Origin of the sequence: Pseudomonas danubii (assembly GCF_042980055.1) — a bacterium.
GTDB lineage: Bacteria > Pseudomonadota > Gammaproteobacteria > Pseudomonadales > Pseudomonadaceae > Aquipseudomonas > Aquipseudomonas danubii.
Genome location: NZ_CP116502.1, coordinates 3,937,770 through 4,050,749, shown reverse-complemented (window position 1 = coordinate 4,050,749; position 112,980 = coordinate 3,937,770). Strand labels below are relative to the sequence as shown.

The window sequence follows — 112,980 nt, the reverse complement described above, 5'->3', positions numbered from 1 at the left end:
CGCGCACGCTGCGCTTGCACTGCTCCGGGCGGATCAGCCGTGGGCCGAGGCCAGCGGCGGCATCACCCGGGGCGGCGCACAGGGCAATCTGCACCTCGCTCAAGGCGGTGACCTGGGCCTGGCTGCCCGGCGGCAGGTAGGCGGCAAAGGGCGATTTGTCTTCGAACACCGATTGCCGGTCCCCCAGGTTGTCCCACTGGAAGGCGCCCTGGGGCGCTTGGCCCTGCACATCGATGCGGCCACTGAGCAGCACCAGGCACAGCTCCTGGTCGCCGGCACTGAGCGGCAGGCTTTCCCCAAGGCTCAGGCGGTAGGCACTGAAGCCCACGTATTCCAGGGCGCCCTCTGGCAGCCGGACCAGGGTCCGGCCCTTGGCCGCGCTTTTCACCAGCAGGTTCATTGGGCAGTACTCCTGCGGTGCAGGCCGGCGTCCAGCAGGGCCCGCAGGGTGTCGTAACCTTTTTTCGCATAGACGTAGCTCGGTGCCACGGCCGGGTCCTGCTCGGCTTCCACCACCAGCCAGCCCTGGTAGCCCGCGTCCAGCAGCACATCGAGCAAGGCGGCAAAATCGAGGTCGCCATCACCGGGCACGGTGAAGGTGCCGTTGACGATGCAGTCCGGAAAGCTCCACAGGTTGTTGCGCGCCAGCTGCACCACCGGCTTGCGCACGTCCTTGAAATGCACGTGGCAGACGCGGCGGATATGCTTGCGCAGCACCTCCAGGGGTTCGCCGCCGCCCATGTAGCAGTGGCCCGAATCGAACAGCAGGCCGACTTCCTCGCCGGTCAGGCTCATCAGTTTGTCGATGTCTGCCGGGGACTCGACGTAGGCGCCCATGTGGTGGTGATAGGCCAGGCGCACGCCCTGGGACAGGGTGAAGCGCGCCAGCTCCGTGAGTTTGTCGGCGTAATCCTGCCAGGCCTGTTCACTGTGGAAGCGCGGACGCTCGATCAGGCGCACCGGTGAGCCCTGGATCGAGTCGGCCACTTCGCCGTAGACCAGCACCGAGGCGCCGTTGCGTTTCAGCAGTTCGACGTGGCTGGCAATGGCGTCGATTTCCTGCGCCACCGAACGCCGGGCCAGGCGGCTGGAGTACCAGCCCGAGACCAGCGCCAGGTCATAAGGGCGCAACACATCGCCCACGCCCTTGGCGTCCTTGGGGAACTTGCCGTTGAGTTCAAAGCCTTGGTAACCGATGTCGCGGCCTTCGCTCAGGGCGGTGTCCAGGGGCGTTTCACCGCCCAGGGCCGGCAGGTCGTCGTTGCTCCAGGAGATCGGGTTGATGCCAATTCGGATAGCGGGCATGGCTGCACCTTTTGTTGTTATTCATGAAAGCGTGGAGTACGGCCTCGCACTCGTAGGAACTGGCTTGCCAGCGAAGGCTCCGGCGAGCCTGGCATCAGGCTCAAGACCCTCTTCGCCGGCCAGCCGGCTCCTACTGGGAGCGGGCGCTGCGCCAGGCGTTGATCAGTTGCTCGAAGGTGCCCTGCACTTGCCGGATCAGGGTTTCGTCGTCGATCTCCCCCGCCAGCCACCCACGGCTCGGCTCCTGGAAAATCGTCCGGCCCACGGCAAAACCACGGCAGGTCTGGCTGTTGGCGGCTTGCCGGAAGCCCTCGGCCAGGCATTCGGCCGAGGCATTCAGGCCCAGCAGCACCACGCCACGGCAGTACGGGTCACGCTCCTGGATCAGTTCGTCGAGCTTTTGCCACTCCTCGGCCGACTGCGCCTCGATCTTCCACCACGCCGGGTAGATACCCAGGTTGTACAGGCGCTTGAGGCTGCGGTAGAGCACCTCGGGATGGGCCCCCGGCAGGTCCTTGGGCGGGATGATTTCCAGCAGCAGCTCGTGGCCGCTGACCTGGGACGCCTGATACAGGCCGCGGATCTGTGCTTCCTGCTCCAGGCGCAGCAGCGGTTCATCGTCCGGGTGATATTGCACCAGGCACTTGATGATCTGCTCCTGGGGCCAGGCGATCAGGTTGCTGCCCACCGAGCGCCCATGCTCGAAGGCCAGCGGCCGCGAGCCCTGCACCTCCACCGGACGCGCCACCCACCAACCGCGCCCGGTGGCGGCATTCAGCGCATCCTGGCCGAAGCGCTGGTCGGCCAGCAGGCCCACATCGGCCGCCACGCCCTGCTCGCGCAGCAGTTGCTCGACCCGCTCCACCGCCTGGATAAACAGCTGCTTGAGGGCGCTGATGCGCGTCGGATCCTGGCCGCCCTGTTGCGCCAGTTCCACCAGTTGCCCACGGTGATCGAAGGCAAAGACGAACAATTGCTTCCAGGCCTTGCGCGGCACGCTGACCTGATGCAGGCGCTGCAGGATCGGGTCCTGGTCGGGACGGGTAATGGGCACCGGGCTGCTGAACAGATAGTCCAGTTCGGCGCGGGTCGGCATGGCCGGGGCACAGGCATGGCGCGACACCACCAGGCCGCCGCAGGCGTTGGCCAACTGGCAGCAGCGCTCATCGCTGGCGTCTTCCAGCCAGCCACTGAGGAAGCCGGACATGAAGGCATCGCCGGCGCCCAGCACGTTGAGCACCTCCACCCGCACACCGGGATAGATCGCCCCGTCCTCCAGGCGCTGCGGAATCTCGCCGTGGATCACCGTGCACCCTTGCGGGCCGAGCTTGACCACCAGGGTCGCGGCGCTCAAAGAGCGCACCTTGCGCAAGGCCGTCAGCAGGTCTTCGCTGCCGCCGGCAATGAGGAATTCTTCTTCGGTGCCGACGATCAGGTCGAAGCGCGGCAGGATGCTTTGCACATGCTGGCTGACCTGGTGATCGGCGACAAACCGGGTCTCGCCGTCGGCCTTGCCCGCCAGGCCCCAGAGCACTGGCCGGTAGTCGATGTCCAGGACCCGCTTGACCCCGTGCTTTTGCGCGTAGTCCAGGGCCTGGAGGCTGGCCCGGTAGACGCCGTCGGTGGAGAAATGGGTGCCGGTGATCAGCAAGGCCTTGCTGGAGGCAATAAAGGCTTCGTCGATGTCTTCGGCGCGCAGCGCCATGTCCGCACAGTTCTCGCGGTAGAACACCAGGGGGAAGGTTTCGCGATCCTTGAGGCCCAGCAGGACCATGGCGGTGAGGCGTTGCGGGTCGACCTGGATGGCGCTGACGTCACAGCCTTCGCGCACCAGGGACTCCACCAGGAAGCGCCCCATGTGATCGTCGCCGACCCGGCTCAACATCGCCGACTTGAGGCCCAGGCGCGCGGTGCCGAAGGCAATGTTCGCCGACGAGCCGCCGAGGTACTTGGCAAAACTGCTGACATCCTCCAGCCGCGCACCGACCTGCTGTGCATAGAGATCGACGCCCAGGCGTCCGAGGCAAATCAGATCCAATTGACGCCCACTGGCAAAACGAGTCTGGCCCATGCTGGCTCCTGTTATTTTTATCAGCCTGTGCTCGCCACCCTTGGCAGGCGCCGAACACTCTTGGTGGATGCAGACTAAAACGTCTCTCGGCGCCAATCAATATTTTTTCTATAAGTTTTTTACGTGGAATATTTTTTCCATTAAACTTGTTCTAGCCTGAGCCAGAGGTCATGCATCGTTTCAGCAAGGTGCCGGCCGGCATCAGCCCGAAGATTTTATCGGCCCCTACCCTGTAGACTGCCGGCTGCCCACCTATTGTCAGGGGACGGGGCCACAGGCCGTTCCCATAAGCACAAGCCAGAAGGATTTTCTATGTCCCGCACCGATCAGCCGGCCTTGTCCGAGAGCACGCCCGAGAGCGACCTCGTCAGCCCTCCGATCAATGCCGAACGCCTGCTGCAACTGATCACCGAGGAATACGAGAGCCTGCCGCGCCAGCTCAAGCGCATTGCCAGCTACATGAGCCAGCAGAGCGACCGGATCATGGTCGACCGCATCAGCGACATCGCCCGGGAATGCGAAGTGCATCCCTCGGCCATCGTGCGCTTCTCCCAGCGTTTCGGCTTCAGCGGCTTCAGTGAAATGCAGGCGCTGTTTCGCCAGGCCTACACCCACAAGGCCACGCCGGTACAGAACTACCAGCAGCGCATCCGCAGCATGATTGCCAACAAGTCGCAGAAAGCCAGCGGCGGCGACCTGGCTCGGGAATGCGTCAACGCCACCCTCTCGGGCATCGAGCGCCTGGGCCTGGAACTGGACGACACGGCCTTCGACAAGGCCGTGGACCTGGTGGTCAACGCCGACAACATCTACGTGGTGGGGGTGCGCCGCTCCTTCGCCGTGGCCGACTACCTGGTGTACAACCTGCAGCACACCAACAAGCGCATTCATCTGGTGTCGGGCCTGGGGGGCAGCTACCGCGAGCAGATGCGCAGCATCCGCCCCAACGACCTGGTGATCGCCATCAGCTTCACCCCCTATGGCAAAGAGACCCAGCACTGCCTGCGCATTGCCCAGCACAACCAGGCCAAGACCCTGATCATCACCGACAGCACCCTGTCGCCCCTGGCCAAGCGCGCCAACAGCGTGCTGCTGGTCAATGAAGGCAGCTCCTTCGCCTTCCGCTCACTGAGCGCCACCCTGTGCCTGTGCCAGGCACTGTTCATCGCCGTGGCCTACCGCCTGGAACTGAAGATGGACGAAATTCACGAGCAAGGCGGCTTCGACGACTAGCCCGTCCGACAGGACGGGGCCTGGAGCGCCAGGCCCTTGCGCAGCAGCTCCTTGCGCAGGATCGGCCGGGCCAGGCAATGCACGCCGTCCAGGGCGCTGCACTCTAGCAGCCGCTCCAGCTTGCGGGCACTGCCCGGGCTGCCGGTCAGCAAGTAGCTTTTGCCCTCACTGAGGCTGATCAGGTTCAACAGCCAGTCATCGCCCCACTGCCCCAGCACCTGCTCGATCAGGCTGCGCTGGCGCGCCAGCAGGCCCTCGCCATTCCACAGGGTCAGCTGGGCAAAGCGCCGCGGCAGGTTGCTGGAAGGTTCGAGGACTTTCAGGTCCTTGAGCAGGGCCTGCGCCAGTTGCGCTTCGATCTGCTGCTGGCATTGCTGGAAGTACTCGTCGGGCCACTGCGGCCCCAGGCCTGCATGGGCGGCCAGGGCAGCATAGGCCTGGCGGTCCGCTGCGGTGCATCCCTGGTCGGTGAAGTTCAGGGTGTTGTCGAGGATTCCCGCCGCCAGCAATTGCGCGCTGTCGCGGCTGATCTTGGGCAACAGCCCGGAATCGCGCCAGCGCTCATAGACCTGGGTGCAGGCGGCGCCGATCTGGCGGATATCGGCGTATTTGCCCAGGCGCTCGTCCCAGAAGGCCTCGAACCCGGGGTGATGGTCGATGACCTCGATCACCCGGGTGAGGTCCACCGACGGGTCCAGGTGCAGGTGGTTGGAGATGTCCACCAGCACGAACTGGTCGGCGCCCTCCGGGACATGGCGGTCCAGGCCCTTGAGCTGCTGGCGGAAATGGGCCGGGATGCTCTCGTTCAGCGGTGCGCTGCTCAGGGCCCGGGCCGGGCGGCCGCTGAGGTTAAGCAATTCGGCGTAGGCGATGCAGCCGGCGTAGGCGTCGATATCCAGATAGGCCGCACCGGCGGTGACAATGATCATGACGTCCGTGTAATCCACAAAGGCCGAAGGCCGGGGCGTCGAGGGTGCCCGAGCGAGATGACAGCCCGATGACCGTCAGGGCTCACCGCTCATGTTCCTGCCCCGCCTCGGCCACCAGCAGCGCCGCCAGACGCGCACCGCTGAAGCGAATCTGCGCCAGGCTCAGGGCCGCATAGCCGATGATCACCGCTGGCGCCCGGCGCACCTGCTGACAATGTTCAATCACCCCTTGCAGCAGCAGGCCCTGCTCTGCCGCGCGCTGGCGAAAGCCCGCCTCGTCGCTGCCCGGCGGCAATTCCAGAAGCAGATGCAGCCCGGCCTGCTGGCCACTGATGCGGTAACAGCCGGGCGCCTCCCGCGCGAGAATCGCCAGCAGCAGGTCGCGGCGCTCCTGATACGCCTGACGCGCCGCCCGCAGGCAACGCAGAAAAGCGCCACTGGCGATGTAGTCGGCCAGGGCCAGCTGTTCGATCACCCCCACCGAGCGCCCGGTGTTCTGCAAGGTGGCCAGCAGCCGGGCACGCAGCGCCTCGGGCACCAGCATGAAGCCCACCCGCAAACCGGCGAACAGGGTCTTGTTGAAACTGCCGCAGTAGATCACCCGGTCATCCGGGTCCAGAGACTTGAGAGCCGCCAGGGGCGCGCTCTGGTAGTTGAATTCGCTGTCGTAGTCGTCTTCCACCACCCAGGTGTCGCTGTGCCGGGCCCATTCCAGCAGCGCCAGGCGCCGGGACACCGGCATGGTCATGCCCAGGGGCGCCTGATGGGCCGGGGTCACGTAGACCATGCGTGCATCGCGGTGGCCTTGCAGTTGCGCCACGTCGATGCCCTCCTCCTGCACCGGAATCGGCACCAGCCGCGCACCGGCCAGGGCAAACAGGCCCTGGGCCGAAAGGTAGCCGGGGTCTTCGATACACACCTTGTCCCCTGCACTGAGCAGGCTGCGGGCCAGCAGATCGAGGCCGTGGCGGATGCCGGTGGTGATCATCACTTGCCCGGCATGGCAGGCGATGCCGCGGTGCTGCCCCAGGTACTCGGCGATCTGCTGGCGCAGCGCCGGCAGGCCGGCGGGGTCGGCATCGCACAGCGATTGCGCCGTGGCACTGCCCAGGGCTCGGGTCAGGGAACGGGTCCAGCGCTGCAGGGGAAACAGCGCCGGGTCGGCGAGTCGTGCCACAAAGGGCTGGCCGGCACGTACGCTCAGCGGCGGATACAAGGGCTCGTTGTCGCGGGTGGCGGACGGTACAACGCGTGCCGGCGCGCTCAGATACAGGTCCGGCACCACCGCGCAGACCCGGGTCCCGGAACCGCTGGCCCGGCTCACATAGCCTTCGCTGCGCAGGCGGTCGAAGACCACTTCCAGGGTGCCCCGGGACAGGCCCCAGCGCTGGGCCAGGGTGCGGGTCGAAGGCAAGCGGCAGCCGGCCGGCAGGCGTTTTTCCAGGATCGCCTGGCGCAAGGCGCCGTAGGCGCTGTCCTGCTTGCCCAGGGTTTCATCCATGCGCTCCGGCAGGGGCAGGTCGAGGGGCACGGGGTGTTTTCCACGGCTCATTGTTTTCCACGGCTCATAGTGGTCCAGTCAAAAGCGCTCTAAACGGTGCTCGGCATTAAACCATAAAGACCTTAATTTCAGCGCCGTCCCCCCTTGCCCCGAGCCTGCCATGCCACCCGCTGCCCCCTCCACCACCCGTTCCATCGCTATTGAACCCGCCCTCGCCCCCTGGCTCTGGACCTTGTTGCTGCTGGTGGTGGTCTGCCTGCCGCGGATCAGCATCGACCTGTACCTGCCGGCGCTGCCGGCCATGGCCGACGACCTGGTGGCCAGCGACGCCCAGCTGCAACTGACCCTGAGCCTGTACATGCTCGGCTATGCGCTGTCGATGCTGCTGGGCGGGCCGCTGTGCGACCGTTATGGCCGACGCCCGGTGCTGCTGGCGGGCACGGCGCTGTTCCTGCTGGCCAGCCTGGCCTGCATGCTCGCCGCCAGCGTCGAGGTGCTGATGGTCGCCCGCCTGCTGCAAGCGTTGGGCGGTTGCTGCGGCACCCTGATCGGCCGGGTCATGGTCCGCGACCGCTGCGCCCCCGAAGAGCAGCCGCGATTGCTCGGGCTGCTGTCCATGGGCATTGCCCTGTCGCCGATGCTGGCGCCGCCGCTGGGCAGCCTGATCGACCACCTGCTGGGCTGGCGCGGCTTGTTTCTATGCCTGAGCCTGGTGGCCGCGGCGGCCTGGCTGCTGATGTACAAGCGGCTTGCCGAAACCCGCCCGCCCCAGCTCTGCCCCGTGGCCGCCAGAAGCCTGCCGCGCCTGTACCTGCGCCTGCTGGGGGAGGCCTATTTCATGCGCTACTCCCTGGCCATCGGCTGCCTGTACTGCACCTATTTCCCTTTTATCCTGCAATCGCCGGCGCTGTTGCAGCGCCAGCTGGGGCTGTCTTCCAGCGCTTATGCCCTGGTGTTCGCCGCCACCGTGGCCGGCTACCTGCTGGGCTCGCGGCTGTTCCAGCGCCTGGGGGTACGCCACAGCGCCGACCGCCTGATTGCCGGGTCCTGTGTGCTGAACCTGGCTGGCGCCGGCCTGCTGCTGCTTGCCCGCAGCCTGTGGCCCGACAGCCTGTGGGCAATCGTCCTGCCGATGCTGCCGCTGATGCTTTCGGTGGGCCTGGCGATACCCGCCTGCCAGTTGGCGATCCTGCAACCCTATGCGGCGGTGGCGGGCACCGCCTCGGGGCTGTTCTTTTTTATCCAGATGGCCATGACCGCGGGCTGCGGACTGCTTGCCAGCCTGCTGGCAGACAGCCCGGCCGGTTCGCTGCAAGCCCTGACCGGCCTGTTCAGCGTCGCCCTGGGTCTGGTCTGGTGGTGCCTGCGACCACGGCAGCGCTAGCACCTGTGGGCACGCGACGAGCACCTGCCGGTCGCCGATTACCTGCATTGCTGTAGCCGCTGCTGAGCCCGCGAAGCTGCGCAAAGGTCCGCAGGACCTTGCTTGACGATCTCCAGCCGAACTCGCAGCGGCCTCAAGAACGCTGCGGCCCTTCGTGCCGTTCGCAGCCTGCGGCAGCGGCTACACCAACCTCGGATCGGCATTGGCCTGTAGCCGCTGCGGAGCCATGGCAAGGAGCTGTGCAAGGCCGATTCAATGCCGCTACATTAGCCGCGCCGTCCCCATCCGTTGCGCCGTTCAAGACAAGGAAATACGCGATGAAACTCATTGGAATGCTCGATTCACCCTATGTGCGCCGCGTCGCCATCAGCCTCAAATGCATGGACCTGCCCTTCGAGCATCATTCGGTCTCGGTATTCAGCACCTTCGAGCAGTTCAAGGCCATCAACCCGGTGGTCAAGGCACCCACCCTGGTCTGCGACGGGGGTGAAGTGCTGATGGATTCGAGCCTGATCCTCGACTACCTGGAAAGCCTGGCCGGCCCGCAAAGGAGCCTGATGCCCGTGGCCCTGCCAGCGCGTTTGCATGAGTTGCGGTTGATCGGTCTGGCCCTGGCGGCCTGTGAGAAGTCGGTGCAGATTGTCTACGAACGAAAGCTGCGTCCGGCGGAGAAACAGCACGGCCCCTGGCTGGAGCGGATCGGCGGCCAATTGCAGGCCGCCTATGCCGAGTTGGAACAGGAACTGCAGAAACAGCCCTTACCCCAGGACGGCGCCCTGAGCCAGGCCGGCATCAGCCTGGCGGTGGCCTGGAGTTTCAGCCAGATGATGCTGGCGGACCTGTTCGGTCCCGAGCAATTCCCGGCGGTGCGCGGTTTTGCCGAATACGCCGAACAACTGCCGGTGTTCCTCGACACCCCCGCCACCTGACCCACACAGCGCCATCACCGTAGCCGGCTTGCTGGCGAAGAGACCCGTGAGCCGTGCAGTGCTCTCGGAAACGCTTTCGCTGGCAAGCCAGCTCCTACGCAAGTCCAACAGATCTCCGTGGGGATCTGTCAGGCCGGTTCGGGCTGTTTCTTCACCGGGGCGGTGGCGAAACGCCGGGCCAGGAACGGAGTGATGTCCAGCGGCAGGGCTTCGTCGTTCACCAGTTTGTCCAGCAGTACGCCGGTGATCGCCGAGGTCAGGATGCCGGTACGGAAGTGTCCGCAGGCGTTGAGGTAACCCTCGACCCCGTCCATCGGCCCAAGAATCGGCAACTCGTCCGGCGAGCCCGGACGCAGGCCCGCCCAGCAGCGCTTGAGGTTGACCTGGGCCAACTCGGGAATGCAGCGCACTGCCCCCTGCACCAGGCCGTTGATTTCCGGGTAGGTGGTGCTGACGTCGAAGCCCTTGTCCTCGGTGGTGCTGCCAATCAGGATCTCGCCGTTGTCCTTCTGCGCCATGTAGCAGTCGCTGGTGGTCAGGCAACCATTGAGCAGCTTGGGCATGCGCTCGGTGAGGAGGATCTGGCCCTTCACCGGCTTGACCGGAATCTCCACCCCAGTGGCCTGCAGGCTCAGCTCGGCGGCCCAGGCACCGGCGGCATTGATCAGGGTCGAGCAATGGAACAGCCCGGCCTCGGCGGTTTGTACCCCACTGACCCGGTTGCCCTGGTGCAGGACCCCGGTGACGTTGGTGTTGAAGTACACATCCACGCCGTTCTGCCGTGCGCCTTCGGTGTAGGCATCAGTCAGGCGGAAGGGGTTGACCTGGTGATCGCAGAGGAACTCCAGGGCGCCCTGGGCTTCGTGGCTGACCTTCGGCTCGGCGGCGCGCAGGGCCGCCTGGTCGAGCCAGCGCACTTGATCGGACAGGTGCGGGATGCAACCGACAATGTGTTCGGCGTACAGGCGGTCCTCGTCGTCATAAATGACGAACTTGAGCCCGGTCTGTTCGAACTTGAAGTCCATGCCGTGCAGGCCGATCAGTTCGCGGTGCAGGCGCGGGTACAGCTCGTTGGACTGCAGGGCGAAGTCGAAGAACGACTGCGGCAGGATGTGCGGGGTGCTGGAGTCCACCACCACCGCCGAACCCTGGGCCTCGCGCTTGCGGTTGGCCGACATCATGCGAAAGAAGATCACTCCGCAGCCCAGGCCCACCGACTCACCGATGGCCCACAGGCCGCCGGCCGAAGCCCGGCTGGCGTTGCCCGGACGCTTGGCGTCGATCAGCGCCACTCTGAGGTCTTTGCGCTTGGACAACTGATAGGCGCAGGACGCCCCGATCACGCCGCCACCGGCAATCACCACGTCGTAATACTTACTCATGTCCGGGGACCTCCTGGTCTGGGGCTGCAAAGGCGGAAAACGGAATCGGGTCCAACGGGAAGCGCGGGCGAATCCAGCCCACATCCTTGCGTCCGGTGGCCTGGCGCAGGCGGTCGCTGCAATAGCCGACGCACATCCGCCCCTGGCAGTCGCCCATGCTCACCCGGGTACGCATTTTCAGGCTGGCCATGTCCTGCACGCCCTGGCTCAGGGCGCGCTCGATATCGTTGCGAGTGGTGTGTTCACAACGACAAATCACCGTGTCGCCCTTGGGCAGGTCTATCTGCCCGGTGCCACGTGCGGTATAGCGGTCCACCGCGCCACGAAAGCGCAGGATCGAGGCCAGTTTGCGCTCGTAGCCCTGGCGCCGTTGCAAGGCAGCCTCGTTGCTCAGCACATCGCGCTGCATGAGGATCGACAGCGCCGCGATGCGGCCGGTGAGCATCGCCGCTTCACCACCGCGAATCCCACCCATGTCGCCGGCCAGGTGGATGTGCGGCTCGCTGCTCTGCTGCCAGGCGTTGGCGTTGGCCCGCAGATAGCCGTCATCGCTGAAGCCGTGATCCAGGCCCATCTGCTGGCTCAGTTGGGTGCGGGGAATGAAGCCATAACCCACCGCCAGGGTCTGGGCGGCGATGCGCTCGGCCTTGGCCATGTCCGGCTGCCAGTCGGCGGAATACGGGGCAACCGTGACCACGCTCAAGGCGTCCTGGCCCTGGGCCTCGACCACGCCCCAGCCATAGCGCAGGGGGATGCTGTGAAGCTTGAGGTAGGCCAGCATGCTCAGGCCGTCGAGAAACAGCTGGGGCTTGTTCAGCAGGGCCAGGCTCTGCTTGGCGATCTTGCTCAAGGCACTGGCCTCGTAGACCCCGGCCACCCGCACGCCCGAGGCGTGCAACTGGCACGCCACCAGTGGCAGCAAGGGCCCGGTGCCGGCGATCACCACGGGACCTTGCGGCTTGACCACGCCGCTCTTGATCTGCAGTTGCAGGCCACCGAGCAACTTGACCCCCGGCAGCGTCCAACCGGGAAACGGTACGCTGCGTTCATGGCAGCCAGCCGCCAGCAACAATTGCCCATAGGCCACCCGCTGCACCTGCTCGTCGGCATCCAGCAGCATCAGGCTGTCAAGGCCCTCGGCGCCGATCACCCGGTGGTTGAGGCGCACCTCGATCATCTGCTCGTGATCGGAAAATTCGCCGTGCAGCTTGGCCAGCGTCTCGCAGTAGCGCGGCCCCAGGTAATCCAGTTGCACGCCATCGCGCAGCGGGCCACGAAAGACCACGCCACCCAGGCGCGAGGCTTCTTCGATCAGAGTGCTGCGCACGCCGTGCTTGGCCAGTTCGATAGCCGCCGCCATGCCCGCCGGCCCTCCGCCGACAATCACCGGGTTCAGGCTCATACCGTGGGCTCCGTCTCGCTGATGCGGTTGCTCAGGGTCTGCACCTGCATGCCCGGCTTGACCAGGGTCTGGCAGGCACGGCGCTTGTGGCGGCCGTCGATCTGCACCAGGCAGCAATGGCACACGCCCATGCCGCAGTAGGCACCGACCAACTGTCCGTGATCATTGCGCGCCACCTGGCGCAGGCCGGTGGCCTGGATCACGCTGAGGACTGTTTCACCCAGGGCGGCAGTGACCGGCTGGCCGTTGAGACTGATGGTCATGTCCGCATGCTGCAGCGGCTGAATATCAAAATTGCGGTCTATCTGACGCATTGCGGTTCATCCGTGAGAAGTGAGTGGGGTTACCGGCATCCTGCCGCCTGGAGTCCTGGGGCAAGGACGCGGTCACACCGCGGTTCCGAAGTGGCTGTCAGAACCGAGCGCGGGCAAATCTAGTGTTTTTGTCTGACAGAAATATTGATCTGGGCCAAGCAAAAGGACGGTGTCCCTCAAAGCAGTGCCTTGTCTCTGAAACTTGCGATACACGCCACAAAAAGCCGCGGCCGGCAGAAGCCCGGCAGCGGCGCCTTTAAGACATACCACGGCCCCTGCGCGACCGCCGCCAAAGGTCAGGGCCCTGTCCCCAATTAGTGGTTCAAGGCATCGACGACAGCCGCGCGAACCTTATGAACATTGGCACTGTTACAAACCGTAAAGTCGAACGCGCCCCCGGCCGTTCCTCGACCGTTTTCGCCTTGCCTGAGCTTCGTCTCAAAACGCTTGGTACAGAGCCTAACGACGCTTGTAGCTCTTGTTGCCACTGGGCGTCAGGCAATAGACCCCGCCCCGTGGCCCGGTGCAGAAACTACCGCTGCCGCAGGTGCAACCCTGGGTATCACGCAGCAGCGGCTCGGCGCGGGGGGTGGAGGAGCGTTGGCCGAACATCAGCGCGCAGTTCTTCTTCGAGGCGCTGATGGAACCGTCATTGCACAGGAACAGCTCGCCGTCACAACGGGCGATGCCGCCTTTCTTTCCGGAACAGGGCTGATTGGCCGCCTGGGCCGCCGCGCTGCACAGCAGCAACAGGCACACCGCGAAAAAGGGCTTCCAGCCGACCCGAGTCAGGGCACTCATGGTGACGCCTCCTGGCAAAAAAGTGGCCGGATGATATCAAGCTTCACCCTCCCCGACTCGAACCGTGCAGACCGGACGACAAGCCAGATGAAAGTTTATTTAGAATCCCGCCCCTGGTTTCTTGGCAAAATGCCCGCCTGTGTCACGAACCGCTAAGCAGGTAACGCCTATGACCCGCATTCTGACCATCGAAGACGACGCCGTGACGGCCCGGGAGATCGTCGCCGAACTGAGCAGCCACGGCCTCGACGTGGACTGGGTGGACAACGGCCGCGAAGGCCTGGTGCGCGCCGTGAGCGGCGACTACGACCTGATCACCCTGGATCGCATGCTGCCGGAACTGGACGGCCTGGCCATCGTCACCACCCTGCGCACCATCGGTGTGTCGACGCCGATCCTGATGATCAGCGCCCTCTCCGACGTCGACGAACGAGTACGCGGCCTGCGTGCCGGCGGCGACGACTACCTGACCAAGCCCTTCGCCTCCGACGAGATGGCGGCCCGGGTCGAGGTGCTGCTGCGACGCAAGAACACGGTCAAGGATTTCGCCACCAGCCTGCGAGTGGCCGACCTGGAGCTGAACCTGATCAGCCGCGAAGCGACCCGCGCCGACCAGTTGCTGAGCCTGCTGCCCACCGAATACAAGCTGCTGGAATTCCTCATGCGCAACACCGGGCAGATCCTCTCGCGGATGATGATCTTCGAAGAGGTCTGGGGTTATCACTTCGACCCGGGAACCAACCTGATCGACGTGCACATCGGCCGCCTGCGCAAAAAGATCGACCCGCCCGGCATGACCCCGTTGATCCGCACCGTGCGAGGCTCGGGCTATGTCATTGCTGAACCCCTCTAAGGGCTGGCGCTCCTCCAGCAGCCGCCTGCTGGCGCTCTACAGCACGCTGTTCGTGGCCTGGAGCTGCATCCTCATGGGGGTGCTGTACTACGAAGTCTCCACCTACCTGGACAGCCTGGCCAAGCACTCGCTGATGCAGCGCCAGCACCTGTTCGCGCGCTTCGAAGGCGAGCAACTGGTGGAAGCCCTGGCCACCAGCATGACCTTCGACATGCGCGCCATCGACGCCTACGGCCTGTTCGACGAACAGCGCCGGCCCTTGAGCGGACCGATCCGGCAGATCCCCGAGGACCTGCCCCTGGACGGCCAGATCCACGAGTTGAAGAACTGCATCGACTCCGACGACACGAACCTGCCCCGCGACAGCTGCGACGCGGTGGCCACCCACACCCGGGACGGCCGCTGGCTGGTGCTGGTGCGCGACAACGGCTCGCTGTTCGCGGTGACCCGGATCATTCTCCACGCCCTGCTCTGGGGGATTTCCCTGACCATCATTCCCGGGGTCGCCGGCTGGCATCTGCTGCGCCGCCGGCCGTTGCGGCGTATCCGCCAGATCCAGGCCAGCGCCGAGGCCATCGTCGCCGGCGACCTGACCCGGCGCCTGCCGCTGTCGGACCGGCGTGACGAACTGGACATGCTGGCGGCCATCGTCAACGCCATGCTCGAACGCATCGAGCGGCTGATGCACGAGGTCAAGGGCGTGTGCGACAACATCGCCCACGACCTGCGCACCCCGCTGACCCGCCTGCGGGCCCAGCTCTATCGCCTGCAGCAACAGGCCGAGGAAGGTTCGCCCCAGGCCCTGCAGATGGACCAGCTGCTGGCCGAGGCCGACACCTTGATGGCGCGCTTTCGCGGACTGCTGCGCATCTCCGAACTGGAGGACCAGCAACGGCGCTCGGGCTTCCTCGAACTCGATCCCCTGCCCCTGCTCCACGAGCTGTACGACTTCTACCTGCCCCTGGCCGAAGAAGGCCGCCTGACCCTGGTGCTGGATGTGCCGGCCAGCCTGCCCCGGCTCACCGGCGACCGCGCCTTGCTGTTCGAGGCCCTGGCCAACCTGCTGAGCAACTCGATCAAGTTCACCCCGCCAGGCGGCGAAGTGATACTGCGCGGCCTCGACGATGACGGCAGCCCGCGCCTGGAGGTGCTGGACTCAGGTCCCGGCATTCCCCCGGCGGAACGGGCGGCGGTGTTCCGGCGCTTCTACCGGGTCGACGAAAGCAACGCCCAAGGCGGCTTTGGCCTGGGCCTGTCGATTGTCGCGGCGATTGTCAGCCTGCACGGCTTCAAGCTCGAAGTGGGCAGCAGCGAACGCGGCGGCGCGCGCCTGAGCCTGGATTGCCGGCCAAGCCTGATCGCCGACAACTGACCCACCCAGCCCTGTAGCCGCTGCTGAGCCTGCGAAGCTGCGAAAAGGTCCGCAGGACCTTCAGCGACCTCAAAAGCAGCACCTCCTGCGACGGATTCGCAGCCTTCGGCAGCGGCTACAGGTGGCCCAGGGAGTTGCTGTCCAGCTCGTATAGCAACTCGTCAATGAGCCGCAATACGTCGGCCTCACTCTGCAGGGACTTGATGCGCAACCCGCTGACCACCAGATCGACCCGGCCGCTGTCGGGCTCGAACACCCGCAGGGTCAGGGTGCCGTCGCCGGCATGGCTGAAACTGCAGGCCAGGGGCGCCAGGCGCTGTTCGATACAGGCGCGCCATTGGGCCTGGGTGAGCACCGCCGGTGCCTGATCGGTCACGGTGCCCTTGCTCTGTTCATCACCCATGCGGGCTGTCCTTGTGCTGTGGTTGTGCTCTGCCACAGCCCCATTGACCGGACCTGTGGCAACTCCAAGGGTAGAAAACACCCACCACGCAAAGAAGGCGCATTTGCACGGGTTGCCCTGGTGCATATGCACCAGTTCAGCGTCCCCGACTGCCGACCGTGCCGACGAACAGCCCGCGCTCCCGGGCCCAGACGATGGCTTCGCCCCGGCTGTGCACCCCGAGCTTGGAATACAGAGTGGCGACATGGTTGCGCACGGTGTTGGGCGCCAGCTTCAACTGGGCGGCAATCTCTTTGTCTGCCAATCCCTGATAGATCAACCCCAGCACTTCCCGCTCGCGGGCCGTCAGGTCGGCAGAGGACACCCCAGGCGTGTCCCGGGCCTTGGGGCTTCTCACGTTGGCCAGCTTTTCGATCAGGGTTCGGCTGAACCAGGAAGCGTCGCGCATCACTTCTTCGATGGCGCCCACCAGCTCCAGTTCGGAGCGCTTGCGCTCAGTGATGTCCATCAGCACCAGCAGGTAACAGGGGCTGTCCTGGATGAGCACGGTGTCGGCATAGGCCACGCAATCGATCAGCCCGGCGTTCTTCTGGCGCACCTTGAGGTCCAGGCCATCGACGTTGCCGGCCTTCTCCAGTTGACTGAACAGTTGGCTGGCCGCCGCGGCTTCGGCGATGAACCCGATGGCGCCGACGTTCTTGCCCAGCAGCTCTTCGCTGCTGTAGCCGCAGGTATTGAGAAAGGCCTCGTTGACGTCGACGATCTGCTGCTCGGCGCTGCACACCAGGGTCGGCACCGGGGTCAGGCGGAACGACTTGGCAAAGCGTTCCTCGCTCTGGCGCAGGGCAATCTCGATCTTGCGCCGCGGCTCCAGGTCCATGAAGGAAAACAGCATGCAATCCTCGTCGTTGATGTCCAGGGGCTGGCCGGCGACGATCACCAGCTTGCTGCCGCCGTCGGGCAGGCGCAGCTCGGCCTGCATCTGCGGAATGGTCGCGCCCTGCCCCAGGCGCTCGATGGCCAGGTCCTTGTGCTCGGCGTCCTCCAGCACATCCAGCTCGTACACCGAGCGGCCGATCACCTGGTCCCGGGCATAGCCGGTCATTTCCAGGAAGCCCTGGTTGACCTTGATATAGCGCAAGTCACTGAGGCGGCAGATCACCGCTGGCGCCGGGTTGGCGTTGAAGGTCTTTTCAAAGCGCTGTTCAGCGCTGGCCCAGTCGCTGGCATCGCTGAGGATCAGCACCAGGGATTCCGGCGCGCCGCTGCGATCGGTGAGGATCATGCTGCGCACCCGGTGCACCCAGTGCCGCGGTTCGCCGTCGATCTCGGCCTGCACTTCCACCACCACGTCGCTGAAGGTTTCACCGGCGGCCACCCGATTGATGGGATAGGCCTCCAGGGCCAGGGGGTGATTGTTGCGATAGCGCAAGGCATAGCGCCGGGCGTACTCGCGGACATTGGCCCCCAGCTCGCCGACCTCGCCGACGCCATGCATGGCCAGCGCCGCTTCATTGGCCCAGAGCAGGCTGCGGGCCTTGTCGGTCTCGATCAGGATCACCCCGTCGGACAGACCGGCGATGATCTGCTGCAACTGGCGGCGATTGGTTTCGGTAGCAAGTACGGCCTGGCTCATGGCATCTCCAGTCAGAACCGGCGCCACAGCGGACAGGCTGCGCGCCGCAAAAAAGGGGCTGAACACTACGACCACGACCGCTCGCCATCGTGCCCTGCACCTTCACCGCGGCGCACTGGAGCCTCCTCGCGCCAAGGGTTAAGCTGCTGCGCCCGGTCCGACCGCCCTCAAGGAGTGAAGCATGATCACCATCCGTGAAGCCGACAGCCGCGATATCGATGCCCTGCAGGCCATAGGCTGCGCCACCTACCGCGAACACTTCGCGGCGATCTGGACGACTGACGGCATGCAGCAGTTTCTCGACCAGGACTTCTCTCCCGCCAACCTCGAAGCGTCCGTAGCGGCCCGGGACCGGCACCTGTGGCTGCTGGCCCTGGACCCGCAGCACCAGCCCATCGGCTTTGCCAAGCTCAACTGGGCCCGCCCGACGCCGGGCAGCGGCCGGCTCGGGGCCGAACTGCAGAAGATCTACCTGCTCAAGTCACAGGCCGGCCAGGGCCATGGCCGGCGCCTGCTCGAACACGTGTTGCAACGGGCCAGCGCCGCCGGGGAATCCTGCCTGTGGCTGGACGTGCTCAAGAGCAACAGCGGCGCCCGGCGCTTTTATGAAAGCGCCGGCCTGCGCCAAGTCGACGAGGTGCCGTTCAGCACCGACCTGGAGCAGATCGGCATGTGGGTCATGGCCTGCGACCTGCCCCTCAAGGAGCACTCCGCCCAGGGCTGAGGCTGCCTTCCCCGCGCCCTGCGCGCCACTACAAGCCCAGGGCCTTGAGCCGCCGGTACAGGGTTCGCTCGCTCAGGCCCAGGGTCTTGGCCAACTCGCTGCGCGAGCCGTCGAACACTTCCAGGGCATGGGCCAGCTGTTCCAGGTCCTTGCCGGTGCGACGGCGGGTCACCGGGACCGGTGCCTGTGGGCTGCGCAGTTCTGCCGGCAGGTCCTGCGGGCGGATCACCCCGTCATCACTGAACAACCGCGCCCGTTCGAGGATGTTGCGCAGCTCGCGGATGTTCCCTGGGTAGGTGTACAAGCGCAGCTGCTCAAGAGCCTGGGGATCGACCCGCGGCACCACCCCGGGATCGAGGCGGCGCAGCAGGCTGTCGATCAGCAGCGGCAGGTCGTCGCTGCGTTCGCGCAGGGCCGGCAGGCGGATCGGGAAGGCGCTGATGCGGTAGTACAGGTCCTGGCGAAAGGTGCCAGCGGCGACCATTTCCTTGAGCGGCTTGTGGGTCGCCGCCACCAGGCGGAAGTCCGAATGCACGGTGCGCAGGCTGCCCACCGGGCGGAAGCTGCCGGACTCGATCAGGCGCAGCAGCTTGACCTGCATGGCCAGGGGCACCTCGCCGATTTCGTCGAGAAACAGGGTGCCGCCGTGGGCCGCTTCCGCCAGGCCGATCTTGCGTTGCAGGGCGCCAGTAAAGGCGCCCTTTTCATAGCCGAACAATTCGCTTTCCAGCAGGGTTTCGGTGAGCCCGGTGCAGTCCACCACCACCAGCGGCCCGCTGGCCCGGGGGCTGCCATCGTGCAGGGCACGGGCAAAGAGTTCCTTGCCGGTGCCGGACTCACCCTGCAGCAACACCGGAATCGGCGCCGGGGCCGCCCGCTGTAAGGCGCTCAAGGCTTCGTTGAAGGCTGGCGAGCGGCCCACCAGGCCCTTCTGCTGGGGCTGCACCGACGCCACCGCCACTGAGCTCAGGCGTTCGACATAGGCCACCACGGTGCCGGCCTCGCCAATGATCGGCCGCAGCTCCACATCCACATGCTCGGGGCCGCGAGGTGTGTGATGAATGTGCAGCATGCGCTCCGGCACCCGGCTGTCATGGGCCTTGCGCATCGGGCAATGCTCCCCGGCCTGGTCGCAGGGCACGGCGAACTGGTGAGACACGCGATAGCACTTGGCGCCCACATGGGGCTTGCCGGCCACGCCGAACTGGCGCTGGTAGGCGGTGTTGGCGGCGATGATGTTGTAGTCGGTGTCGAGCACGATGGTCGGTTGCGGGTCGTGTTCGAGGTAGGACACCAGGGCAGACATGGACGGCGGGGCACGGTCGGTGGCGATCAGGGACATGGGGCAACTCCGGGGCAGTGGCGGCAGCTTAAAGCACGCCGCGGCCTTCTGCCATTTTCTGTCACAAACCGCCATATCACTGCCAGATGACGCTGGCAGTCGCCTCGAAAAACACCTGGTGGCAGCCTCTGCGGCCTTCTACTTCAATGAACAGGTGGCCAATCCGGGTGCTCGAGGTTGGCACGTTTATTGACAGTCCAAGGGACGAGCGACAGCGCAGACTGCCCTCACCTTCATTGCCTGGAGTGCCCCATGATCATCAGCGACACGCTGCGTGTAGAAGCCTTTTTCGACCCTCACACCTGGACCATCAGCTACCTGGTGATGGACCAGGCCAGCCGCCGCTGCGCGCTGATCGACAGCGTGCTGGACTATGACCCGAAATCCGGCCGCACCCGCACCGAGTCCGCCGACCGCCTGATCGCCCGGGTGCGCGAGCTGGACGCCCGGGTCGACTGGATTCTGGAAACCCACGTGCACGCCGACCACCTGTCTGCTGCCGCCTACCTCAAGGACCAGCTGGGGGCCCAAGTGGCCATCGGCAATCAGATCACCCGGGTGCAGAAAGTCTTCGGTGCGCTGTTCAACGAAGCCCCGGCCTTTGCCCGGGATGGCAGCCAGTTCGACGTGCTGCTCGAAGACGGCGCCGAATTCGCCATCGGCGGCCTCAGCGCACGGGCGCTGCACACCCCGGGACACACCCCGGCCTGCATGACCTACCTGGTGCAGGTGGGCGACGAGTGCGTGGCCTTTGTCGGCGACACCCTGTTCATGCCCGACTACGGCACCGCCCGCTGCGACTTCCCCGGGGCTGATGCGCGGACGCTGTACCGTTCCATCGGCAAGATCCTCGCCCTGCCCCCAGAGACCCGGCTGTTCATGTGCCACGACTACCTGCCCAACGGCCGCGAACTGCAGTACATGACCACCGTTGCCGAGCAGCGCGCCAACAACATTCACATCCATCAGGGCGTCGACGAAGACAGCTTCGTGAAGATGCGCGAAGCCCGCGACGCAACCCTGGACATGCCGGTGCTGATCCTGCCTTCGGTGCAGGTCAACATGCGCAGCGGGCACTTCCCCGAGCCCGAAGACAACGGCGTGAGCTACCTGAAGATTCCCCTGAACACCCTATAACGATTACTGACTCCACACGGAGAACTTGCCATGCGTCCCTTCAACCCGGCCCTGCGCGCCGTCGACGGCAGCCATCAGGTGCTGATCGTCGGTGGCGGTGCCGCTGGCATTGCCGTCGCCGCCAGCCTCATGTCCCGCGATCCACACCTGGACGTGGCGATCATCGACCCGGCCAGCAGCCACTACTATCAACCCGGTTGGACCCTGGTGGGTGCCGGGGTGTTCAGCGCCCAGTCCACCGAACGCAGCATGGCCGCGCTGATGCCCAAGGGCGTCAAGTGGCTGCAGCACGCCGTCAGCCTGTTCGAACCAGACAACAACGCCCTGGTGCTGGACGACGGCCGCGTGCTGGGCTACGACCAACTGGTGGTGTGCCCCGGGCTCAAGCTCGACTGGGCGGCCATCGACGGCCTGCCCCAGGCCCTGGGCAACCACGGCGTGACCTCCAACTACCGCTACGACCTGGCGCCCTACACCTGGCAACAGGTGCAGCAGCTGCAACAGGGCGAGGCGCTGTTCAGCCAGCCGCCAATGCCGATCAAGTGCGCCGGGGCGCCGCAGAAAGCCATGTACCTGTCCTGCGACCACTGGCGGCGCAACGGCCGCCTGGAGTCGATCAAGCCGCGCTTCCTGAATGCCGGCGGCGTGCTGTTCGGCGTGGCGGACTATGTGCCGGCGCTGATGGAATACGTGAAGAAGTACGGCATCGAACTGGATTTCGGCCACAACCTGGTGGCGGTGAACGGCCCGGCCAGGCGCGCAACCTTCGTCCGCACCCTGGCCGACGGCCGCCAGGAAACCCTTGAGCGTGCCTTCGACCTGCTGCACGTGGTGCCGCCGCAATGCGCCCCGGACTTTATCCGCCAAAGCCCCCTGGCCGACGCCGCTGGCTGGGTCGATGTCGATCCCCATAGCCTGCGCCACAAGCGCTTCATCAATGTCCACGGCCTGGGCGATGCCACCAACACCAGCAACGCCAAGACCGCCGCGGCGGCACGCAAGCAGGCGCCAGTGGTGGCCAACAACGTGCTGGTGGCCCTCAAGCGCCTGACCCGGCTGGCCGAGTACGACGGCTACGGCTCCTGCCCGCTGACCGTGGAACGGGGCAAGATCGTCCTCGCCGAATTCACCTACGGCGGCAAGCTGGCGCCGAGCTTCCCGCGCTGGCTGCTGGACGGCCGTCAACCGACCCGTCGCGCCTGGTGGCTGAAGGAACGAATCCTGCCGCCGCTGTACTGGCGCGGCATGCTCAAGGGCCATGAATGGCTGGCACAACCGGCCCTGGCCACGGACACCCCGAAGACATGAATGAACACAGTCTTTTGGGCGCTGGGCTGGGGGCGGTCATTGGCGCGATCCTGGCGCTGACTGGAGCCGGCGGCGGCATCCTCGCGGTGCCACTGCTGGTGTTCGGCCTGGGTTTGAGCATGGTCGAGGCCGCCCCTATCGGCCTGCTGGCGGTGGGCTTGGCCGCCAGCGTCGGCGCGGTGCTGGGTCTGCGCCAGGGCATCGTGCGCTACCGTGCGGCGGGGTTTGTCGCCAGCATTGGCATTCTCATGGCGCCGCTGGGGCTGTGGCTGGCCCACCGCCTGCCCAACCTGCCCCTGGCCCTGCTGTTTTCCCTGGTGCTGCTGTACGCCTGCGGACGCATCCTGCGCAAGGCCAGCCTGGAATTGAAACAGGGCCAGGTCGCGCCACGCCCGGCGTTCCTGCCCTGCGTGCTCAACCCGGCCCAGGGCCGTTTGCGCTGGACCCTGCCCTGCGCCCGGGCACTGACCTTCACCGGCATGCTCTCGGGCCTGCTGTCGGGGTTGCTCGGCGTCGGCGGCGGCTTCGTGATCATCCCGGCCCTGAGCCGCTACACCAACCTGGACAGCAAGAGCATCGTCGCCACCTCTTTGGCGGTGATTGCCCTGGTGTCCCTGGGCAGCGTGGTGACCGCCAGCCTCAGCGGCGTGATGCACTGGGCCGTAGGTGCGCCCTTTGCCCTGGGTGCGGTGGTGGGGCTGGTACTGGGACGACAAGTGGCCAGCCACCTGGCCGGCCCGCGCCTGCAACAACTGTTTGCCATCACCGGCATGCTGGCGGCGCTGCTGCTGGCGGGCGGGGCCCTGGGTTGGCTGTCCCATTGAGGCCCTTTCGCCGGCAAGCCGGCTCCTGCAACAGCGGGTACAGATGCCCCATGGGCACTGGCTTGCCAGCGCAGGCGTACGCACCGACGCTGCGGTTGCGCGGTGGAAATGCCTGAGCCATGACCGGCCCCTGCACCAGCAAGGGCCATGCAGAGGAAATCGATATGCTCTTTGACGCCGCACATTTCACCCCGGGCTCGGCCCTGGCCGGAGGCACGTTGATCGGCCTGGCGGCCGGGCTGTTGATCGTCGCCAACGGGCGCATCGCCGGAATCAGCGGCCTGCTCGGCAGCCTGCTGCAACCGGGCAGCGACGGCTGGGGCGAGAAAGCCCTGTTCATCCTCGGGCTGCTGCTGGCGCCGCTGCTCTGGGGCCTGTTTCACGCCCTGCCCGTCGCCGAGTTCCAGGGCGGTCTGCTCGGCCTGATCAGCGCCGGCCTGCTGGTGGGCATCGGTACCCGCTACGGCGCCGGTTGCACCAGCGGCCACGGGGTCTGCGGTATTTCCCGACTGTCGCCACGCTCGATCATCGCCACCCTGTGCTTCATGGGCACCGGCTTCGCCACGGTCTGGGGGCTGCGCCACGGACTGGGGCTGCTGCCATGAGAAAACTCAGCGCTTTTGTCGCTGGCCTGCTGTTCGGCATCGGCCTGTTGCTGGCGGGTATGGCCAACCCGGCCAAGGTCCTGGGCTTTCTCGATCTGGCGGGCACCTGGGACCCGTCCCTGGCGCTGGTGATGCTCGGCGCCATCGCGGCGGCCTGGTGGCCCTTCCATTGGGCCATGGGCCGCTCGCGCTCGCTGCTCGGGGCCCCCATGCAGATTCCCGCCAAGCGCAGTGTCGATCGGCGCCTGATCGGTGGCAGCCTGCTGTTCGGCGTCGGCTGGGGCATCGCCGGGATCTGCCCGGGGCCGGCCCTGGTGCTGTTGCCGGGCGGGCACTGGCAAGCCTGGGTGTTCGTCCTGGCGATGCTCCTGGGCATGTTGCTGTTCCAGCGCCTGGAGGCCCGCCAACGCGGCTGAAGCGCACACCCACGCATACACCGCCCCTGCGCAGGAGCAGTCTTGCCAGCGCAGGCTCTCGCTGGCACCGCTGACCTGACAGAGGATTGATGACGCCGTCATCGGCCTCTTCGTCGGCAAGCCTGCTCCTGCCTGGGAAACGGCCAGGGAAATATTGGCCTCTGCCGGTCAGGGGCGCGGGCGGCGACGATGGCCAGGACCTGTATCTCCCAGGAGTGCGCCATGTCCACCACCCAATCCCTTGAACTCTGTCTCTGGCGCAAGATCGGCCGCTACGCCTCGCGCATCGGCCGGACCTTGATCCAAAAAGCCCTGTGGCTCTACTACGCCGCGCAACGACCACAAACCCCGATCTGGGCCAAGACCACCATCTACGCCGCGCTGGGTTACTTCATACTGCCGCTGGACATGGTCCCCGACCTGCTCCCCGGGGCCGGATACACCGATGACCTTGGGCTGCTGGCCGGTTCAGTGGTGGCTGTGGCTGCGCATATCAACGCCGAGGTCCGGGAACAAGCCAGCGCACGCCTGGCGGACTGGTTCGGCAGTGAGCCGGAATGAGCCGAAGGTCGGCGCCAGGGTGCGCATAGGACTCAGCAAGGCGGTGCAGAACCCCGGACACAATGGCCGTTCGACTCACCGCGCCTGGGTGTCCAGGGCATAAAACTCCTGCAGCTTGGCCTGCAGCAGCTTCTTGTCCGGCAGTTGGGTCCGGTACTCGGCGATCAACGCCGGCGACAGTGAACGGTTGAGGGCATATTCCACCACCTCGTCATGCTTGCTCGCACAGAGCAACACGCCCAGCGCCGGGTTTTCATGGGGTTTGCGCACCTGGCGGTCCAGGGCCTCCAGGTAGAAGTCCAGCTTGCCCAGGTACTCCGGTTCGAAGCGCCCGACCTTGAGTTCAACGGCCACCAGGCAATTCAACCCACGATGGAACAGCAGCAGATCCAGGGCAAAATCGCGCCCGCCGACCTGCAGGGGATAGCCAGAAGCGACAAAGCAGAAGTCGCGCCCCATCTCGATCAGAAAATCCTTGAGCTGGCGCACCAGCCCCTGGTGCAGATCGGCTTCATCATGCCCCTGGGCCAGGCCGAGAAACTCCACCATGTAGGCATCCTTGAAGACCTTCAGGGCCTCGGGACGGGCCTGCCTCAAACTGGCCGAGGCGCTTGCCGGGCGGGTCAGCGTGCGTTCGAACAGGGCGGACTTGATCTGTCGTTCCAGTTCTCTGCGTGACCATTGCTCCTGGACTGCCAAGCGCAGGTAGAACTCACGTTCACTTGATCCTTTGCTCTGCCCCATCACCACCAGATGGTGACTCCAGGACAATTGTCGCACCAGTGGTGCGACTTTCTCGTCACCGCGATAGATCTCATAAAACTGGCGCATGCGAAACAGGTTGGCCCGGGTAACCCCCCGTAGCCCCGGCTGCTGCCGCGCCAGGTAATCCGCCAATTGCTGGACCACGCCATCGCCCCATTCCGCCGCCTCGATCTTGCGGCTGATATAGGCGCCGACCTGCCAGTACAGTTCCACCAGTTCAGTGTTCACCGCCCGCACCGCCCGCTGCCGTGCGGAGGTGATCATTAGAGCCACTTCATTGAATGCCACCTCGGTGGAGGTGACGGCCGCTTGCGCCTCTTGCTTCATGACGAACGCCCGGTTGCCTGGATAAAGGCCTCCATCATCACCCGGCTCACCGTGCCGCTATAGTCGGCCCCGTCTCTTTAGCTTGAGCGAAACGTCCTTGTTTCAGTGACGCAAACCGCCCCGTCAGCCTGGCATGCAGGCAAAGCCATGGGTGCTGGCCACCTGCTTGCCCTTGGCGTCATACAAGCGAACCGACACCTCGGTCCCCAGGCTCGACTCCACCAGTTTGTAGTGTTCACCGGCCTTGAAGCCGCTGTAGCTGATATGGCCATTGCAGTCTTGCTGATTGGAGTCGCCGACACTCTCTTCAAACAGGGTCACGTCCAGGCGATGGGCGCCGGGCTTGACCTCAAAATAACGCCCATCGTCGACCTTCTTCCCGTCCACCCGTTCGGCCATCAGGTCGTTGGGCGCCTCTTCCTGCAGGCCAATCCAGGCCTGGCTGGGGTCGGGCTGGGGCATCGGCCCGGCGCAGGCGCTGAGCAAGCAGGCAAGCCCCAGGACGGGAATCAGCAACAGCGGTTTGAGTGTCATGAAAACGTACCTCGCCAATAACAGAAATGAGTGCGACGCCAGTCCAGGACAATCGGCTGCGTCGATGCCCATCAAGGGTGTCGAGGCGTCGGTGCGAGTACAAATGAATCCCAGTGAAAGGAATTTCAGGCCTTACCTAAAACTTCCTTCACCTGGCTGAAAGCCGCGTGTTAGGTGGGTCGCTGCAGGCTGCCGAGGTTTGCAATCCCACTCCCTCGGAGGTTTTCGGCATGCTCGGGCTGGTCAAGACCGCACTGCTCAAGCCCTACACGTTCATCGTGCTGGCGATATTCATCTGCATCATCGGGCCCCTGGCGGCCCTGCGTACCCCCACCGACGTGTTCCCCGATATCGGCATCCCGGTGGTGGCGGTGGTCTGGCAGTACAACGGCCTGTCGCCGGATGCCATGGCCGGGCGGGTGATCTACACCTACGAGCGCTCCCTGAGCACCACGGTCAACGATATCCAGCACATCGAGTCGCAGTCGCTGCCGGGCATGGGCATCGTCAAGATCTTCTTCCAGCCCGGAGTGGATATCCGCACCGCCAACGCCCAGGTGACGGCGGTGTCACAAACCGTGCTCAAGCAGATGCCACCGGGCATCACCCCGCCGCTGATCCTCAACTACAGCGCCTCGACGGTGCCGATCCTGCAACTGGCCTTCTCCAGCCCGACCCTGTCAGAGGCGAAGATCCGCGACCTGGTGCAGAACAACATCCGCCTGCCCCTGAGCGCCCTGCCGGGGCTGGCCATGCCCACGCCCATGGGTGGCAAGCAACGGCAGATCACCCTCGACCTGGACCCACAAGCCCTGGCCGCCAAGGGCCTGTCGGCCCAGGACGTGGGCAATGCCCTGGCAGCGCAGAACCAGATCATCCCGGTGGGCACCGCCAAGCTCGGCCGCGATGAATACACGGTGCTGCTGAACAACAGCCCCACCGCCATCGAGGAGCTCAACGACCTGCCGATCAAGACCGTGGACGGCGCCCTGATCACCATCGGCCAGGTGGCCCACGTGCGCGACGGCTCGCCGCCGCAGACCAATATCGTGCGGGTCGACGGACGCCGCGCGGTGCTGATGCCGGCGCTGAAGAACGGCAATATCTCCACCCTGTCCATCGTCGACGGCATCAGCCAGATGCTGCCGCGCATCAACGAAACCCTGCCGCCGGCGCTGAAGACTTCGCTGCTGGGGGACGCCTCGGTGTTCGTCAAGCAATCGGTGGGCAGCGTGGCCCGGGAAGGCATCATCGCCGCCCTGCTGACCAGCGCGATGATCCTGCTGTTCCTCGGCAGCTGGCGCTCAACACTGATCATCGCCGCCTCGATTCCCCTGGCGGTGCTCTCGGCCATTGCCCTGCTGGCGGCCAGCGGCCAGACCCTCAACGTCATGACCCTGGGCGGGCTGGCCCTGGCGGTGGGGATTCTGGTGGACGACGCCACCGTGACCATCGAGAACATCAACTGGCACCTGGAACAGGGCAAGGCGGTCAAGGACGCAATCCTCGACGGCGCCAAGCAGATCGTCGGCCCGGCCTTCGTCTCGCTGCTGTGCATCTGCATCGTCTTCGTGCCGATGTTCCTGTTGCAGGGCATCGCCGGCTACCTGTTCCGGCCCATGGCCCTGGCGGTGATCTTCGCCATGGCCAGCTCGTTCATCCTCTCGCGGACCCTGGTGCCCACCCTGGCCCTGTACCTGCTCAAGCCCCATGTGCCGGAAGCGGGTCCCGGGCATCACCCGGAAGACGCCTTCATCAACCATCACGAGGGCGAACAACACGCCAAGCCGTGCAACGCTTTGGTACGTGGGCTACTGGCCTTCCAGCAGGGCTTCGAGGCGCGTTTCTCCAACGTGCGCGACACCTACCACGGCCTGCTGCACCTGGCCCTGGGGCGGCGCAAGACCTTCATCCTCGGCTTTCTTGCCTGTGTGCTGGCTTCCTTCGCCCTGCTGCCGAGCCTGGGCCAGGACTTCTTCCCCGCCACCGACGCCGGCGCCCTGGCCCTGCACGTGCGCCTGCCCCTGGGCACGCGGATCGAGGAAAGCGCGGCGGCCTTCGACCGCATCGAAGCGCGGATTCGCGAAGTGATCCCGGCCGAGCAACTGGACAGCATCATCGACAACATCGGCATCCCCTTGAGCGGCATCGACATGGCCTACAGCAACAGCGGCACCATCGGGCCCCAGGACGGTGATATCCAGGTCACCCTCAAGCCCGGCCACGCCCCCAGCGCCGACTACGTGAAACAGCTGCGTGAAGCCTTGCCGGAAAGCTTCCCCGGCAGCCAGTTCGCCTTCCTCCCGGCGGACATCAGCAGCCAGATCCTCAACTTCGGCGCCCCGGCCCCGCTGGACGTGAAAATCTCCGGGCCCGACGCCGCAGCCAACCGCGCCTTCGCCCTGGAACTGCAACGGCGCCTCAAACATGTGCCGGGCATCGCCGACCTGCGCCTCCAGCAGTCCACCGGCTACCCGTCACTGCAGGTCAAGGTCGACCGCCTGCGGGCCAACGGCCTGGGGATCACCGAACGCGACGTGACCAACAGCATGGTGGCGTCCTTGGCCGGCAGCTCCCAGGTGGCGCCGACCTTCTGGCTCAACCCGAAGAACGGCGTGTCCTATTCCATCGTCGCCGCCACCCCGCAGTACCGCCTGGACAGCCTGCCGGCCCTGGAAGCGCTGCCGGTCACCGGTAGCAATGGCCAGTCGCAGATTCTCGGCGGCCTGGCGGACATCTCCCGCGTAGAAAGCCCGGCGGTGGTCAGCCACTACAACATCCAGCCCACACTGGACCTGTACGCCAGCGTGCAAGGCCGCGATCTGGGCGCTGTGGCCCACGACATGCAAAAGGTCCTGGACGACGCCGCAGCCCTGCGGCCCAAGGGCGCCACGGTCAGCCTGCACGGGCAGATCGATGCCCTGCATGAGGCCTTCAGCGGCTTGAGCCTGGGCCTGCTGGGCGCGGTGGTGCTGATCTACCTGCTGATCGTGGTCAACTTCCAGTCCTGGGTCGATCCGTTCGTGATCATCACCGCGCTGCCGGCGGCCCTGGCCGGGATCGTCTGGATGCTGTTCTTGAGCGGCACCTCGCTGTCGGTGCCGGCCCTGACCGGGGCCATCCTGTGCATGGGGGTGGCCACCGCCAACTCGATCCTGGTGGTGAGTTTTTGCCGTGAGCGCCTGGCGGAACACGGCGATGCCCTCAAGGCCGCCCTGGAAGCCGGCTACACGCGCTTTCGCCCGGTGTGCATGACCGCCCTGGCGATGATCATCGGCATGCTGCCCCTGGCCCTGTCCGAGGAACAGAACGCCCCTCTGGGCCGCGCGGTGATCGGCGGGCTGCTCCTCGCCACCGTGGCCACCCTGATCTTTGTCCCCGTGGTCTTCAGCCTGGTCCACGGCCGCCGTCCCCAATCCGCTGTTGCTGGAGAACACACCCATGTCGCCTGATCACACCCCTTCGCGCAAACGCCTGATGCTGCTGGGCATCGGCAGCCTGAGCCTGGCCGCGCTGCTGGTAGCCAACGGCCTGGCCGCGCGCACCCGGCATGAACGGGCCGTGGCCGCCTGGACCGAAACCGCCGCCGTGCCGCAAGTGCTGGTGTTGCAACCACAACCGAATGTGCTGGGCGACACCCTGCGCCTGCCGGCGCACCTGGAGGCCTGGAGCAAGGCACCGATCCACGCCCGGGTCAGCGGCTACCTCAAGGACTGGAGCCAGGACATAGGCGCCAAGGTGGCCGCCGGGCAAGTGCTGGCCCATATCGACAGCCCCGACCTGGACCAGCAAGTGGCCCAGGCCCGGGCACGGATGATCCAGCAGCAGGCCAATGCACGGCTGGCCCAAACCACCGCCGAACGCTGGCAAAACCTCTTGGCCAGCCACTCGGTATCGCGCCAGGAAGCCGACGAAAAAACCTCCAACGCAGCCGCCGCCAAAGCCAATGCCGAGGCGGCCGTCGCCGACTATGGGCGGCTCTCGGCGCTGGAAGACTACAAGACCATTCGTGCGCCGTTCGCCGGCACCCTCACCGCCCGCCACACCGATATCGGCCAGTTGATCAAGGCCGACAACGACAGCGACCCGGAGCTGTTCGACCTGGCGGACACCCACAAACTGCGGCTTTACGTGCCGATTCCGCAGAACTACGCCAGCGTCATCCGCCCCGGCCTGCAAGCGCAGCTGACTGTGCCCGAGCACCCCGGCCAGCACTTCAGCGCGCAACTGCTGGGCGACTCCACCGCCATCGACCCGCGCTCCGGCACCCTGCTGGCGCAATTCGTCGCCGCCAACCCCGACGGCGCCCTGATGCCCGGTGACTATGCCGAAGCAACCCTGGCCATCCCTGCCGACACCCACGGCGTGAGCATCCCCGCCAGCGCCCTGATCTTCCGCGCCCAGGGCACCCAGGTGGCGGTGATCGACAGTGCAAAACGCGTGCACCTGCGCAGCATCCATATTGGCCTGGACCTGGGGGAACGGCTGGTGATCGACCAAGGCCTGCAAGCCACGGATCACGTCATCGACAACCCGCCGGACGCCCTGCGCGAAGGCGACCTTGTGCAACTGGCAGACGCGGGAGGCGAACATGCACCCAAGGCTTAAACCTCTCGCCGCCCTGCTGTTGCTGACCCTGCACGGCTGCTCCCTGGCCCCTCATTACCAAGTGCCACCCATCGACCTGCCCGCGCACTATAGCGAACAGAACGCCGACGGCCCCTGGCACCCGGCCGCCGCGCCCCAGGGGATCGCCGAGCACTGGTGGCGGCTGTACCAGGACCCGCAGTTGGATGACCTGCAACAACGCCTGCTCCGAGCCAACCCGGATCTGGCGGCGGCCCTGGCCCACTACGACGCTGCCCAGGCCTACGCCAGCCAACTGCATGCCGGGCTGTTCCCGCAGATCAGCGCCAGCGCCCAACCGCTGCGCCAGCGCCAGTCGGACAGCCGCCCCCTGCGCGGCAGCACGCAACCGTCGATCTACAACAGCAACACCGCCGGTTTCGCCCTGAGCTTCGACCTCGACCTCTGGGGCCGGCTTCGCAATCAAGCCGCGGCCGGCGATGCCCAGGCACAGGCTTCCGGCGACGACCTGGCGGCGGCGCGCCTGAGTCTGCAAAAGCAACTGGCCATGCTCTATGTGCAGCTCAATGGCCTGGATGCCCAGAGCCGAATCTTGAGCCGTTCCCTGGAGGATTACGCCCGGGCCCTGCAACTGACCCGCGACCGTTATCAAGGGCAGATCGCCTCGGAACTGGACCTGACCCGGGCCCAGAGCCAACTGGCCAGCGCCGAAGCGGAACTGGACGAAGTACGCGCCCAACGCAACCTCACCGAACACGCAATTGGCGAACTGGTGGGGGAACCGGACAGCCGGTTCAGCCTGGCGCCCTCGACGCAACTGCTGAGCCTGCCGAGTATTCCCCAGCAACTGCCCAGCACCCTGCTGCAACGCCGGCCGGACATTGCCGCAGCCGAACGCCGGGTGTACGCCGCCAATGCTGGCATAGGCATCGCCCGCGCCGCCTGGTACCCGGACTTCAGCCTAACCGGGATGCTCGGTGGGCAGACCCAAGGCGTGGGCAATCTGTTGGCGGCGGGTAATCGCTATTGGGCCCTGGGGCCTTTGGTGAACCTGCCGATTTTTGATGGCGGGCGGCTGAGCGCCAATGAGCGACAGGCCCATGCCGAGTTCGAAGAGGCCGCCGCCCATTACCGTGGGCAGGTGCTGCGGGCGGTTCGGGAGGTGGAGGACAACCTGGGGCAACTGCGGGATTTGCGTCAGGAGGCGCTGGATCAGCAGGCGGCGGTGAATGCGGCGCTGCATACCCAGACCTTGGCCATGAACAGCTATCAGGCCGGGGCGGTGAGTTATCTGGATGTGGTGACGGCGCAGACCGCGGCCTTGCAGGCGCAACGGGGGTTGCAGGCGGTGCAGACCAGGGAGTTGCAGGCGAGTGTGGGATTGGTGGTGGCGTTGGGTGGGGGGTGGAGAGGGTGAGTTTTTAGGGGGCGGGGACATATCCATTGCTGCGGGGGCGGCGGATATTGGTTCCGCTCTTACAGCGGCTCACTTTTGAAGAGCGCAAAAGTAAGCAAAACGCTTCTGCCCCTCCACTCGGTGCCTCGCCTAGGCTCGGCATGCCCTCACTCCGGCATTGATCCGTGGGCCGCCGCCACCGGCCATCCATGGCCGGGTGGCGGCTAACCCGGCATCCCTGCCGGGTTACCCACGGCTCAATGCCTGCGTTCGGCCATCGTGGTTAACGGGGCTAACAGATCAAGATCAAAAGCCAGAGCAAGATCAAAATCTGACGGCGGCCTGCCGGCCGACCTGTTTCATTGCCGTTCGCGTTAATGTAGCCGCTGCCGAAGGCTGCGACCGGCTCCGCAGGAGACGCTAAACCTGCCTCCCCAATTCTCCTGACATATCGCGTCGCCCTCTTTCGCAGCCTTCGGCAGCGGCTACAAAGAGCCGGCCTGCGCACCTTGGCTTTGGCTTTGGCTTTGGCTTTTGATCTTGATCTTGATCTTCCGGCCCCTTCCCAGCAGGCCGAGCGTAGGCGTTGCGTAGGGGGCAGCTCGGCATGGATGCCGAGCTAGCCGCCACCCGGCCATGGATGGCCGGTTGGCGGCGGGCCCCCGGAGCAATGCCGGAGCTCGGGCACCCCGAGCCCTAGCGAGGGGCCGTATGGAGGGGCAAGCGTTTTTGGTTCCTTTTTAGGCGTTTGTAAAAAGGGACTCGCCGTAAGGGCGAAACCCTAAGTGGCCATGACCGCAGCAACGGATATGTACCCCGTCCCCCGCCATAAAGGCAAAACCTCCAGCGGCCGCACCCGCAGCAACGAATATGTACCCCGTCAACCTCGCCACAAAGACAAAACCGCCAGCCGCCACACCCGCAGCAACGGATATGCCCCCCACCAAAACCAGCCACCAACACCACGAAACAAGCGCTCAAACATCTCCCCAACCACCCTGTTGCAGCGCTATGACGCCGCTCCTATAGTCAGCCCCTCGCAACCCAATCCGCGAGCGACCTTGGCCGGTCGAATATAGGAACGCATCCACTTTCAAACATCCTCGCAGTCGCTTTTGTCCCTGCGATCAAAGGTTATGACGGTGGTGCGCGGGACACCTCAAGATGTGCTGTTGCCCTATCCCCGGCCAGCCTGCTCGCACATCACTGCCCCAATCCTCACGGTCGGCAAAAAGGCGATTGCTCTATAAGCAGGAGCCGCACCTATGACTGACCATCACCTCCCCCGCTTCACCCCCATCGACACCCACGACACCGAACACCCGGTGTTCTACCTCGATACCCAAGCCCCCTTGAGCGATCTGGCCAGCAGCGCCTCCCACCGTTTCACCGTGGTCCGCGACCTGATGGACAGCCTGTCCACCCTGGGGCTGAAAGACATCAGCGATTGCGACCTGACCCGCATCACCCGTGGCGTGCACCTGCTCACCCGAGAAGGCTGCGCGGTGCTGGAAGTGATTCAGTGGCGGGTCGCGTAGGAATTCTGTTCGCTGACCTGTGGCGAGGGAGCTTGCTCCCTCGCCACAAAGAGCAACTTGCATACAGACAACTGAGACTCAAGCTCCAAGCTTGCGGCTTAAATGTGGCAACTGCTCAGGCCATTCCTCTCCAGGTAACGCTGGTGCGCTTCATCCGCCAGGTCGAAACGGCCCAGGGGCACGATCACCGTGACTACGGGTTTGTTGAGGCGTCCGGAGTCTTGCAGGGCGGTCTTGGCCGCCCTCGCCTGTTCGGCTTGCGCGGCGTTGGTGTGGAAGATCGCCGAGCGATATTTCACCCCGCCATGCTCGCCCTGGCGATCCACCGAGGTCGGATCATGCAGATCCCAAAAGTGTTCGATCAGGCGGGTATACGCCAGCACCTGCGGGTCGAAATCCACCTGCACCACTTCAATCTGCAAGGCTTCGTCCGCCGCTTCAACGGCGTAGCCGACGCGGCTGTCCACTACCCCAGGCAAGGCCCGGAACGCGGCTTCCGCGCCCCAGAAACACCCGGCGCCGAAGGTCGCTTGTTCAAGCCCACTCATTGAGCCACCCCAACCTTTTCACCGCTGGCACCCAGCCAGCCATCAACGATCTGCGGATGCGCCGCCACCCATTCCTTGGCCGCCTGCGCCGCCGGTTGCTGTTCCTTTTCGATCTTGAGAATCAGGTCATTCAGGGCCTGAGGTTCGATGCTGAAGTTCTCCAGGAACGCGGCAATTCGCGGCGCGCGTTTTTGCAGGGCGCTGGACGCCAGGACATACACCCGTGCATCCGGGTAGGCGCAGGTGATCTTGCTCTTGCTCAGCCAGTCGGCATCCACCGTCGGGCTGATGAATTTCCAGCAGCCGTCGGCCTTGTACAGCGGATCGCCCTTCTTGTTGTCCTGGGCGTAGCCGTCGAACGCCGGTTCATCCAGGCGGCGCAGGTCGAAGGCGGAGAAGATCCAGTCCGGGGTGTAGGCGTAGAACACCACGCCACGTTGGGCCTTGTAGGCGGCGGCGAGCTTGGCGTAGGTCACCGAGGCTTCGGTGGACACCGATTCGAATTGATCGGCAAAGCCGAAATCCTTGGCCTTGATCTGGCCGATGTAGGTCGACTCCCAGCCCGCCGGGCCCACCAGCAGTTGCGCCTTGCCGCCACCCAGGGGTTCGAAAAGTTTCGCCACTTCAGGCTTTTGCAGGTCGTAGACCGACTTCACGCCGTATTTGTCTTGCAGGTAGCCGGGAATGTAGAAGCCTTGCACCCCCAGGTACGGCTGCTTGTTGGGCACCAGCGAGCGGGTGCCGCCGGTGACGTATTTGGCCCAGGCGGCGGACTGGTTGGGCAGCCAGATATCGGTCAGCACGTCCACCGAGCCGTCGCCCTTGGCAGCGGCGGCGAACAGCACCGGCACGTCACCGGCGAGGTAGGAAACCTCGCCGTCGAGGCGGCTTTTGATCACTTCGCCAAGGATGTTCTGGATGGCGATGGCACCGGTCCAGTTCTGCTCGCCAATGACGATCTTGTCCTTGGCCAGCACCGGCAGGGACAAACCCAACAACAGCGCGGCGGCGCCAAGGGTACGGGTAAACGACTTGTTCAAGGGACACCTCATGATTGATGCAATATGCGATCCCGCTGGCGCAGGGTCGCTTGAATGATGCGGTCGGGAATCAGCGCGCAGAACACGATCGCGGCGCCGGCCAACATGCCCTCGCCGCCCTTGATGTTGCGCAGCGCGGTCATCACGTCGTAGCCCAGGCCACCGGCGCCGATCAGCGCCGCCACCACCACCATCGACAGGCTCATCACCAGGGTCTGGTTGATCCCCAGTAGCAAGGAGCCCGCAGCCAGGGGCAGTTCGACCTTGGTCAGGATCTGCCACGGCGTGGCACCGTGGGCCAGGGCTGCTTCGACGGCGGTCTTGGGCACTTCCTGAATCCCCAGGGCGGTGAGGCGGATCATCGGCGCCAGGGCGAAGATCACCGTAGCGATCACCGCCGGGGTCTTGCCCACCGAGAAGAACGCCACCGCCGGGATCAGGTACACGAAGGTCGGCAGGGTCTGCATCACGTCCAAGAACGGAGTGATCAGGCGCCGGGCCAGGGCGCGCTTGGCCAGGAGGATGCCGGCGGGCACGCCGATCAACAGCGAGATCAGCACCGAGGAACCCACCAGGGCCAGGGTGGCGATGGTCCGTTCCCAGAAACCGAACAGGCCGATGTAGAGCAAGGCCGCGGCGCTGGTCAGGGCCAGGGCCGCGCCAGCGCTGCGCCAGGCCAGCAGCACCAGGGCCAGGGCCGGCACCGGCCAGGGCAGCCAGCCCAGCAGGCTTTCGGTGCTGTCGATCACCGTGCGCACGGCGACTATCACGCCGACGAAGGTGCTTTCGAACGTCACCTGGGACCAGGCAATCAGTTGGTCGATGGCCGCGGCGGTGCCCAGCAGCACTTGGCGGTCGGCGGGAAACTGCAGCCAGGGGCCCGAGGCATCGGCGGCCAGAACCCGCCACAGCACCAGGGCCTGGCACAGCAGCAACACCAGCCACGGCAGACGCCAGTCGGAACGGCCCAGGCGGCTGGGGCGGCGGGCCAGGGCCAGGCTCAACAGGCGGCTGAGCAGCAAGCCGATGAGTGCCAAGCCGGCCCAGGCGAAACTGGCCGTGGCCAGCCCTTGCCCCAAGGCCGCGGCCGCGCCCAGTTCCAGGGCGAAGCCCAGCCAGTACAGGCCACCGCGACCGCTGGCGGCCAGGGCGGCGGGCCCCAGCAGCAGGGCCTGGGCCGAGGACAGTCCGGGGCTGACCGGTGCCGGTGCCGCAACAGCGTTGCTCGGTGCAATCGCCGCCACCACCGGCGTGGCACTACGGGCGCCGTGTTCCTGGAAGAAGTCCGCCACCTCGGCATCCGCCGGTTGCTTCAGCAGTTCCTCGGGCGTACCGACCTGAATCAACTGGCCGTGGCGCAACACGGCGATGCGGTCCGCCAGGCGCAGGGCTTCGGCCGGGTCGTGGGTCACCAGCAAGGTGCTGATGCCGCGCTCGCGCACCACCCGCAGAAAGTGGCTTTGCAGGTCACGGCGAATGGTCGGGTCCAGGGCGCTGAAGGGTTCGTCCATCAACAGGATGTCCGGCTCGCTGACCAGGGCCCGGGCCAGCCCGACCCGCTGCTGCATCCCGCCGGACAGTTCATGGGGATAGTGATCGCCCCAGCCTTCCAGGCCCATGGCCTGCAACTGCACGTCGGCTGCGGCATGGCGCAGGGCTTCAGGCTCGCCGCGCAGCTCCAGGGGCAAGGCGACGTTGTCGCGCACGCTGCGATGGGGCAGCAGGCCGAAGTGCTGGAACACCATACCGATGCGTCGCGAACGCAGGGTGCGCAGCTCCTTGGCCGACAGCTGGCTGATGGCCGAACCGTCGATCAGCACTTCGCCGCTGCTGGGCTCGATCAACCGGTTGATATGGCGCAGCAAGGTGGACTTGCCGCTGCCGGACGTGCCCATCAGGCACAGCACTTCGCCACGGCGCACCTTGAGGCTGACCTGCTGCACCGCAGGCGGCGCGGACTGGCCACGGCGGCGGGCGTAGTGCTTGGTCAGGTGGCGTAATTCCAGCACCACGTCGGCGTTATCCGCGGGCGGGCTGACGGAGGCTGGGACGGCAAAGGCCTCTTGGGGGTGAACGGCAGACACGGGAACTCCTGACGCCGGGCGCGGGATGGCGTAGCCGGCGGTGAACAAGAAAAAAGGGGGGGACCTGTTCGCCGGCAAGCCGGCTCCTACAAGCGAAAGCGACCTAACGACCCACTACAAGGATTTGGGGCTCCACAACTGCACCGCCCGGGCATCCACCGGCTTGGGCAACAGCTTTTCCTGGTAGAAGGCATCGGCGATTTTCTGCTGCTCGCCCAGGGCATCGGGCTTGACCGCTTCCACCTTGTAGGTGCGGCGGCTGTTGGCCAGTTCCACCGTCGGCACGTCCAGGTTGCCCCACAGCGGGCCCAGCAGTTTCGCCGCCTCGGCCGGGTGCGCCTTGACCCAGGCGCCGGTCTTCTGCAGCTCGGCAAAGACCTGCTGCAACACCTCGGGATGGGCCTTGGCGTAGTCGTTGGAAGCCAGGTAGTAACGGCGATAACTGGCCAGCCCCTGGCCGTCGTGCAGCACCCGCGCGCCCTGCTGGCGCTGGGCGCTGGCGACAAAGGGTTCCCAGGTGACCCAGGCATCGACCTTGGCGGTTTCCAGCGCCGCGCGGCCGTCGGCCGGGGTCAGGTACACCGGTTGGATATCGGCGAAGCTCAAGCCCGCTTCGCGCAAGGCGGCGATCAGCAGGTAGTGGCTGCCGGCAGCCTTGGTCACGGCGATGCGCTTGCCCTTGAGGTCAGCCAGGGATTGGAGCGGCGAATCCTTGGGGATGACGATGGACTGAGCGGCGGGCGACGGGGTTTCAGTGGCGAAATAGGTGAGCTTGGCCCCAGCGGCCTGAGCGAAGACCGGCACCGTGTCGGCGACATCGGCGCTGATGTCGACATTGCCCACGTTCAGCGATTCCGCCAACGGCAGGCCACTGGTGAACTCGTGCCAGGTGATGTTGACGCCCTGCCCCGCCAGTTGTTGCTCCAGGGTGCCCTGGGCCTTGAGCAGCGCCAGCAGGGTCGAGGATTTCTGGTAGCCGATGCGCAGGTCGGTATCGGCCTGGGCATTGAGGGCCATGCCCAGCGCCAGACCGGCCAGGGCGGTGATCGACAAGCTACGACGCAAAGCAAAGGGCAGGCGCATGGGGGCGAACCTTCTGGGAGACAGGAGAGTCGCTAAAAGCTAATCGATCTAATAAATCAAAAATAAATACTTTTTAGGAATTAGCTTAGGTTCGGCTGGCAGCTCTATCTCGGCCCTACCCCCTACGCCCGTGCCGGGCGTGCGCAGCCTGCGGCAGCGGCTACAAAAAACAGCTCGTCACGGACCCTGTAGCCGCTGCCGAGCCCGCGAGGCTGCGAAAGGTCGGGCCGCGTTCGGTACGCAGGGCCTGGCTTTTTGGCTACCGACCGCACGGTGTCGAGCCGCCGAACTTTGTAGCCCGCAGGCAGAAGAAACTGTCCTTTTTCAGGGTCATCGGCGCCACGGCACACGGCAGCACGGCCTGATTGACCTCGATAGACAGCTGCTCGCCCTGCAACTCGCGCGGGCCCAGGTCGATGATGCACAGGCCTTCGCTGCTACGCCGCGAGAAGCCGGCAGCCTGAATGGGCCGGTTGTCCAACTTCAGCAGCAGAGGGTTTTGCGCAGGCGAAGCACATGCCATCAGGCTGGGGTGATTGGCCCTGATCTGCACATGGCCGTCATCGTCCGACGCGGAAAACAACGGGATGAAGAACAGCGATAAAAGTTGATGGGAGGCGTGGGTCTCCACGTTCACATACAGTGGGCTGCCCCCGCAGGCCAGCTGGAACGCCGTGCGTTTGTCGAAACCGACAACGCTTGCGTCTTGCCAGCCGCCCGGATTGTCGGCCTTCCAGTCGTGGCCCCATTTGTAATCGATACAGCCCCCCAGGCTCAGAGCCAGGGCCAAGCAGAGCGCCATCCTGTGCATTGTCGACATCCCGTGCGAAAAGTTCGCCAGTGTACGCCAGGTAAAGCGGCTCACGCTGCCCCGGCAGGAGCAGGCTTGCCAGCAAAGGCGTCGGCATGGGCGGTGCACAGCTGGCGGGCCCCTTCGCCGGCAAGCCGGCTCCTACGGGAATGGCGGTGTGGGCGGGTTCGTGGAAACACCGCAAGCTACCGGTAGGAGCTGGCTTGCCAGCGAAGGCGTCGGCACCGGCGACACACGTCTGGCGGGCCCTTTCGCCGGCAAGCCGGCTCCTACGCTTGGCGCTGGGCGATGGATTGGGAGGCGGCGAGCATGGCGCGCAGCAGGACGGCGCAGCCGGCGGCGAGGTCGTCGGGGTCGGCGTTTTCGATTTCGTTGTGGCTGATGCCGCCTTCGCAGGGCACGAAGATCATCCCCGCCGGGCCCAGTTCGGCGACGAAGATCGCGTCGTGCCCGGCGCCGCTGACGATGTCCATGTGGGACAACCCCAAGCCCTGCGCGGCTCCGCGCACGGCTTCGACACAGACCGGGTCGAAGTACAGCGGCGGGAAGTCCGCGGTGGGGGTCAGTTCGTAGCTCAGGCCGTGTTCTTCGCAGGTGTTGTCGATCACTTGGCGCACTTCGGCAATCATCGAATCCAGGCGCGCCGGCTCCAGGTGGCGGAAGTCCAGGGTCATGCGCACCTCGCCCGGAATCACGTTGCGCGAGCCCGGGTAGGCTTGCAGGCAGCCGACGGTGCCACAGGCGTGGGGCTGATGGCCGAGGGCGGCGCGGTTGACCGCCGCGACCACGGCCGCAGCGCCCACCAGGGCGTCCTTGCGCAGGTGCATGGGGGTCGGGCCGGCGTGGGCTTCGACACCGCGCAGCTTGAGGTCGAACCACTTCTGGCCGAGGGCGCCGAGCACAATGCCTATGGTCTTGCGCTCGTCCTCCAAGATCGGGCCTTGCTCGATATGCGCTTCAAAATAGGCGCCCACCGGATGCCCGCTGACCGGGCGCGTGCCGGCGTAGCCGATGGCGTTCAACGCCTCGCCGACGCTGATGCCCTCGGCGTCGGTCTTGGCCAGGGTGTCTTCCAGGGTGAATTTCTCGGCGAACACCCCGGAGCCCATCATGCATGGCGGGAAGCGCGAACCCTCTTCGTTGGTCCACACCACCACTTCCAGGGGCGCTTCGGTTTCAAGCTTGAGGTCATTGAGGGTGCGCAGCACCTCGACTCCGGCCAACACGCCGAAGCAGCCATCGAACTTGCCGCCAGTGGGCTGGGTGTCGATATGGCTGCCGGTCATCACCGGTGGCAGGTGCGGATTGCGCCCGGGGCGGCGGGCGAAGATGTTGCCGATACCGTCCACCGTGACCGTGCAACCGGCCTCCTCGCACCACTTCACGAACAAATCCCGGGCCTGGCGGTCGAGGTCGGTCAGGGCCAGACGGCAGACCCCACCCTTGACCGTGGCGCCGAGCTGGGCCAGCGCCATGAGCGACTGCCACAGACGGTCGCGGTTGATGTGCTGATGGCTGGATTGCAGAACCTCGACGGCAGCGTTCATGGTGATCTCCTCAGGCATTTCTTCTGATTTTGTCGGGGGATGCATGACGCAATCACCCGGGATAACGGCCTAGCAACAATCGGTAGGAGCAGGCCGGGCGGTGTTGCGCTTGCCGGCGAAGGGGCCCGCAAGATGTGCGTCGCCCGTGCCGACGCCTTCGCTGGCAAGCCAGCGCCTACAAAAAACCGCGCGTATGTGGTGAGCACGTGAGCGCTGGCTGGGTGTTCATGTTGGGGTCTTGGCGGTCGCCACCTGGGTGCTGCGCCAGGTGCACAGGCCGTAGTAGATCAACCCGCCCAGGGCCGAACCGGTGAACCAGCCGTAGCTGTAGAACCAGTTGAAGGCGCTGCTGCCCAGGGACATCAGGGTCAGGGCCACCGGTACGCCAAAGGCGATGAAACCGTGCCAGTTCCACGCCGGGTAGACGTCGTCGCGGTACAGGCCGGCCAGGTCCAGGCGCTGTTTCTTGATCAGGAAATAGTCCACCACCATGATCCCGGCGATCGGCCCCAGCAGGCTGGAGTAGCCCAGCAGCCAGTTGGAATACACCGTCTCCAGACTGACGTCGGAAATCAGCAGGCCGAGCTTTTTCAACAACTCGTGGCCCATCAGCGCCAGCCCCACCAGGCCGGTGAGGATCACCGCCGTGGTGCGGCCGATCAGCTTGGGCGCCAGGTTCTGGAAGTCATTGGTGGGCGAGACGATATTGGCTGCGGTGTTGGTGGACAAGGTGGCGATAATGATCAGCGCCATGGCCAGGGCTACCCAGCCCGGGCTCTGGATGTGGCCGATCAGGCTCACCGGGTCGGAGACAGTGACCCCCACCAGTTTTACCGAGGCGGCAGTCATCACCACCCCCAGGGCGGCGAACAGGAACATGGTCAGCGGCAGGCCGAAGATCTGCCCGAGAATCTGGTCCTTCTGGCTTTTCGCGTAGCGGCTGAAGTCGGGAATGTTCAACGACAGGGTGGCCCAGAAACCCACCATCGCCGTGAGCCCGGCCATGAAGTAACCGGTGACGCTGGCGCCCTCGGGACGCTTGGGCGGGATCGCCAGCAACTCAGTCAGCGACACACTGGGCAAGGCCCACACCAGCAGCCCGATGCCCACCGCCACCAGCAGCGGCGCAGACAATGTTTCCAGCCACTTGATCGACTCGGCGCCGCGCAGCACCACCCACAGGTTGAGGGTCCAGAAGATCATGAAGCCGATCACCTCGCCGGTGCCGCCCAGGGCCTTCCAGCCCTCGAAGATCGAGCCCAGGAACAGGTGGATCGCCAGCCCGCCGAACATGGTCTGGATGCCGAACCAGCCGCAGGCCACCAGGGCGCGGATCAGGCACGGCACGTTGGAGCCGATGATGCCGAACGACGAGCGCAGCAGCACCGGGAACGGAATGCCGTACTTGGTGCCGGCAAAGGCGTTGAGGGTCAGGGGCACCAGCACCACGATATTGGCCAGCAGGATCGCCAGCAGCGCCTCGCCGACGCTGAGGCCGAAGTAGGCGGTCAGTACCCCGCCCAGGGTGTAGGTGGGCACGCAGATCGACATGCCGATCCACAGTGCGGTGATGTGCCATTTGTTCCAGGTGCGTTCCTGGACCTTGGTTGGTGCGATGTCGTGGTTGTAACGGGGGCTGTCGAGCACGTCGCTGCCGGCGTCCAGCTCGTACAAGCCTTCGCGCTCGGTCACCTGGGATCTGATCTGTTGCATGGCCGCTCCACTGTTGTTCTGATTATTTTGCTCATCAGGCCGGCGCACTCAGGAACAGCGCACCGGACGATGGCCGGAGAACTGACGACTTCCGCCCTCCTGGCCAGCGATCTGCGGCGGCAATCAATAAAGATGCCAACTACGGCCGAACTCGCTACTGCACAGTGTGCGAAATCCATGTAAACAACTGATACCACTCAGTTTTATTCAACCAACTTTGTAGCCCTCGGTTAGTTGCCAACTCACTCAGGCCGGGTGTTTGGCAAGTTGTCCGCTTGGTCAGGACCCAAAGCGGTGCACGTTAATTTTTCAAGTTATCGATTAGTCTTTTTCGCGACTCCTCAAGCAGCTGATTTGACATAGGAAATCTCGACTATTTTTCGATCCTGTCAAGTGCGTCAAAATGGTGATGAGCCGCACCATTTTGCGGATTTGTGTTTTTTATCGTTATTTTTCAACATGTTAAAGTGAATATAAGCTTATATAAAATATTCTTGCTGTTTCTTTAAACTCCGGCTAGCTTCTAATCCTGACACTGCTGACAGGATTATTAAGTTGTCAGTGCGTTCAATAAAAAAGTTAGAACCGGCACCAGTCGGTCATGCCTGCGAGGAACTCGGAATGTCTCTGTTGATCCGTGGCGCCACCGTTATTACCCATGATGAAAGTTACAAAGCCGATGTACTCTGCGCAGGCGGTCTAATTCGCGCCATCGGCAACAATCTGGATATTCCCGCTGGCTGTGAAGTGCTCGACGGCAGCGGCCAATACTTGATGCCCGGCGGCATCGATCCCCATACCCACATGCAACTGCCCTTCATGGGCACCGTGGCCAGCGAAGACTTCTTCAGCGGCACCGCGGCGGGCCTGGCGGGGGGCACCACCTCGATCATCGACTTCGTGATTCCCAACCCGCAGCAGTCGTTGCTGGAGGCCTTCCACCAGTGGCGCGGCTGGGCCGAGAAATCCGCCAGCGACTACGGCTTCCACGTGGCCATCACCTGGTGGAGCGAGCAGGTGCGCGAGGAAATGGCCGAGCTGGTACAGCACCACGGCATCAACAGTTTCAAGCACTTCATGGCCTACAAGAACGCCATCATGGCCGCCGACGACACCCTGGTGGCCAGCTTCGAGCGCTGCCTGGAACTGGGCGCGGTGCCCACGGTGCACGCGGAAAATGGCGAGCTGGTGTACCACCTACAACGCAAGTTGCTGGCCCAGGGCATCACCGGGCCGGAAGCCCACCCGCTGTCGCGGCCCTCGCAAGTGGAAGGCGAAGCCGCCAGCCGGGCGATCCGTATCGCCCAAACCCTGGGCACGCCGCTGTACCTGGTGCACGTTTCGACCAAAGAGGCACTGGACGAAATCACCTACGCCCGCAGTAAGGGCCAACCGGTCTACGGTGAAGTGCTGGCCGGCCACCTGCTGCTGGACGACAGCGTGTACCGCGACCCGGACTGGCAGACCGCCGCCGGTTACGTGATGAGCCCACCCTTCCGCCCTCGTGGTCACCAGGAAGCGCTGTGGCACGGACTGCAATCGGGCAACCTGCACACCACCGCCACCGACCACTGCTGCTTCTGCGCCGAGCAGAAAGCCGCCGGCCGCGATGATTTCAGCAAGATCCCCAACGGCACCGCCGGCATCGAGGACCGCATGGCCGTGCTCTGGGATGAAGGGGTCAACAGCGGACGCCTGTCGATGCAGGAATTCGTCGCCCTGACCTCCACCCACACCGCGAAGATCTTCAACCTCTACCCGCGCAAAGGCGCGATCCGCGTCGGCGCCGATGCCGACCTGGTGCTCTGGGACCCGCAAGGCACGCGGACCATCTCCGCCAAGACCCACCACCAGCAGGTGGACTTCAACATCTTCGAAGGCAAGACCGTGCGCGGCGTGCCCAGCCACACCATCAGCCAGGGCAAGCTGGTGTGGGCCGACGGCGATCTGCGAGCCGAACGCGGCGCCGGGCGCTACATCGAACGCCCGGCCTACCCGGCAGTGTTCGACCTGTTGAGCAAGCGCGCCGAGCAGCACAAGCCAACCGCCGTCAAACGCTGATCCCGGCGCAAGAACGTCACGCAAGGCCCCAATGCCAATCCACGCTCTGTGTAGCCGCTGCCGCAGGCTGCGAACGAGCGGTACGCTCGCGGCGTTCTTGCGGCCACTAGAGGGTTGGCAGGAGATCGCCAAGCAAGGCCCTGCGGGCCTTTTCGCAGGCTCGGCAGCGGCTACAGGACGGCAGACAGATAGCAGTTTCGTGAACACCCATGCCCGTCAGAGGCAGATGAAAAACCGTGAGGCCAAAACCGTGATCAAGACCTTGAACCACTTGCCCCACCCGACCCTGGACGGCGCCACCCTGGCCGGCCATTTCAGCGATCTGGCGCCACCACTCAACGCCCGCCAGGCCCATCTGGAAGCCTCGCGCTGCCTGTATTGCTACGACGCGCCCTGCGTCAACGCCTGCCCCAGCGAGATCGACATTCCTTCGTTCATCCGCAATATCCACACCGACAACGTCCAGGGCGCGGCGCAGAAGATTCTCTCGGCCAATATCCTCGGCGGCAGTTGCGCAAGGGTCTGCCCCACCGAAATCCTCTGCCAGCAGGCCTGCGTGCGCAACAACGCCCAGGAGTGCGCGCCGGTGCTGATCGGCCTGCTGCAACGCTATGCCCTGGACAATGCACACTTCACGGAACACCCATTTCAGCGCGCCACCCCCACTGGCAAGCGCATCGCCGTGGTCGGCGCCGGCCCGGCGGGTTTGTCCTGCGCCCACCGCAGCGCCCTGCTCGGCCACGACGTGGTGATTTTCGAAGCCCGGGAGAAAGCCGGCGGCCTCAACGAATATGGAATCGCCAAGTACAAGCTGGTGGATGACTTCGCTCAGCAGGAGCTGGAGTTCCTGCTGGGGATTGGCGGCATCGAGATCCGCCACGGGCACAAACTCGGCGCCAACCTGAGCCTGAGCCAACTGCATCAGGAGTTCGACGCGGTGTTCCTTGGCCTCGGGCTGGCCGCCAGCAAACAGCTGGGGCTGGAACATGAAGACGCCCCCGGACTGCTGGCCGCCACCGACTACATCCGCGAACTGCGTCAGGCCGACGACCTCAGCCAGTTGCCCCTGGCCGACCGCTGCATCGTCCTCGGCGCCGGCAACACCGCCATCGACATGGCCGTGCAAATGGCCCGCCTCGGCGCCCGGGACGTCAATCTGGTGTACCGCCGGGGCGTCGAGGACATGGGCGCCACCGCGCACGAGCAGGAAATCGCCAAGGCCAATCAGGTACGCCTGCTGACCTGGGCCGCACCGCAAGACGTGCTGCTGGATGACCAGGGCCGGGTGCGCGGCATGCGCTTCGCCCGCACCCACATGCACGAGGGCCGTTTGCAACACACCGGGGAAACCTTCGAGCTGGCGGCCGACGCGATCTTCAAGGCCATCGGCCAGTCGTTCGACGGCGGCGCCCTGGCCGATCCACTGGCGCGGGAACTGCAGCGTTGTGGGGAACGTATCCAGGTGGACGAACGGCTGCGCACCAGCATTCCCGGGGTCTATGCCGGGGGCGACTGCGTCAGCCTCGGCCAGGACCTGACCGTGCAAGCGGTGCAACACGGCAAGCTGGCCGCAGAAGCCATGCATGCCCAACTCATGCTCAATGTGGAGGCTGCGTAAATGGCCGATTTGTCGATTGTCTTCGCCGGTATCAAAGCCCCCAATCCGTTCTGGCTGGCCTCCGCGCCGCCCACCGACAAGGCCTACAACGTGGTGCGCGCGTTCGAGGCCGGCTGGGGCGGTGTGGTCTGGAAAACCCTGGGTGAGGACCCGGCGGCAGTCAACGTCTCGTCCCGTTATTCCGCGCATTTCGGACCGAACCGGGAAGTGATGGGCATCAACAACATCGAGCTGATCACCGACCGCTCCCTGGAGATCAACCTCAAGGAAATCACCCAGGTGAAGAAGGACTGGCCGGATCGCGCCTTGATCGTGTCGCTGATGGTGCCCTGTGTCGAGGAATCCTGGAAAGCCATCCTGCCCCTGGTGGAAGCCACCGGTTGCGACGGCATCGAGCTGAACTTCGGCTGCCCCCACGGCATGCCGGAACGCGGCATGGGCGCGGCGGTGGGCCAGGTGCCGGAATACGTCGAGCAGGTGACCCGCTGGTGCAAGACCTATTGCTCGCTGCCGGTGATCGTCAAGCTGACGCCGAACATCACCGACATCCGCATGGCCGCCCGCGCCGCCCATCGCGGCGGTGCCGATGCGGTGTCGCTGATCAACACCATCAACTCCATCACCAGCGTCGACCTGGAACGCATGGTGGCCCACCCGATGGTGGGCAGCCAGAGCACCCACGGCGGTTATTGCGGCTCGGCGGTCAAGCCGATTGCCCTGAACATGGTGGCCGAGATTGCCCGTGACCCGGAGACCCGCGGCCTGCCGATCTGCGGCATTGGCGGCATCGGCAGCTGGCGCGATGCGGCGGAATTCGTCGCCCTGGGCTGCGGTGCGGTGCAAGTGTGCACGGCGGCGATGCTGCATGGCTTTCGCATCGTCGACGAGATGAAGGACGGCCTGTCGCGGTGGATGGACAGCCAGGGCTACCACAGCCTGCAGGACTTCTCCGGGCGCGCGGTGGGCAACACCACCGACTGGAAGTACCTGGACATCAACTACCAGGTGATCGCCAAGATCGACCAGCAGGCGTGCATTGGTTGCGGCCGCTGCCATATCGCCTGCGAAGACACCTCGCACCAAGCGATTGCCAGCCTCAGGCAGGCCGACGGCACCCATAAATACGAAGTGATCGACGACGAGTGCGTGGGCTGCAACCTGTGCCAGATCACCTGCCCGGTGCAGGACTGCATCGAAATGGTGCCCCAGGACACGGGCAAGCCCTTCCTCGACTGGCTGCACGACCCGCGCAACCCCTACCGCGAAGCCGTGTAACACCGCACCACTTGTAGCCGCTGCCGCAGGCTGCGAACGAGCGGTACGCTCGCAGCGTTATTGAGGCCAACAGAGGAGTGGCGGGAGACCGTCAAGCAAGGCCCTGCGGGCCTTTTCGCAGCCTCGCAGGCTCGGCAGCGGCTACAGGGATTGCGGGGGTCGGGTGTTTTCGTGTAGCCGCTGCCGCAGGCTGCGAACGAGCGGTACGCTCGCGGCGTTCTTGAGGTCAACAGGGATTGCAACTTCGCGTGTTGCTCAGGGCTCCAGGCCGATGCCCCGCAGGATGACGCTGGTAACAGTCTGCACCGCGCGTTCGAATTGCAGGTCCGACAGCGGCTGGTGGTCGTTGAGGATCATCACCTGGTGGTCGAAGTCGGCGTAATGCTGGGTCGAGGCCCAGATCATGTACAGCAGGCTCGACGGTTCCACCGGCAGGATCCGCCCGTCCTCGACCCATTGGCGGATCTTCGCTTCCTTCATCTTCGCCCAGTCGTACAGGCTGGCATCCAATGCCTCGCCCAGGGTCGGCGCGCCATGGATGATCTCGTTGGCCCAGACCTTGGAGCCATAAGGCCGGCTGCGCGAATGCTGCATCTTGGCGCGGATGTAGCTGCTGAGCACCACCCGCGGATCGTCGAACATTTCAAAGCACAGGGCGTCCTGCTTCCACAGGTCCAGCAGGTCCATGAGCACGGCGCTGTACAGCTCGTTCTTGGTACTGAAGTAGTAATGCAGGTTGGAGCGCGGCAGTTGCACTTCTTCGGCGATGTCGGCCATGGCGGTCCCGGCATAACCTTTTTCGGCGAAGATTTTCTCGGCCGCCAGGAGGATCTTTTCCACGTTGCTGCGACGAATCTCGATCTTGTGATTGCCCATGAGGGCTCCTACGAAAACAGTCTGCGGCAAGACTAGCATCCGCCCGCGCCCTGCGGGGAGCTGTCAGGCCTGCGACATTGCGGGCCTGGATGGGTCTTTCGCCGCCCGCACGTATTGGGTAGGATCGGCCTCCCGCTCATTTGCAGCAGCCACTGCGGTGCTCCGTCCAGGCGTTAATTCGCGACACGGGCATACAGGTCTCTGCCCGAATGCCGGCCCTGCCCCATCGCCGGCCATCTGTCCTGTTACCGATGGAATACCCCCATGAAGATTCGCCCTCGCGTCGCTGCGGACGACGCCCTGCTGACCGCGCTCTGGGAGCGTTCGGTCCGCGCCACCCATGACTTTATTGCTGAAGACGATATCCAGCGCCTGTACCCGCTGGTACGCGACAGCTACCTGCCGGCCCTTGAAACCTGGGTCTGGGACAACCCCGACGCCAGCCCCGGCGGTTTTATTGCCACCAGCGACGACACCGTTCAGATGCTGTTCATCGAACCGGCCCAACGCGGCCAGGGCATCGGTCGCCGGCTGCTGGATCATGTACGCCGTCCGGGCCTCAAGGTCGACGTCAATGAACAGAACCCACAGGCCCATGGCTTTTACCGTCACTACGGCTTCGTCGACTGCGGCCGCTCGGAAACCGATGGCGAAGGCCGGCCGTTTCCGATCATCCACATGCAGTTGCCCGATCGTTGAGCCCCTGCCCTCTATATAAAGGTAACCCTCTCATGTCACTGAAAAACCTCTTCACCACCACCGCCCTGCTCGCCTCGCTGCTGGGCGCCTCCTCGGTATTCGCCCACGCCCACCTGAAAGGCTCGAACCCGGCGGCCAACAGCAGCGTGGTTGCGCCCAACGAACTGCGCCTGATGTTCAGCGAAGGCGTGGAAGCGGCCTTCACTCAAGTGACGATCAGCAAGGACGGTGCCCCCCTCGAAGTGAAAAGCCTGGCCACCGAAGGTACGGACAAGAAAACCCTGGTGGTCACCCCGGCCGCCACGCCGCTGCGCGCTGGCGAGTACAAGGTGGAGTGGCACGCGGTGTCGGTGGACACCCACAAGAGCGAAGGCAGCTACAGCTTCAAGGTGAGCCCGTAAGCCATGGCGTCATGGCTGGTGCTGTGCCGCTTTGTGCACTTTGCGGTGGTGTTGACCCTGGTCGGCGCCTGGGTGTTTCGCCCGTTGTTGCTGGGCCGAGATGCCGCGCACAACGGCCATGGCGCCGTGCATCGACAGCTCGACCGGCTCAGCCGCTGGTTGACGCTGATCGGCCTTTGCAGTGGCCTGTGCTGGCTGCTGCTGATCACCGCCAGCATGGCCGGCTCCTGGCCGGCGGCGCTGGACCCGGCAACCGTGGGGTTGGTACTGGGCAAGACCTTCTTCGGCCAGATCTGGACCTGGCACCTGCTGCTCAACCTCTTGTTGCTGGGGCTGCTGCTGACTCCGCTGGGCCGAAGCCTGCCACTACAACTGGGGCTCGGTGCCCTGCTCCTGGCAACCCTGGCTCCGGTGGGTCACGGCGCCATGCTTGATGGGCTGCAGGGGCAGATGCTGATCCTCAATCAGATCGTGCACTTAAGCTGTGTCGCCATCTGGTTGGGGGGCTTGCTGGTGTTGTTGCTGGTGTTGCGCCAACCCGCGAGGCTGTCTGTCGAACCCTTGTTAAAGCGCTTCAGCGGCGTGGGTTACGGGCTGGTAAGCGGCTTGCTGATCACCGGCCTGATCAACGTCCGGGTGCTCACCGGACAGTGGTGGCCGACGCCATTGTTCAGCGGCTTTGCTCTGATCCTGCTGATCAAGGTGCTGCTGGTGGCGGGCATGCTCGGGCTGGCGCTGTTCAATCGCCTGCGCATCCGCGGCTGCGACCAGCGCCTGTCGAGCCTGCGCAGCAGCGTGCTGGTGGAGTGGTTGCTGGGCGTGGCGGCGGTGGCCGCCGTGTCGTTGCTGGGCACCTTGCCGCCGATGCAGGCAGCATAACCTCCCGCGCACCGCGCCCCTGTAGCCGCTGCCGCAGGCTGCGAAAAGGTCCGCAGGACCTTCAGCGGTCTCAAGGCCTCCCCCCCTGGTCTTGAGCATTGCGGTGGGGCGCCATCCTTGGCGTCTGCTGCGCAGCCGGTCGCAGCCTGCGGCAGCGGCTACAGAGGATCCGCGGCGAGAGGGATCAAGGCGTGACGGAGGTGTCGATGCTGACCACCACCGACAATCCGGGGCGCAGGCGCTCAAGCTCCGGCTGATCCGGGTCGACGCTGATCCGCACCGGGACGCGCTGGGCAATCTTGACGAAGTTGCCGGTGGCGTTGTCGGCCTGCAACAAGGCGAATTCGGAACCGGTGGCCGGTGAAATCCGCTGCACCTTGCCGCTGAAGGTGCGGTGGTTCAGGGCGTCCACGGTAAAACTCACCGGCTGCCCGACCCGCACATTGTCCATCTGGGTTTCCTTCATGTTGGCCATCACCCACAGTTGGTTCGGCACCAGGGCCATCAACTGCGCACCGGAGTTGACGTAAGCCCCCAGGCGCACGCCGATCTGCCCCAGTTGCCCGTCGCGGGGCGCGAGGATGCGGGTGTTGGACAGGTCGATGCGCGCCAGCTCCACCGCGGCTTCGGCGCTGGCCACCGCCGCTTCCAGGGAGCCGCGGTTGACGATCACGGTCTGCAGGTCCTGGCGGGCGATGTCCAGTTGCGCCTGGGCCTGGGCCACGGCGGCGACGGTCTGGGCATTGGCCGCGCGGGTCACGTCCAGCTCACGCTGGGACACCGAACCGTCGGCAATCAGTGCCTGGTTGCGTTGCAGGTCGGCCGCGCTCTTGCGCGCCTGGGCCTGGCTGTCGACCAGAGCGGCCTGGCGCAGCTTGATCGTGGCTTCGGCGCTGTTGCGTTGCTGCAGGGCATTGGCCAGGGCTGCCTTCTGCACCGCCAGTTGCGCCAGGGACTGGTCCAGGCGCTGGCGATAGATGCGGTCGTCGAGGCGCACCAGCAGATCGCCGGCCTTGACCTGCTGGAAGTCCTGCACCGGCACCTCGAACACATAGCCGCTGAGCTGCGGGCCGATGATGGTCACCTGCCCGCGCACCAGGGCGTTCTCGGTGCTTTCGATGGCGCTGGAAAACGGCGGCAGCTGCCAGGCATAGAGCACGATCAGCACACCGACGATGGCGATGGCGGCAAAGCCCAGGGACGAGAGGATGCGCACCGCCAGCGGGCGCGGCTCGGTCGCCGGAAGACTCGGCGGGCCGTTGGGCTCGGGAGTCGAGGCGATGGCATTGGTGGTGGGGTTGACGGTTTCGCTCATGAAGTTGGGGCACCACTTTGTTGAACGGGAGCCGCGGGCGCGACCGCTCGGGTCGTGCTCATCAGCCACAGGCTGCGGATGAATATCCAGAGCATGGTGAGTACGGCAATCACCGCGATCAGCATGAATACATCGTTATAAGCCAGCACGTTGGCCTCGCGAGTGGCCGCACTGGCCAGGCTGCGAATGCCTTGCAGGGTGCGCAGGTCCGGGTCGGCGATGACCTTGCCGTAGGCCGCCGCGCCGCTCTGCACCCGGGCCAGGACCTGGGGATCGAGCAGGGTCAGTTGCTCGACGATGTGGCTGGAATGGTACTTCTCGCGCACGATCTGGAAGGTGCCGAGCAAGGCCGAGCCGATCAGCCCGCCGAGGTTCTGGCAGATGCCGAACAGCACCGAGAAGCTGACCAGATTGCGCGGGTTGGTCAGCACATTGCGGGTGCCCAGGACCATGGTCGGGCCGAGAAAGAAGGTGCCGCCAAAGGCCAGGAGGAACTGGCTGAGGTACATGTTGGCCGGGCGCGTGAGGTTGCTGGAGAAACTGTCCATCACCGAGCCCACGGCCATCAGCGCCAGGGAAATGACCAGCGGCATCAGCAGATGCGCCGGGTTGATGGTCAGCGCGCTGGTGGCCAGCCCGGCGATGCTGCCCAGCAGCATCACCCCGTAGAGCAGGCGCATCTGCTCGCTGCTCATGTTCAACGCCTGGAGAAACCCCACGGCGCCGGTGGACTGTTCCGACAGCACCATGCGAATCAGGATCACCGCCAGGGCCAGGCGGATCATCGCCCCGCTGCCCAGCCAGCGGGTCATCAGCATCGGGTTGCTGCGGTTATGTTCGATGCACAGCCCGGCCAGGATCAGCACGATGGAGCCGGCGCTGGCGTAGCCGATCCACGGCGCTTCCAGCCACCAGTCGATGCGCCCCAGCGATAGCACCGCGCACAGCAGGGCAACGCCTGTGGCCAGCAAAGCGAAGGTCAGGAAGTCGAGTTTCTCGAAGGTGCGAAAACGATCCCCCGGCGGCAGCTTGAGCAGGAACACGCAGCCCAGGGAGGTCAGCGCCAGGCCCAGTTCGAACAGGTACAGGCCGCGCCATTCGGCGATCTGCAGCAGGTCCTCGGAAAACAGCCGGGCCAGGGGCAAGGCCAGCTGCGAGGTGCCCAGCCCCAGCACCAGGGCCTTGAGCCGCCATTTCGCCGGGAAGGCCTGGACCATGTAGTACAGCCCCAAGGAGCTCAGCGCGGCGCCGACCATGCCATGGGCCGCGCGCACGGCGATGGCCGAACTCAGGTCGTTGACGAACAGGTGGCCGAAGGTCACCAGGGCATAAAGCACCAGGAACACTTCGGTGAAGGCGCGCAGGCCGAACTGCTGGCGAAACTTCACCAGCAGCAGGTTCATCGACACATTGGTCATCACGTAGGCGGCCGGCAGCCAGGCCATTTCCGCGGTGGTCGCCCCCAGCGCGCCTTGCAGGTACGGCAGGTTGGCGATCACCAGCGAGTTGCCCAGGCCGCCGGTGATCGCCACCAGCAAGCCCACCAGGGCATAGGCCAGGCGCTTGTGGCCGGGGTGCAGCGGTGTCGAGGGGGAACCGGGCAAGCTGGGCTTTTCGTGGGGCTGCCAGTTGCGCGGGGCGTAGTGATCCATGCCGTGACCTTGTGCTGTGCCGGTCGCTGTTGCAGCGCCCGGCGATGTTCGCGGTGCTCCGGCAGTGTGCCGGAAAATCCCGCCGTCCAGGCAATGCCCAGGCTTGCAGGATGAATTTTATTTTAAGGCGCTGGCGCCGGTAGCTTTTTTTCGCAATCCTGCGTTCGCTGGTGGTCGTTGAGCCGGCTGCCTGCCCTCGCCTGTCGGAGCCCGAATGCCGCTGAACTTTGTGAAGATGCACGCCAATGGCGACGACTTCGTGCTGATCGATGCCCGTGGCCGCGACAACCCGATCACCGCTGAACGGGCCAGGGCCCTGGGAGATCGCCAGCGCGGCATCGGTTTCAATCAGTTGGTGGTGCTCGGCGACTGCCACGAGAGCGCGGCGCAACTGACCTTCTTCAACGCCGATGGTTCCAGCCTGAACACCTGCGGCAGCGCCACCCGCGGCGCCGCCGACCTGCTGATGGAGGAAAGCGGTGCCACCTCGGTGCAGCTGACAACCGCCCGCGGCCTGCAGCACTGCCTGCGTCTTGAGGATCAGTCGGTGTCCGTGGAAATGGGCCGACCATCGTTCGACTGGCGGGACGTCCCCCTGGCCCGAGAGCTGGACAGCCTGCACCTGCCGCTGCCAGGAACACCGGCGGCATGCAGCATGGGCAACCCCCATTGCAGTTTTTTCGTCGACGATCTGGAGCAACTGGACGTTGCCGCCCTGGGTCCCACGATCGAGAGCGACCCGCTGTTTCCACACAAGACCAACGTGCACTTCATCCAGGTGATCGACCGCCAGACCATCCGCCTGCGCATCTGGGAGCGCCATGGCGCCATCCCCCTGGGCTCCGGTTCCTGTTCCAGCGCGGCGGCGGTCAATGGCATCCGTCGCGGCTTGCTCGACAGCCCGGTGCGGGTGCTGTGCGACGGCGGGCCGGTGACAGTGAGCTGGGACGGCCAGGGCAAGGTGCGCCTGGCCGGCAGCGTGACCCGGGTGTTCAACGGGTCACTGTGAAGGGCTCTACATCCAGCCCAGCCACTTCCACCAGGTCATGGCGAACACCAGCATCAACAGGTAGCCGATCAGCGTCACCAGCAGCCCGACCTTGGCGAACTGCCGGGCATTGAAGGTCTCGGTACCCAGGCAGACCATGTTCTGCGGCGCGTTGATCGGCAGGATGAAGCCATAGCTGACGACAAAGCCCAGGAGCATGGTCATGCCCAGGCGGCTGAACTCGCCCGGCAGGGTTTGCAGCACGGCAATCAGGATCGGCAGCAAGGCCGAGGTCAGGGCCGTGGCACTGGCGAACCCCAGATGAATGAGGATCAGGAACGCCGCGAGAATCGCGAACACCGCCAAAGGCCCGACCTGGTCCAGGCCGGTGTGGGCCACCACCTGCCCGCCCAGCCATTGCCCGGCCTGGGTGCTGAGCAGCGCCGAACCGAGGCTGATGCCGACCCCGAAGACGATCACCGTGCCCCAGGGAATGCGCGACTGCACGTCCTTCCAGGTCATGATGCCGATCCGCGGCAGCAGCAGGATCACCAGCCCGGCGTAGGTGGTGGTCGTGGTGTCGAAGGGGTGCAGCTTGCCTTCGGTGGACCAGGCCAAAAGCAGCAGCAGCGACACCGCCAGCAGGCGCTTCTGCGGCCCGGTCATGGGCCCGATGTCCACCAGGGACTGGGCCACCGCTTCCTTGCCGCCGGGGATGCTGTCGGTTTCCGGCGGCAGCAGTTTCAGCACCAGCCACAGCAGCACCAGGGACATGATCAGCGCCCAGGGCGCCCCGGCGATCAGCCAGTCGAGCCAGGCCACGCGCTGGCCGAGCATCTTGTCCATGAAGCCCACGGTCAGCAGGTTCTGCGCCGCGGCGGTCTGGATACCGACGTTCCAGATGCTGGTGCCCTGGGCCACCACGATCATCAGCCCGGCGGCGATATTGGAGCGCTTGTCGACGCCGAACGCGGCGATCACCCCCATCATGATCGGCACCACGCAGGCACTGCGGGCCGTGGCGCTGGGCACCAGCAGGCTGAGCAGGATGGTCACGGCAATGGCACCGATGAGGATGCGCCGGGTGCTGGTGCCGACCCGGGTCAGGGTCACCAGGGCGATGCGCCGGTCGAGGCCGGTGTGGGTCATGGCGGCGGCGATGAACAAGGCACCGGCCACCAGGGCCAGGGCCGAATTGGAGAACCCGGTCAGCGCCAGACTGATGGCCGCCGAGCTGCCATAGACCTGGGTCGGGTCCTGCAGGGTCGGCGCGGTGCCAATCAGGAACGCCATCAGTGCGGTGATCATGATCGCGCTGGCCTCGTAGGACACCGCTTCGCTGATCCACACCACCACCGCGAAGGCGAGGATCGCCAGCATCCGCTGGCCGGCCACCGGCAGGTCGGCGGGCAGTGGCAGAAACAGCACCCCGATCATGGCCAGCACGGCGATCAGCAATCCAATCGGTAGTACTGCCTTGGCCGCGGGCGCCGTTGTCAGAGGCGTAGTCATGGGCCTTTTCCTTTGCAATTGGAGAGGCGCCAAGCTTGCTACAAAACCGCCAAAAGCGCGTTGATAAAGGTCAAGCCGCGGGGTTGCCCACCCTTGCGGCGACGCTAGGTTGAAGCCCGCTGGACGCAAAGAAATATTTTTACATCCCTACAGATTTTTCATCTCTTTGGAGTCACAGTGCTATCAGGGCGACAAGGAGTCGAAAAGAAACTGGCGGTATCACTCCAACCTGCAAGGTGCCTGTATGGTGACAAGAAACTTGAAACTGACGTCCAGGGCGCTCCTGAGTTTTGGCGCTATCTGTGTGCTAGTGGTCGGTCTGGGGGGACTGGCGCTGTGGAGAATGGGACAGATTCACGACGCTGCACTGGACCTGCGAAACAATTGGCTGCCCAGCGTCAGGCAAGCCACGAAAATCGAATCTTCCACCTTGCGTGTGCGCCTGGAGGCCCTGCACTACGCCACTGAAAGCGAAGTCCAGAAAGGCGCGTCCCTGGACAAGCTGGGTAGCCTGAAAGCCACCCTGGCCCAGGCCATCAAGGACTACGAGCCACTGGTGTCCAGCGCCGAAGAGAAAACCGCCTTTGATCAGGTCAAGCGCGGCGCCCAGGACTACCTGGACAAGCTGGCGGTGCTGATCGATGCCAGCAAGACCCACACCGCGCAGCAGAGCAGTGACTACATCAATCAGGTCACGGTGCCCCTGGCCAATGCCTTGCAAAGCGCCATCGAAGCCCTGATCGCGATCAACGAGAGCGGTGCCGCGCACTCGGCGACCCTGGCCGACCATCAGTTCGACAGTGGCCTGACCCTGACCTCGCTGATCATCGTCCTGGCGATTGTCCTGACCGTGCTCATCGCCACCCTGTTCACCCGCAGCATCACCCGCCCGGTGCAATCGCTGCTGGCCACCACGCGCAAAATCGCCGAGGGCGACCTGCGAACCCAAGTGGAAGTCAGCGGCCAGGACGAACTCACCGACCTGCAGAAATCCACCCAGTCCATGCTCGACAACCTGAAGTCGACCATCCGCCAAATTGCCGATTCCTCGACCCAGCTGGCCTCTGCCGCCGAGGAAATGAGCGCCATTACCCGCGAGTCCAACGCCGGCATCCAGCAACAGAGCATGGAGACCGATCAGGCCGCCACCGCGGTCAACGAAATGACCGCCGCGGTGGAAGAAGTGGCGCGCAACGCGGTGTCCGCCTCGCAGTCGACCCAGGAATCCGAGCGCTCCGCCGGGCTGGGCAAGGAGCGGGTCGAGCAGACCATCCACTCCATCGAGAAGCTCACCGGCACCGTGGAAAACACCCGGGTGGAAATGGCCGGCCTGGCCCAGCAGGCCCAGGACATCAGCAAGGTCCTGGACGTGATCCGCGCCATTGCCGAGCAGACCAACCTGCTGGCCCTCAACGCGGCCATCGAGGCTGCCCGGGCCGGCGAGCAAGGCCGTGGCTTTGCTGTAGTGGCCGATGAAGTGCGGGCCCTGGCCCACCGTACCCAGCTCTCGACCCAAGAGATCGAGCAGATGATCCAGGGCGTCCAGAACGGTTCGAGCAAGGCCATGCTGTCGATGCAGCAAAGCAGCGAGGATGCCAGCCAGACCCTGGCCATCGCCCACGAGGCCGGCGCCGCCATCGGCCATATCGCCCAGGCCATCAGCGAGATCAACGAACGCAACCTGATGATCGCCACCGCCTCGGAGGAACAGGCCCAGGTGGCGCGCTCGGTGGACCAGAACCTGATGAGCATCCGCGACTTGTCGCTGCAAAGCTCGTCTGCCGCCAGCCAGACGTCCATTGCCAGCAGTGAACTGTCGTCCCTGGCGGTGAGCCTGAACAAACTGGTGGCACGCTTCTCCCTGTGAGACGGGCCCAGGCCCGGTAAGACGTCAGGTAGAGAAAAGCGCTGGCGCTGTTAGCCGGCCATCCGGCTCCTACACGGGTCTGTAGGAGCCAGATGGCCGGCAATGGCCGACGGCCTGAAAGGAGTGTTGTTGATGCTGAAACTGATTTCGATCCATCAGTTGCAGATGGGCATGTACATCCATCAGTTCTGTGGCTCCTGGCTGGACCACTCTTTCTGGAAGGCCGGCTTTGTTCTTGACAGCCATGCCGACCTGCAACGCCTGCGAAGCTCCAACCTCAGCAGCCTGTGGATCGACACCAGCAAAGGTGGCGACCTGCCCGAGGCCAGTGCAACCACCACGCCGGACCTGCCGCCGAGCGCACAACCGGCCACCGCTGCCACGCCCCGGGCCAGCATGGATGAGGAAGTGCAGCGCGCCCTAAAGCTCTGCGCCTACTCGCGCAAGGCGGTGACGGCGATGTTCCAGGAAGTGCGCATGGGCCAGGCCCTGGAGATGCAGCAAGCCGAAGATCTGGTGCTGCAGATCGGCCAGTCGCTGCTGCGTCATCCCGATGCGCTGATCAGTCTGGCGCGGCTCAAGAACGCCGATGACTACACCTACATGCATTCAGTGGCGGTCTGTGCGCTGATGCTGGCCACCGCGCGGCAATTGGGCTTGTCGGAGGACTATATCCGCCTGGCAGGCATTGCCGGATTGCTGCATGACGTGGGCAAGCTGACCATCCCCGACAGCATTCTCAACAAGCCGCAAAAGCTCTCGGACACTGAGTTCGAACGGGTCAAGCTGCACCCCGAAGCCGGTGGCGCGATCCTGCGTCAAAGCCCCGATGTGGATGCGCTGGTTCTGGATGTGTGCCTGCATCACCACGAAAAGGCCGACGGCTCCGGCTATCCGCACCGTCTGGCCGGCAACCAGATCAGCCTGTTCGCGCAGATGGGCGCGGTCTGCGATGTGTACGACGCGGTGACCTCCAATCGGCCCTACAACCGTGGCTGGGACCCGGCCGAAGCGATCCAGCGCATGTCCACCTGGAAAGGTCATTTCGATCAGCGGGTGTTCCAGGCCTTCGTCAAGAGCGTGGGCATCTACCCCGTTGGGGCCCTGGTGCGCCTGAAGAGCGGGCGCCTGGCGGTGGTGATCGAACAAAACCCCAAGTCGTTGCTGACGCCCAAGGTCCGGGTGTTCTTCTCCACCCGCTCCAACCTGCCCCTGGAACAGAACGTGGTCGACCTGGCCAAGATCCACGGCCAGGATCGCATCGTCGCTCGCGAAGCCCCGGAAGACTGGGAGTTCAAGAACCTGGATCGGCTCTGGAGCGGAGTCCCCGCCTGACCCTCAGGTGCCCAGGGTCAGGCCGTTGGCCGGCAGTGGCAGCGCGGTCTTGTAGCGCACCTGCTTGAGGGCGAAGCTGGAGCGGATATTGGCCACCCCGGGCACCTTGGTCAGAAAGTCCATCATGAAGCGTTCCAGGGACTGGATGGTGGGCACCAGCACGCGGATCAGGTAGTCCGGGTCGCCAGCCATCAGGTAGCACTCCATGACTTCCGGGCGGTCGGCGATGGCCTCTTCGAAGTGCTGCAAGGCCTCTTCCACCTGCTTCTCCAGGCTGACGTGAATGAACACGTTGACGTGCAGCCCCAAGAGGTCGGCATCCAGCAGGGTCACCTGCTCGCGGATCAACCCCAGCTCCTCCATGGCCTTGACCCGGTTGAAGCACGGCGTGGGCGAAAGGTTCACCGAACGGGCGAGGTCGGCGTTGGTGATGCGAGCATTCTCCTGAAGACTGTTGAGAATGCCGATGTCGGTACGATCCAGTTTGCGCATGAGACAAAACAACCTGTTTTTTATGTTTATGCAGATTTTTTATCTGCAAATAACTTCCAGCGCAATGAAACAGAGATAAATATTCTTCTACGCCCGGCCTATGATGTTTGTAGGACAAGATTTCCCTTACCCAGGGAATGACTGTCAGCTAGCGCGCCCAATTACAAGAAATCCACAAGATCGAGCGTAGAAAGCCATGACCACAGCGTATGCACCGCTACGCCTGCACGTTCCCGAACCCTCGGGCCGTCCCGGCTGCAAGACCGACTTCACCTACCTGCGTCTGAACGACGCCGGCCTGGCCCGCAAACCTCCCATCGATATCGAACCTGCCGACTGCGCCGACCTGGCCCGCGGCCTGATCCGTGTGCTCGACGATCAGGGCAACGCCCTGGGCGACTGGGCCGACGACGTGCCGCTGGAGATCCTGCGCAAGGGCATGCGCGCCATGCTCAAGACGCGGATCTTCGACAACCGCATGGTGGTCGCCCAGCGCCAGAAGAAGATGTCCTTCTACATGCAGAGCCTGGGCGAGGAAGCCATCGGCAGCGCCCAGGCCCTGGCCCTGAACATCGACGACATGTGCTTCCCCACCTACCGCCAGCAGAGCATCCTGATGGCCCGGGAAGTGCCGCTGGTGGAAATGATCTGCCAACTGCTGTCCAACGAGCGCGATCCACTCAAGGGACGCCAGCTGCCAATCATGTACTCGGTGAAGGAATCCGGGTTCTTCACCATCTCCGGCAACCTGGCGACCCAGTTCGTGCAGGGCGTGGGCTGGGGCATGGCCTCGGCCATCAAGGGCGATACCAAGATCGCCTCGGCCTGGATCGGCGACGGCGCCACCGCCGAATCGGACTTCCACACCGCCCTGACCTTCGCCCACGTCTATCGCGCGCCGGTGATCCTCAACGTGGTCAACAACCAGTGGGCGATCTCCACCTTCCAGGCCATTGCCGGCGGTGAAGCCACCACCTTCGCCGGACGCGGCGTGGGCTGCGGCATCGCTTCCCTGCGGGTCGACGGCAACGATTTCATCGCGGTCTACGCCGCCTCGCGCTGGGCCGCCGAGCGCGCCCGGCGCAACCTCGGGCCGACCCTGATCGAGTGGGTCACCTACCGCGCCGGCCCGCACTCCACTTCCGACGACCCGTCGAAGTACCGTCCGGCCGACGACTGGAGCCACTTCCCCCTGGGCGATCCGATTGCCCGCCTCAAGCAGCACCTGATCAAGATCGGCCAGTGGTCCGAAGAGGAACACGCCGCAGTCAGTGCCGAGCTCGAAGCCCAGGTCATCGCCGCGCAGAAGGAAGCCGAGCAGTACGGCACCCTCGCCGGCGGCCAGATTCCCAGCGCCGCGACCATGTTCGAGGACGTCTACAAGGACATGCCCGAGCACCTGAAACGTCAACGCCAGGAACTGGGGGTCTGACATGAACGATCACAACAACAATATCCAGCTGGAAACCGCCATGACCACCACCACCATGACCATGATCCAGGCCCTGCGCTCGGCCATGGATGTGATGCTCGAGCGTGACGACAACGTGGTGGTGTTCGGCCAGGACGTCGGTTACTTCGGCGGCGTGTTCCGCTGCACCGAGGGCCTGCAGGCCAAGTACGGCACCTCGCGGGTGTTCGACGCACCGATCTCGGAAAGCGGCATCGTCGGCGCGGCCATCGGCATGGGCGCCTACGGCCTGCGCCCGGTGGCGGAAATCCAGTTCGCCGACTACGTCTACCCAGCCTCGGACCAGATCATTTCCGAAGCCGCGCGCCTGCGTTATCGCTCCGCCGGCCAGTTCACCGCGCCCATGACCCTGCGCATGCCCTGCGGTGGCGGCATCTACGGTGGCCAGACCCACAGCCAGAGCATCGAGGCGATGTTCACCCAGGTCTGCGGCCTGCGCACCGTGATGCCGTCCAACCCCTACGACGCCAAGGGCCTGCTGATCGCCTCCATCGAAAACGATGACCCGGTGATCTTTCTCGAACCCAAGCGCCTGTACAACGGCCCGTTCGATGGCCACCACGACCGCCCGGTAACACCCTGGTCGAAACACCCGGCGGCCCAGGTGCCGGACGGCTACTACAAGGTGCCGCTGGATGTGGCAGCCATTGCCCGCCCAGGCAAGGACGTCACCGTCCTCACCTACGGCACCACCGTCTATGTGTCGCAAGTGGCGGCCGAGGAAACCGGCATCGACGCCGAGGTCATCGACCTGCGCAGCCTGTGGCCGCTGGACCTGGACACCATCGTCAAGTCGGTGAAGAAGACCGGCCGTTGCGTGGTGGTGCACGAAGCTACCCGCACCTGCGGTTTCGGCGCCGAGCTGGTGTCGCTGGTGCAGGAACACTGCTTCCACCACCTGGAAGCCCCGATCGAGCGCGTCACCGGTTGGGATACGCCGTATCCCCACGCGCAGGAGTGGGCATATTTCCCAGGGCCGTCCCGAGTGGGCGCGGCGCTGCAACGGGTCATGGAGGTCTGAATGGGCACGCACGTTATCAAGATGCCGGACATCGGCGAAGGCATCGCGGAAGTTGAACTGGCGCAGTGGCACGTAAAAGTCGGCGACCAGGTGGTTGAAGACCAGGTCCTGGCGGACGTGATGACCGACAAGGCGATGGTGGACATTCCCTCGCCAGTGCACGGCACGGTCATTTCCCTGGGCGGCGAACCCGGTGAAGTGATGGCGGTGGGCAGCATCCTCATCAGCATCGAAGTCGAAGGCGCGGGCAACCTCAAGGAATCCGCCCAGGCCGCCGCGCCGGCGCAACAAGCGCCGGCAGCTATTAATAAGCCGACTGCCGCGCCAGTGGTCGAAGCACCGAAAGTGGAACAAGCCGTCGCCAGCCAAGCCGCCTGCCGCCCTGCTCCCCAGGCGCCGGTGGCGCGCCAGGCCGACGAACGCCCCCTGGCCTCGCCAGCCGTGCGCAAGCACGCCCTGGACCTGGGCATCCAGCTGCGCCTGGTGCAGGGCAGCGGCCCCGCCGGGCGCATCCTGCACCAAGACCTGGAGGCCTACCTGGCCCAGGACAGCCAGCCGCTCAAGGGCTACTCGGCGCCGGGCACAGGCTATGCCGAACGCCACGACGAAGAGCAGATCCAGGTGATTGGCATGCGCCGCAAGATTGCCCAGCGCATGCAGGAATCCAAGCACCGCGCCGCACACTTCAGCTATGTCGAGGAAGTGGACGTCACCGCCCTGGAAGAGCTGCGCATCCACCTCAATGAAAAACACGGTGCCAGCCGCGGCAAGCTGACCTTGCTGCCGTTCCTGGTACGGGCCATGGTCGTGGCCCTGCGCGACTTCCCGCAGATCAACGCGCGCTACGACGACGAAGCCCAGGTCATCACCCGCCACGGCGCGGTGCATGTCGGGGTCGCCACCCAGAGCGACGTCGGCCTGATGGTGCCGGTGGTGCGTCACGCCGAAGCCCGCAGCCTGTGGGGCAACGCCGAGGAAATCTCGCGCCTGGCCAAGGCCGCCCGCAGTGGCAAGGCAGCCCGGGATGAACTGTCCGGTTCCACCATCACCCTCACCAGCCTCGGCGCCCTGGGCGGGATCGTCAGCACCCCGGTGCTGAACCTGCCGGAAGTGGCGATTGTCGGGGTCAACCGCATCGTCGAGCGGCCGATGGTGATCAAGGGCCAGATCGTGATCCGCAAGATGATGAATCTCTCCAGCTCCTTCGATCACCGGGTGGTCGACGGCATGGACGCTGCGCAATTCATCCAGGCCATTCGCGGCCTGCTCGAACAACCCGCCACGCTGTTTGTGGACTGACTTTCCGAGGAGCAGGCATGCAACAGACTCTCAATACCCAGCTGCTGATCATCGGCGGTGGTCCTGGCGGTTACGTGGCGGCGATCCGTGCCGGCCAGCTGGGCATCTCCACCATCCTGGTGGAAGGCCAGTCCCTGGGCGGCACCTGCCTGAACATCGGCTGCATCCCGTCCAAGGCGCTGATTCATGTCGCCGAGCAGTTCCACCAGACCCGCCACCACAGCCAGGGCTCGGCCCTGGGCATCGAAGTGGCGGCGCCGACCTTGAACATCGGCAAGAGCGTGGAATGGAAGGACGGCATCGTCGACCGCCTGACCACCGGGGTCGCCGCGCTGTTGAAGAAAAACAAGGTCCAGGTGATTCACGGCTGGGCCAAGGTCATCGACGGCAAGACCGTGGAGATCGAAGGCACCGATACCCGCATCCAGTGCGAGCACCTGCTGCTGGCCACTGGTTCAAAAAGCGTCAACCTGCCGATGCTGCCCATCGGCGGGCCGATCATCTCCTCCACCGAGGCCCTGGCACCCAAGACCTTGCCCAAGCGCCTGACCGTGGTCGGCGGTGGCTACATCGGCCTGGAACTGGGCATCGCCTACCGCAAGCTCGGGGTCGAGGTCAGCGTGGTCGAGGCCCAGGAACGCATCCTGCCGGCCTATGACGCGGAACTGACCCAGCCGGTGCTGGAATCGGTGAAGCAGCTGGGCATCAAGCTCTACCTCAAGCACAGCGTGCTGGGCTTCGATGCCGCCAGCAGCAGCCTGCAGGTGCGCGAGCCCAATGGCGACACCCTGAACCTGGCCACCGATCAGGTGCTGGTGGCCGTCGGTCGCAAACCCAACACCCAGGGCTGGAACCTGGAAAGCCTGAACCTGGACATGAACGGCGCGGCGATCAAGATCGACCACCGCTGCCAGACCAGCATGCGCAACGTCTGGGCCATCGGTGACCTCAGCGGCGAGCCGATGCTCGCCCACCGGGCCATGGCCCAGGGCGAGATGGTCGCCGAGCTGATCGCCGGCAAGCACCGCGAGTTCAACCCGGCGGCGATCCCGGCGGTGTGTTTCACCGACCCGGAACTGGTGGTGGTAGGCAAGACCCCGGACGAAGCCCGCGCTGCCGGCCTGGACTGCATCGTCAGCAGCTTCCCGTTCGCGGCCAATGGCCGGGCCATGACCCTGGAATCGAAAAGCGGTTTCGTGCGGGTGGTGGCCCGAAGTGACAATCACCTGATTGTCGGCTGGCAGGCGGTGGGAGTCGGGGTCTCCGAATTGTCCACCGCGTTCGGCCAATCCCTGGAAATGGGCGCGCGCCTGGAAGACATCGGCGGCACCATCCACGCCCACCCGACCCTGGGTGAAGCGGTCCAGGAAGCGGCGCTGCGGGCACTGGGGCACGCCCTGCACCTGTAAACACAACCTGTAGCTGCTGCCGCAGGCTGCGACAAGGTCCGCAGGACCTTCCGAGGGCCTCAAGAGCACGTCCTCTTCGAGGCAGATCGCAGCCTGCGGCAGCAGTTACAGGGTTCAATACGGGGATGCGGTAAGCCCCCGGAATGCAGTATTGTTGTGCCCATCCAAAAAAACGTCAGAAGCCTTAAGCCGTTCCGGCGGTTGTTAAGTGATAGAGGGTGTCATGGGTAACGAAAGCATCAATTGGGACAAGCTGGGTTTTGACTACATCAAGACAGACAAGCGCTATCTGTCGCACTGGCGTAACGGCGAGTGGGACGCAGGCACCCTGACCGAAGACAACGTGCTGCACATCAGCGAGGGCTCCACCGCCCTGCACTACGGTCAGCAATGCTTCGAAGGCCTCAAGGCCTACCGCTGCAAGGACGGCTCGATCAACCTGTTCCGTCCGGACCAGAACGCCGCGCGCATGCAGCGCAGCTGCGCCCGCCTGCTGATGCCGCAGGTGTCCACCGAGCAGTTCATCGAAGCCTGCAAGGCCGTGGTCAAAGCTAACGAGCGTTTCATTCCGCCATACGGCACCGGCGGCGCGCTGTACCTGCGTCCATTCGTGATCGGCGTGGGTGACAACATCGGCGTGCGCACCGCGCCGGAGTTCATCTTCTCGATCTTCGCCATCCCGGTCGGCGCCTACTTCAAGGGCGGCCTGACTCCGCACAACTTCCTGATCTCCAGCTACGACCGCGCCGCCCCACAAGGCACCGGCGCGGCCAAGGTCGGTGGCAACTACGCCGCCAGCCTGATGCCGGGCTCCCAGGCCAAGAAGGCCAGCTTCGCCGACTGCATCTACCTCGACCCGCTGACCCACAGCAAGATCGAGGAAGTGGGTTCGGCCAACTTCTTCGGCATCACCCACGACGACAAATTCGTCACCCCCAACTCGCCATCGGTACTACCGGGTATCACCCGCCTGTCGCTGATCGAGCTGGCCAAGACCCGCCTGGGCCTGGAAGTGGTCGAAGGCGACGTGTTCATCGACAAGCTCTCGGACTTCAAGGAAGCCGGTGCCTGCGGTACTGCCGCGGTGATCACGCCGATCGGCGGCATCCAGTACCAGGACAAGCTGCACGTGTTCTACAGCGAAAAAGACGTCGGCCCGATCACCCAGAAGCTCTACAAAGAGCTGACAGGCGTGCAGACCGGCGACGTGGAAGCGCCAGCGGGCTGGATCGTCAAGGTCTGATTCGCCCCCCTGCTCTACCCCAGCCCGCCCCTGCTTGCCAGGGGCGGGCTTTTTATTGCCCGCCGCCAATCCGCTTGCCGCGCCGCGCCGCCACCTGGCTGGCCTGGCCGTCGCGCTGCTTGCCGTGGCGCGCTTGGCTGATCAGCGCCGGAATCAGCGGTCCCTCCGGCAGGTGCTTCCAGAACCGGGTCGGCAAATGCCCCTGCATGACCTTGGGGTTGAGCCGCGCCGGGTTGAAGATGTGGCTGTAGTAGGCCAGCCACAGCTCGCCTCCGGGGTCGTCGCCGGCCTGGGCCAGTTGCTGCCAACCAGCGGGGCACTGGCGCTGATGGTGCAGTTGCTCGCCGTCGAAATACACCCCGTCCCGGGGCGTAGCGATCATCCAGCGGTGGCGCCCCATGCGTCCGATGAAGTGCCGGCTGGCCTGGGCCAGGATGTCGTGGGCCGGTTCGTGCCAGGCCACGTATTCGGGTTGCTCGGCCAGGGATGAGCGGCCCTCGGGCAGCCTGACGAAGCGCACGAAGGCATGCAGGTGATGGGCCTCGCGGTCCACCTGCTTGATCCGCCGCTGCAACTCGCTGCCCAGTTGATCGCCGCTGAGCATGGCCGTGCGGTCGCCATGGCTGACCCGCCACAGCACCTCGTAGAGCAGGCTCCAGCGCTGCTCGCCGCGGTAGCAGGCGGCCCGCTGCAACAGCTCCAGCAGGGCCTGGGGAATACGCGCGCGAAACGGTCCGGGCTGTTCGGGGCAGCTCTCGTCGCTGGCGAAGAGGTCGGCCTCCCGGGTCCCGGCCCAACTGACCCGACTCGGATCGATGGAATGGCTGAGCAGCCAGCGCGCCTGCTGGCGCCAGGTGTCGAACAGATCGTCGCAGTCCAGGCTGATCATCCCCAGAGCCCCATCTGCTGCGGTTGCGGCCGGTCCCGCAGTTGCTGGTAGAGCAGCGCGCTGCTGGTTTCCGCCTGCTGCGGGTGATAGTCGCTGGTGATGAAGAACGGCTTGGCCTTGCTCAGCACACAGCGCATGCGCGCCAGGTCCTCGAAGCGGATGCGTCGCTCGCGACGCAGTTCCACCAGGCGCTGGGTAGTACGCAGGCCGATCCCCGGAATGCGTGAGATCAGCGCCGGCTCGGCACGGTTCAGGTCCAGGGGAAACAGGTTGCGGTTCTCCAGCGCCCAGGCCAGCTTGGGGTCGATGTCCAGGGCCAGGTGCCCCGGCCCCTTGAAGAGTTCGTTGGCACTGAAGCCATAGCCGCGCAACAGGAAGTCGGCCTGATACAGGCGGTGCTCGCGCATCAGCGGCGGCGCGGCCAGGGGCACGCTTTTCGGGCTGTTAGGGATCGGGCTGAACGCCGAGTAATAGACCCGGCGCAGGCGGAAATTGCCGTACAGCGCCTCAGCGCTGTGGAGAATGGTGCTGTCATCGGTGTCGTCGGCGCCGACGATCATCTGGGTGCTCTGCCCGGCCGGGGCGAAACGCGGCGCCCGGGGCTCGTTGAGCACGGTCTGCTCGCCGGTATAGATGGTGCCCATGGCCTGCTTGATCGAGCCCAGGTGTTTTTCCGGGGCCAGGGCCTTGAGGCCCTGGTCGGTGGGCAGCTCAACATTGACGCTGAGGCGGTCGGCATAGCGCCCGGCTTGCTCGATCAGCAGCGGGTCGGCGTCGGGGATGGTCTTGAGGTGGATGTAGCCGCGGAACTCGTGCTCTTCACGCAACAGCCTGGCCACCTGCACCAACTGCTCCATGGTGTAGTCCGCCGAGCGGATGATCCCGGAGCTGAGGAACAGCCCGCTGACGCAATTGCGCCGGTAGAAATCCAGGGTCAGGCGCACCACTTCCTCGGGGCTGAAACGGGCCCGGGGCACATCGCTGGAGCGGCGGTTGACGCAGTACTGGCAGTCGTAGAGGCAGAAATTGGTCAGCAGCACCTTGAGCAGCGAGACGCAGCGTCCGTCCGGCGTATAGCTGTGGCAGATGCCCATGCCATTGCTCGAACCCAACCCGCTCTTGCCTTCGGAACTGCGCTTGGGCGCGCCGCTGCTGGCGCAGGAAGCGTCGTACTTGGCGGCGTCGGCGAGGATGCTCAGCTTGTCGATCAGTTGCATGGCGAGGCCCGAATACTGTTTTTATATACAGTACAGAGAGTGCCCCATGCCGTTCAAGCGGTGTTTATCGGCGCCGGCAAAAAAACGCTGATTGCCCTGCCTGCGCCAGCAATCCGGCGCAGGCAGCAAGGGACTGGCCCCTTAGAAGTACTTCAGCCAGGCCAGGTCGCGGCGCCGGGCCTTGAGTCGGGCGAAGCCCCGCACCGGCGGGTACAGGATCAAGGCCAGAAGCAACGTGATCAGCCACAGCCAGCCCAGCGAGTCGAAGCCAAAATAGGCCCCTTGATTGCGTCCCAGCAGCGCCACGGCCAGCAGATACAGGCCCTTGAGCACATACAAGTGCAACAGGTAGAAGAACATCGGCGCCGCGCCAAATACGCCGAGCACCCGGATCAAACCGCTGTCCTGCCGCCGCTCCAGGGCCCGCAGCAGAAGCAGCCCGGCGCCCAGGGTCAGGGCGATGAACAGCAGCGACGGCGGGTACTTGGTGATGTTGAAAAAGCTCATCAGGGTTTGCACCCAGGTCTCGCCACTGACCCAGGGCCGCTCGCCATAGCCGTTAAGCAGCCGCAGCACGATGAACCCCGCCAGCGCCGCCAGCCCCCATCGCAACAGACGCTGCTGTCGCTGAGCGGCCTCGGCTTCGCGGGCGAACCAGGGCCCCAGGGCATAACCCAGGCCGATCACGCCGATCCATGGCAGCAGCGGATAGGAGGTCCGCAGACGCAGCCCTTCGCCCCATTCGATCCAGCCGCGATCATGCAGGATCGCCCAAGGCACGTGCAGCGCCTCGCCCGGGGCGAAATGCAGCCCATCCAGCAGATTGTGCCCGCCGATCAGCAGCAGGCTCAGGCCCAACAACAGCGCCCGAGGCAGCCACAACAGGGCCGACAGCGCCAGCATGCTCAGGCCGATGACCCAGATCACCTGCAGATAGATCAGCGTCGGCGGAAGCTGTCCGGTCCAGGCGAAGTTCACCAGGGTCAGCTCCAGCACCACCAGGAACAACCCACGCTTGAACAGGAAAGCGCTGGCCTCGGCCCGATGGCCGTGCTTCTGGGCAAACAGGTAAGCCGAAAGCCCGGTCAGCAGGACAAACACCGGCGCGCACAGGTGTACCAGGGTGCGGCTGACAAATAGCCCGGGCTCAGTGGTGGCCACGTCCATGGGATCGCTTACCTGCCGGTGCAGGAAGAAGGTTTCCCGCACATGGTCCAGTAGCATGAACAGCATCACCAGGCCGCGCAGGGCATCGATACTCAGCAGCCGGGTGCCGAGGCTCGCGGGAGGGTTGGGTAAAGAACTCATAAGGAGGGATCGCAGCGTCAGGTTCAAAGGGACGGTGCCGGTCTCGCGCCCGGCAAATCGGCCGTTACTTTATAACATCTGCCTGTCGATCCAAAACTCCTTAGCTGTGGTCACGGCCCCAAGCAACAATCGACCCGTAGCGCCGCGCCAGGCCAGGGCATGGGCGGCGACGCTGCGCGGCGTTACTGATGCTGGAACTGCACCATGGAACTGACCTGGACCCGAGCCTGCATCTGTTCGGCCCCTCCCCCGCGACGCATGCCGCGCACCGGGCAGGCATCCAGGTAGTCCAGGCCCACCGCCAGTTTCAGGTGACGCTCGGGTCGCGCCAGGCGATTGGTCACGTCGAAGCTGTACCAGCCGTCGTCGAGCCAGGCTTCGGCCCAGGCATGGCTGGCCAGGTGGCTGGCGTCCTCGGTGCACAGGTAGCCGGAGACGTAGCGCGCGGGAATCCCCAGGCTGCGGGCGCAGGCCAGGAAGGCGTGGGTATGGTCCTGGCAGACCCCGGCACCGCCGGCAAAGGCTTCGGCCGCGGTACTGCCAACCCCGGTGGCGCCCGGGCTGTAGGGCATGTGCTCGGCCAGGGCCTGCATCAGCTCGATCAGCGCGGCGCGATCACGGCGCTCGCCGCAATGGCGCCGGGCAAAGTCGCAGAGGGCCGAGTCCGCCTTGCTCAGGTGGCTGCAACGCAGGAACGGCAGCGGCGACTGGCTGTCGCCCTCCACTTCCCGCGTGCCATCGATCTGCACTTCGCCAAAGGCCGTGAGGACAATGGCGCCATGGGGCTCGTCGAGGGTCATGACATGCAGGATGTTGCCGTAGGGATCGCGCTGGGCGCGCACCTGCCGTGGCAGCTCCAGGTGCCATTGGAGGACCTGCTGGCGCTGGCTGTCCTGGGGCGTCAACCGCAGGAACTGGATGCTGGTGCAGACTTCATCGGCGTAGCTGTAGGTCGTGTCGTGACGAATGGACAGTTTCATACCACCTCCAGATAGGACTCATGCACGGTCTGCCCCAGGTGGCGGATCTGCCCGATGCAATCGGTCAGCCACTGGTGCAGGCCGGAATCGAGAATCTCGTTGATCCCGGTATAGCGCAGGCGCGCGTTCAGTTCGGCGGCCAGGCGCTGGGCCGGGCGTCCGTTGTCCCCCGGCAAGGTGGCCAGGAGCTGGTCCAGCTCCTCGACGCAGGCATGCAGGGAGCGCGGTACATCGGCGCGCAACAGCAGCATCTCGGACACCTGCTCGGCCCCCGGGGCATTGCGGTAGATCTCGTTGAACGCTTCGAAGGACGACAAGGCACGGAGCAAGGCGCTCCACTGGTAATAGCCCCGGGCCGAGTTATCGCTGACTTCCTCGGACTCCTCGCCGAACATTTCATAGCGTGCGTCGAGCAGGCGCAGGGTGTTGTCGGCGCGCTCGATAAAGGTCCCCAGGCGTATGAAGCGATAGGCGTCGTTGCGCATGATGGTGCCGGCGGTGGCACCGCGGAACAGGTGCGAACGCTCCTTGACCCACTCGCAGAACTGGCTGATGCCGTAGCGCCCCAGGCCATTGCGGGCGATGTTGCGCATCTCCAGCCAGGTGGCGTTGATGTTCTCCCACATGTCCGCGGTGATCCGCCCGCGCACCGCGTGAGCATTGCTGCGGGCCGCCCGCAGGCAGCAGTAGATGCTCCCCGGGTTGGTCTCGTCGAGGGCGAAAAAGTGCAGCATGCGCTCGGTGTTCAGTTCACCGTAGCGCTGGTTGTAGTCATCCAGGGTGCCGGCCGCCAGCAACGACATGGCCAGCTCGGCATGGCCGTCACCGCGCCCGGCCTGGGGCATCAGCGACAGCGAATAACTGACCTCGAGCATGCGTGCCAGGTTCTCGGCGCGCTCCAGGTAGCGGGACATCCAGTACAGGTCCGCAGCGGTTCTTGAGAGCATGGTTCAGTCCTCCACTACCCAGGTGTCTTTGGTGCCGCCGCCCTGGGACGAGTTCACCACCAGCGAGCCTTCGCGCAGCGCCACGCGGGTCAGGCCGCCGGGCACCAGGCGGGTTTCCCGGCCGGAGAGTACGAACGGCCGCAGGTCGATGTGCCGCGGGGCGATGCCGCTTTCGACAAAAGTCGGGCAGGTGGACAGGGACAGGGTCGGCTGGGCGATGTAAGCCTCGGGGCGAGCCTTGAGGCGGGTGCGGAATTCTTCGATCTCGGCTGCGGTGGCCGCCGGCCCTACCAGCATGCCGTAGCCGCCGGAGCCCTGGGTTTCCTTGACCACCAGGTCCGGCAGGTTGGCCAGCACATGGGACAGCTCGGCGGGCTTGCGGCACTGCCAGGTGGGCACGTTCTTGAGGATCGGTTCTTCGCTCAGGTAGAAGCGGATCATTGCGTCCACATAGGGATAGATCGACTTGTCGTCGGCGACCCCGGTGCCCACGGCGTTGGCCAGCACCACATTGCCGCAGCGATAGGCGGCGATCAGCCCGGGCACCCCGAGCATGGAGTCCGGATTGAATGACAGCGGATCGAGGTAGGCATCGTCCAGCCGACGGTAGATCACGTCCACCGCCTGGGCGCCGGCCGTGGTGCGCATGAACACCCGGTCGTCACGCACGAACAGGTCGGCGCCTTCCACCAGTTCCACGCCCATTTCCCGGGCGAGGAACGCGTGCTCGAAATAGGCACTGTTGAAACGTCCCGGGGTCAGCACCACCACCGTCGGGTTGTCCAGGGGGCTGGAGCTCTTCAGGGTGTCCAGCAACAGGTTGGGATAATGATCGATGGGGGCAATGCGCTGGGCGGCAAACAACTCGGGAAACAGACGCATCATCATTTTGCGGTCTTCAAGCATGTAGCTCACGCCGCTGGGGGTGCGCAGGTTGTCCTCCAGCACGTAGTAGCTGCCATCGCCGTCGCGCACCAGATCGACTCCGGCGATATGGGCGTAGGTGCCCCGGTGCAGGTCGAGGCCCTGCATGGCCACCTGATAGCCTTCGTTGGCCAGCACCTGCTCGGCGGGAATGATGCCTTCCTTGATGATCCGCTGGCCGTGATAGATATCCGCCAGGAACAGGTTCAGCGCCTGGACCCGCTGCACGCAGCCGCGCTCCACCGTGCGCCACTCGCTGGCCTTGATGCTGCGGGGAATGATGTCGAAGGGAATCAGGCGTTCAGTGCCCTGTTCGTCGCCGTACAGGGTGAAGGTGATACCGGCGCGGTGGAACAACAGGTCGGCTTCACGCCGACGCTGGTCCAGCAGCTCCAGGGGCGTGTCCGCCAGCCAACGGGCGAACGCTTCGTAGTGTGGTCGACAGGTGCCGCTGGCAGCGTACATTTCATCGAAAAAAGCGCGGGACATAGCCAACTCCTTGCCGTGATATGAACGGCTTTTTATTTGAACCCTGTGTGTGCGTGACCCGGCTTTAACCTAGAAGGGATGATAGTTCCCCTGTGTGCGAGCACCTCCTGGGCCCACGGTCGGACGGCCCCTGCCGCCCGCTTCACAGAGCGGTAGCAAAGGCTATGCCGCAAATGCCCAAACCACGGCCACTGCGGCATATGGTCTGAAAAACCCCACAAATGGCGACAAATACATTCATAAAAGAGACATATATCCCCACCAGGAAGCGGTCTTGGGGACGCCCACGGGGACCCTGCCCGAGTCATGGCAAACGGTTGCGGGCTGAATCGGTGCACAAAGCCCCAGGGAGGATTTTTTTGCCCCGTTATCGGGAGCTTTGCCGGCAATATGGCGTGCACTGGCCAGCAGCGGCCCCTGAACACTGACCGCCAGCGCACCATCGAGGTTCAAGGCATTGACTGGCCACAGCGAGGATTGGCCGGTCGGCCGTCAGCTGCGCACCGGCAACCGAGCCAGGATCAGCGCCACCGCCTGCTGCGGCGACAGGCTCGCACTGTCCAGGCGCAAGGGCGACTCCGCCCAGGCCTGGTAGTCGTGATCGAGTACCGACTGCCAACTGGGCGCTTGCAGCCCCGGCACATCCACCTGCCGGGTCTCGACCCGCCGTCGATGTTCCCGGGGGTCGGAACAGATCACCTCGACATCCAGCAGGAGCACTCCCAGTCGCTGCGCCAGATCGCTCCAGGCCTGGCGACTTTCGGCCACGGGATTGACGCAATCGGCCAGCACCGGGTTGCCCAGGGCCAGATTGGCCTCGGCCAGTTGCAGGGCGATCTGGTAACCGGCCTTGCCGACCTCTGCCAGGCCGGCATCGCGCAGGCCCTGCTCGATGCTGTCGATACGCAGGTAGGTGGCTCCCAAGTGAGGAGCCAGGGTGCGAGCGATGGTGGTCTTGCCGGAGCCCGGCAATCCGCTGAATACGATGAGCATGCATGGCCCTGGCTGGAACGTTGGAGGGCAAGCTTCAACGCAATCGCCGTCGACGTCCAGCGCGGGACCCTCCGACACCGCAGAGCAGTGTCAGGGAAACACTGCAGGTTGCTCGGCCGGGATGCTTCGCGGCCAGGACAACAGTGCGCTTTCCGACATCGGCCGGGCGTACCAGTACCCCTGGGCCATGACGCAGCCTATTTCCAGCAGCAGGCGCCGTTCGAGCTGGGTTTCCACCCCCTCCACCACCAGGCACATTTCCAGGTTGCTGGCTAAGGCCAGGGAGGCACCGACCACCGCGCGACAGCGGGGCTGACGCACCAGTTCACGGACAAAATGCGCATCGAGCTTGATCTGGTTGAACGGCAGTTCGCACAGGCGCTGCAAGGAGGAGTAGCCGGCGCCGAAGTCGTCGATGGCCAGGTTGCACTCCATCATCCGCAGGCGCACCAGGTTTTCCAGGCTGATGGCCGGCGCCTGCACCAGGCCCACCTCGGTGATTTCGAACGTCAGCAACCGCGGCGGAACCTGATGCCGGTCGATGGCCTGACGGATGTGCCTGACGATGTCACCGCTGGCCAGTTGTCGGGGCATCAGGTTGAACGCCAGCTCCAGTTCTTCACCCTGGTCCAGCAGTCGGCGCTGCAGGGCCATGCTCTGGTCAAGCTGCTGGTGGAGAACCTCGTCCAGCAGGCCTGCGGCCTCCAGTTCATCGAGAAAGGCCGCCGGCGCCAGGACCCCGCGCTCGGGATGGCACCAACGCATCAGCACTTCGGCGCCACAGCAACTGGCGTGGCGCAGGTCGAACTTGGGCTGGTAGTAGGCGACGAACTGGCCCTGCTCGACCCCCCGCTGCAGGTCTTCAAGGCTCACCGGGGCGAAGTGCCGGGACGGCGCCGGAACCTGTTGCTGATGGCGCTGCTGATACAGTTCGAGCATCGCCTGCAGGGCTTCCAGGTCCGCCGGCTTGCCCACGTCCCCCAGGACGATCAACCCATGCAGGCTGATCATCTGCAACACTGCGCGACGCAGATCGGACTCAATCAGGCTGTAGAGAATCACGGCCCGCACCAATTGCTCCTCACTGGCCCGCCGCAAGAACTCCAGGCCGTCCATGCCCGACATCTGCAAGTCGCAGAGCACGATGTCCGCCGCACCGCGCTCACGCAGCAGGTTCAGGGCACTGTCCCCATCGGACGCCGCCAATGGCTGAGCTACATCCAGGCGTCGCAACTGCTCCAGGGCCAGCAGTTGCTGCACCGGATGGTCTTCAAGCACCAATATTTTCAGGGTATTCACGCGCGGCTCCAGGGTGAGCGGCGACTGCCGAGGGGCCCGATAACGGATCGCTTGGCACCTTCTGTGGCGTTAACCGACAGAAGTATCGCAAGGGTGCAGATAGACACAAGCGTATCGCCAACCGAACGCGGGTCAAGACAAAGCCCCTACCTTCGGTCCGCCAGCCTCGACGGGCTTGCCCAAGCCCGAGCAACTCAGGAAAATAGGCCCGTTTGGCGCTCATCCTTGATCTATATTGATATCCAGCATTGACGATCAGCCCTTGTGCGGCGGTCAACTCAGCCAGCCCAGTTCCTCCTCGACTCATCCTTGTGCCGTTCTTCGATCAGGAGCCCCGATGCCCCGCTTCCTCCTGCCAACGCTGATATGGCTGGCATGTTTTCCCGCCTTGGGAGACACCGCAACTCCCTTGCAACTGCTCAACTATGAATCACCCCACCACCATGAATTGTCCTTGACCAACGATGATTGGCAATGGCTGCGCAACAAGCGCGAACTGGTGCTGGGCACCTCGCAGCAGAACCTGCCACCGCTGGAGATGGTCAACGAGTCCAGGGAATACGAAGGCATCACCGCAGACTACATCGGCCTGCTGGCGGACGCTCTGAGGGTGAAGATCAGCGTCCGCGCCTATGACAACCGCGAACAGGTCTTCAAGGCCCTGGCCAAGGGTGAGATCGACTTCATGGGCAGCGTGACACCGGTCGATGCCCAGCAACGTCAGCTCCTGCGCAGCCAACGCTACCTGGTCAATCGCCCGACGCTGGTGGCCCGACTCGGGGACTCTCCATCGCTGAAAAACGGCTTGCAGGGACGCCGCCTGGCCATTTCCCTGGACACCATCAGCCTGCCCGTTGCCCAGGCCATGTACCCCAAGGCACAGATCGAAGGCTACGACAACACGGATGCCGCCATGGCCGCCGTGGCCTTCGGTGATGCCGATGTGCTGCTCAGCGATGCGGTCTCGGCGCAGTTCCTGATCTCGCGCAACTACAGCGACTACCTGCGGATCATCTATAGCGGCCCCGCGAGCATCCCGGGTTTCGCCTTCGCCGTGAACCCGGACAACCAGCAGTTGCAACGCCTGATCGACAGTGCACTGCAAGCGATCCACAAGGAGCAGGACATCAGCATCCGCAATCGCTGGGGCGACCGCCTGCTGCTGAGCATGGAAAAAACCGATCTCACGGCCGACGAACAACGCTGGATCAAAAACAACCCCGTGGTGCGCATCGGCATCCACCGCTATCTGCCACCGATGTCCTACTTCGACGCCGAGGGCAATTACCTGGGGATTACCTCCGACCTGCTGGCCATGCTGGAGACCAAGACCGGGCTGAGTTTCGAGATCGATGCCATGCCCAGCTTCACGGACCTCAACAACGCCGTACGCGAGGGCCGGGTGCAGATGGTGGCCGATCGAGCCCGCAACCCCGAGCGCGAAGGCTACTTGCAATTCACCCGCCCCTACCTGGTCGGGCCCTACATGTTGATCACTCGCGACGCCCCCGATGCGCCGAAAACCCTGGAGGAAATGGCCGGCAAGACCCTGCTGATCGGCAGCGGCCATGCCCTGGTGCCGCTGCTGCGCCAGCGCTATCCACAGATCCGGATCAAAGAAGTACAAACCAACTTCGAAGCCCTGGCCCTGCTGCGCGACCACAAGGGCGATGCTGCGGTGCAAGCGGAAATCGCCGTCAGTTTCAACTTGCCGCGCATCAAGCAAGACCAGCTCAAGGTCCGATCAGCCCTGAACCTGCCGTTGCTGAACGAATCCTTCGGCGTGCGCAGGGACCAACTGGAGCTGTTCAGCATCATCGACAAGTCCCTGCGCAGCATTTCTCCCGACGCCATTACCGAGCTCAATAATCGTTGGCGCTCCAAGGCCGCTGTCGTCCCCCCTTCCTGGCGCGACTACCGCACCACCCTCTACCTGGCGGGTGCCGTCTCCGTGCTGTTGCTGCTGATCGCCCTGGCCTGGGGCTATGCCATGCGCCGCCAGGTCAGCCAGCGCGAACGGGCCGAGCATGCGCTCAACGATCAAATGCGCTTCATGGACGCGCTGATCAACGGCACGCCGAATCCGATCTACGTGCGCGACCTCGAGCGGCGCCTGGTGATCTGCAATGACAGCTATCTCAAGACCATGGGCACCGATCGCGAGAGCGTGCTGGGCAGCAACCTCGAACAGTTGGCGGTGCCCGAAGCCAGTCTGTTCGCTAAAGATTTCCAAAGCATCCTCGACGGTGGCCCGCCGCTGCTGATCGACCGCACCGTCCATATCCGCGGGCAGCGGACGCAGATCTACCACTGGATGCTGCCCTATCGAAATGCCCAGGGCGAAATCCTCGGCATCATCGGCGGCTGGCTGGACATCAGTGAGCGCCAGCAACTGCTGGACGAGCTGACCCAGGCCAAGAATGACGCCGACAAGGCCAACCGCGCCAAGACCACCTTCCTGGCCACCATGAGCCATGAGATCCGTACCCCCATGAGCGCGGTCATCGGCATGCTGGAACTGGCCCTCAAGCGTGCCGACCAGGGCCAGCTCGACCGCAGCTCGATCGAGGTGGCCTACAGCTCGGCCCAGGGCCTGCTGGAGTTGATCGGCGACATCCTGGACATCGCCCGGATCGAAAGCGGACGCCTGAGCTTGAGCCCCGAACGGGCCAACCTGCGGGATCTGGTGGAGTCGGTGTTCCGGGTCTTCGATGGCCTGGCCCGGCAAAAGGGCCTGCGCCTGGAGCTGGATCTGGACAGCAGCGTCAATGGCGACGTGCTGGTGGACCCACTGCGCTTCAAGCAGGTGCTGTCGAATCTGCTGAGCAATGCGATCAAGTTCACCGAACACGGCGGGGTGCAGATCCGTTTGCAGGCCGAGGGTGACGATGCGCAACTTTTGCCCCTGCTGCTGACCGTCAAGGACACCGGGATCGGCATCGATCCCGACGACCAGCAACGGCTGTTCCAGCCCTTCAGCCAGGTGCCAGGGCAACATCAGAACGCCCGCTCGGGCACCGGACTGGGGCTGGTGATCTGCCGCACGCTCTGCGAAATGATGGGCGGCCAACTGCGTCTGGAGAGCCAGCCGGGCGTCGGCACCCTGGCCCGGGTGCAGGTGCAGTTGAATCGCCTCGACCCACTGCCCGATGCACCGCCTGCTGTAACGCAAGCCACCCCGTCGGTCGCCGCCAGGGCACCGCTGCATATCCTGGTGGTGGACGACAGCCAGGCCAATCGCCAACTGCTGTGCGAGCAACTGCGCTTCCTGGACTATTCATTGAGCCAGGCGCAGAACGGCGCCGAAGCCTACAAGGTCTGGCAGCGGGAAACCTTCGACGTGGTGATCACCGACTGCAACATGCCGGTGCTGAACGGCTATGAGCTGACCCGACAAATCCGTGTTGCCGAACAGATCCAGGGCCGGCCACCGGTGCAGATCTTCGGCTTTACCGCCAACGTCCAACCCGAAGAGGAACAGCGTTGCCGGGACGCCGGCATGAATGGATGCATCTTCAAGCCCATTGCCCTGCCGGAACTGGACCGCCGTCTGCGAGAACTGCCCGCCCTGCCCCGCTTGCAACTCAAGGCCAACAGTGAGCGCTTCGACATCCAGCAACTGGACCACCTCACCGGCGGCAACCCAGCCTCCATTCAGCGGGTGCTCAAGGGCTTGCACCAGAGCAACCAGCAGGACTTGAAGCAGATCCGCGGGTTGCTGGCCAACCCCGACAATAAAGGCGTGACCGACCTGGCTCACCGTATCCGCGGCGCGGCGCGGATCATCAATGCCCAGGCCCTGATCGATGAATGCGAATACCTGGAGAAGGCCTGCCGCGAAGGCGCGAATGCCGGCCAGATCAAGACGGCATTGACGCGCTTGGAGCAGGCCATGGTGGGGCTGGATCGTGACTTGCTGGAGTCCGTGGTGCCCGATTGAGCAGCCCTGGCATCAGCTGATCGCACACTCGGGCACCGCACCAGAGCCCCTTACCGCCCAGCCACCGGGGTTCAGGCCCCCAGGCTTTGCAGCTCCAGACTGGCCGATGCCGACAGCGGCTTGGATGGCTGAATCAAGGCGATACCGAAATACTTGCTGATGTAGCGCCCGCCGGTGCCGGTCAGGGTCAGCGCTCGGCTGTCCACATCCTGCCTCAGCCATTTGCGCTGCAACAGCACCCGCAGCAGCGCCGCCCCCAAGGCGCCCGCCAGGTGCGGACTGCGCATGCTCCAGTCCAGGCACGGACAGGCCAGGCTTCGGCGCAGCCTGCTCAGCTCGACCACGTCGATGTCCAGGCCGCGGAAGAACTCGACACCACTGTCACTGACCCGGTAGTCCTCGCCCTCCTCTCCCATCAGCAACCAGCCGGCTTCCAGCATCCGGTCGTGCAACTGCACCCCCAGGGTGCCCGCCAGGTGGTCGTAGCAAGTGCGGGCAAATTGCAGGCGGTCCGGGGTACGCGGGGTGAAGGTACTGCCCTGGCCAATCACCATCAGGGCCTCCAGGGCCTGGGCCACCAGCGGATCGCCGAGGCCGTAGTAACGGTGCCGCCCCTGGACCTGCACCCGCAGCAGGCCGGCGTCCCTGAGCTTGGCCAGGTGGGCGCTGGCGGTGGAAGTGCTGACCTCGGCAATCGCCGCCAGCTCGGTGCTGGTACGGGCGTGGCCATCCATCAGCGCACACAGCATCCGGGTACGGGCCGGCTCGGCGATGGCCGCCGCCACGTTGGATACCCCCAGGTCGTTCTGCACTACATTCATATTTCGCTCCATGACGAATCGTGTCTTCGAAAAGATGAGGATAGTAGCAACCTGGATATCTGCCCAACAAAGAGACAAATCATGGACCCGATCAGCGCTGCCACCCACTTTGCCCCCTACGATTTCTATTACGCCCGCCTACGTGCCCGGGGAGGCCTGACCTACGATTCAGCGCTGGGCCTATGGGTCGCCAGCAGCGCCGCCGCGGTGGCGGCGGTGCTGAACCACCCCGCCTGCCGTGTCCGACCGCCCCAGGAGCCGGTGCCCCGGGCCATCGCCGGGCGGCCTGCCGGGGACGTGTTTGCGCGCTTGATGCGGATGAACGATGGCCTGCGCCACGGCTGTCCCCGTGCAGCCATGGCGGCGCCGCTGCAGCAGCTGGGCGCCATCGACCTGCAGCCCTGGCTGGCACAGTGGCGCCCTGCCCTGAGCGCCCCCCAAGGCGCCAACGATCTGCAACGCTGGCAGTGGCGCCTGCCGGTGGCACTGCTGGCAGGACTACTGGGAATAGCCGCCGAGCGGCGCGAAGACCTTGCCCGACGCACCGGCGAATTCGTTGCCTGCCTCTCCCCCTTGAGCAACGCAGAACAGCTGCAGGCCGCCGACTCAGCGGCGCAGCACTTGATCCAACAGATGCAGGCATTGCTCGATGCGCCGCAACACAGCCCGTTCCTGAGGGCGATCCTCGAGCGCAGCCAGGGCCTTGCCCCAGAGGATCTGCAGGCCAACCTGCTGGGCCTGCTGGCACAAACCCACGACGCCTGCGCCGGACTGATCGGCAACAGCCTGATCGCCCTGCTGGCGGAGCCGTCACTGTGCCAGCGCCTGTCCCATGACCCGGACCGGCTCAGTGCCTGGCTGCTCCAACGCCAGCGCCTGGACCCGCCGGTGCAGAACACCCGGCGGTTCGTCGCCACGGCTTGCACCCTGCTGGGCGTGGACCTGCAAGCCGGCGAGACGGTGCTGGTGCTGTTGGCGGCGGCCAACCACGACCCGGCCCTGACCGCGGTCACCGGCTGCGATCCGGCATACCAGGGGTTCAGTTTTGGCAGCGGCACGCACCGCTGTCCCGGCCAGGGCCTGGCGCTGAATATCGTCCAGAGTTTGCTGCAGCTGCTGCTGCGCTCGCCGGGGCTGAGCACCCTGGCGCTAGACTGGAATTACCTGCCTTCGGTCAACGGCCGCCTGCCGCTGTTCACCGATGCCGCCGGATAACCGGCAAGCGCCTTGGCAGTCTCCGCGCGCTTGAGGTAAAAGGTGCCCCACTGCCAAAACCGATCCTGGAAAAGGAACAACAATGCTGTTTGTGGTGATGCTGGGGGGAAAACACCCCAGAGCGAAAATTGAAGTCCACGATGTCCAGTTCGTGGTCGCCGAGCGTCTCGAAGCCGCCTACCCGCAACTGCGCGAAGGCTGGTTCGGCAGCCCGGCGGGCTTGCACATCGACGCCTGGATGCAGGTCGACGGGGTCGAGGACTGCAAGGTCGAACTCAGCCCCCTGGCACCGCAGCCGGGTGCACCACGCCTGTACTTCCTGAACCTGGGCGGTTACGAAGCGGCGGCCTTTGGCGAGGCCCACAGCTACCTGCTGGTGGTGGCCCGGGACAAGGCCGAAGCCAAGGCCAAAGGCAAACGGCAGATGCTGGCCCACTGGCACAAGTCCCACACCGATGCCTTGCTGGACGTGGACGACTGCCTGCCGATCGACCTGCTGGAGGGCCGTTATGTGCACCTGGTGCCCGGCCCGCACCGGGGCATCGTGCAGCGCAACGACTACATCCTCCTCAACTGAGTTCAAGACGGCCGGTGAGCGCCCCCCGGCACCCGGTAGTCCAGTTCGAGATCGCTGATATCCAGCACCTGGCTCAATAGAAACGCCCGCAACCGGGCGATGTGCTCCTGGCGCGGACTGTCGCGCAGCCACACCAGGTAATAGCCGTCCCCTGAGGCCACCGTGCTGGGGAACGGCAGGCTGATCCGCCCCAGACGAATGTCCTGCGCCACCAGATGCAGGTCGCCAATCGACAGGCCGTGCCCGGCCATGGCAGCGCAGATCGCCTGGTCCAGGGTGTCGAAGACATTGCCCCGCTCCAGCCGCACCTGCTCCAGCAACGCCCGGTCCTGCGGTGCTTGTGCCTGCAGCCAGCGGCGCCAGTCGCGACGGTCCGCCGAAGGATGGATCAGCTCGGCGTCCTTGAGCCGTTCCAGGGTCCAGGGCGGTCCGTCCGCGGGCTCGGGTGGGCCGATGGGAATCAGCCACTCATCGAACAGCTTGCAGGCCTCGATCCCGGCGCCAAAGTGTCCGTTGCCCAGGAGAATCGCGCAGTCGTAGGGCTCGGCGTAAAAATCCACATGGTCGAAGTCCATCCAGACACTGGCCAGTTGCACCGCCAGCGCCGGCTGTTGCCCCTTGAGAGCCTCCAGAACCCGCAGCAGCCAGCGCATGGTCAGGGTCGAAGGCGCCTTGAGGCGCAACTGGCCGGTGTTGGCCCGCAGCGGCAGGCAGGCATCCTCGATGATCCGAAAGCCCACCTTGAGCTCCCGGGCCAGGCGCTGTCCGGCTTCGGTAAGCACCAGCCTGGGGCCGTGGCGCTCGAACAGGCGACAGCCGAACTGACTTTCCAGGGTACGGATATGCCGGCTGATGGCGCTTTGGGTCAGGGACAGTTCCTCGGCGGCCCGGGTAAAGGAGCTGGAACGGGCGGCCACTTCAAAGGCCCGCAACGCGTAGAGCGGCGGCAGGGATTCGACCATCGACAGGCACCAATAATGATTAAAACTCATAGTAGGTCATAGCTTTTTGCGTTTTTCAATGCAGCTCAAAGCCGCCAAGCTGCGGCCTTGCACATGACTTGAAAGGCGTTATTCGTGGACCTGAACCTATCGTTATTATTGGCCTACGTACTCAGCGTACTGATGCTGGTGGCCACCCCGGGGCCCGTGGTGGCCCTGATCGTCAACACCAGCATGAATGCCGGGCCGCGCCAGGCCGTGTTGACCGCCCTGGGCACCAACGCCGCCTCACTGCTGCTGGCGCTGCTGGCGGTGCTGATGCTGACCACCGGCCTGGCGCTGGACCCGCGCCTGATCGGCTGGGTCAGTCTGCTGGGCTGTTGCTTCATCGGCTGGCTGGGCGTGCAAGGACTGCGGGAGGTGTTTGGCCCGCCCCCCGTGAAAGCGGCGCCACGCACCGACCAGGGCCGCCAGGGCCTGGCCAGCGGTTTCCTGGTGGGGATCGGCAACCCCAAGGACATCGTGTTCTTTGCCTCCTTCTTCCCCCAGTTCATCCAGGTCACCCGCTCCTTGCAACACAGTGCGCTGCTGCTGACGCTGGTCTGGGTGCTGGTGGATTTTGCCGTGCTGGGGGCTTACATACTGGTGGCGCGTCAGGGTTTCTCGCTGAAGTACAAACGCCTGGTGACCGGCATTTCCAGCCTGGCACTGTTACTGGTGGCTCTGCTGGGCCTGGGCTACGCCGTGCTGGAACTGAGCAATGCCGGCGCCCAGCGGTGACGCGTGACTGAGCCCCGGGCATTCGTAGCCCGTGGCGACATTGTGGAAAAACCGCTCGCCAGCCGATAAAAATCTCCTGTGGGAAGCACGCCATGAATTAACATAGCCAAGTGCTATCCACCCCTCAGGACCACCCTCTTCCATGCTGTCCAGAATCCGATGATTGCTGTCTGGCCCCTGCTGTGTCTGTCCCTGTTGCTGGCCCTTCTGGCGTTGTGGCTGTTGCGCCGCGAACGCCGCGCCCAGGCCCAGTTGCGTGTCTATCGCAAACTCGCCGAAGGCGTGCCCGACGATGCCGAGCGCTTCAAGCGCAGCCAGTACTTCGCACGCATCGGCACCTGGGACTGGGAAGTGGACACCCAGCGGCTGTACTGGTCGGAAGCCATCTACGGCATGTTCGGCTTCAAGGTCGGCGAAGTGGTGCCCTCCTACGAACTCTTCTGCTCCTGCGTGCATCCGGACGATCGCGAACGGGTCCGCGCCGGCGAGTTGCGCTGCCTGGAAACCGGCGAGAACCACGATGAGGAATACCGCGTGGTGTGGCCCGACGGCAGCATCCACTGGCTGCGGGAAACCGGCAACGTGGTGAAGAACGTACACGACACCACCATCAAGATGATGGGGGTGGTACGGGACATTACCGATGAGAAAGTCTCCACCAGCCAGTTGCAGCAATTGGCGCATTTCGATCCGCTGACCGGCCTGCCCAATCGCCTGATGCTGGAACAGCGCCTGTCCCGGGCCCTGGAGCAGGCGCGTCACAATCAGACCCGGGTGGCCCTGGTGTTCGTCGACCTCAACGGTTTCAAGGCGATCAACGACCAGTACGGCCACGCTGCCGGCGACCGGGTCCTGAGCGCCACGGCCCGGCGCCTGCAAGGCATCCTGCGCACCAGCGACACCGTAGCGCGGATCGGCGGCGACGAATTCGTGGTGATTCTGGAGGGGCTGTCCCCGGGGCTCGACCTGGAGGAAGAAGCCCGGCGCATCGGCGAAAAGATCTTCAATGAACTGTCGCCTCCGGTTGAGGTGGACAGCCATCGCCACAGCATCGGCAGCAGCCTGGGCGTGGCGGTGTTTCCCGACCATGCCGGGCGCATGGACCAGTTGCTGCACGTCGCCGACCTGGCGATGTACGAGGCCAAACGCAGCGGCAACAATCAGTACCGCCTGGGGCAGTAATACCGCCAGCCTTGCCTAGGCGTCGCGGCCCGCGCCGAGCAAGCGCTCTTGCAGCAAGCCCAGGGCCGCTTGAAACAGCGGGTGCCATTGGGCCGACGGCGGGCTGGCCAGGGGATGCCAGAAAAACTCGAACTGATGGCCGCCATCATCCGCAGTGAAATGGGTCCAGCTCTCGGGCAGTGGCACCCGCACCCGGCACTCATGGAAGGCCCACACCTGGCCAGAAAACCCCGAGTGCCAAAGCCCGAGAAAGCGGCTTTCCTCGGCCTGGACGCCAGCCTCTTCCGCCAGCTCGCGGACCGCCGCAGCGGCCGTCGACTCTCCCGCCTCCACCGTGCCCTTGACCAGTTGCAGACCGGCCAGCGGGTGGCGAAAGGCCAAGACCTCAAGTTCAGTGGTGTGGCGCAGCACTACCGGGCAAGCCTTGTTGGCGGGCATCGACCTCGCTTGTGCAGTTCGCGCCTGCACCTCAATCGTCACGGGTCAGCACTTCCAGCAACTCGATCTCGAAGATCAGGTTCGAGTTGGGCGGGATCGCCCCCATGCTGCGCTCGCCGTAGCCCAGGTGCGCCGGCACCAGCAGTTTGCGCTTGCCGCCCACTTGCATGCCCATCAGGCCCTGGTCCCAACCCTTGATCACCCGCCCGGTGCCGATCACGCACTGGAACGGCTTGCCGCGATCGTAGGAGGAATCGAAGCTGCTGCCGTCCTCCAGAAAGCCCCGGTACTGGGTGGTGATCAAAGCGCCCTTGACCACCGCCTTGCCGTCGCCCAGCTGGATATCGATCACCTGCAATTGGTCACTCATGCTTCACTCCCGTTCAAACATTGCCCCGACACGGGACCGCGGCGCGCTTTTTCGCAGAATTGCCGCTGCTTGGCAATCACTGCGCTGCAGCCGCCCCGTGCTGGACCTGGACCGCTGTGTCGGTGCCCAGAAACATCTCGCCGAACGCCGCCTCGACCTCCTCGACGCTGGCCAGCCCGGCATCCCAGCTGACTTCAAGGTTGGGCAAGGCACGGCACCAGTCCAGGGTGCTGGAAAAGTGCAGGGTCAAATGCCCCGGCGCCAATTGCAGGCGCTCGATACCACCGTAGCCGGCCACGTCCTGCCCGCCCAGTTCTACATAGTAGGTGTCCATGCCCAGTTGCCGATCCTGCTCGTCAACGCATTCGGCACGCTGCAGCAGCAGGTAATGCCCTGGCTGTTGCCCATCGTCGGCAAAGCCCAGTATCCGGACCTCGTCCTCAGTGCAGGCACTGTAGGTGGTTGCATGAAACTTCAGGCTCATCAGCATCTGCTCCTTTTAACGCTCACTGGCGCAACAACCCGGACTCATAGTCCAGCCAACCCTGTTCAAAGCATGCCTGCAGGTAGTCCAGCACGCTGTCCAGCAGCACCGAGGCCGGCACATTGATTGAGTAGAAGGCCTTGCTCATGCCCTCCCAACGACAGCCCAGGGCATTGATCCGTTCCAGCACCTCGGACGTCCGGGCCCGGCCGGTTTCAAAAAACACCAGGCGCAGCGTGCTGTTGCCACTGCTGCGTTCGATCTGCTTGAACCACTTCAAGCCATCGTCCTGCACCTGGACTGCGACGTCGTCCTCGTAACAGACATCCGGGGAATAGAAGGGAATATTGGCGACTCGGTACAGACCGTCAGGCTGCTGTTGCGCCCAGACCCCTTCGCTGGCGACCGGTGGATAGTCGTCGACCACCGTCAACCTGAGCATGATCTTGTCCATCACCTGTCCCTGGTTCATTGAATAAAAAGCGCCCGCCCGACCTTGAGGCCGGCGAACGCCGAGCGCTTTTTCGCAGAATTGCCGGCCCGTGGCAATCCTTGAATGGCAGTGTGGCAAAGGTCTGTCACTGCCCGGGACGTTTCCGTTAACATGGCCGCCCTCACGCCCCACCCCGATAAGGACATCCCATGGCCACCGCCGATATCGTCGCCCTGGTGCTGCTCGCCGCTCTGGCGCTGTACCTGGTCAGTCTCTACAACCGTCTGACGACCCGGCGCAACCGCCTGCGCAATGCCTTCGCCCAGATCGAAGTGCAACTCAAGCGCCGCTACGACCTGATTCCCAACCTGCTGGAGACCGTCAAAGGCTACCTGCAGCACGAGCGCCAGACCCTGACCGCCCTGGCCGAGGCCCGCAACAGTGCCCGGGACAGCCTGCAAGCCGCCGCCGCGCAACCCGGCGACAGCGCGCGCATCGCCCGCCTGGGCCAGGACCAGGGTGCCCTGGACCAGGTCCTCGACCGCCTGCACCTGAGCCTGGAGGCTTACCCGGAACTCAAGGCCTCGCAGAACATGGCGCAGCTTAGCGAAGAGCTCACCAGCACCGAGAACAAGGTCGCCTACGCGCGCCAGGCCTTCAACGACGCCGTGACCGACTACAACCTGTGCAAACAGCAGGTGCCGGCGCTGTTTTTCGCCGGGCTGTTCGGCCATCGCGCCGATGCCGCCCTGCTGCAATTCGCCGACAGCGCGCAGATCCAAGACGCCAGCAAAGTGTCCTTTCAATAACCCCGCCGCCTGCCCCCGGAAGCTTGCATGAAGTTCTTTCAACACCAGGCCCGTGCCCGGCGCCACACCCTCAAACTGCTGCTGTTGATGACCCTGGCGGTGACCACCCTGGTCAGCCTCAGCAGCCTGGGGCTGGGCCTGTTGTGGCGCGAGCTGAATCAGCAGTACGGCCAGCCCAAGGTACTGAACTGGACCGTGGTCGCGGTCATAGCAGTGCTCATGCTCGTGGTGGTGGTGCTGGGCAGTTGGTACAAGACCTGGCGCCTGCGGGCCGGCGGCAAGGTGATCGCCGAGCACCTGGGTGGACGCCTGATCAACGACTCGCCACGGGGCAGCGAAGAACAGCGCCTGCTGAACATCGTCGAGGAAATGGCCCTGGCCTCGGGCGCCACCCTGCCGGCCGTGTATGTACTGCCGGAAGACGCGATTAATGCCTTCGCCGCCGGACTGACCCCGCAGCAGGCGGTACTCGGAATCACTCGCGGTGCCCTCATCCATCTGGACCGCGACGAATTGCAGGGCATGGTCGCCCATGAGTTCAGCCACATTTACAACGGCGACATGCGCCTCAATACCCGCCTACTGGCAGTGATCCACGGCCTGCTGGTGTTCAGCCTGGCGGGCATCGCGGTGCTGCGCCAGGCTGAACACCAGCACCTGGGCAGCGACCGCCACCGCTTCTTCTGGCAGATCATCTTCGCCGTGCTGGGCCTGGCCCTGCTGGTCTTCGGCTCCCTGGGCAGCTTGCTGGGCAATATGATCAAGGCCGCCATCTGCCGCCAGCGCGAGTTTCTCGCCGATGCCTCGGCGGTGCAGTTCACCCGCAACCCCCAGGGCATTGCCGGCGCCCTGAAAAAGATCGGCGGCAGCAGCGCCGGTTCACGCCTGCGCGCCTTCGCCGCTGCGCAGTACAGCCACCTGTATTTCCACCAGGGGGTGAAACTGCGCCTGGAACGCCTGTTCGCCACCCACCCGCCGCTGGCCGCACGCATCCAGCGCCTGGACCCGCAGTGGGATGGGCGCTTCAAGCCGCTGTAAATGCGCTACCAAAGGGCAATGTCGTAAGTGATGTAGAGGCGGTTGCTGTCGCGCCCCCGGGAGTAGTCGGAGCGATACACATAATTGCGCAGCTTCACCCCCAGCCCCTTGAGCGAGCCTTGCTGGAGTACATACGCCAGTTCGGCGTCTCGCTCCCACTCATCGACCCGGGTCCGGGACTTGCCGTCGTTGCCGCTCAGGTAGCGCGAGCTGAAGGTCAGGCCGGGGACACCCAGGCTGGCGAAGTTGTAGCCATAGCTGAGCATCCAGGTCTTCTCGCCCTCTTCGATGAACTTGCCGATACCGGCGTTACTGAAGGAGTAGACCGTGGCGCCGCTGATATACGGCAAACCCGCATCGCCACTGAGGTGCTGATAACCACCGCCAAGGGAATGCCCGGCGATGGCGTAGGTCAATTGGCCGCTGAGCATGCGGTTGGCGATCTTGCCGTCAAAGGCCGCGCCTGAATCGGCACTGCGGAAGTAGCGCAGATCGCTGGTCAAGGTCCCCTGCCCCAGCGCCAGGTCATGTTGCAGGCCGACAAAGTCCTGCCGATAGAAGTTCTCAAGCTCGCCATGGAAATAGCTCAGGCGCAGGTTCTTGCTCCACTTGTATTCGGCCCCGCCGTAACGGAAGTCCCCGGACTGGCCACCGCTGTAACCGTCGGGCACCAGCCCCACGCTGTCGGTGGAGTCCCGCAGTTTGAAGCGCTGCAGATAACCGCCGGTCAAGCTCAGGCCGTCGATATCCGTGCTGGTGAGCTGGGTGCCCTGATAGGTCTGCGGCAACAGACGGGCATCGTTGTAGACCAGCACCGGGGTCTTGGGCAGCAAAGTGCCGTACTTGAGGATGGTCTTGGCCAGCCGCACCTTGGCCGTGGCGCCGGCACTGGCAAATTCGCCCGCGGCGCGACCGTCGTCGTGCACCGGCAGCAGCCCGGTGCCACTGCGCCCCTTGCCGGAATCGAGCCGGACACCCAGCAGCCCCAGGGCATCGACCCCGAACCCCAGGGTGCCGGGGGTGAACCCGGACTGATAGTCAAGCAGGAAGCCTTGAGCCCATTCCGTGCGCTCGCTCTTGGCAGTGCGCGCAGCCTTGGCGCTGAGGCCGTGTTCGTCGCGGAAGTTTTCGTTGAAATAAACGTTGCGCAATTGCAGCTTGAGGCTGCTGTCATCGTTGAAATCAGCGGCCTGAAGTCCGGCCACGGGTGGCAGGCTCAAGCAGGAAAATACCGTTGCGCGAATCAGCAAATGGCTCATGTCGTACTTCTCGTTGTTGTTATTCAAGGCGCAGTTCGCCAAGCGCCCCGCCAGCAGGCGCGCCAGGCCACAAAAGAGGGTTTCGAAGCAATCAGACGAACAGGGTCAGGGCACCGGTCAGCAAGGCCAGGGCGGTAATGACCAGGGAGGTCAGCACGGCCCACTTCACCGTGGCTTTCTGGAAGTCGCCAATGTCACGGTCCACCATGCCCACCAGCAGCAGGGTCGAGGCCACCAGCGGGCTCATCAGGTGCACCGGCTGGCCGAGAATCGAGGCGCGGGCGATTTCCAGGGGAGAAATGCCATAAGCCGCCGCCGCGTTGGCCAGGATCGGCACCACGCCGAAGTAGTAGGCGTCGTTGGACAGGACGAAGGTCAACGGCATGCTGGTGAGCGCCACCACCAGCGGGAACAGATGGCCCCAGGAGGGCGGAATCCAGTCCACCAGGGTCTGAGCCAGAGCATCGACCATCTTGGTGCCGGAGAAGATACCGGCGAAGATCCCCGCGGCGAAGACCAGCAGCACCACGGTCATGGCGTTGCCTGAATGGGCAAGAATGCGCTCCTTCTGAATATCCAACTGCGGGTAGTTGATCATCAGCGCCAGGACAAAACCGATCAGGAACAGCACCGCCGAGTGCATCAGGCCCAACACCAGCGCGGTCATCACCGCCACCACCAGCAGCAGGTTGACGTAGGCCAGCCTGGGCCGCTTGTGCGGCGTGTCTTCCAGAATCGCCTGGATGTAGCAGTCACCGCCACCGCTTTGCAGCTGGGTATTGCCGATACGCTTGCGCTCGGCCCGGCCCAGCAGGTAGGCGGTAAACACCACCCAGGCGGCGCCGCCGATCATGGTCGGCAACAGCGGCACGAAGTACTCGCCGGCATCCAGGCCCAAGGCGGCGATGGCTCGGGTTGCCGGCCCGCCCCACGGGGTCATGCCGCTCATGATGCTCAGGGACAACATGGCGATGGTGGCGAGGATCATCGGGTTCATGCCGATGCGCTTGTACAACGGCAGCATGGCCGCGCAGGTAATCATGTAGGTGGTGGTGCCGTCGCCGTCCAGGGCGACTACCAGCGACAGCAACGCGGTGCCGATGGCGATCTTGATCGGATCGCCATTGACCCGCTTGAGAATCTTGCGGATCAGCGGATCGAACAGCCCCGAATCGATCATCAAGCCGAAGAACAGAATGGCGAACAACAACAGCGCCGCCGACGGCGCGACCATTTTCAGGCCGTCGAGCATCATCTTGCCGGTGCTGCCGGCAAACCCGCCGAGCAGCGCAAAAACGATAGGCACCAGCGTCAAGGCGACGATGGGCGACAGGCGCTTGGTCATGATCAGGACGGTAAAGACCACCACCATGGCGAGGCCGAGTAAAGCGAGCATAAGTCGATTCTCTTGTTTTTATGATGAGCATGACCGGCGCGCGGGCGCACGGCCACCCGAGCACCGGACACCCCGTTCAAGGGCGCCCGGCGCAGGTGTTGAGTCGGTACTTGGGGTAAAGCGCTGTTGCCTGGCAGGTCTAGCCGAGCTTGCTTGCCAGAGCGGCCGCGGGGCTGTCATCGGCGGCAGCGGCCTGAGCCGCAAGCGGCTGGCCATCGAGCGTGCGCAACAGCACCTGGCGGTCGCAGGCCTGCTCCGAGAGGGCGATCACCACCGTCGCCACGGCGTTGCTCGCCAGGCTGGTCAAGGCCCGGGCCTCGGACATGAAGCGATCGATGCCGATCAACAACGCCAGGCCGGCCAGGGGAATGTCATGAATCACCGTCAGGGTCGAGGCCAGCGCCACGAAACCGCTGCCGGTCACCCCGGCGGCGCCCTTGGACGACAGCAGCATGATCGCCAGCATGGTGACGATCTGGCCGGCGCTCAGCTCGATGTTGCACGCCTGGGCAATGAAGATCGCCGCAAGGGACAGGTAGATCGCCGTACCGTCGAGATTGAACGAATAGCCGGTAGGCAGCACCAGCCCCACCACGCTTTTCTTGCAGCCCAGGGCCTGGAGTTTTTCCAGCATGCGCGGCATCACCGGCTCCGTGGACGAGGTGCCGAGCACCACCAGGAACTCTTCACGCAGGTAGCGCAACAGCTTCCACAGGCTGAAGCCGTTTGCCCGACAAATGCCGCCCAGGACCACGCAGACAAAGAAACCGCAGGCGACGTAGAGGGTCATGATCAGCTTGGCCAGGGCGCCCAGGGAGGTGATGCCGTACTGGCCCACGGTAAAGGCCAGGGCGCCGAAGGCACCGACCGGCGCGAAACGCATCAGGTAGGAAAAAATCTTGAACACCATCTGCGAGGCCGACTCCAGCACCTCCAGCACCGGCTTGCCGCGCTCGCCCAGGGACGACAGGGCAAACCCGCACAGCACCGCGATAAACAGCACCGGCAGCACCTCGCCCTTGTTGAAGGCGCCAATGAAGGTCTCGGGGATGATGTGCATGAAGAACTCCACCACCCCCAGCTTGGCTGCCGAATCGGTGTACTGGGACAGGCCCTGGGTGTTCAGCCGGGTGGGGTCGATGTTCATCCCCGCGCCGGGCTGGAACAGGTAGACCGCCGCCAGGCCGATGCACAGGCTGATCAGGGTCAGGCCCAGGAACAGCAGCATGGTCTTGCTCAGCAGGCGGCCCAGGGAACGCTTGTCGCTCATGCCGGCGATGCCGGTGACGATGGTGCAGAACACCACCGGGGCGATCATCATCTTGATCAGCTTGATGAAGGCATCTCCCAGGGGCTTCAAGGCAATGGCTTGCTGGGCCCAGAAGTGCCCCACCAGAACCCCGAGGAACACCGCACAGAGGATCTGGAAGTAGAGCGATTTAACAACTTTCATGGCATCACCCATTTTTAGAATTGTTCTGATGCAACCGGGATCGACAGCGCGTCAACTACCCGGCAAGGCGTTGTGAAACAGGCGCGTAGACATACCCGGAAAATAACCGGCGAGCGGTGCGGACCACCGAGGCGCGGATGGTCTCGGGGCGGGTGCCGCTGTAGGACAATACGACATCTATTGCCCCGCTGGGGTGTTCGATACGGACCTTTTGCAGGCGCGGCTCGCTGATCCCGCCCAGCATCTCGGCCACCACACTGCCGGCGGTGACACAGGCGGTAGCCAGGCCGATGGAGCCGGTAATGGCCAGGGCTCGATGGCAGTTGTGGGGCATGAAATAGCGCACCGCCAGGGTGCCCCCGGACTGGGCCCGGGACACCAGGACCGGCTTGGGAATCACTTTGTCGCTGACATCCCCCAGGCCCATGGCCAGCCCGGCCTTCACCCGCAGGTTTTCCAGGCGCTGGAGAAAGTCCGCATCGGCGTCCAGCTCGGCCGGGCTTTCATCGCCGCGCTTGCCCAGGCAGGCCGCCTGCACCAGCACCATGGGCATGGCCATGTCGATGCAGGTCACGGCAATGCCGTCGATCAAATCCTGGGGCTGGCCCGTGGGGAACAACTGGCCGGTCTTGCTCCCGGCGGCATCGAGAAAGGTCAGGGCCACCGGCGCCGCGCTGCCCGGCACGCCGTCAATGGTGGTATCGCCTTCGTAGCTGACCTTGCCATCGGGAGTCTGGACCTGGGCATTGACCAGGGTGCCGGTGTTGAGGTTGCGAATCCGCACCTGGGTCTGTGCCCCCGTGGCCTTGACCAGCCCCTGCTCGATGGCGAAGGGCCCGACGGCGCAGAGCATGTTGCCGCAGTTGGGCGCGGTATCGACCCGCCGCTGGGACACCATGACCTGGACGAACAGGTAGTCGACATCCGCGTCCGGGTGCAGCGACGGACTGACGATCGCCACCTTGCTGGTTTGCGGGCTGCCACCGCCGATGCCGTCGATTTCCAGCTCGTGGCCGGAGCCCATCAGGTTGAGCAACAGCTCATCACGCTCGGACACGGCCACCGGCAGATCCCAGGCCAGAAAAAACGGCCCTTTGGAGGTGCCGCCGCGCATCAACACACAAGGAATTCGTTGCATGAACACTGACTCTTGTTGATCAATCGAGGTAATTGATGTTCTGGACACAAGAGTGTCAGGGATTAAAAAGTGTTTCCAATGCAAATATCAGAGACATTATTGCGTTTCACGCATGAATTAAATATCGTGTCCGGCAGCGTTCCACCCGACTCCCGCCTTGAGAAACCCGCATGGAATATGAGCTTCAGGACATCAGATCTTTCGTGAAAATCGCCGAACTGGGGAGTTTTCACGAAGCGGCCGACGCCTTGCACCTGTCCCAGCCGGCCCTGAGCCGACGCATGAAAAAGCTCGAAGAGGGGCTGGGCACCGCCCTCCTCGACCGCACCACGCGCAAGGTCAGCCTGACCAGCGTCGGTCGCGATTTTCTGCCCAAGGCCCGACGCCTGCTGGACGACTTCGACGACTCGATCCTCAACATCCGTGAGCTGGCAGAACGGCAGATCGGTCAGGTGACCCTGGCCTGCATCCCCACGGCGGCCTTCTACTTCCTGCCGTCGGTGATCCGCCTGTACAACCAGCGCTACCCGAAAATCCGCATCCGTCTGCTCGATCTCAGTGCCAACGAAGGCCTTGAAGCGGTGCTGCGCGGCGAAGCGGACTTCGGCATCAACATGATGAGCGGCCAGCACCCGGACATCGAGTTCGTGCCACTGGTCAACGAGCCCTTTGTCCTGGCCTGCCGGCGTGACCACGAACTGGCCAAGCGCAGCTCGGTGACCTGGTCGGAACTGAGCGACTACCGCTTGATCGGCGTCGGTCGCCTGAGCGGCAACCGCATGCTGCTGGACCATGCCCTGTCCGGCTTGAGCTGGCGGCCCCAGTGGTTCTACGAGGTGCAGCACCTGTCCACGTCGCTGGGCATGGTGGAGGCCGGCCTCGGGGTGTCGGCGATGCCAAGCCTGGCCATGCCGGCCGCCGATCACCCGACCCTGGTCAGCGTTCCGCTGACCGACCCCGTGGTCAATCGCACCCTGGGCCTGGTGTATCGACGCGGCGCATCGCTGTCGCCGGCGGCGGAAAAATTCGTGGCGATCCTGCTGGAGCAGTGGCCGCACTGACCGGTGCGCCCCTCCAACTCCCCCCTCTCCAGCCTCCCTCCTACTCCGACGTGCCTTGCAGGGCGCACCGCCAGTCTCAGAACATCCACGCCGTTTTTATCCGGGCGCAGACTGGCAACAGCCATCCGCTGATTGTCACCGGCGAGCCTTTATCATCCACTGCGCCCCGTTCTCCCTGGAGTCCCCCCGATGCCCCATGAAGGCAACCTGCTACAAGCCGCCGTCGTGTTCCTCTGCGCCGCCGTGCTGATCGTGCCCCTGGCCAAGCGCCTGCAACTGGGGGCCGTGCTCGGCTACCTGCTGGCCGGGGTGCTGATCGGCCCCTCGGTGCTGGGGCTGGTGGGCAATCCGCAAAGCGTCAGTCACATCTCCGAGCTGGGGGTGGTGCTGCTGTTGTTCATCATCGGCCTGGAGCTGTCGCCCAAGCGCTTGTGGGTGATGCGCAAGGCGGTGTTCGGCGCTGGCCTGGCCCAGGTGTTGTTGACCGGCACAGTGATCGGCGTGGTGGCGCTGTTTCTGTTCGGCCAATCGCTGAACAGCGCCATCGTGCTGGGCCTGGGCCTGGCCCTGTCATCCACCGCCCTGGGCCTGCAAAGCCTGGCCGAACGCAAGGAGCTGAACAGCCCCCACGGGCGCATGGCCTTCGCCATCCTGCTGTTCCAGGACATCGCCGCCATTCCGCTGATCGCCATGGTCCCGGTGCTGGCCGGCAACGATCACCACACCAGCAGCGCCGAGGATCTGCGTCACGGCCTGCAAGTGCTGGGCAGCATCGCCGTGGTGGTGGTGGGCGGGCGTTACCTGCTGCGCCCGGTGTTTCGCATCGTGGCTCGCACCCGCTTGCCGGAAGTGTCCACCGCCACCGCCCTGCTGGTGGTGATCGGCACCGCCTGGCTGATGGATCTGGTGGGCGTGTCCATGGCCTTGGGCGCCTTCCTCGCCGGCCTGCTGCTGGCGGACTCGGAATACCGCCATGAGCTGGAAGCGCAGATCGAACCCTTCAAGGGCCTGCTGCTGGGGCTGTTCTTCATCAGCGTCGGCATGGGCGCCAATATCAGCCTGCTGCTCAGCGCGCCCATCGCGGTGCTGGGCCTGACCCTGCTGCTGATCGGCCTCAAGCTGCCGCTGCTGTTTGTGGTCGGGCGGCTGGCCGGTGAGCTCAATCGCGAGAGCGCGGTGCGCTTGGGCGTGGTGCTGGCGGCCGGCGGTGAGTTCGCCTTCGTGGTGTTCAAGATCGGTCGCGACCAGGGCCTGTTCGAGGCCCGCCTGCATGACCTGCTGGTGCTCACCATTACCCTGTCCATGGCCCTGACCCCGCTGCTGTTGCTGGCCTGCTCGCGCTGGCTCAAACCCAAGGCCAAGCCCCTGGAAATGCCCGCCGAATACCGCCAGATCGATGCCGACAGCCCGCGGGTGGTGATCGCCGGCATGGGCCGCATGGGGCAGATCGTGGCGCGTATCCTGCGGGCGCAGAAAATTCCCTTCGTCGCCCTGGACACCTCGGTGGACACCATCGAACTGATCCGCAGTTTTGGCGGCATGCCGGTGTTCTACGGCGACCCCATGCGCCCGGAAATCCTCAGCGCGGCCAAGGTCGGTACAGCGGAGTACTTCGTCATCGCCACCGATGACCCGGAAACCAACATCAAGACCGCCGAGCAGGTGCGCAAGCTCTACCCGCACCTGAAGATCATCGCCCGGGCGCGCAACCGCCAGCACGTGCACCGGCTGATGGACCTGGAGGCCCAGGCCGTGCGGGAAACCTACTACTCCAGCCTGGAAATGAGCCGCCGCACCCTGGTGGGCCTGGGGCTCAGCCAGGCCCAGGCCGACTCGCGAATCCAGCGCTTCACCCAGCACGACGAACAGCTGCTGGCGGCCCAGCACGCGGTCTACGACGACGCTGCCAAAGTGCTGCAGAGCGCCCAGGAAGCCCGAGCCGAACTGGCCCGACTGTTCGCCGCCGACGAGCAGGACGAGCAGATCGAGAGCCCGCTGCCGCCGATGCGCTGACGGCGCTTCAGACAACACCGCGTGGGAGCCGGCTTGCTGGCGAACAGGCCACTGAACCTGGCCCAGACCCCAGGGACTGCTTGGCAGGCCAACCAGCGACTGGGGACGGCAGGTTGTGGTGGTGGCCAGCGACTACCGACAGATTCTGTCAGGAGCGGTTGTGTAAAGTGGGCGCCGCCTCGCCACTGAACGGATACACCCCATGAGCTCAAGCCAGCAGAACGCTCCCGCCCTCAAGGAGATCTTCAACCAGGAACGCCTGGAACACATCGCCGAGCAGATGCACGCGGTGTATCCAGACTTCCAGCGCCAGGCCTTCTTGCAGCTGGCCAGCCAGGATCTGCCCCAGCTGTCACTGATGCAGCGCCTGGCCCGGGTCAGCGACAGCCTGCATCAGGTACTGGACCTGGACTACGCCACCAGCCTCGAGCTGTTGCGCCAACTGGCACCGCGCCTGAACAGCCGCTTTGTGTGCATCTTCCTGCCCCATTACGTGGCCAGTTTCGGCCTGGACGATTTCGAGCGCTCCATGCAAGCCCTGAAGTACTTCACCGGGTTTGGTTCATCCGAGTTCGCCGTGCGCCACTTTCTGCGCCAGGACTGCCAGCGCACGCTGGCCGTGCTGCAGGAGTGGGCCACCGACAGCGATGAACACGTGCGTCGCCTGGCCAGCGAGGGCAGCCGTCCGCGCCTGCCCTGGTCGTTTCGCCTGGAACAGCTGCAGGCCGACCCGCAGTTGGCGGCGCCGATCCTCGAACGCCTGCGCAACGACCCCAGCCTGTACGTGCGCAAATCCGTGGCCAATCACCTCAACGACATCACCAAGGAGCACCCGCAATGGGTCCTGGAACGCCTTGAAGGCTGGCCCCTGGAGCAACCCCACAGTGCCTGGATCGCCCGTCATGCCTTGCGCAGCCTGATCAAGCAGGGCGACCGCCGGGCCCTGGCGATCATCGGGGCCGGGGCCCGGGCTGAAGTCGAGGTCAGCCGCTTCCAGGTGGCTCCCGGGCAATTGCGCCTGGGGGACAGCCTCAACCTGTCCCTGACCCTGGTCTCCACCAGCCCCCGCCACCAGCGCCTGGTGGTGGATTACGCCATCGACTACGTCAAGGCTTCAGGCGCCACGGCGAGCAAGGTGTTCAAGCTCAAGACCTTCACCCTGCAAGGCCTGGCCCGGGTGGACCTGGGCCGCAGCCAGCAGATCCGCGAACTGACCACCCGCCGTCACTATCCCGGACGCCATGGCGTGCAGTTGCTGGTCAACGGCGAACCCCTGGCCGCCAGCCATTTCGACTTGCTCATCCCCTGACATTCAAGGAAGACCGCGTGGCAATCATCAGCAAATGGGCGAAATCCATCGCCCGGGTCCTGGAAAGCAGTTTCAGCGTCAGCAGCACCATCGCCAGCCACTCCGGGGTCCTTGGCGACGCCCGGGAGAGTTTCATCCGTGACGTCCTCAAGCGTTTTCTACCGAGCAACATCAGCATCGGTGCCGGGCAGATCATCGACGCCCAAGGCGGCATCTCCAAGCAGATCGACCTGATCATCTACCGCAACGATTTCCCCACGCTGCGCACCTTCGGCTCGGCCGACGTGTACCTGATCGAAGGGGTGATCGCCACCGTGGAGGTCAAGTCCCAGCTCAACGAAAAGAGCCTGTTCGAGGCCCTGGAGAACGGCAAGTCGGTGCGCAACCTCAAGCCCTCGGTGCTGCGCCATTCCCTCGACGAGTACAGCACGCGCATCTATGACCGCGACTATCAGAACCTCACGGTCTCGCAGATGAATTCGGTCATGGGCCTAGTGCTGCCGCCGGCGTATGTGTACGGCTATCGAGGCTATCCCGGCGCCAGCCTGGAGCAACTGCGCAACAGCCTGAACAGCTGGCACAACCTCCCCGACCGTGCCGGTGAACTGGACGTGACCCTGATGCCCGAGGTCATCGCCACCCAGGGCTGTGTGACCCTGAAGAACCTCAACAACCACCTGGCCCTGCCCCGGCCCGGCGCTGCCGACCTCGAAGCCTGTCGCCAGAGCTACAACACGGCCATGTCCAGCAGCATGAGCAAGCAGGAATTCTTCGCCTGCTTTCGCGAAAGCAACGCTGAGAGCTTCGACTACGGCATCGCCATCAAGGCCTACGAAACGCCGCTGCAGTACCTGATTTCCAGCTTGCTGGAGGCGGTGACCTCACGCATCGGCTACCAGCAACTGGGGGGGACGGCGATCCAGTACAACCTGTTGAAATACCACCTGAGTGAAGAGATGGAGGGCGGCTGGTCCGGCGCCGCGATCAACCTGACCCGGGTGCGTGATCCCAAGCTGGATCTGGCGGGCAAGTTCGGCCTGTGGAAGGCCAGGACCTGAAGCCATCGACAGCCCCCACAGACCATCCCCCCGCAGGAGCCGGCTTGCCGGCGAAAGCGATCCTGAGGACGCCGTGGAGAATCGGCAGACCGCGGCGCGGCGGTTCGCTGGCCAGCCGGCGCCTGCCGGCCACGCCGTATTTCAGCGCCGTGCACCCGGCAGCATGCGCTTGAGGGTGTTGTCGCCTACCCAGTAGTGGTGGAACAGCCCGGCCACGGCATGCAGGCCGATCAGCCAGTAGCCGGCGCTACCCAGTTGCTCGTGCCAGTGCTTGAAGAATCGCGCCTGATCAGGGTCCACCGTCACCGGCGCGGCCGGCAGGAAGAACTCGAAGTAAGGCACGGGCTTGCCCGCCGCCGAGAGCATCAGCCAGGCCAGCAGCGGCGTGGCAATCATCAGTGCATAAAGGACCAGGTGCATCAGGTGCGACAGCCCGGTCTGCCAGGCAGAGGGCGCCGGCAAGATCGGGGGGCGCGGTTGCAGGCGGGCCACCAGGCGAATCCACACCAGGGCGAAGATGCTGATCCCGAACAGGCTGTGCAGCCCGAGAAACAGCCCCCGGGCCGTACTGCCCTTGGGCATCAGCCCCTTGAGTTCGATGCAGGCATAGACGCCGACGAACAGCGCCAGCATCAGCCAGTGCATCAGGATCGACAGTCGCGCGTAACGCGATGGTACGGATTGAGCAGTCATACACAGTCCTCACGGTGGTTCGGGACGCCCGAGTCATTCAGGTCGTCGCAGGGCCCGCGCAACGCCTTTTGTCGCTCGGGTGGGCCACCTTGTGTTGCCAGCCTTAAGGCAACCTGAAGAGCGCAAAAAATGTCTTTTGGCCATCTTCAGACTTCGTTAAGAAAGCCTGCCGATACTCCTCCCCAACATGCCTCGGGAGGCTCTGCATCCATGCCTGGTTTTGACTGGAACATCCATCTGCCCCTCAACTTCGGCCGGGACTGCGCCACGGCCCTGACCCTGGCCCGCAGCCTGCCCGGGGAGGTTCAGCGCCCCGTCTTCGAAACCTACGTCAGCCAGCGATTCCAGCAGGTCCACGGCGCCACCATCCGTCAGTTCATGCCGGAGCTGTTCGGCTTGAGTGATCCCCAGGGCGCGCTGTGCGCCGTCGCCGGGGTGCGCCTGGCCAGCAGCGGCCCGCTGTTTCTGGAACGTTATCTGGATGCACCGATCGAGGAGTTGATCGACTTCGCCGCCCAGCGCCCGACGGCGCGTCAGGGCGTGGTGGAAGTGGGCAACCTGGCGGCCAGCGACACCGGCAGCGCACGCCTGTCCATCATCGCCATCACCTGGCTGCTGGCCATGGGTGGCCTGGAGTGGGTGGCGTTCACCGGCAACATCGGCCTGGTCAACAGCTTTCATCGCCTGGGCCTGCGCCCCCTGACCCTGTGCGCGGCCGATCCCGAGCGCCTGGGTGAAGAGCGGCATCACTGGGGCAGCTACTACCAAAGCCAGCCATCGGTACACGTGGGCAGCATCCGCGCAGGCTTCATCCACTTGCGCAACATGGGGATGTTCAACCGCCTGGGCTTGCCGGAGTCATTCGAGGAGAACACCCATGTCGCCTGAAGTGCAGCGCTTCAAGGAAGCACTACGCAAGCACGCCGAAGAAAAGACCGCCCACATTGCACTCTGGGGCGATCGCCTGCACCTGGACTACGCCACCCTGTATGCCGAGGTGATCGACCGCCAGCAACGGCTGCGCGAGGCACAGGTAAACGTGCTGGCCCTGGCCCTGGACAACGGCCCGGAACTGCTGCTCTGGGACCTGGCTGCGCTGTTCGAGGGCCTGACCTGCCTGACCCTGCCGCCCTTCTTCAGCGCTGCCCAGCGCCAGCACTGCCTGGAACAGAGCCGCGCCGAGCTGCTGCTGGCCGAAGACGGCCAGGAGGCGCCACTGCAAGCCGCCGGCTATGAGCGCCAGGGCGAATTCTGGCGCCGACGCTTCGATGGGCCCTCGATCCTGCCGCCAGGCACCGCGAAACTGACCTTCACCTCCGGCACCACCGGCACCCCCAAAGGCGTGTGCCTGGGCGCCGACAGCCTGCTGCGGGTGGCCCGGGAACTGGAACAGGCCAGTCACTCCAGCAACCCGCGCCATCACCTGGCGCTGCTGCCCCTGGGGATTCTCCTGGAAAACCTGGGCTGCTACGCCGCGCTTTATGCCGGTGCCACCCTCAGCCTGCCGAGCCAGAAAACCCTGGGCATCCAGGGCGCCAGCGGGGTCGACGCGCCCACCTTGCTCGGCTGCCTGGCCCAGCGCCAGCCCGAAAGCCTGATCCTGGTGCCACAGTTGTTGCTGTTGTTGGTGGGGGCCGCCGAACAGCGCCTGTTCAATCCCGCCAGCCTGCGCTTTGCCGCCGTGGGCGGGGCCAAGGTCTCGCTGGAGCTGCTGCAACGCGCCCAGCGCCTGGGCCTGCCGGTGTACGAGGGCTACGGGCTGTCGGAGTGCGCCTCGGTGGTGTGCCTCAACCGTCCCGGCGCACACCGCCCAGGCAGCGTCGGCCAGCCCTTGCCCCATGTCCGAGTGCACCTGGCCGCCGACGGCGAGGTGCTGATCGAGGGCTCGCTGCTGCTGGGCTACCTGGGTGAACCCGAGCGGGTCGAGCGCTGGTGGCACAGCGGCGATATCGGTGAGTTCGACAGCGATGGCTACCTCTATCTCAAGGGCCGCAAGAAGCACCAGTTCGTCACCAGCTACGGGCGCAACGTCAACCCCGAATGGGTCGAAGCCGAACTGACCCAGCGCAGCCATATTGCCCAAGCCTTCGTCTACGGCGAGGCCCTGCCTCGCAACCATGCCCTGCTCTGGCCCCATCGGCCGGACTGCAGCGACAGCCAACTGGACGCCGCCGTGGCCCAGGCCAACGAGGCCTTGCCGGACTACGCCCAGGTCCACCACTGGACCCGCCTGCAGCACCCCTTCACCCCAGCCAACGGCCTGCTCACCGCCAACGGCCGGCCTCGCCGCGAGGCCATCGTTGAACGCTACCGCGACCTGCTCTGCCCTACTGTTCATTCCGAGGAATCATCGTCATGAGTTTTTTCGACCAACTGCAAGCCGCCACCTCCCGGGAACGGGAACAGCTGTTCAGCCTGCCGATCATTCGTGAAGCCCTGGCCGGCCAGGTCAGCCTTGAGGGCTACCGGGCGTTCCTGACCCAGGCCTACTACCACGTGCGCCACACCGTGCCGCTGATGATGGCGTGCGGCGCACGCCTGCCGGAACGTCTGGAATGGCTGCGCGGCGCGGTGTGCGAGTACATCGAGGAGGAGTACGGCCATGAACAGTGGGTGCTCAACGACATCGTCGCCTGCGGCGGCGACCGTCTGGCGGTTCGCGATGGCCGCCCGTCCCTGGCCATCGAGTTGATGGTGAGCTTTCTCTATGACCTGATCGCCCGGGACAATCCGGTGGGACTGTTCGGCATGGTCAACGTGCTCGAAGGCACCAGCATCGCCCTGGCCACCCTGGCCGCCGGCAGCATCCAGGACAGTCTGCAACTGCCCCAGAGCGCCTTCAGTTACCTGGCCTCCCACGGTTCCCTGGACATCGAGCATATGCAGACTTACAAGCGCCTGATGGAGCGTCTCGACGACCCTGCCGACCAGGCCGCAGTGATCCATGCCTCGAAGGTGGTCTACCACCTGTACAGCGAGATGTTCCGCGGTCTGCCACGTGTCGGGGAGCGCGCCCATGCGCCTGCCTGAAACCCGTGCCGTGCTCACCGGGGCCAGTGGCGGCATCGGCCTGGCCATCGCCGAGGCCCTGTGCGCCAGTGGCGCCCAGGTGCTGGCCGTGGCCCGGCACAAGGAACCCCTGGAGCCGCTGCTGGCGCGTTACCCGAATCAACTGTGCTGGGTCTCGGCGGACCTGACCTTTCTCAGCGACCGGCGCAAGGTGCTGCTGGCCGCCGAGGCCATCGGTAGCGTCAACCTGCTGATCAACGCCGCCGGAATCAATCACTTCGCCATGCTCGAACAGCTCGAAGACGCCGAGATCAACGCCATGCTGGCGGTCAACATCGGCGCACCGATGTGCCTGACTCGCCTGCTGCTACCGCTGTTGCAACAGGCTTCCAGCGCCATGGTGGTGAACGTCGGCTCCACCTACGGCTCCATCGGCTACCCCGGTTATGCCGCCTACTGCGCCAGCAAGTTCGCCTTGCGCGGTTTCTCCGAGGCCCTGCGCCGGGAACTGGCGGACACCCGGGTCAACGTGCTCTATGTGGCGCCGCGAGCCACCCGCACCAGCATGAACAGCCCCGCCGCCCAGGCCTTGAACGATGCCTTGAAAAGCAACGTCGACGATCCGCAGACCGTGGCCAGCGCGGTGGTCCACGCCATTGCCGGCGACCACCGCGAGTTGTACCTGGGCTGGCCGGAACGCTTTTTTGTCCGCCTCAACAGTCTGCTGCCCAACCTGGTGGACCGCGGCCTGCGTAAACACCTGCCGCTGATCCGGCGGCTGAGTATCCGATCCGAACGGGAGCACGAAAAACCATGAAGAACCTGATCAGCGCACTGTTGCTGGGCTGTTTGAGCCTGCCCGCCTGGGCCCTGGATACGGCGGACCAGCAACGTCTCGGCGTCATCCAGCAAGGCTGGGCGCACATTCAGTACCAGGTGCCGGCCGAGCAACGGGCCGCCGCCTTTGAACAGCTGGCCACGCAAACCCGGGCCTTTACCCAGGAGCGCCCGGCGGTCGCCGAAGCCTGGATCTGGTCGGGCATCGTCACCAGCAGTTGGGCCGGAGCCCAGGGCGGGCTGGGGGCCTTGAGCAAGGTCAAGGCGGCCAAGGCCGACCTGGAACGGGCGCTGAATCTGGACCCCAAGGCCCTGCAGGGTTCTGCCTACACCAGCCTGGGTGCACTGTATGATCGCGTTCCTGGCTGGCCCATCGGGTTCGGCGACGCCGACAAGGCCGAGGAGCTGCTCAAGCAAGCCTTGCAGCAAAACCCCGACGGCCTGGATAGTCTGTACTTCTGGGGTGACCACCTGTATCGCCAGGGCCGCTACGGTGAAGCCCGGGTCGCTTTGCTCAAGGCATTGCAAGCTGCTCCGCGCCCCGGGCGGGAAGTGGCCGACAAGGGCCGGCACGAAGAGATCCAGGCGCTGCTGGCCGAGGTGGGCAAGAAAATCAAATGATCCGGACAGGACAGGAGTCGTTGTGCGCTTACTACTGATCGAGGACGACCAGCCCCTGGGCGAAGGTATCCACCAAGCCTTGACTCGCGAAGGCTACACCGTGGACTGGCTCAAGGACGGCAGCAGCGCGTTGCATGCGCTGCTCAGCGAAACCTTCGACCTGGCCTTGCTCGACCTCGGCCTGCCGCGCCTGGATGGACTGCAAGTGCTCAAGCGCCTGCGTGACAGTGGCTCGACCCTGCCGGTGCTGATTCTCACCGCCCGGGACGCCACCGAAGACCGTATCGCCGGCCTGGACGCCGGCGCCGACGACTACCTGATCAAGCCCTTCGACCTGGACGAACTCAAGGCCCGGCTGCGGGCCCTGCTGCGGCGCAGTGCCGGGCGCGCCCGGGTGCTGATCGAGCACGCTGGCATCAGCCTCGACCCTGGCACCCAGCAGGTGCACTACCACGGCGAGCCGGTGGCCCTGACACCCAAGGAGTACCAGCTGCTCTACGAACTGCTCTCGCCGCCGGGTAGGGTGATGACCCGCGACCGCCTGGTGCAGTTGCTCTACGGCTGGAATGAAGAGGCCGAGAGCAACACCCTGGAAGTGCACATCCACCATCTGCGCAAGAAGTTTTCCGCCGACCTGATCCGCACCATTCGCGGGGTCGGTTATCTGGTGGAGGAGCGTCGATGAATTCGATCCGCCGACGCACCCTGACCCTGATCATCGGTCTGCTGTTCGCCGGCCTGCTGATTCTGACGACCTTCAACCTGCACGACAGCAACCACGAGATCGACGAGGTCTACGACGCCCAACTGGCGCAACATGCCCGGCTGCTGCTGGGCATCATGCGCATGCCCAACAGCAGCGCCGAGCAGGCCCAGCTGTATCACGCCTTCAACCTGGCACTGAGCCAGGCCATGCCCCAGGTCGACGGTCACCCCTACGAAAGCAAGATCGCCTTCCAGGTGTGGGACCGCAAAGGCAGCCTGCTGGTGCGTACCACCAGCGCCCCCGCCCTGGCGGTGCAGCCGCTGGCGCCAGGGTTCGGCAATGAACAGGACGGCAACGACCATCAGTGGCGCACCTTCATCCTGGATGATCAGGATTCCGGGCTGCGGGTCTGGGTCGGCGAGCGAGTCGATGTGCGCAGTGACCTGGTCAACCGCATCATGCGCCACACCCTGTGGCCCAATGTGGTCGGCAGCCTGCTGCTGGTGCTGATGATCTGGCTGGCCATCGGCTGGGGCCTGCGCCCCCTGGCCAATATGGCCGCCCTGCTCCGGGCCCGGCCCAGCGGTTCCCTGGAACCCTTGCACCTGGAACCGCTGCCCAGGGAACTGGAACCCATGCAGGCTGCCCTCAACCGCATGCTGACGCAGATTCAGGAACTGCTGGGCCGCGAGCGGCGTTTCATTGCCGACGCCGCCCATGAGCTGCGCACGCCCCTGGCGGTGTTGCGCGTGCACGCGCAGAACCTGTTGCAAGCCGGCACCGAACAGGAACGCCGAGCCTCCCTGGAATCGCTGATCCTGGGCGTCGACCGCGCCGGGCGCCTGGTCAACCAGTTGCTGACCATGGCCCGCCTGGAACCCAAGGCGCAGATGCCCAGCGAGCAGACCGTGGACCTGGCCCACACCGTGCGCGACAGCCTGGTGCAACTGACCCCGTGGCTGCTGAACAAGGGCCTGGAGCTGTCCTTCGAGGTGGACGAGCGTCCCTATCCGGTTCGCGCTGAAGCGGCCTCCATCGATATTGCCCTGAATAACCTGATCAGCAACGCGGTGAACTTTTCACCGGCCAATGGCGTGATCAGCGTGCGCCTGACCCAGGTCGACGAACACTTCGAACTGAGCGTGGAAGACCAGGGCCCGGGCATCGATGAAGGGGAACGCGAGCGGCTGTTCGAGCGCTTCTACAGTCGCGGCAACGTCCACGGCGCCGGCCTTGGGCTGACCATCGTCAGCGTCATCGCCCGCCACCTGGGTGGCCGGATCAGCCTCGACAACCTGCCCCAGGGCGGCCTGCGCGCGACCTTGTCGATTCCCTGCCAGCAACCGCTGCGGCTGGGCAGCGCCTGGACGGCGCGCCGCGAGCCATAGACCATGGGCGGGCGCCGGGACTGAACGCTCAGTCCGGCGTGGCCTTCCCGGACAGCGCGATCAAGTGCTCGCTGCAGCCGAAGCCGCCCACCGCATCGTCGTACCAGGACACTTCCACCACCGCAATGCAGCCGTCATAGGACTGCCCCACCAGCGTGCCGTCGGCCTTGAACACCCGCAGGTAGCCGCCAACGCTGTACCGCGAGCTGTCGCCATCACCGGGCATGGTCATGGTGGGAATCCAGGTGCGCCAGCTGAACAAGCGGTATTTCTGGTAGTAGAAGGCCTGGTCAGGACTGTAGTCGCGGCCCTGATACGGCGTGCCGTAGTAGAACGAACCGTAGGCCTGGTACGCCAGGAACACCGCCAGCGCGGAGCCCAGAATGAGTTTGATTTTTTGCATCGGGAGGGTCGTTCCTTTTACCCGTGGGGTCTTCAAGAGGGGGCAGGTCCAGCAGGCGCAGGCAGGCCTGGACAATCGCCTTGAGCAGGGCCGGGCATGGTCCTCAACGGCGGCGCTCAAAGCGCCGGCATTCTAGAGCAATAGCGGCGTAAAAGAGAGCTGGGAATCCTGCGGTGCAAGGGCTGTCTGGGGCATGGGATCGACGGCAGGCCGGCTCGTTGACAAGCGCCGTGGCAACGCCGACCATCTGCCGCCGTCAGCACTGGCGGATGCCTGGATCGAGGAGTGGCAAGGGTGAAAAGGATGAGCGTATTGCTGTTATCGCTGGCCGCTGCCTGCAGCGCGGCCCAGGCCACCAGTGAGGTCGAAGCTGCCCGCCAATCCCTGAAGAACTACGGCCTGGCCAACTGCCTGGCCGAGCGCTTCGAGGAACCCTCGGCCATGCGTCAGGACGTCGGCCACGCCGTCGGCATGTACGGCGTGCTGGGGATAGGCCTGTACAACGTGCTGCAGAACGAAGACACCCTGGAAACCCTGCACAACCCCTACACCGCCACCACCGACTACGTGGCACAAGCCTATGAGCAGGCCTCGGGAAGCAGCAAATACAGCCGCGACAAGGTGGTGCTGCATGCTTGCCTTGAGGTCTACAACTCCCGGGCCTTCGATGAGTTCATCCAGACCCAGGACCGCTACGCCCGGCCTGGCGGCTAAGACGCCGCCTTCTCTGCCCGATGTCGCAAAGGCGTTGTTCGAGGTCGAATCCAGCCTGCCGACCCAGCTCGCGCTGTCCATACTCAAGGGCCCTGTCCCCTGGTAATGGACTACCCCTGTGAACCTGCCACCGCTCCTGCCTGACACCGCCCCTGCCCTGGTCAACCCGCTGCGTCTGGACCAGGACGATCTGCGGCACTTCAAAGAGCGTGGCTTCATCAAACTGCGCAGTCTGTTGACGCCCGCGGCCATCCTGCAACTGCGCGAGCTGGCCAACAGCCAACTGCGCCCTGCCCCCTCGGGCACCTCGGCCCATGGCGACGGTTTCAGCCGCCTGACCCACCGAGTGACCCAGGTGGGCATCCTCGAACGCCTCTACCGGCAACCGGCCTTCGCCCAGGTGCTGACCCGCCTCACCGGCTGCCGCTTGATCATGAGCGAGGCCCAGAGCTTCGAGCTGGGGGTGGGACGCTCGGGCTTTGCCTGGCATTACGACTCGCTGAACTTTCGCTACATCCGCCCCCAGGACCCGGCCTTCAGTCTGTGGATGCCGTTGCAGCCGATCCGCCCCCAACTGCAAGGTGGCGGCATGGCCTGGGTGCCCCTGTCGCTGTTCTCGGCCCAGGAGAACTTCCAGTTCTCGCGCCTGCTGGCAGGCAAACTGGCACGGGGCGAGACGGTGGCCGAATTTTCCGCGCACCTGCGCCAGACCTACTGCACGCCCGGGGTGCTTACCGACGCCTTCGAGGAGCAACGCATCGAAGAGGCCTTCGATCCCGGCGACGCCCTACTGTTCAGCAAATACCTGTGGCACCGCTCCAGCCCCTTGCTGCCCGGCGACCTGGAACGGCGCCAGGCCGTGACCCTGCGCTTGCTGGACTGGCGGGCATGCCTTGATCCACTGATGCAGGAAGGTGAAACCCGCAGCGCCGGTGGCCTGGGCATGGGCCTGGACGGCGGCCCGCTGAACCCGGTGTCCTACGGCTCGCGCTTCGTCGACATCAAGCCCGGTGCAGCGATCCGCAGTTCGGCCCATTGCGGGCCGATTCTCTGAACCAGGCTAGATCTCGGGCCCCAGCAACACCTGCTGCTGCGCCGCGCACAGCTGCACCAGATAGTCCCAGACCACCCGCAACCGCACCGATTTGTGCAGCTCGCGGCGGGTGCTGATCCAGTAGGCGCGCTGGATGCTCTCGGCCGGTAGCAACGGCACCAGTTGCGGGTCGGCGGCGGCCATGTAGCACGGCAGCACGGCGATCCCCAGACCGGAGCGGGCCGCTTCCTGCTGGGCGATGACACTGGTGCTGTGGAACACCACCTGGGGGTTGCGGCAAAAGCTGTTGAGGAACATCAGTTCCTGGCTGAACAAGAGGTCGTCGACATAACCGATCCAGGCGTGGCGCCCCAGGTCCTCGCGGCTGCGCAGGGGCGGCGCGCGGTCCAGGTAGGCCTGGCTGGCGTACAGGGCCAGGCGGTAGTCGGTGAGTTTGCGGGTCACCAGCATGTCGGCATTGGGGCGCTCCAGGTGAATGCTGATCTCCGCCTCGCGATTGAGAATGCTGACAAAGCGCGGCACCGCCACCAGCTCCACTTCCAACCCCGGATAACGTTCGAACAGGCCATACATGCGGCTGGCCAGGAACTTCACCCCCAGGCCTTCGGTGACGCCGACGCGGATCTTGCCCAGGGGCGCACTGGACTGGGTGATTTCTTCCTGCACCAGCAAAGCGACGTTTTCCATGGCCTCGGCGTGCTTGAGCAGCGCCTCGCCGGCCGGGGTCAGCTCGTAGCCCTGGGCATGTTGGACGAACAGCGCGGTGCCCAGGGCCTTCTCCACCGCCTCGATATGCCGGGCCACCGTGGCGTGGGTGGTGTTCAGTCGCCGGGCCGCGGTGAGCAGGCGCCCGCTGCGTTGCAGCTCGAGGAAGTAGCGCAGATCGTTCCAGTCGAACATGGAAAATCCTGGTCGATGTCGAAGAGGGACGCTGTTAGAAAACGCACAGCAGGTGGGTAAAAACTAACATTCTTTTAACGAAAGCTAACAACTAGGATGAGGGCAAAACAAGAACGAAGAAAAGAGGTCACGGATGCTCCCTGCCTTTGACGCCTACGACTACATCGTGGTCGGCGCCGGTCCCGCCGGCTGTCTGCTGGCCAATCGCTTGTCGGCCAATCCCCAGCACCGGGTGCTGCTGCTGGAAGCCGGCGGCCGCGACAACTACCCCTGGATCCACATTCCCGTGGGCTACTTGTTCTGCATCGGCAACCCGCGCACTGACTGGTGCTTCAAGACCGAAGCCGAACCGGGCCTGCAAGGTCGCAGCCTGAGCTACCCGCGGGGCAAGGTGCTGGGCGGCTGCTCCTCGATCAACGGCATGATCTACATGCGCGGCCAGGCCGCCGACTACGACGGTTGGGCCGCTGAAGGCAACCCGGGCTGGAGCTGGAACGAGGTCCTGCCGCTGTTCAAGAAAAGCGAAAACCACTTTGCCGGGGGCAGCGAGTTGCACGGCGCCGCCGGTGAATGGCGGGTCGAGCGCCAGCGCCTGTCATGGCCGATCCTCGATGCCTTCCGCACGGCTGCGCAGCAGAGCGGCATCCGCAACATCGACGACTTCAATGGCGGCGACAACGAAGGCTGCGGCTACTTCCAGGTCAACCAGAAGGCCGGGGTGCGCTGGAACGCCGCCAAGGCTTTTCTCAAGCCCATCGCCAACCGCTCCAACCTGGTGGTGCTGACCGATGTCGAGGTGCAGCGGCTGATACTCGAGGACGGCCGCGCCACCGCAGTACGGGCCATCAGCCAGGGCCGCCAGCAGACGTTCAAGGCCCGCCGGGAGATCATTCTGTGCGCCGGTTCCGTCGGCTCGCCAAGTATTCTGCAGCGCTCCGGGATTGGTCCGAGCGCGCTGCTGCAGCGGCTGGGGATCGGGGTCAGCCATGACCTGCCTGGGGTCGGCGGCAACCTCCAGGATCACCTGCAGTTGCGCCTGATCTACAAGCTGGAAAACGCTCGCACCCTGAACCAGATCGCCGGCAGCCTGTGGGGCAAGATGGGCATGGGCCTGCGCTACCTGTATGACCGCAGCGGCCCGCTGTCCATGGCCCCGAGCCAATTGGGCGCCTTTGCCCGCTCGGGACCGGAGCAGACCAGCGCCAACCTCGAATACCACGTGCAGCCGCTGTCCCTGGAGCGCTTCGGTGAGCCCCTGCACAGCTTCCCGGCCTTCACCGCCTCGGTCTGCGACCTGCGTCCGCAAAGCCGCGGCCGGATAGAGATACGCTCCGTGGAACCCGGGGATGCACCGCTGATCCAGCCCAATTACCTGAGCCATCCGGAGGATCTGCGCGTCGCCGCCGATGCCATCCGCCTGACCCGGCGCATTGTCGGTGCCCCGGCCCTGCAGCCGTTCAAACCCAGCGAATACCTGCCCGGGCCGCAGCTGCAGAGTGAGGAACAACTGCATGAAGCGGCGGCGCGCATCGGCACCACCATCTTTCATCCGGTGGGCACCTGTCGCATGGGCAGCGACGCCCACGCCGTCGTCGACGCGCAACTGCGGGTGCACGGCATTCCCGGACTGCGGATTGCCGATGCCTCGATCATGCCGCGCATCACCTCCGGCAACACCTGCTCGCCGACGCTGATGATCGCCGAGAAGGCTGCCGAACTGATTCTCGCCAGCGTCCCCAGGAGTACCGTCCAGCACAAGGAGAACACCACCCCGGCATGAGTGCAGGAGCCGGCTTGCCGGCGAAGGCGCCTCCAAGGCCGGCACCTGGCTCAAGGGCCTCTTCGCTGGCAGGCCAGCTCCTACGCTCGGGAGGTAAACGAAGGTTCATCGCACGGTCGCGGTGAATCGCAACAACGGCGTCGGTCACGGCGCCGGCAGTGGAACAACAACAATAATCACTGTAAGGAAGCCCCCTATGTCAGAACACGCTCAGCCTCTCAATGCGTCCCTGGACGACTGCGCCGCCAAGGGCAGTCAGAAGGTGATCTTCGCCTCGTCACTCGGCACGGTGTTCGAGTGGTATGACTTCTTTCTCTATGGCGCCCTGGCGGCGGTGATCAGCAAGCAGTTCTTCGCCGGGGTCAACGACACCACGGCGTTCATCTTCGCCCTCATGGCCTTTGCCGCCGGCTTCGTGGTGCGCCCCTTCGGCGCCCTGGTGTTCGGTCGCCTGGGGGACATGATCGGCCGCAAGTACACCTTCCTCGCCACCATCGTCCTCATGGGAGTGGCGACTTTCGCCGTGGGCCTGCTGCCCAACTACGCCAGCATCGGCATCGCCGCACCGATCATCCTGGTGGCCCTGCGCATGCTCCAGGGCCTGGCCCTGGGCGGTGAATACGGCGGTGCCGCCACCTATGTGGCCGAGCACGCGCCCCAGGGCAAGCGCGGTTTGCACACCAGCTGGATCCAGTCCACCGCAACCCTCGGCCTGCTGCTGTCGCTGCTGGTGGTACTGGCTTGCCGCTATTTCACCGGCGATCAATTCGAGGTCTGGGGCTGGCGCCTGCCGTTCCTGCTGTCCATCGTCCTGCTGGGCATCTCCACCTGGATCCGCATGAGCCTGCACGAGTCGCCGGCCTTCCTGAAAATGAAAGAAGAAGGCCGCGCCAGCAAGGCGCCGATCCGCGAGTCCTTCGGCAAATGGGAGAATCTCAAGGTGGTGCTGATCGCCCTGTTCAGCATCAACGCCGGGCAAGCGGTGACCTTCTACGCCGCGCAGTTCTACGTTTTGTTCTTCCTCACCCAGTTCCTCAAGATGGACCCGGCCCTGGCCAACAGCCTGCTGATCATCAGCGTGGTGATCGGTGCGCCGATGTTCATCTTCTTCGGCTGGCTCTCGGACAAGATCGGCCGCAAGCCGGTGCTGATGCTCGGCCTGCTGCTGGCCACCGTGCTGTATTTCCCGATCTTCAAGGCCCTGGCCCATTACGCCAACCCGGCCATCGACCAGGCCAGCCGCCAGGCGCCCATCAGCGTCAGCGCCGACCCGGCCACCTGTACCTTCCAGTTCGACCCAGTGGGCAAGGCGCGCTTCGACAGCCCCTGCGACAAGGTCAAGACCTTCCTGGTGAAACAGGGCCTGCCCTACAGCAGCGTCGCCGCCCCGGCCGGCAGCCCGGTGCAGGTCAGCGTCGGTGACGTGACGATCAACGGCTTCGACGAAGCGGCGCTGCGTGGCGCGGTGACCCTGGCCGGCTATCCGCAGCAGGCAGACACCCAGAACGTCAACAAGCCCATGGTGGTGCTGTTGATCGTGGCGCTGATCCTGATTGCCGCCATGTGCTACGGCCCGCTGGCAGCGCTGATGGTGGAGCTGTTCCCGACCCGTATCCGCTACACCTCGATGTCCCTGCCCTACCACATTGGCAACGGCTGGTTTGGCGGCTTCCTGCCCACCGTGTCCTTTGCCCTGGTGGTGTACACCGGCGATATCTTCTATGGCCTGTGGTACCCGGTGCTGATTACCGGGGTCAGCCTGGTGGTGGGCTTGCTGTGTTTGCGTGAGACCCGGGATATCGATATCGACCACGTCTGACGGGGCCGTTCACGGGCGAGCAGGATTGCGTAGGAGCCGGCGGCTGTCAGGTGTTGTTGCAGCCGCTGGCGATGGTGTCTTGGTTAGAGGTGCTGGACTGCGACGGTTCCAGGTTCCACTCGGGCGGGTTGCCGGCGATCGTCAAGGGCGGCATCGATGGGACGGCTTGAATAACGCGCTGCTTTGCGCCACTGTCTCGGCACTTTTTCCGGCGGAGACCGAGCATGCTGTTGATCCTTCCCGCAGTGATGGCCCTGGCCTTGATCCTGGTGTTCTGGCGCCGTCAGAAAGCCCTCACTGCGTTGCGCCGGGAAGCCTATATCCGCAACTTCACCTTGCCACCGCGGCTGTTCGAGCCGCTGCGCACCCAGCATCCACACCTGAGCCTCAAGGACTGCCAACTGGTGGCCCAGGGCCTGCGCCAATTTTTCCTCGCCTACCTCAAAAGCGGCCAGCGCTACGTGTCGATGCCGTCCC

100 protein-coding genes and 1 pseudogene (2 of these 101 running past the window's edge) are annotated in these 112,980 nt (G+C 64.8%); 53 read left to right on the top strand and 48 right to left on the bottom strand.

The window, feature by feature from the left end:
* From iolB to iolC, 3 genes are all read right to left on the bottom strand, one after another.
* Positions 1-400 carry the 5' portion of a 5-deoxy-glucuronate isomerase gene (gene iolB / locus PFZ56_RS18780; RefSeq protein WP_170003290.1) on the bottom strand. The gene continues 407 nt to the left of window position 1, outside the view, so only the first 400 of its 807 coding nucleotides appear in the window; the start codon lies at positions 398-400; its stop codon lies off the left edge, out of view.
* Entirely contained in the window at positions 397-1,305 is a 909-nt protein-coding gene (iolE, locus tag PFZ56_RS18775) for a myo-inosose-2 dehydratase (RefSeq protein WP_170003292.1), read from the bottom strand. Before iolE ends, iolB begins: the two co-directional genes overlap by 4 nt.
* Positions 1,306-1,435: 130 nt before the next feature.
* Positions 1,436-3,376 (bottom strand): 5-dehydro-2-deoxygluconokinase, encoded by a 1,941-nt coding sequence (gene iolC / locus PFZ56_RS18770; protein WP_394304409.1) that lies wholly within the window; start codon positions 3,374-3,376, stop codon positions 1,436-1,438.
* A gap of 312 nt (positions 3,377-3,688) precedes the next feature.
* On the opposite strand from iolC, the gene PFZ56_RS18765 reads away from it, so the two are divergent.
* Positions 3,689-4,609: a MurR/RpiR family transcriptional regulator gene (locus PFZ56_RS18765; protein ID WP_102879756.1), complete on the top strand. Its 921-nt coding sequence runs from the start codon at positions 3,689-3,691 to the stop codon at positions 4,607-4,609.
* Here PFZ56_RS18765 and PFZ56_RS18760 read toward each other — a convergent pair.
* Positions 4,606-5,538, bottom strand: a complete 933-nt coding sequence (locus tag PFZ56_RS18760) for a bifunctional oligoribonuclease/PAP phosphatase NrnA (protein WP_170003296.1) — start codon at positions 5,536-5,538, stop codon at positions 4,606-4,608. The two genes, PFZ56_RS18765 and PFZ56_RS18760, sit on opposite strands and share 4 nt — an antisense overlap.
* Before the next feature lie 82 nt (positions 5,539-5,620).
* Positions 5,621-7,090: a PLP-dependent aminotransferase family protein gene (locus PFZ56_RS18755; protein ID WP_170003298.1), complete on the bottom strand. Its 1,470-nt coding sequence runs from the start codon at positions 7,088-7,090 to the stop codon at positions 5,621-5,623.
* 109 nt (positions 7,091-7,199) lie between these two features.
* Here PFZ56_RS18755 and PFZ56_RS18750 point away from each other — a divergent pair, with 109 nt between their 5' ends.
* Together PFZ56_RS18750 and PFZ56_RS18745 are read left to right on the top strand one after the other, a co-directional pair.
* Complete coding sequence (locus tag PFZ56_RS18750; protein WP_170003300.1) at positions 7,200-8,423, top strand: multidrug effflux MFS transporter; 1,224 nt, start codon at positions 7,200-7,202, stop codon at positions 8,421-8,423.
* Between the two features lie 317 nt (positions 8,424-8,740).
* The gene (locus PFZ56_RS18745; protein WP_170003302.1) at positions 8,741-9,352 is read left to right on the top strand and encodes a glutathione S-transferase; all 612 of its coding nucleotides are present in this window, start codon (positions 8,741-8,743) and stop codon (positions 9,350-9,352) included.
* Positions 9,353-9,480: 128 nt separating this feature from the next.
* On the opposite strand, the gene hcnC is transcribed toward PFZ56_RS18745, so the two are convergent.
* The 4 genes from hcnC to PFZ56_RS18725 form a co-directional block, all read right to left on the bottom strand.
* On the bottom strand, positions 9,481-10,734 hold the full coding sequence (gene hcnC, locus PFZ56_RS18740) for a cyanide-forming glycine dehydrogenase subunit HcnC (protein ID WP_102864439.1): 1,254 nt from the start codon (positions 10,732-10,734) through the stop codon (positions 9,481-9,483).
* Positions 10,727-12,136 carry a cyanide-forming glycine dehydrogenase subunit HcnB gene (hcnB, locus tag PFZ56_RS18735; protein WP_102864438.1) on the bottom strand — a complete coding sequence of 470 codons (1,410 nt, stop codon included), beginning with the start codon at positions 12,134-12,136 and terminating at the stop codon, positions 10,727-10,729. The genes hcnC and hcnB overlap by 8 nt, the downstream gene beginning before the upstream one ends.
* A complete protein-coding gene (hcnA, locus tag PFZ56_RS18730; RefSeq protein ID WP_102864437.1) occupies positions 12,133-12,450 on the bottom strand; it encodes a cyanide-forming glycine dehydrogenase subunit HcnA in 318 nt (105 codons plus the stop codon). Before hcnA ends, hcnB begins: the two co-directional genes overlap by 4 nt.
* Before the next feature lie 459 nt (positions 12,451-12,909).
* Complete coding sequence (locus tag PFZ56_RS18725) at positions 12,910-13,251, bottom strand: hypothetical protein (RefSeq protein ID WP_170003304.1); 342 nt, start codon at positions 13,249-13,251, stop codon at positions 12,910-12,912.
* A 169-nt stretch (positions 13,252-13,420) separates the two neighbouring features.
* Between PFZ56_RS18725 and PFZ56_RS18720 the strand changes: the two genes are divergently transcribed.
* Both PFZ56_RS18720 and PFZ56_RS18715 read left to right on the top strand, forming a co-directional pair.
* Positions 13,421-14,104 (top strand): response regulator transcription factor, encoded by a 684-nt coding sequence (locus PFZ56_RS18720; RefSeq protein WP_060838882.1) that lies wholly within the window; start codon positions 13,421-13,423, stop codon positions 14,102-14,104.
* Positions 14,082-15,476 carry a HAMP domain-containing sensor histidine kinase gene (locus tag PFZ56_RS18715; RefSeq protein ID WP_110597262.1) on the top strand — a complete coding sequence of 465 codons (1,395 nt, stop codon included), beginning with the start codon at positions 14,082-14,084 and terminating at the stop codon, positions 15,474-15,476. Before PFZ56_RS18720 ends, PFZ56_RS18715 begins: the two co-directional genes overlap by 23 nt.
* Positions 15,477-15,591: 115 nt before the next feature.
* Here PFZ56_RS18715 and PFZ56_RS18710 read toward each other — a convergent pair whose 3' ends face one another.
* Positions 15,592-15,879 carry a DUF1652 domain-containing protein gene (locus PFZ56_RS18710; protein ID WP_060838880.1) on the bottom strand — a complete coding sequence of 96 codons (288 nt, stop codon included), beginning with the start codon at positions 15,877-15,879 and terminating at the stop codon, positions 15,592-15,594.
* Positions 15,880-16,015: 136 nt separating this feature from the next.
* Entirely contained in the window at positions 16,016-17,515 is a 1,500-nt protein-coding gene (locus tag PFZ56_RS18705; RefSeq protein ID WP_102879764.1) for a helix-turn-helix transcriptional regulator, read from the bottom strand.
* A gap of 181 nt (positions 17,516-17,696) precedes the next feature.
* On the opposite strand from PFZ56_RS18705, the gene PFZ56_RS18700 reads away from it, so the two are divergent.
* Entirely contained in the window at positions 17,697-18,239 is a 543-nt protein-coding gene (locus PFZ56_RS18700; RefSeq protein WP_102879765.1) for a GNAT family N-acetyltransferase, read from the top strand.
* Between the two features lie 28 nt (positions 18,240-18,267).
* Here PFZ56_RS18700 and PFZ56_RS18695 read toward each other — a convergent pair whose 3' ends face one another.
* Entirely contained in the window at positions 18,268-19,581 is a 1,314-nt protein-coding gene (locus PFZ56_RS18695; protein ID WP_110653418.1) for a sigma-54-dependent Fis family transcriptional regulator, read from the bottom strand.
* A 252-nt stretch (positions 19,582-19,833) separates the two neighbouring features.
* On the opposite strand from PFZ56_RS18695, the gene PFZ56_RS18690 reads away from it, so the two are divergent.
* From PFZ56_RS18690 to PFZ56_RS18665, 6 genes are all read left to right on the top strand, one after another.
* Positions 19,834-20,718: an MBL fold metallo-hydrolase gene (locus tag PFZ56_RS18690; RefSeq protein ID WP_102879768.1), complete on the top strand. Its 885-nt coding sequence runs from the start codon at positions 19,834-19,836 to the stop codon at positions 20,716-20,718.
* Positions 20,719-20,748: 30 nt separating this feature from the next.
* Complete coding sequence (locus PFZ56_RS18685; protein WP_170003306.1) at positions 20,749-22,026, top strand: FAD/NAD(P)-binding oxidoreductase; 1,278 nt, start codon at positions 20,749-20,751, stop codon at positions 22,024-22,026.
* Positions 22,023-22,850, top strand: a complete 828-nt coding sequence (locus PFZ56_RS18680) for a sulfite exporter TauE/SafE family protein (protein ID WP_102879770.1) — start codon at positions 22,023-22,025, stop codon at positions 22,848-22,850. Before PFZ56_RS18685 ends, PFZ56_RS18680 begins: the two co-directional genes overlap by 4 nt.
* A gap of 164 nt (positions 22,851-23,014) precedes the next feature.
* Positions 23,015-23,455, top strand: coding sequence for a YeeE/YedE family protein (locus PFZ56_RS18675; RefSeq protein WP_170004959.1), 441 nt, complete (start codon positions 23,015-23,017; stop codon positions 23,453-23,455).
* Entirely contained in the window at positions 23,452-23,871 is a 420-nt protein-coding gene (locus PFZ56_RS18670) for a DUF6691 family protein (protein WP_102879771.1), read from the top strand. Before PFZ56_RS18675 ends, PFZ56_RS18670 begins: the two co-directional genes overlap by 4 nt.
* 222 nt (positions 23,872-24,093) lie before the next feature.
* Positions 24,094-24,432, top strand: coding sequence for a YkvA family protein (locus PFZ56_RS18665; RefSeq protein ID WP_102864425.1), 339 nt, complete (start codon positions 24,094-24,096; stop codon positions 24,430-24,432).
* Positions 24,433-24,507: 75 nt separating this feature from the next.
* Here PFZ56_RS18665 and PFZ56_RS18660 read toward each other — a convergent pair whose 3' ends face one another.
* Both PFZ56_RS18660 and PFZ56_RS18655 read right to left on the bottom strand, forming a co-directional pair.
* Complete coding sequence (locus PFZ56_RS18660) at positions 24,508-25,524, bottom strand: YhcG family protein (protein WP_170004961.1); 1,017 nt, start codon at positions 25,522-25,524, stop codon at positions 24,508-24,510.
* A gap of 123 nt (positions 25,525-25,647) precedes the next feature.
* The gene (locus tag PFZ56_RS18655) at positions 25,648-26,058 is read right to left on the bottom strand and encodes a hypothetical protein (RefSeq protein WP_170004963.1); all 411 of its coding nucleotides are present in this window, start codon (positions 26,056-26,058) and stop codon (positions 25,648-25,650) included.
* Between the two features lie 230 nt (positions 26,059-26,288).
* On the opposite strand from PFZ56_RS18655, the gene PFZ56_RS18650 reads away from it, so the two are divergent.
* The 4 genes from PFZ56_RS18650 (at position 26,289) to PFZ56_RS18635 (ending at position 33,579) form a co-directional block, all read left to right on the top strand.
* Positions 26,289-29,510, top strand: coding sequence for an efflux RND transporter permease subunit (locus tag PFZ56_RS18650; RefSeq protein ID WP_170004965.1), 3,222 nt, complete (start codon positions 26,289-26,291; stop codon positions 29,508-29,510).
* A complete protein-coding gene (locus tag PFZ56_RS18645) occupies positions 29,500-30,666 on the top strand; it encodes an efflux RND transporter periplasmic adaptor subunit (RefSeq protein ID WP_170004967.1) in 1,167 nt (388 codons plus the stop codon). Before PFZ56_RS18650 ends, PFZ56_RS18645 begins: the two co-directional genes overlap by 11 nt.
* Complete coding sequence (locus PFZ56_RS18640; protein WP_170004969.1) at positions 30,650-32,062, top strand: efflux transporter outer membrane subunit; 1,413 nt, start codon at positions 30,650-30,652, stop codon at positions 32,060-32,062. The genes PFZ56_RS18645 and PFZ56_RS18640 overlap by 17 nt, the downstream gene beginning before the upstream one ends.
* 1,244 nt (positions 32,063-33,306) lie before the next feature.
* The gene (locus PFZ56_RS18635) at positions 33,307-33,579 is read left to right on the top strand and encodes a hypothetical protein (protein WP_170003038.1); all 273 of its coding nucleotides are present in this window, start codon (positions 33,307-33,309) and stop codon (positions 33,577-33,579) included.
* Between the two features lie 98 nt (positions 33,580-33,677).
* Here the strand turns inward: PFZ56_RS18635 and msrA are convergent, their stop codons facing one another.
* The 7 genes from msrA to PFZ56_RS18600 form a co-directional block, all read right to left on the bottom strand.
* The gene (msrA, locus tag PFZ56_RS18630; protein WP_170003040.1) at positions 33,678-34,127 is read right to left on the bottom strand and encodes a peptide-methionine (S)-S-oxide reductase MsrA; all 450 of its coding nucleotides are present in this window, start codon (positions 34,125-34,127) and stop codon (positions 33,678-33,680) included.
* Positions 34,124-35,179: a glycine betaine ABC transporter substrate-binding protein gene (locus PFZ56_RS18625; protein WP_170003042.1), complete on the bottom strand. Its 1,056-nt coding sequence runs from the start codon at positions 35,177-35,179 to the stop codon at positions 34,124-34,126. Before PFZ56_RS18625 ends, msrA begins: the two co-directional genes overlap by 4 nt.
* A complete protein-coding gene (locus PFZ56_RS18620) occupies positions 35,176-37,251 on the bottom strand; it encodes an ATP-binding cassette domain-containing protein (RefSeq protein WP_394304408.1) in 2,076 nt (691 codons plus the stop codon). Before PFZ56_RS18620 ends, PFZ56_RS18625 begins: the two co-directional genes overlap by 4 nt.
* A 114-nt stretch (positions 37,252-37,365) precedes the next feature.
* The gene (locus tag PFZ56_RS18615) at positions 37,366-38,334 is read right to left on the bottom strand and encodes an aliphatic sulfonate ABC transporter substrate-binding protein (RefSeq protein ID WP_170003046.1); all 969 of its coding nucleotides are present in this window, start codon (positions 38,332-38,334) and stop codon (positions 37,366-37,368) included.
* 259 nt (positions 38,335-38,593) lie between these two features.
* Positions 38,594-39,124 carry a hypothetical protein gene (locus PFZ56_RS18610; protein WP_394304407.1) on the bottom strand — a complete coding sequence of 177 codons (531 nt, stop codon included), beginning with the start codon at positions 39,122-39,124 and terminating at the stop codon, positions 38,594-38,596.
* Between the two features lie 290 nt (positions 39,125-39,414).
* Positions 39,415-40,692 carry a Zn-dependent hydrolase gene (locus tag PFZ56_RS18605; RefSeq protein WP_170003048.1) on the bottom strand — a complete coding sequence of 426 codons (1,278 nt, stop codon included), beginning with the start codon at positions 40,690-40,692 and terminating at the stop codon, positions 39,415-39,417.
* Positions 40,693-40,917: 225 nt separating this feature from the next.
* The gene (locus PFZ56_RS18600) at positions 40,918-42,405 is read right to left on the bottom strand and encodes an NCS1 family nucleobase:cation symporter-1 (protein WP_170003050.1); all 1,488 of its coding nucleotides are present in this window, start codon (positions 42,403-42,405) and stop codon (positions 40,918-40,920) included.
* Positions 42,406-43,026: 621 nt separating this feature from the next.
* Between PFZ56_RS18600 and hydA the strand changes: the two genes are divergently transcribed.
* The 3 genes from hydA to preA all read left to right on the top strand — a co-directional run bounded on the left by hydA (position 43,027) and on the right by preA (position 47,359).
* Positions 43,027-44,466 carry a dihydropyrimidinase gene (gene hydA / locus PFZ56_RS18595; RefSeq protein ID WP_102879786.1) on the top strand — a complete coding sequence of 480 codons (1,440 nt, stop codon included), beginning with the start codon at positions 43,027-43,029 and terminating at the stop codon, positions 44,464-44,466.
* 250 nt (positions 44,467-44,716) lie between these two features.
* Positions 44,717-46,084, top strand: a complete 1,368-nt coding sequence (locus PFZ56_RS18590) for an NAD(P)-dependent oxidoreductase (RefSeq protein ID WP_170003093.1) — start codon at positions 44,717-44,719, stop codon at positions 46,082-46,084.
* Positions 46,085-47,359 (top strand): NAD-dependent dihydropyrimidine dehydrogenase subunit PreA, encoded by a 1,275-nt coding sequence (gene preA / locus PFZ56_RS18585; protein ID WP_170003051.1) that lies wholly within the window; start codon positions 46,085-46,087, stop codon positions 47,357-47,359.
* 255 nt (positions 47,360-47,614) lie between these two features.
* On the opposite strand, the gene PFZ56_RS18580 is transcribed toward preA, so the two are convergent.
* The gene (locus tag PFZ56_RS18580) at positions 47,615-48,235 is read right to left on the bottom strand and encodes a TetR/AcrR family transcriptional regulator (protein ID WP_110595756.1); all 621 of its coding nucleotides are present in this window, start codon (positions 48,233-48,235) and stop codon (positions 47,615-47,617) included.
* A gap of 264 nt (positions 48,236-48,499) precedes the next feature.
* Between PFZ56_RS18580 and PFZ56_RS18575 the strand changes: the two genes are divergently transcribed.
* Genes PFZ56_RS18575 through copD form a run of 3 tightly spaced genes read left to right on the top strand, consistent with a single transcriptional unit; the run spans position 48,500 to position 50,214 of the window.
* Positions 48,500-48,934 carry a GNAT family N-acetyltransferase gene (locus tag PFZ56_RS18575; protein ID WP_123393292.1) on the top strand — a complete coding sequence of 145 codons (435 nt, stop codon included), beginning with the start codon at positions 48,500-48,502 and terminating at the stop codon, positions 48,932-48,934.
* A gap of 32 nt (positions 48,935-48,966) precedes the next feature.
* Entirely contained in the window at positions 48,967-49,335 is a 369-nt protein-coding gene (gene copC / locus PFZ56_RS18570) for a copper homeostasis periplasmic binding protein CopC (RefSeq protein ID WP_102879790.1), read from the top strand.
* A 3-nt stretch (positions 49,336-49,338) separates the two neighbouring features.
* On the top strand, positions 49,339-50,214 hold the full coding sequence (gene copD / locus PFZ56_RS18565) for a copper homeostasis membrane protein CopD (RefSeq protein ID WP_170003053.1): 876 nt from the start codon (positions 49,339-49,341) through the stop codon (positions 50,212-50,214).
* A gap of 184 nt (positions 50,215-50,398) precedes the next feature.
* Here copD and PFZ56_RS18560 read toward each other — a convergent pair whose 3' ends face one another.
* The gene (locus tag PFZ56_RS18560; RefSeq protein WP_115582244.1) at positions 50,399-51,529 is read right to left on the bottom strand and encodes an HlyD family secretion protein; all 1,131 of its coding nucleotides are present in this window, start codon (positions 51,527-51,529) and stop codon (positions 50,399-50,401) included.
* On the bottom strand, positions 51,526-53,181 hold the full coding sequence (locus tag PFZ56_RS18555; RefSeq protein ID WP_110653438.1) for an MFS transporter: 1,656 nt from the start codon (positions 53,179-53,181) through the stop codon (positions 51,526-51,528). The genes PFZ56_RS18560 and PFZ56_RS18555 overlap by 4 nt, the downstream gene beginning before the upstream one ends.
* 214 nt (positions 53,182-53,395) lie before the next feature.
* On the opposite strand from PFZ56_RS18555, the gene dapF reads away from it, so the two are divergent.
* Positions 53,396-54,190: a diaminopimelate epimerase gene (gene dapF, locus PFZ56_RS18550; RefSeq protein ID WP_170003055.1), complete on the top strand. Its 795-nt coding sequence runs from the start codon at positions 53,396-53,398 to the stop codon at positions 54,188-54,190.
* A gap of 6 nt (positions 54,191-54,196) precedes the next feature.
* Here the strand turns inward: dapF and PFZ56_RS18545 are convergent, their stop codons facing one another.
* The gene (locus tag PFZ56_RS18545; protein ID WP_102879794.1) at positions 54,197-55,681 is read right to left on the bottom strand and encodes a DASS family sodium-coupled anion symporter; all 1,485 of its coding nucleotides are present in this window, start codon (positions 55,679-55,681) and stop codon (positions 54,197-54,199) included.
* Between the two features lie 244 nt (positions 55,682-55,925).
* Between PFZ56_RS18545 and PFZ56_RS18540 the strand changes: the two genes are divergently transcribed.
* On the top strand, positions 55,926-57,548 hold the full coding sequence (locus tag PFZ56_RS18540) for a methyl-accepting chemotaxis protein (RefSeq protein ID WP_170003057.1): 1,623 nt from the start codon (positions 55,926-55,928) through the stop codon (positions 57,546-57,548).
* A gap of 132 nt (positions 57,549-57,680) precedes the next feature.
* The gene (locus PFZ56_RS18535; RefSeq protein WP_102879796.1) at positions 57,681-58,883 is read left to right on the top strand and encodes an HD-GYP domain-containing protein; all 1,203 of its coding nucleotides are present in this window, start codon (positions 57,681-57,683) and stop codon (positions 58,881-58,883) included.
* Between the two features lie 3 nt (positions 58,884-58,886).
* On the opposite strand, the gene bkdR is transcribed toward PFZ56_RS18535, so the two are convergent.
* Positions 58,887-59,375: a Bkd operon transcriptional regulator BkdR gene (gene bkdR, locus PFZ56_RS18530; RefSeq protein WP_060838848.1), complete on the bottom strand. Its 489-nt coding sequence runs from the start codon at positions 59,373-59,375 to the stop codon at positions 58,887-58,889.
* A 196-nt stretch (positions 59,376-59,571) separates the two neighbouring features.
* Between bkdR and PFZ56_RS18525 the strand changes: the two genes are divergently transcribed.
* From PFZ56_RS18525 to PFZ56_RS18505, 5 genes are all read left to right on the top strand, one after another.
* On the top strand, positions 59,572-60,807 hold the full coding sequence (locus tag PFZ56_RS18525; protein ID WP_102864402.1) for a 3-methyl-2-oxobutanoate dehydrogenase (2-methylpropanoyl-transferring) subunit alpha: 1,236 nt from the start codon (positions 59,572-59,574) through the stop codon (positions 60,805-60,807).
* A 1-nt stretch (position 60,808) separates the two neighbouring features.
* On the top strand, positions 60,809-61,867 hold the full coding sequence (locus PFZ56_RS18520; protein ID WP_047303847.1) for an alpha-ketoacid dehydrogenase subunit beta: 1,059 nt from the start codon (positions 60,809-60,811) through the stop codon (positions 61,865-61,867).
* Entirely contained in the window at positions 61,868-63,166 is a 1,299-nt protein-coding gene (locus tag PFZ56_RS18515) for a dihydrolipoamide acetyltransferase family protein (protein WP_102879797.1), read from the top strand.
* A gap of 17 nt (positions 63,167-63,183) precedes the next feature.
* Entirely contained in the window at positions 63,184-64,575 is a 1,392-nt protein-coding gene (gene lpdA, locus PFZ56_RS18510; protein WP_170003059.1) for a dihydrolipoyl dehydrogenase, read from the top strand.
* A gap of 223 nt (positions 64,576-64,798) precedes the next feature.
* Positions 64,799-65,818 (top strand): branched-chain amino acid aminotransferase, encoded by a 1,020-nt coding sequence (locus tag PFZ56_RS18505; RefSeq protein WP_015635266.1) that lies wholly within the window; start codon positions 64,799-64,801, stop codon positions 65,816-65,818.
* A 52-nt stretch (positions 65,819-65,870) separates the two neighbouring features.
* On the opposite strand, the gene PFZ56_RS18500 is transcribed toward PFZ56_RS18505, so the two are convergent.
* From PFZ56_RS18500 to PFZ56_RS18465, 8 genes are all read right to left on the bottom strand, one after another.
* Positions 65,871-66,707: a TIGR03915 family putative DNA repair protein gene (locus PFZ56_RS18500; RefSeq protein ID WP_170003061.1), complete on the bottom strand. Its 837-nt coding sequence runs from the start codon at positions 66,705-66,707 to the stop codon at positions 65,871-65,873.
* Positions 66,704-67,924 carry a putative DNA modification/repair radical SAM protein gene (locus PFZ56_RS18495; protein WP_170003063.1) on the bottom strand — a complete coding sequence of 407 codons (1,221 nt, stop codon included), beginning with the start codon at positions 67,922-67,924 and terminating at the stop codon, positions 66,704-66,706. The genes PFZ56_RS18500 and PFZ56_RS18495 overlap by 4 nt, the downstream gene beginning before the upstream one ends.
* A 141-nt stretch (positions 67,925-68,065) precedes the next feature.
* Positions 68,066-69,232, bottom strand: coding sequence for a DUF1624 domain-containing protein (locus PFZ56_RS18490; RefSeq protein WP_170003065.1), 1,167 nt, complete (start codon positions 69,230-69,232; stop codon positions 68,066-68,068).
* Between the two features lie 182 nt (positions 69,233-69,414).
* Positions 69,415-70,212, bottom strand: a complete 798-nt coding sequence (locus PFZ56_RS18485) for a transglutaminase family protein (protein ID WP_102879802.1) — start codon at positions 70,210-70,212, stop codon at positions 69,415-69,417.
* Complete coding sequence (locus tag PFZ56_RS18480; protein WP_102864395.1) at positions 70,209-71,159, bottom strand: alpha-E domain-containing protein; 951 nt, start codon at positions 71,157-71,159, stop codon at positions 70,209-70,211. Before PFZ56_RS18480 ends, PFZ56_RS18485 begins: the two co-directional genes overlap by 4 nt.
* 3 nt (positions 71,160-71,162) lie before the next feature.
* Positions 71,163-72,572, bottom strand: a complete 1,410-nt coding sequence (locus tag PFZ56_RS18475) for a circularly permuted type 2 ATP-grasp protein (protein WP_102879803.1) — start codon at positions 72,570-72,572, stop codon at positions 71,163-71,165.
* A gap of 492 nt (positions 72,573-73,064) precedes the next feature.
* A complete protein-coding gene (locus PFZ56_RS18470; RefSeq protein WP_123393276.1) occupies positions 73,065-73,565 on the bottom strand; it encodes an ATP-binding protein in 501 nt (166 codons plus the stop codon).
* A 90-nt stretch (positions 73,566-73,655) separates the two neighbouring features.
* The gene (locus PFZ56_RS18465; protein WP_102879805.1) at positions 73,656-74,864 is read right to left on the bottom strand and encodes an EAL domain-containing protein; all 1,209 of its coding nucleotides are present in this window, start codon (positions 74,862-74,864) and stop codon (positions 73,656-73,658) included.
* A gap of 337 nt (positions 74,865-75,201) precedes the next feature.
* On the opposite strand from PFZ56_RS18465, the gene PFZ56_RS18460 reads away from it, so the two are divergent.
* Complete coding sequence (locus tag PFZ56_RS18460; RefSeq protein WP_170003067.1) at positions 75,202-78,804, top strand: transporter substrate-binding domain-containing protein; 3,603 nt, start codon at positions 75,202-75,204, stop codon at positions 78,802-78,804.
* Positions 78,805-78,875: 71 nt separating this feature from the next.
* Here PFZ56_RS18460 and PFZ56_RS18455 read toward each other — a convergent pair whose 3' ends face one another.
* The gene (locus PFZ56_RS18455) at positions 78,876-79,625 is read right to left on the bottom strand and encodes a helix-turn-helix transcriptional regulator (RefSeq protein WP_110653449.1); all 750 of its coding nucleotides are present in this window, start codon (positions 79,623-79,625) and stop codon (positions 78,876-78,878) included.
* Positions 79,626-79,706: 81 nt separating this feature from the next.
* Here PFZ56_RS18455 and PFZ56_RS18450 point away from each other — a divergent pair, with 81 nt between their 5' ends.
* Together PFZ56_RS18450 and PFZ56_RS18445 are read left to right on the top strand one after the other, a co-directional pair.
* Complete coding sequence (locus PFZ56_RS18450) at positions 79,707-80,840, top strand: cytochrome P450 (RefSeq protein ID WP_170003069.1); 1,134 nt, start codon at positions 79,707-79,709, stop codon at positions 80,838-80,840.
* 82 nt (positions 80,841-80,922) lie between these two features.
* Positions 80,923-81,417 carry a DUF1543 domain-containing protein gene (locus PFZ56_RS18445; protein WP_102879809.1) on the top strand — a complete coding sequence of 165 codons (495 nt, stop codon included), beginning with the start codon at positions 80,923-80,925 and terminating at the stop codon, positions 81,415-81,417.
* A gap of 2 nt (positions 81,418-81,419) precedes the next feature.
* Here the strand turns inward: PFZ56_RS18445 and PFZ56_RS18440 are convergent, their stop codons facing one another.
* The gene (locus tag PFZ56_RS18440; protein WP_170003095.1) at positions 81,420-82,379 is read right to left on the bottom strand and encodes a LysR substrate-binding domain-containing protein; all 960 of its coding nucleotides are present in this window, start codon (positions 82,377-82,379) and stop codon (positions 81,420-81,422) included.
* Between the two features lie 120 nt (positions 82,380-82,499).
* Here PFZ56_RS18440 and PFZ56_RS18435 point away from each other — a divergent pair, with 120 nt between their 5' ends.
* Together PFZ56_RS18435 and PFZ56_RS18430 are read left to right on the top strand one after the other, a co-directional pair.
* Complete coding sequence (locus tag PFZ56_RS18435) at positions 82,500-83,138, top strand: LysE family translocator (RefSeq protein ID WP_170003097.1); 639 nt, start codon at positions 82,500-82,502, stop codon at positions 83,136-83,138.
* Positions 83,139-83,297: 159 nt separating this feature from the next.
* The gene (locus PFZ56_RS18430) at positions 83,298-84,320 is read left to right on the top strand and encodes a sensor domain-containing diguanylate cyclase (RefSeq protein ID WP_110595772.1); all 1,023 of its coding nucleotides are present in this window, start codon (positions 83,298-83,300) and stop codon (positions 84,318-84,320) included.
* 15 nt (positions 84,321-84,335) lie between these two features.
* On the opposite strand, the gene PFZ56_RS18425 is transcribed toward PFZ56_RS18430, so the two are convergent.
* The 4 genes from PFZ56_RS18425 to PFZ56_RS18410 all read right to left on the bottom strand — a co-directional run bounded on the left by PFZ56_RS18425 (position 84,336) and on the right by PFZ56_RS18410 (position 86,084).
* Positions 84,336-84,758 (bottom strand): NUDIX domain-containing protein, encoded by a 423-nt coding sequence (locus PFZ56_RS18425; protein WP_110653453.1) that lies wholly within the window; start codon positions 84,756-84,758, stop codon positions 84,336-84,338.
* A gap of 31 nt (positions 84,759-84,789) precedes the next feature.
* Positions 84,790-85,128 (bottom strand): FKBP-type peptidyl-prolyl cis-trans isomerase, encoded by a 339-nt coding sequence (locus PFZ56_RS18420; protein ID WP_060843293.1) that lies wholly within the window; start codon positions 85,126-85,128, stop codon positions 84,790-84,792.
* 76 nt (positions 85,129-85,204) lie between these two features.
* The gene (locus PFZ56_RS18415) at positions 85,205-85,612 is read right to left on the bottom strand and encodes an Imm10 family immunity protein (RefSeq protein WP_102880088.1); all 408 of its coding nucleotides are present in this window, start codon (positions 85,610-85,612) and stop codon (positions 85,205-85,207) included.
* A gap of 22 nt (positions 85,613-85,634) precedes the next feature.
* A complete protein-coding gene (locus PFZ56_RS18410) occupies positions 85,635-86,084 on the bottom strand; it encodes a DUF4265 domain-containing protein (RefSeq protein WP_249735873.1) in 450 nt (149 codons plus the stop codon).
* A 170-nt stretch (positions 86,085-86,254) separates the two neighbouring features.
* Here PFZ56_RS18410 and PFZ56_RS18405 point away from each other — a divergent pair, with 170 nt between their 5' ends.
* Complete coding sequence (locus PFZ56_RS18405; protein WP_102879815.1) at positions 86,255-86,854, top strand: LemA family protein; 600 nt, start codon at positions 86,255-86,257, stop codon at positions 86,852-86,854.
* A gap of 27 nt (positions 86,855-86,881) precedes the next feature.
* Entirely contained in the window at positions 86,882-87,892 is a 1,011-nt protein-coding gene (locus PFZ56_RS18400; protein ID WP_170003073.1) for a M48 family metallopeptidase, read from the top strand.
* A gap of 5 nt (positions 87,893-87,897) precedes the next feature.
* Here the strand turns inward: PFZ56_RS18400 and PFZ56_RS18395 are convergent, their stop codons facing one another.
* The 4 genes from PFZ56_RS18395 to PFZ56_RS18380 form a co-directional block, all read right to left on the bottom strand.
* A complete protein-coding gene (locus tag PFZ56_RS18395) occupies positions 87,898-89,151 on the bottom strand; it encodes an OprD family porin (protein WP_102880089.1) in 1,254 nt (417 codons plus the stop codon).
* A gap of 91 nt (positions 89,152-89,242) precedes the next feature.
* Positions 89,243-90,547 carry a CitMHS family transporter gene (locus PFZ56_RS18390; protein WP_110595774.1) on the bottom strand — a complete coding sequence of 435 codons (1,305 nt, stop codon included), beginning with the start codon at positions 90,545-90,547 and terminating at the stop codon, positions 89,243-89,245.
* A 139-nt stretch (positions 90,548-90,686) separates the two neighbouring features.
* On the bottom strand, positions 90,687-92,012 hold the full coding sequence (gene dctA, locus PFZ56_RS18385; RefSeq protein ID WP_110653456.1) for a C4-dicarboxylate transporter DctA: 1,326 nt from the start codon (positions 92,010-92,012) through the stop codon (positions 90,687-90,689).
* A gap of 43 nt (positions 92,013-92,055) precedes the next feature.
* Positions 92,056-93,138: a 4-oxalomesaconate tautomerase gene (locus PFZ56_RS18380; protein ID WP_102879819.1), complete on the bottom strand. Its 1,083-nt coding sequence runs from the start codon at positions 93,136-93,138 to the stop codon at positions 92,056-92,058.
* Between the two features lie 170 nt (positions 93,139-93,308).
* Between PFZ56_RS18380 and PFZ56_RS18375 the strand changes: the two genes are divergently transcribed.
* The 4 genes from PFZ56_RS18375 (at position 93,309) to PFZ56_RS18360 (ending at position 98,579) form a co-directional block, all read left to right on the top strand.
* Positions 93,309-94,199, top strand: a complete 891-nt coding sequence (locus tag PFZ56_RS18375; RefSeq protein WP_102879820.1) for a LysR family transcriptional regulator — start codon at positions 93,309-93,311, stop codon at positions 94,197-94,199.
* A gap of 189 nt (positions 94,200-94,388) precedes the next feature.
* Positions 94,389-96,212, top strand: a complete 1,824-nt coding sequence (locus PFZ56_RS18370; protein WP_102864377.1) for a monovalent cation:proton antiporter-2 (CPA2) family protein — start codon at positions 94,389-94,391, stop codon at positions 96,210-96,212.
* A 202-nt stretch (positions 96,213-96,414) separates the two neighbouring features.
* Positions 96,415-97,521, top strand: coding sequence for a DNA alkylation repair protein (locus tag PFZ56_RS18365; protein WP_170003075.1), 1,107 nt, complete (start codon positions 96,415-96,417; stop codon positions 97,519-97,521).
* Positions 97,522-97,538: 17 nt separating this feature from the next.
* Entirely contained in the window at positions 97,539-98,579 is a 1,041-nt protein-coding gene (locus PFZ56_RS18360; RefSeq protein WP_170003077.1) for a DUF6602 domain-containing protein, read from the top strand.
* 141 nt (positions 98,580-98,720) lie between these two features.
* On the opposite strand, the gene PFZ56_RS18355 is transcribed toward PFZ56_RS18360, so the two are convergent.
* Entirely contained in the window at positions 98,721-99,272 is a 552-nt protein-coding gene (locus PFZ56_RS18355) for a cytochrome b (RefSeq protein ID WP_102879824.1), read from the bottom strand.
* Positions 99,273-99,482: 210 nt separating this feature from the next.
* Between PFZ56_RS18355 and PFZ56_RS18350 the strand changes: the two genes are divergently transcribed.
* From PFZ56_RS18350 to PFZ56_RS18320, 7 genes are read left to right on the top strand one after another with little or no spacing between them, the layout of a single operon-like run.
* Positions 99,483-100,160: a thermostable hemolysin gene (locus tag PFZ56_RS18350; RefSeq protein WP_102879825.1), complete on the top strand. Its 678-nt coding sequence runs from the start codon at positions 99,483-99,485 to the stop codon at positions 100,158-100,160.
* Positions 100,150-101,631, top strand: a complete 1,482-nt coding sequence (locus PFZ56_RS18345; protein WP_170003079.1) for an AMP-binding protein — start codon at positions 100,150-100,152, stop codon at positions 101,629-101,631. Before PFZ56_RS18350 ends, PFZ56_RS18345 begins: the two co-directional genes overlap by 11 nt.
* The gene (locus tag PFZ56_RS18340; RefSeq protein WP_170003081.1) at positions 101,628-102,302 is read left to right on the top strand and encodes a TenA family transcriptional regulator; all 675 of its coding nucleotides are present in this window, start codon (positions 101,628-101,630) and stop codon (positions 102,300-102,302) included. The genes PFZ56_RS18345 and PFZ56_RS18340 overlap by 4 nt, the downstream gene beginning before the upstream one ends.
* Positions 102,289-103,098: an SDR family oxidoreductase gene (locus PFZ56_RS18335; protein ID WP_110595783.1), complete on the top strand. Its 810-nt coding sequence runs from the start codon at positions 102,289-102,291 to the stop codon at positions 103,096-103,098. The genes PFZ56_RS18340 and PFZ56_RS18335 overlap by 14 nt, the downstream gene beginning before the upstream one ends.
* Complete coding sequence (locus tag PFZ56_RS18330; RefSeq protein WP_102879829.1) at positions 103,095-103,739, top strand: tetratricopeptide repeat protein; 645 nt, start codon at positions 103,095-103,097, stop codon at positions 103,737-103,739. Before PFZ56_RS18335 ends, PFZ56_RS18330 begins: the two co-directional genes overlap by 4 nt.
* 22 nt (positions 103,740-103,761) lie before the next feature.
* Entirely contained in the window at positions 103,762-104,424 is a 663-nt protein-coding gene (locus PFZ56_RS18325) for a response regulator (protein ID WP_102864368.1), read from the top strand.
* Complete coding sequence (locus PFZ56_RS18320; protein ID WP_170003083.1) at positions 104,421-105,833, top strand: ATP-binding protein; 1,413 nt, start codon at positions 104,421-104,423, stop codon at positions 105,831-105,833. Before PFZ56_RS18325 ends, PFZ56_RS18320 begins: the two co-directional genes overlap by 4 nt.
* A 28-nt stretch (positions 105,834-105,861) precedes the next feature.
* Here the strand turns inward: PFZ56_RS18320 and PFZ56_RS18315 are convergent, their stop codons facing one another.
* On the bottom strand, positions 105,862-106,236 hold the full coding sequence (locus PFZ56_RS18315; RefSeq protein WP_102879831.1) for a hypothetical protein: 375 nt from the start codon (positions 106,234-106,236) through the stop codon (positions 105,862-105,864).
* Between the two features lie 303 nt (positions 106,237-106,539).
* Between PFZ56_RS18315 and PFZ56_RS18310 the strand changes: the two genes are divergently transcribed.
* Both PFZ56_RS18310 and PFZ56_RS18305 read left to right on the top strand, forming a co-directional pair.
* Positions 106,540-106,950: a hypothetical protein gene (locus PFZ56_RS18310; protein WP_222933759.1), complete on the top strand. Its 411-nt coding sequence runs from the start codon at positions 106,540-106,542 to the stop codon at positions 106,948-106,950.
* A 118-nt stretch (positions 106,951-107,068) separates the two neighbouring features.
* Positions 107,069-108,004, top strand: coding sequence for a phytanoyl-CoA dioxygenase family protein (locus PFZ56_RS18305; RefSeq protein WP_102879833.1), 936 nt, complete (start codon positions 107,069-107,071; stop codon positions 108,002-108,004).
* A 6-nt stretch (positions 108,005-108,010) separates the two neighbouring features.
* Here PFZ56_RS18305 and PFZ56_RS18300 read toward each other — a convergent pair whose 3' ends face one another.
* Positions 108,011-108,904 carry a LysR family transcriptional regulator gene (locus PFZ56_RS18300; RefSeq protein WP_170003085.1) on the bottom strand — a complete coding sequence of 298 codons (894 nt, stop codon included), beginning with the start codon at positions 108,902-108,904 and terminating at the stop codon, positions 108,011-108,013.
* Positions 108,905-109,037: 133 nt separating this feature from the next.
* On the opposite strand from PFZ56_RS18300, the gene PFZ56_RS18295 reads away from it, so the two are divergent.
* A complete protein-coding gene (locus tag PFZ56_RS18295; RefSeq protein ID WP_110653464.1) occupies positions 109,038-110,684 on the top strand; it encodes a GMC family oxidoreductase in 1,647 nt (548 codons plus the stop codon).
* Between the two features lie 196 nt (positions 110,685-110,880).
* Positions 110,881-112,503: an MFS transporter gene (locus PFZ56_RS18290; protein WP_170003087.1), complete on the top strand. Its 1,623-nt coding sequence runs from the start codon at positions 110,881-110,883 to the stop codon at positions 112,501-112,503.
* A 46-nt stretch (positions 112,504-112,549) separates the two neighbouring features.
* On the opposite strand, the pseudogene PFZ56_RS18285 reads toward PFZ56_RS18290, so the two are convergent.
* Positions 112,550-112,642, bottom strand: a pseudogene (locus tag PFZ56_RS18285) (DUF2599 domain-containing protein); the annotation flags it as partial.
* Between the two features lie 85 nt (positions 112,643-112,727).
* Between PFZ56_RS18285 and PFZ56_RS18280 the strand changes: the two are divergent.
* Positions 112,728-112,980: the start of a hypothetical protein gene (locus tag PFZ56_RS18280; RefSeq protein WP_170003089.1), read on the top strand. It continues 482 nt past the right edge of the window; 253 of the gene's 735 nt are visible here — the first part of the coding sequence; its start codon is at positions 112,728-112,730; its stop codon lies off the right edge, out of view.

What these genes read in the sequence shown, in the direction of transcription:
- iolE (WP_170003292.1), bottom strand. Translation starts at nt 1,305, where the DNA reads ATGCCCGCTATCCGAATTGGCATCAACCCGATCTCCTGGAGCAACGAC.
- iolC (WP_394304409.1), bottom strand. Translation starts at nt 3,376, where the DNA reads ATGGGCCAGACTCGTTTTGCCAGTGGGCGTCAATTGGATCTGATTTGC.
- PFZ56_RS18765 (WP_102879756.1), top strand. Translation starts at nt 3,689, where the DNA reads ATGTCCCGCACCGATCAGCCGGCCTTGTCCGAGAGCACGCCCGAGAGC.
- PFZ56_RS18760 (WP_170003296.1), bottom strand. Translation starts at nt 5,538, where the DNA reads ATGATCATTGTCACCGCCGGTGCGGCCTATCTGGATATCGACGCCTAC.
- PFZ56_RS18755 (WP_170003298.1), bottom strand. Translation starts at nt 7,090, where the DNA reads ATGAGCCGTGGAAAACACCCCGTGCCCCTCGACCTGCCCCTGCCGGAG.
- PFZ56_RS18750 (WP_170003300.1), top strand. Translation starts at nt 7,200, where the DNA reads ATGCCACCCGCTGCCCCCTCCACCACCCGTTCCATCGCTATTGAACCC.
- PFZ56_RS18745 (WP_170003302.1), top strand. Translation starts at nt 8,741, where the DNA reads ATGAAACTCATTGGAATGCTCGATTCACCCTATGTGCGCCGCGTCGCC.
- hcnC (WP_102864439.1), bottom strand. Translation starts at nt 10,734, where the DNA reads ATGAGTAAGTATTACGACGTGGTGATTGCCGGTGGCGGCGTGATCGGG.
- hcnB (WP_102864438.1), bottom strand. Translation starts at nt 12,136, where the DNA reads ATGAGCCTGAACCCGGTGATTGTCGGCGGAGGGCCGGCGGGCATGGCG.
- hcnA (WP_102864437.1), bottom strand. Translation starts at nt 12,450, where the DNA reads ATGCGTCAGATAGACCGCAATTTTGATATTCAGCCGCTGCAGCATGCG.
- PFZ56_RS18725 (WP_170003304.1), bottom strand. Translation starts at nt 13,251, where the DNA reads ATGAGTGCCCTGACTCGGGTCGGCTGGAAGCCCTTTTTCGCGGTGTGC.
- PFZ56_RS18720 (WP_060838882.1), top strand. Translation starts at nt 13,421, where the DNA reads ATGACCCGCATTCTGACCATCGAAGACGACGCCGTGACGGCCCGGGAG.
- PFZ56_RS18715 (WP_110597262.1), top strand. Translation starts at nt 14,082, where the DNA reads ATGTCATTGCTGAACCCCTCTAAGGGCTGGCGCTCCTCCAGCAGCCGC.
- PFZ56_RS18710 (WP_060838880.1), bottom strand. Translation starts at nt 15,879, where the DNA reads ATGGGTGATGAACAGAGCAAGGGCACCGTGACCGATCAGGCACCGGCG.
- PFZ56_RS18705 (WP_102879764.1), bottom strand. Translation starts at nt 17,515, where the DNA reads ATGAGCCAGGCCGTACTTGCTACCGAAACCAATCGCCGCCAGTTGCAG.
- PFZ56_RS18700 (WP_102879765.1), top strand. Translation starts at nt 17,697, where the DNA reads ATGATCACCATCCGTGAAGCCGACAGCCGCGATATCGATGCCCTGCAG.
- PFZ56_RS18695 (WP_110653418.1), bottom strand. Translation starts at nt 19,581, where the DNA reads ATGTCCCTGATCGCCACCGACCGTGCCCCGCCGTCCATGTCTGCCCTG.
- PFZ56_RS18690 (WP_102879768.1), top strand. Translation starts at nt 19,834, where the DNA reads ATGATCATCAGCGACACGCTGCGTGTAGAAGCCTTTTTCGACCCTCAC.
- PFZ56_RS18685 (WP_170003306.1), top strand. Translation starts at nt 20,749, where the DNA reads ATGCGTCCCTTCAACCCGGCCCTGCGCGCCGTCGACGGCAGCCATCAG.
- PFZ56_RS18680 (WP_102879770.1), top strand. Translation starts at nt 22,023, where the DNA reads ATGAATGAACACAGTCTTTTGGGCGCTGGGCTGGGGGCGGTCATTGGC.
- PFZ56_RS18675 (WP_170004959.1), top strand. Translation starts at nt 23,015, where the DNA reads ATGCTCTTTGACGCCGCACATTTCACCCCGGGCTCGGCCCTGGCCGGA.
- PFZ56_RS18670 (WP_102879771.1), top strand. Translation starts at nt 23,452, where the DNA reads ATGAGAAAACTCAGCGCTTTTGTCGCTGGCCTGCTGTTCGGCATCGGC.
- PFZ56_RS18665 (WP_102864425.1), top strand. Translation starts at nt 24,094, where the DNA reads ATGTCCACCACCCAATCCCTTGAACTCTGTCTCTGGCGCAAGATCGGC.
- PFZ56_RS18660 (WP_170004961.1), bottom strand. Translation starts at nt 25,524, where the DNA reads ATGAAGCAAGAGGCGCAAGCGGCCGTCACCTCCACCGAGGTGGCATTC.
- PFZ56_RS18655 (WP_170004963.1), bottom strand. Translation starts at nt 26,058, where the DNA reads ATGACACTCAAACCGCTGTTGCTGATTCCCGTCCTGGGGCTTGCCTGC.
- PFZ56_RS18650 (WP_170004965.1), top strand. Translation starts at nt 26,289, where the DNA reads ATGCTCGGGCTGGTCAAGACCGCACTGCTCAAGCCCTACACGTTCATC.
- PFZ56_RS18645 (WP_170004967.1), top strand. Translation starts at nt 29,500, where the DNA reads ATGTCGCCTGATCACACCCCTTCGCGCAAACGCCTGATGCTGCTGGGC.
- PFZ56_RS18640 (WP_170004969.1), top strand. Translation starts at nt 30,650, where the DNA reads ATGCACCCAAGGCTTAAACCTCTCGCCGCCCTGCTGTTGCTGACCCTG.
- PFZ56_RS18635 (WP_170003038.1), top strand. Translation starts at nt 33,307, where the DNA reads ATGACTGACCATCACCTCCCCCGCTTCACCCCCATCGACACCCACGAC.
- msrA (WP_170003040.1), bottom strand. Translation starts at nt 34,127, where the DNA reads ATGAGTGGGCTTGAACAAGCGACCTTCGGCGCCGGGTGTTTCTGGGGC.
- PFZ56_RS18625 (WP_170003042.1), bottom strand. Translation starts at nt 35,179, where the DNA reads ATGAGGTGTCCCTTGAACAAGTCGTTTACCCGTACCCTTGGCGCCGCC.
- PFZ56_RS18615 (WP_170003046.1), bottom strand. Translation starts at nt 38,334, where the DNA reads ATGCGCCTGCCCTTTGCTTTGCGTCGTAGCTTGTCGATCACCGCCCTG.
- PFZ56_RS18605 (WP_170003048.1), bottom strand. Translation starts at nt 40,692, where the DNA reads ATGAACGCTGCCGTCGAGGTTCTGCAATCCAGCCATCAGCACATCAAC.
- PFZ56_RS18600 (WP_170003050.1), bottom strand. Translation starts at nt 42,405, where the DNA reads ATGCAACAGATCAGATCCCAGGTGACCGAGCGCGAAGGCTTGTACGAG.
- hydA (WP_102879786.1), top strand. Translation starts at nt 43,027, where the DNA reads ATGTCTCTGTTGATCCGTGGCGCCACCGTTATTACCCATGATGAAAGT.
- preA (WP_170003051.1), top strand. Translation starts at nt 46,085, where the DNA reads ATGGCCGATTTGTCGATTGTCTTCGCCGGTATCAAAGCCCCCAATCCG.
- PFZ56_RS18580 (WP_110595756.1), bottom strand. Translation starts at nt 48,235, where the DNA reads ATGGGCAATCACAAGATCGAGATTCGTCGCAGCAACGTGGAAAAGATC.
- PFZ56_RS18575 (WP_123393292.1), top strand. Translation starts at nt 48,500, where the DNA reads ATGAAGATTCGCCCTCGCGTCGCTGCGGACGACGCCCTGCTGACCGCG.
- copC (WP_102879790.1), top strand. Translation starts at nt 48,967, where the DNA reads ATGTCACTGAAAAACCTCTTCACCACCACCGCCCTGCTCGCCTCGCTG.
- copD (WP_170003053.1), top strand. Translation starts at nt 49,339, where the DNA reads ATGGCGTCATGGCTGGTGCTGTGCCGCTTTGTGCACTTTGCGGTGGTG.
- PFZ56_RS18560 (WP_115582244.1), bottom strand. Translation starts at nt 51,529, where the DNA reads ATGAGCGAAACCGTCAACCCCACCACCAATGCCATCGCCTCGACTCCC.
- PFZ56_RS18555 (WP_110653438.1), bottom strand. Translation starts at nt 53,181, where the DNA reads ATGGATCACTACGCCCCGCGCAACTGGCAGCCCCACGAAAAGCCCAGC.
- dapF (WP_170003055.1), top strand. Translation starts at nt 53,396, where the DNA reads ATGCCGCTGAACTTTGTGAAGATGCACGCCAATGGCGACGACTTCGTG.
- PFZ56_RS18545 (WP_102879794.1), bottom strand. Translation starts at nt 55,681, where the DNA reads ATGACTACGCCTCTGACAACGGCGCCCGCGGCCAAGGCAGTACTACCG.
- PFZ56_RS18540 (WP_170003057.1), top strand. Translation starts at nt 55,926, where the DNA reads ATGGTGACAAGAAACTTGAAACTGACGTCCAGGGCGCTCCTGAGTTTT.
- PFZ56_RS18535 (WP_102879796.1), top strand. Translation starts at nt 57,681, where the DNA reads ATGCTGAAACTGATTTCGATCCATCAGTTGCAGATGGGCATGTACATC.
- bkdR (WP_060838848.1), bottom strand. Translation starts at nt 59,375, where the DNA reads ATGCGCAAACTGGATCGTACCGACATCGGCATTCTCAACAGTCTTCAG.
- PFZ56_RS18525 (WP_102864402.1), top strand. Translation starts at nt 59,572, where the DNA reads ATGACCACAGCGTATGCACCGCTACGCCTGCACGTTCCCGAACCCTCG.
- PFZ56_RS18520 (WP_047303847.1), top strand. Translation starts at nt 60,809, where the DNA reads ATGAACGATCACAACAACAATATCCAGCTGGAAACCGCCATGACCACC.
- PFZ56_RS18515 (WP_102879797.1), top strand. Translation starts at nt 61,868, where the DNA reads ATGGGCACGCACGTTATCAAGATGCCGGACATCGGCGAAGGCATCGCG.
- lpdA (WP_170003059.1), top strand. Translation starts at nt 63,184, where the DNA reads ATGCAACAGACTCTCAATACCCAGCTGCTGATCATCGGCGGTGGTCCT.
- PFZ56_RS18505 (WP_015635266.1), top strand. Translation starts at nt 64,799, where the DNA reads ATGGGTAACGAAAGCATCAATTGGGACAAGCTGGGTTTTGACTACATC.
- PFZ56_RS18500 (WP_170003061.1), bottom strand. Translation starts at nt 66,707, where the DNA reads ATGATCAGCCTGGACTGCGACGATCTGTTCGACACCTGGCGCCAGCAG.
- PFZ56_RS18495 (WP_170003063.1), bottom strand. Translation starts at nt 67,924, where the DNA reads ATGCAACTGATCGACAAGCTGAGCATCCTCGCCGACGCCGCCAAGTAC.
- PFZ56_RS18490 (WP_170003065.1), bottom strand. Translation starts at nt 69,232, where the DNA reads ATGAGTTCTTTACCCAACCCTCCCGCGAGCCTCGGCACCCGGCTGCTG.
- PFZ56_RS18485 (WP_102879802.1), bottom strand. Translation starts at nt 70,212, where the DNA reads ATGAAACTGTCCATTCGTCACGACACGACCTACAGCTACGCCGATGAA.
- PFZ56_RS18480 (WP_102864395.1), bottom strand. Translation starts at nt 71,159, where the DNA reads ATGCTCTCAAGAACCGCTGCGGACCTGTACTGGATGTCCCGCTACCTG.
- PFZ56_RS18475 (WP_102879803.1), bottom strand. Translation starts at nt 72,572, where the DNA reads ATGTCCCGCGCTTTTTTCGATGAAATGTACGCTGCCAGCGGCACCTGT.
- PFZ56_RS18470 (WP_123393276.1), bottom strand. Translation starts at nt 73,565, where the DNA reads ATGCTCATCGTATTCAGCGGATTGCCGGGCTCCGGCAAGACCACCATC.
- PFZ56_RS18460 (WP_170003067.1), top strand. Translation starts at nt 75,202, where the DNA reads ATGCCCCGCTTCCTCCTGCCAACGCTGATATGGCTGGCATGTTTTCCC.
- PFZ56_RS18455 (WP_110653449.1), bottom strand. Translation starts at nt 79,625, where the DNA reads ATGAATGTAGTGCAGAACGACCTGGGGGTATCCAACGTGGCGGCGGCC.
- PFZ56_RS18450 (WP_170003069.1), top strand. Translation starts at nt 79,707, where the DNA reads ATGGACCCGATCAGCGCTGCCACCCACTTTGCCCCCTACGATTTCTAT.
- PFZ56_RS18445 (WP_102879809.1), top strand. Translation starts at nt 80,923, where the DNA reads ATGCTGTTTGTGGTGATGCTGGGGGGAAAACACCCCAGAGCGAAAATT.
- PFZ56_RS18440 (WP_170003095.1), bottom strand. Translation starts at nt 82,379, where the DNA reads ATGGTCGAATCCCTGCCGCCGCTCTACGCGTTGCGGGCCTTTGAAGTG.
- PFZ56_RS18430 (WP_110595772.1), top strand. Translation starts at nt 83,298, where the DNA reads ATGATTGCTGTCTGGCCCCTGCTGTGTCTGTCCCTGTTGCTGGCCCTT.
- PFZ56_RS18425 (WP_110653453.1), bottom strand. Translation starts at nt 84,758, where the DNA reads ATGCCCGCCAACAAGGCTTGCCCGGTAGTGCTGCGCCACACCACTGAA.
- PFZ56_RS18420 (WP_060843293.1), bottom strand. Translation starts at nt 85,128, where the DNA reads ATGAGTGACCAATTGCAGGTGATCGATATCCAGCTGGGCGACGGCAAG.
- PFZ56_RS18415 (WP_102880088.1), bottom strand. Translation starts at nt 85,612, where the DNA reads ATGAGCCTGAAGTTTCATGCAACCACCTACAGTGCCTGCACTGAGGAC.
- PFZ56_RS18410 (WP_249735873.1), bottom strand. Translation starts at nt 86,084, where the DNA reads ATGAACCAGGGACAGGTGATGGACAAGATCATGCTCAGGTTGACGGTG.
- PFZ56_RS18405 (WP_102879815.1), top strand. Translation starts at nt 86,255, where the DNA reads ATGGCCACCGCCGATATCGTCGCCCTGGTGCTGCTCGCCGCTCTGGCG.
- PFZ56_RS18400 (WP_170003073.1), top strand. Translation starts at nt 86,882, where the DNA reads ATGAAGTTCTTTCAACACCAGGCCCGTGCCCGGCGCCACACCCTCAAA.
- PFZ56_RS18395 (WP_102880089.1), bottom strand. Translation starts at nt 89,151, where the DNA reads ATGAGCCATTTGCTGATTCGCGCAACGGTATTTTCCTGCTTGAGCCTG.
- PFZ56_RS18390 (WP_110595774.1), bottom strand. Translation starts at nt 90,547, where the DNA reads ATGCTCGCTTTACTCGGCCTCGCCATGGTGGTGGTCTTTACCGTCCTG.
- dctA (WP_110653456.1), bottom strand. Translation starts at nt 92,012, where the DNA reads ATGGGTGATGCCATGAAAGTTGTTAAATCGCTCTACTTCCAGATCCTC.
- PFZ56_RS18380 (WP_102879819.1), bottom strand. Translation starts at nt 93,138, where the DNA reads ATGCAACGAATTCCTTGTGTGTTGATGCGCGGCGGCACCTCCAAAGGG.
- PFZ56_RS18375 (WP_102879820.1), top strand. Translation starts at nt 93,309, where the DNA reads ATGGAATATGAGCTTCAGGACATCAGATCTTTCGTGAAAATCGCCGAA.
- PFZ56_RS18370 (WP_102864377.1), top strand. Translation starts at nt 94,389, where the DNA reads ATGCCCCATGAAGGCAACCTGCTACAAGCCGCCGTCGTGTTCCTCTGC.
- PFZ56_RS18365 (WP_170003075.1), top strand. Translation starts at nt 96,415, where the DNA reads ATGAGCTCAAGCCAGCAGAACGCTCCCGCCCTCAAGGAGATCTTCAAC.
- PFZ56_RS18355 (WP_102879824.1), bottom strand. Translation starts at nt 99,272, where the DNA reads ATGACTGCTCAATCCGTACCATCGCGTTACGCGCGACTGTCGATCCTG.
- PFZ56_RS18350 (WP_102879825.1), top strand. Translation starts at nt 99,483, where the DNA reads ATGCCTGGTTTTGACTGGAACATCCATCTGCCCCTCAACTTCGGCCGG.
- PFZ56_RS18345 (WP_170003079.1), top strand. Translation starts at nt 100,150, where the DNA reads ATGTCGCCTGAAGTGCAGCGCTTCAAGGAAGCACTACGCAAGCACGCC.
- PFZ56_RS18340 (WP_170003081.1), top strand. Translation starts at nt 101,628, where the DNA reads ATGAGTTTTTTCGACCAACTGCAAGCCGCCACCTCCCGGGAACGGGAA.
- PFZ56_RS18335 (WP_110595783.1), top strand. Translation starts at nt 102,289, where the DNA reads ATGCGCCTGCCTGAAACCCGTGCCGTGCTCACCGGGGCCAGTGGCGGC.
- PFZ56_RS18330 (WP_102879829.1), top strand. Translation starts at nt 103,095, where the DNA reads ATGAAGAACCTGATCAGCGCACTGTTGCTGGGCTGTTTGAGCCTGCCC.
- PFZ56_RS18320 (WP_170003083.1), top strand. Translation starts at nt 104,421, where the DNA reads ATGAATTCGATCCGCCGACGCACCCTGACCCTGATCATCGGTCTGCTG.
- PFZ56_RS18315 (WP_102879831.1), bottom strand. Translation starts at nt 106,236, where the DNA reads ATGCAAAAAATCAAACTCATTCTGGGCTCCGCGCTGGCGGTGTTCCTG.
- PFZ56_RS18310 (WP_222933759.1), top strand. Translation starts at nt 106,540, where the DNA reads ATGAGCGTATTGCTGTTATCGCTGGCCGCTGCCTGCAGCGCGGCCCAG.
- PFZ56_RS18300 (WP_170003085.1), bottom strand. Translation starts at nt 108,904, where the DNA reads ATGTTCGACTGGAACGATCTGCGCTACTTCCTCGAGCTGCAACGCAGC.
- PFZ56_RS18295 (WP_110653464.1), top strand. Translation starts at nt 109,038, where the DNA reads ATGCTCCCTGCCTTTGACGCCTACGACTACATCGTGGTCGGCGCCGGT.
- PFZ56_RS18290 (WP_170003087.1), top strand. Translation starts at nt 110,881, where the DNA reads ATGTCAGAACACGCTCAGCCTCTCAATGCGTCCCTGGACGACTGCGCC.